This is a genomic window from Pseudomonas sp. M30-35, from assembly GCF_002163625.1.
Taxonomy (GTDB): domain Bacteria; phylum Pseudomonadota; class Gammaproteobacteria; order Pseudomonadales; family Pseudomonadaceae; genus Aquipseudomonas.
Map to the genome: position 1 here is coordinate 2,526,574 of NZ_CP020892.1, position 115,343 is coordinate 2,641,916.

A 115,343-nucleotide genomic window follows, 5' to 3' on the forward strand; every position below is an offset into this window, starting at 1 on the left:
CCTCAAGGAAGCCGAAGGTCAGGACATCGTACGCAAGTTGATTGCTGAAGCCGATATCCTGGTTGAGAACTTCCGTCCAGGAACGCTTGAAGGCTGGGGGCTGGGCTGGGATGCGTTATCAAAGATCAATCCACGGCTGATTATGCTGCGTATTTCTGGCTACGGTCAGACCGGCCCATACCGTGATCTACCCGGCTTCGGCGTGATCGGTGAAGCAATGGGCGGTCTGCGTCATCTTTCCGGTTATCCGGGCCAAGCGCCGGTCCGAGTGGGCATCAGCATCGGCGATTCCCTGTCATCGCTTTACGGCGTGATTGGCGTATTGCTCGCACTGCAAGAGCGCCAGCGTAGCGGGCTGGGCCAATTCATTGATGTGGCCTTATATGAGTCCGTCTTTGCCATGATGGAAAGCCTGATTCCCGAATACGATGCCTTTAACTACATCCGCGAACCCGCTGGCAGCGCCCTGCCCGGCATTACGCCATCAAATTCTTATCCCTGTGATGATGGCAGCTTCGTATTGATCGCCGGCAATGGCGACAGTATCTACAAGCGTCTGATGACCCTGATTGGACGCGAAGACCTGGCCAACGATCCACGTTTGGCACAGAACGATGGCCGCAGTGAGCATGCCGAGTTGATTGACCAAGCCATCGCCGATTGGACATGCCAGCGTGGCCGCGACGAAGTACTTGCTGCACTGAATGAAGCCCGCGTTCCAGCAGGTTTCCCTTATACCGCGGCAGATATCGTTAAAGACCCGCATTACCTTGCGCGGCAGATGATCGAAACCGTACAAACCGCTGCGGGCCCATTAAAAGTACCCGGCGTGCTGCCAAAGCTGAGCCGCACACCGGGCCGCATCGGCACCGGAGGCCCGGCCCTGGGTGAACATACTGATGACGTTCTAGCGGGTCTGGGTCTCACCGACGAGCAGCGTCAGGGCTTGCGCGACCGCGGCATAGTTTGAGGAGGTAATGATGAGCAAGCGTCTGTACATTCAGGAAGTGGCTACGCGCGACGGCTTCCAGATAGAACCCAACTTTGTTGCCACCGAAGACAAGATTGTCTTGATCAATCGCCTCTCGCACAGTGGGTTGGCCAAGATCGAAGCCACCTCCTTCACCTCGCCCAAAGCAATCCCCAACTTGCGCGACGCGGAAGAAGTGATGCGCAGCATCGAGCGCGTAGCGGGAGTTGAATACACCGTGTTGGTACCTAACGTGAAAGGCTGCGAACGTGCGCTTTCATGTCAGGTTGATGAGGTCAATCTGGTGATGTCCGCGAGTGATACCCATGGTTTGGCTAACCTGCGTATGGCCCCTGAGCAATCACTGGCACAGTTCAAAGAGATCATCGAAGTCACGCGTGGCAGCGATGTGTTTATCAACGCGTCGCTCTCCACCACTTTTGGCTGCCCCTTTGAAGGCGCTGTAGCCGAGGCTCGCGTGTATGAATTGATTCAGCGCCTGGCCGACATCGGCGTGCAAGGCATCACGCTCTGCGACACCACCGGCATGGCCGATCCTGCGCAAGTTGAGCGCATCAGCCGCGAGGCTCTGCAGCGCTGGCCTGAAAGCGTATTCACCCTGCACTTTCACAATACCCGCGGCATGGGTTTGGCCAATGCAATCGCAGCACTGAATGCGGGTGTTGACCGCTTTGATGCCTCGCTCGGCGGTTTAGGCGGCTGCCCATATGCACCGGGGGCCAGCGGTAATATCTGCACTGAAGATTTAGTGCACATGTTGCAACGCATGGGTTTTGATACCGGGGTTAATCTCGACACTCTGCTGCAGGCTGCCGCCAGCCTGCCTGAATTACTCGGCCATGATGTACCCGGTGCGATCCTTAAAGCTGGTAAAGCTGATCGACGTTATCCAAAACCTAAATGGATGGCAGCGACAAACTGATCTGCAACCAATAAAAAAGCGGCTGACAGTTTTGCTGTCAGCCGCTTTTTTATAGCTGAGCAATAAACAGTTAAGGCGTGTTTGAAGCCTCAGCCGCTTTGATTAGATCAGCACCAATTTCTGGTTCAAACTTCTTCCAAACGGGCTTCATCGCTTCGCGCCATTGCGCACGTTCTTCAGGCGTCAGGGTGATGATTTCAGTGGTGCCGGAGTCAATGATTTTTTGCTTAGCTTTTTTATTAAGCTCTTCGGCCTCTTTGTTCACTGCAATAGTGACCTCAGCAACGATTTCATCCAACTGCGTGCGAATATCCTCTGGCAACGTATTCCAGAACTTGGTGTTGGTGATCAGCATGTAGTCGATAAGGCCATGATCCGACTCAGTCATGTACTTCTGCACTTCATTGACTTTCTGGCTGGCGTAGTTCGACCAAGTGTTCTCGGTGCCATTGACCACGCCAGTCTGCAAGCCTTGGTAAACCTCGGCAAAACTCATTTTGCGTGGGTTAGCCCTGATCGCCTTGAACTGCTCTTCAAGTACGGCGGAGGCTTGCACACGGAACTTCAGGCCACGGGCATCGCCCGGAACACGCAATGGCTTATTTGCCGATAATTGCTTGGTGCCATTGTGCCAATAAGCCAAACCTGTAATGTTTTTGCTTTCCATCGACTTCAGCAAAGCCTTGCCTTGTGGGCTGCTTTGAAAACGGTCAGCGGCGGCCAGGTTGTCAAACAAAAATGGCAGGTCAAAGATCTGAATCGGTTTGGAATACTGTTCAAATTTGGCTAGCGATGGCGCCAACATTTGTACATCGCCCAACAGCAATGCCTCCATTTCCTTCCCGTCACCATAGAGTGATGAGTTTGGATAGACCTCAACCTGTACTTTGCCCGGTAGACGCTCTTCCACCAGTTTTTTAAACAGTAATGCACCTTGGCCTTTCGGGGTGTTGTCTGCAACCACGTGGGCGAACTTGATGATGATCGGGTCTGCTGCTTGCGCCAAGCTGGCGAAGCCAACCGACATCGATACAGCAGCCGCGCATAGCAGTGTCTTGAATGGAAGCTTGTACATAAAGTACCTCTTGTTATTGTTGGTAGGACAACACCTCCGCGCTGATGCCCAGAGGTTATTTGAACCCGTTAGTGATTATTTGGAGCCAGTGATTCCTGCGCGTTCGAGTACACGTTTGGCATGGCCAAGAACCGGTGCATCGACCATTTTCCCGTCTACCACAAACACGCCAGCGCCCTGCTCTGCTGCACTCATTACACGCTGCGCCCAAGCCAATTCATCAGCCGCTGGCATCAAGCTCTGATGGACCACTGCAACTTGTTTGGGATGAATGCAAAGCATGCCGCCAAAGCCCATATCGCTGGCGTCGCGAGCAAACTGAGCAAGCCCGGTGGGGTCGTCTATTGCCGGGAAAACGCTGTCTAGCGGGGGCGCGAGTTTAGCCAGGCGAGACTGCAGAACGATGGCGAATCGAGCCTGATCAAGCATGCGCGTAGCACCTGTTGTGCCGGCCGCGAGACCGAGATCCAGGCCTAGGTCCAGACCACCAAACGACAAACGCTCGACGCCTTCAGCCTGGGCAATTGCAACCAACTCCTGCAGACCTTTGGCGCTTTCGACAATTGGCCAGATTGGCTTTTTACAGACGGCAACATGAAGCACTTGTGCCGCACTTTCTATCTTCGGCAGCAACACGCCGATAACCCCTTGATGCCGCGCACATAGCGCAATATCAGCTTCATGCCCGGCGTGCCCCGCAGCATTGATGCGCACATGCAGTCGGGCATCCGGGTTTGCCTGCAAAAAAGCATCAAGGTCAGCCCGTGCCTGCTCCTTGAGCTTTTCCTCTACTGCATCTTCAAGGTCTACGATCACTGCATCACTGCCAACGGCGAGTGCTTTAGAGATACGCTCCGGACGCGATGCAGGCACAAACAATGCCGTACGTATGGTCGATGAGTTCATAGTCTTATCGCTCTTTATAGGTTGCACAGACACGGCTTAAACGACACCTTGGTCGTGCAATTTCTGAATATCGTTAGTGCTCAAACCCAGCTCAGTAAGCAGCTTGTCGGTGTGCTGGCCCAACGCGGGAACGCCATCCATTCGTGGGCTAAAGGCACTGTTTCGCCCCGGTGGTAACAACGCGGGAAGCATGCCTGACGGGCTCTGCACTTCGGTCCAACGTTCACGGGCTTTGAGTTGCGGGTGCTGCCATACCCCAGCCATGTCATTGACATGAGCATTGGCGATTTGCGCCTCATCCAGCCGGGCAATAACTTGCTCAGCCGACAATGCAGCAAATCGCTCAACAATAATTGCGCGCAATTCAGCGCGGTTATCAGAGCGTTTTGAGTTGGCTGAAAACCGCTGATCATCTGCGAGCTCAGGTTGCATCAGTACCTTGTCGCAGAAAGCACGCCACTCACGCTCGTTCTGCAAACCGAGCATCACGGTGCCGCCATCTCCTGCGGGGAATGGTCCATAAGGGTAAATAGTTGAGTGCGCGGCACCTGCGCGTGGCGGTGGCGTTGCGCCTTGGTAGGCGTAGTACATGGGGTAACCCATCCACTCGACCAGGCTTTCGAGCATCGATACATCAACCCGGCTACCGACCCCGGTTTTGCCGCGCAGCATTAACGCTGACAAGACGCCGGTATAGGCATACATACCGGCGGCAATATCGGCAATCGAGCAACCAGCCTTGGCCATCTGCTCTTCGCCTTCACCACCGGTTACGGATAAAAAGCCACCTTCACTTTGGATCAGCAGATCGTATGCTTTCTTTTGCTCATACGGGCCGCCTTCGCCGTAGCCTGAGATATCGCAGACGATTAACTGCGGAAAGCGCTCATGCAAGGTCTCAAATGATAATCCCATGCGCGCAGCTGCACCCGGCGCGAGGTTTTGTACCAGCACATCAGCCTTAGCCAGTAAGTCTTCCAGCACAGCAGTGGCAGGTTCTTGTTTGAGGTCAAGGGTCAAACTCTCTTTGGAGCGGTTGGTCCACACAAAGTGCGAAGCCAGACCCGACACACGCTCATCGTAGCCCCGCGCAAAATCACCCGTGAGCGGACGCTCGACCTTGATCACGCGGGCCCCTAGGTCAGCCAGTTGGCGGGTACAAAATGGCGCAGCAATGGCGTGCTCCAAACTGACAACAGTGATGCCATCCAACGGACGCGGTGAACTTGTAGAGGTATTCATTTTTTAATCTCTTATTAGACCGCTCAGGCTTAAACCGGCACAGAATTTGAGGTCGCGATTAGCACAAGCTGCGCACTGACGCGCACTGGCGTAAGTTCCAGACCTGCGCAATCAGCTCATCTGTTTTGCTCGTGTCGTTGTGTCCAGCGAATGCCAGTAACCGGCGGAACTTGTCTTCCAGTTCCGCGCGCGACAAGGTGTTGCCTGGGTCGCCTTTAGGTTCATCTATCGCACTATGCAAATGGCGACCATCAACTGTCAGCACTTCAACACGGCCGAGCCAACGCTGCGGATACGCTTGGTCAACCTCTGCGTCGAGTTGCATCCGCACCTTTTGCCGAAAACTTGAAACCCGCGGGTCGTGCAATGAAAATTGCTCAAACTCCGGCAGCCCAGCCTTGCCATGCACGGCAATCAAGCCCAGCACTGTGCCCATTGAGAATTTGGCCTGATGCACGCTGCTCGGCACATCGACACGGCCAAGCACATCAATGGCCCCTTGATGGACCTTAGTGGTGACCTGTTCAATCTGATCAAAACTCAGCGCTTCAGCTTGCATCAAGGCAAGCAGTGCATCTGCAGCTGGATGCGTGTGACGGCACGATGCATGGAACTTGAACGATGTTTCACACAGCGCCCAACGACTGCCAAGCCGATCGGATAACTTGCTCGGGTCAGCATCACTGGACATGCCAGCCGCTAAACCCTGATCACCTTCAAGAATATTCCGCGCACCGCTTAAACCATCAGCCGTTAGATAAGCCGCAAGCAGACCATCAGCAGCGGCTTTGGCGGTGTGCAATTGCTTGGAGTCAGCGGCGTCGCGTAAAAACTCCCACAAGCCTGCAGCCTGGGTGCCAGCAGTTCCAAGCAGATTGATGAACTGCTCACGATCAAACTTCAGCAACTTGCCAACGCTGACCGCAGCAGCCAAGGTACCGACCGTGGCTGTGGTGTGAAAAATGGTGTAGTGCGAGCGCCCGAGAAATTCACCAATGCGAATCCCCGCTTCGTATCCCACAACCGCCGCCAGTATTAGATCCTGACCGCTGCAACCGAGGTCCTGAGCAGCTGCCAACGCAGCCGGGAACACCACAGTTGCGGGGTGTAAAACTGAGCTATTGTGCAAATCATCCTGTTCGACCAGGTGCGATGAGGCGCCATTCACCAGCGCAGCAAAGTAAGGACTAGTAGTTTTGCCACTGACCAGAATCTTCGCTTTACCCGTTTGCGGGCCCATGGCTTGCGCATAACGCTCGAACAACGGGATCGGGTGACGATCATGGCTGGCGAGCGCAGAACCAAGCCAGTCGAGGTACAAGTCCTCAGTCCTGGCCAGCACAACCCGGTCAAGCTGCTCATAACGCAAATCAGCCAAAAACGCGGCTAGCTGTTCGGTATGGGTCATGGTTTGCTACCTTAGAAAGAACGTGGCAGGTCGAGCAGATGCTCGGCGACATAAGACAGAATCAGGTTGGTCGATATTGGTGCCACCTGATACAAACGCGTTTCTCGGAACTTACGTTCAATGTCGTATTCACAAGCGAAGCCGAAGCCGCCGAAGGTTTGCATACAAGCATTGGCCGCCTCCCATGAGGCTTTAGCTGCCAGATACTTAGCCATATTGGCGCTAGCACCGGCATTCTCACCGGCGTCATATTCATCACAGGCGCGCCATCGCATCAGGTCAGCCGCTTCGATTTCAATGTGAGCTTCGGCAATAGGAAATTGCACGCCTTGGTTCTGGCCAATCGGGCGTCCAAACACTTCACGATCACGGGCATATTGGCTGGCTTTCTCGATAAACCAACGACCATCACCAATACACTCGGCAGCAATCAGCGTGCGCTCGGCGTTCAAACCATCAAGAATGTAGCGGAAGCCCTTGCCTTCTTCGCCAATCAGGCTGTCGGCAGGCAGTTCGAGGTTATCGAAAAACAACTCATTGGTTTCATGGTTGACCATATTGGCAATGGGTTGCACGGTCATGCCATTGCCGATTGCGTCACGTAGATCGACCAGGAAAATCGACATTCCCTCGGACTTTCTTTTCACTTCGGCCAGCGGCGTGGTACGTGCCAGCAGAATCATCAGATCAGAATGCTGGACCCGTGAAATCCATACTTTCTGACCATTGATCACATACTTATCACCCTGCTTGACCGCAGTGGTTTTGATTTTGGTGGTGTCAGTACCGGTCGTTGGCTCGGTCACGCCCATTGATTGCAGACGCAGCTCGCCACTTGCCAGTTTTGGCAGGTAGTAGCGCTTCTGCGCTTCGCTGCCGTGACGCAACAGGGTAAACATGTTGTACATCTGCCCGTGCACCGTGCCGGAATTGCCGCCACAACGGTTCACTTCTTCAAGGATGACCGAAGCTTCAGCCAGCCCCAGACCAGAGCCGCCGTACTCTTCGGGGATCATTGCTGACAGCCAGCCGGCGTCAGTCAGCGCCTTAACAAAGGCTTCTGGAAAGCCTTTGTCTTCATCTATTTTGCGCCAGTACTCGGCGTCAAATTCTGCGCAAAGCGCACGTACGCCTTCACGGATAGCATTCAGTTCTGGATTCTTATTCGGATTCATAATTCGCATCTCGTTTGAGCCAAAGGCTTGGCTGTATCAGTCAAATTTCACTTCGCTGCGCTGAGCAGCACCCGCTTCGTTTCCGGCCCACAACTGAGCGGTTCCGCTGGATTCAATTTTGCCGCCGACCGCAAATGGTTGCGGTGCAACCAACGGACGCAAGCCTCGGTAAGAAAATTGGCGCAGACGGGCTTGTGGGTTGGCTCGGCAAAAGGCGCGCAGGCTCAACGTGGCGATCAACGGGCCGTGTACCACCAACCCCGAATAACCCTCGGTGTCAGTCACATATGGCCAGTCATAGTGAATACGGTGACCGTTAAAGGTGACTGCCGAGTAGCGGAACAACAGGGTTGAAGTCGGCGTTATCGACTCATGCCAATCACCTTCGCTCAGCGCTTGACCGCTGCTGGTTTTCGGCGGACTGGGCTCGCGGTAAACAATGTTTTGATCTTCACGAATGGCCAGTTCACCATCCTGAAAGTACTCATGCTGCACGGTGACGAACAACAGCGCGCCGGTACTGCCGTGTTTCTCTTCGATATGGGTGATCGTTGAAACCCGGCTGGCGTCGCCGCCCACACGTAATGCTTGGATAAACTCGATTTTGCCGCCAGCCCACATGCGGTTTCGGTTATCGGCTGGCGGTAAAAAACCGCCGCGTGCTGGATGGCCATCTTCACCTAGACCGCTCTCGGCCACAGGATTCTGAAAGAAAGCCCAATGCCACAGTGGCGGCAGCGCAGCGCCGTGGGCCGGGGTTTCTTCACCCAGCGTTGCGGCAATGCGCATCACCAGATTACGACTCAGTTGATCGTGGACTTCTTCGGAACGGCCAATCCAGGCAGATAATGCGGCGTCAGTCATGGGTTACTTCCAGCAGTGCTTTTTTTAGTTGCACTTAGGATGCGTCTGACACAGCGTTCTGTGAATTTGCATTTACATAACTCGGCGTTCAGTTATTCTGAACGCTGAATATGTCCTCATTCAATGACGCAGAGACTGTCTATGCATTTCGATTTACCCGACCTGCGCTTGTTTATTCATATTGCTGAGTCGCCGAGCCTGACTCAGGGGGCTCGGCGTGCATTCCTTTCGCCTGCTGCTGCCAGCGCGCGCATCAAATCACTCGAAGCGCAGCTCGATTCGCGCCTTCTCTACCGGGACAGTCGCGGGGTTGAACTCACCCGCGCAGGTGAGCGTTTGCTGCACCATGCACGGCTGATCATGCGCCAGGTTGATTACCTGAAAAGTGAGTTTGCGGATTACGGTGCGGATGCTGCGGGTCATATCCGCATATTTGCCAACACCACGGCGGTAACCGAATTCCTCCCAGAGATTCTTGCCGGGTTTCTCGCTGAACGCCCCGGAGTCAGTGTCGACCTGCAAGAGCGCTTAAGCCGAGACATCGTTCGCGGTGTACTTGATGGCTCAACTGACATGGGGATCATCGCCGGTCCCGTAGAAGTCAGCGGATTACAAGTGCTGCATTTCAGCACCGACCGTTTGTTGCTGGCGGTGCCAAAAAATCACCCGCTTGCTGATAAACCGCGAGTAACCCTACGCGATACCCTTGAATATCAGCATATTGGTCTGCACGAAGGCAGTACGCTGCTGAGCTTCTTACGCGAACATGTTGAGAAACTCGGCAAAAAATTATCACTTCGGATTCAGGTTTCGAGTTTTGAAGCCATCTGCCGCATGATTGAGGCAGGGGTTGGCATCGGCATCATTCCCGAGTCAGCAGCCAGCCGCCACAGTCGCACGATGGAACTTACGACTATCGAGCTTGATGAACCGTGGACGGTGCGTGAGCGCAGCATTCTGGTACGTGATCTAGACGCCTTACCCGGCAGCGTCAGGGCATTGATTGCCACACTGATGCCCACGCTAATTCCAGAGTCACAAAGCGTAAAGGACGTTGAACCACAATAGACCTCTGCCCCAACTGACAAGAACCTTGAGGGTGCAACGGCGTGCTCGATCTACTGACCTACATATTTGCTGAATTGCTATTGCGTTGTATTAGCTTCCCAATCGGCTGGCCGCTGGTAAAACTATTCACGCTAGGTCGGTACCCAACCAAGGGCAGCTGGTTTGCGGACAGACCGGAAACACAGTGGACCGCTGGAATAGGTCTTGCTGTGTTGGTGCTCGTGCTAATGATCATGCTCAAACAGCTAGTCGATTGGTAAACTTGGCTATACAGACAGCAAAACGCCCTGAACCAGTCAGGGCGTTTTAGTCTGCTTCTGTACATGATGCGTGTTAGACGTTAATCACTACACGGCCACGGCTTGGGCATTCGTCCATGTACAAATGAGCTTGGCCGACTTTGTCGAAGGCAAAGCTTTTATCAATCAGCGGCTTGAGCAAACCATCGCCGGTGAGTTGATTGATGCCTTTTACAGCCCGGGCAACCGCTTCTTTATCCTGCGGGATATCCAGCTCTTTCTTGCCGGTAAAGTTGCCGATGCAATGCACGAAGAACTGAATATTTTTCTGGAATGCAGCGCAGGCTGGGAATGGCGTCTCATTACCGCCCTGCAGCCCGTACAACACCAGGCGACCACGCGGAGCCAGTGCATCACCAAGCAGGCACATTTGTGGGCCACCCAAGGTATCCATGACAATATCAACGCCACGATCATTGGTCAGTTTCTTTGCCCGGCTGACCAGGTCTTGCTCTTCAGTCAGGATGATGTGGTCGGCACCGAGTTCGCGCAGAAATTCGGTATCCTCATCAGTATCGGTAGCGGCAATGACATGCGCGCCTAAAGCCTTGGCCATCTGCACGACATACGGGCCCCAGCAGCGGCTGGCCGCAGTGATTAACACCGTTTCACCAGCTTTCACCCGAGCCAGCTCGACCATGCCGAACCAACCGACCATGGAAGGCAAAAAGTGAACGCAGGCTTGCTCAGGCGTCAAAACGTCCGCGTAGCGCGCCACTGAAGTACGCGGTAACACCACCTCTTCAGCGTATGCCGGGTAGTCGTTTGGGCTGTGCGCAGGGAAGCTGGCGACCTTATCGCCAACAGCCAAGTCGTCAACGCCCTCACCTACCGCTAAAATCACTCCGGCGACTTCATAACCGAGTCCAGCGGGTAATTGAGCGTGTGTCGTTGCAAGATTCTGGCGCCAGAGCACGTCCTGCCAGCTTACACCGATAGATTCGACGCCTATCAACACTTCGCCAGCGGCAGGCGCAGGGCGCGAGCGCTCTTCGATTTTGAGGACGTCTGCCTCGCCAAACTGATGGAATCGGATGATACGGGACATCATAAACCTCTTCGATTGACCCCTTTAGACTTAGACTTTATCGGGCCTTTGTAAGCAATACCACATGCCAGTACTAATATTCACCATGCCTGTCGATGATGATACGTGGTTACAATATTAACAGTGTGCACTAGTGTATTGCTAAGGCAGCATAATCCGCATTAGCCTGATGCGTGCAGAAGCTTGAGGAACCACTGAAAAAGGTAGCGAGCGACGGGAGTACAAGGCGAAAAGGTGCGAAAAAGCGACCGAGGTCGCGCTCGACTTTAGTTGTCCTAAATGAGCATTTTGAGCAGCTTTTCAACGCAGTAATACCTAGCGCAGTAGTTTTGCTGTGGTTCCTTGGGCATTCTTATTTGAAATGGAAGATAGATGAACCGTAACGATCTTCGCCGTGTAGACCTTAATCTTCTGATCGTTTTTGAAACGCTGATGCACGAACGCAGCGTTACTCGCGCAGCTGAGAAGCTATTTCTCGGTCAACCTGCGATCAGTGCGGCCCTCTCCCGTTTACGCAGTTTGTTTGATGATCCCCTCTTTGTGCGTACTGGCCGCAGCATGGAGCCGACCGCACGCGCGCAAGAAATCTTTGGCTTGCTGTCGCCTGCGCTTGATTCAATTTCCACAGCCGTCAGTCGCGCCGCTGATTTCAACCCAGCGACCAGTAACGCCGTGTTCCGTATCGGCTTGTCTGATGATGTTGAGTTTGGCCTGATGCCACCGCTGATCAAGCGCTTGCGAGCAGAAGCCCCCGGCGTTGTGTTGGTGATCCGCCGGACCAACTATTTGTTGATGCCCGGACTATTGTCATCGGGCGAAATCTCAGTCGGTGTTGCCTACACTGAAGAGTTACCGGCCAACGCCAAACGTAAAGTGGTGCGGCGCAGCAAGGCCATGCTGCTGCGTGCAGACACCGTGCCTGGCGCACTTTCACTCGATGATTACTGCGCCAGACCCCATGCTCTGGTGTCATTCGCTGGAGATCTTGGCGGTTTCGTTGACGGAGAATTGGAAAAACTGGGCCGTAAACGCCGAGTCGTGCTCGCCGTTCCACAGTTCAATGCGCTCGGCCCGCTGCTAAGTGGCACTGACATTGTTGCCAGTGTGCCCGACTACACAGCCGCCACCTTGACCGCGGCCGGCGGTTTACGCACCGAACCGCTGCCACTGGAGACCCAAACCTTTGAATTACACATGGCTTGGCGCGGCGCACAGGACAATGATCCTGCTGAACGCTGGTTACGCTCGCGGATTCAAATGTTTGTGGGCGACCCAGACAGCCTTTGATTCAAGCCGGTCCAGCGTTCAATCGCTGACACCAGGAAATCACATCCTGAATGTGCAAGGAAGCACTGGCTACCATCTCTTATCTGCCTCGCCGCCATGTAGTTCTAACGAGCGGTGCCACGCGTCATGTGGAAGGCTGCGGGTCACTACCTGCCCTGCTCCAGAACTCTTCGGCAGACTGACTGAGAATTGCTTTGGGGCGGGTCAGATGAATATCCAGGGGGATATCCCAGCTTTCGTCGAGAGCTCTAACTAAGCGCCCTTCCAGGACTTCTTGCTCGGTGAGGCTCTTGGGTAACCACGCCACTCCTTTGCTTTCCAGGGCCATAGACATTAATACCGCGGCAAGATGGCTGCTGAAAAGTGGTTTGAGGTGAAGGTAATCTTCCTTGCCGCGCAGTCTGTGGGCGACGATACGCCCCAGTCCAGACTCATGGGTGTAAGCGAGGTATGGCAATGCCGCAGGCAAGGTACTGAAGTTAGCAGAAGCACTCGCAAGAGGAACGAGAAGGTCTTCCCCCACCTTCTTGCTGATGAACTGATCAGGGGCTAGTAAAGGCGGTACGTCGGGATGACGGTGGCAGAGCAGAAACTGAACCTGGCCATGTATCAGCATCTGCTCACAGACAGCCATGCTATCTGAGTGCAACTGTACAGCCTCAATGGGAGCACCGTTTTCTGAGCTTCGAAGCCATTTGGGAAAAAATGTAAACGACAGGGAGTGAGTTGCCGCGAACTGCAGCGATTTGGCTGCCATCCCAGCGACCTCTTGAGCCTCGTTGCGCATCCGGTACAAATGTCTGGCAACTGCCTGAGCACTGGGTAAAATTTGCCTACCTGCCTCGGTAAGGGTTGCTCCTTGGTGGGTGCGCACAAACAACTCGACCCCCATCCAATTTTCCAGCGAACGAACTCTGCGGCTGAATGCGGGCTGAGTAACATGGCGTGCTTCGGCGGCACGGACAAAGCTGCCGTACTCCGCAAGCGCCGAAAGATCTTCAAGCCAAACTAGTTCCAAGGGCCATGCCTCCTGCGCATAGGGTGCGGCATTAATAGCATTGGGCGGGTGATATCGCAAAGCATAACGTGGTGCTACATACAACAAGAGGAACCCGTCATGCGCATCGTAGATATTCGTGAAAAAACTGTTTCTATTGCCTCTCCAATTGCTAATGCCTACATCGACTTTTCGAAAATGACCTGCTCGGTTGTCGCTGTCATCACCGATGTGATCCGCGATGGCAAACCTGTCATCGGCTACGGTTTCAATTCCAATGGTCGCTATGGCCAGGGTGCACTGATGCGTGATCGTTTCCTGGCGCGTATCACAGAAGCTGACCCAGACACTCTTGTCGACCATGACAACAACAACCTGGATCCGTTCGCGATCTGGAAAACTCTGATGACCAATGAGAAGCCTGGGGGGCATGGCGAGCGCTCGGTCGCAGTTGGCACCATCGACATGGCTGTATGGGATGCCGTCGCCAAGATTGAAGGAAAACCTTTATATCGCCTGCTGGCTGACCGATACCGTAACGGCGTGGCAGATGACAAGGTCTGGGTCTATGCAGCAGGCGGCTACTACTATCCAGGCAAAGATCAGACAAAGCTCAAGGCAGAAATGCAGAGCTATCTCGACCGCGGCTACGACGTCGTCAAAATGAAGATCGGAGCGGTGCCACTGGACGAAGATATCCGCCGCATCGAAGCGGTACTTGAAGTGGTTGGGGACGGTCGTCGACTGGCGGTCGATGCCAACGGTCGTTTCGATCTTCAGACAGGTATTGCTTACGCCGAAGCGATCAAGAAGTACAACCTCTTCTGGTACGAAGAGGTCGGCGACCCGCTGGACTACGCACTCCAGGCTGAGCTTGCCAATCACTATGAACTGCCAATGGCCACGGGGGAAAACCTGTTCTCCCATCAGGATGCTCGTAACCTGCTGCGCCACGGCGGTATGCGCTCTGATCGCGACTTCCTCCAGTTTGACTGTGCTCTGTCCTACGGGCTCGTGGAGTACATGCGCACTTTGAAGGTGATGGAGGATATGGGTTGGTCTTCCCGCCGTGTGGTTCCGCACGGTGGCCACCAGATGTCTCTGAACATCGCAGCGGGTCTGCACTTGGGCGGTAATGAGTCGTACCCAGATGTATTCCAACCTTTCGGCGGCTTCGCTGACGGCATCCAAGTCGAAAATGGCTACGTCGGGCTGCCGGACATTCCAGGTGTTGGCTTCGAAGCCAAGTCCGCTTTGTACGCAGTCATGCGCGAGTTGGGCGAAGGCTGATCAACCTCTATCTGCGGCCTCTTTGAAAGAGGCCGCAGACTCAGGCGTCACCAACTGACGCCAAGCCACATGCCCATCACAAAAATAAAATGAGGTGCTTCCGTGGAAACTTCCAAGTCCCGCTGGTACAGCCAGTTGTATGTGCAGGTATTGATCGGCATCGTGATCGGTGCCGCTATCGGTTACTTCACTCCTGATATTGGAGCCAAGCTGCAACCCTTTGCCGATGGCTTCATCAAACTGATCAAAATGCTCTTGGCGCCAATTATTTTCGGTACTGTCGTTGTCGGTATCGCCAAGATGGGCAGTATTAAAGAGGTCGGGCGGATTGGCGTAAAAGCGCTGATCTACTTTGAGGTTCTCTCTACTATCGCCCTGGTCGTCGGCCTTATCGTGGTCAACATCGTCAAGCCTGGCGTTGGGATGAACATTAACACCAGCACACTTGATGTAAGTGCCATCAGTAAATACAGCCAAGCCGCCAGTGAACAAGGCGGCACCATTGATTTCTTTCTAAATATCATCCCCCATACCTTCCTGGGTGCATTCTCGGATGGTGTCATGCTTCAGGTCATTCTGCTTTCGGTCTTGATGGGCGTTGCACTGGTTCAAATGGGAGAAACCAGCAAGCCGCTAATCAATACCATTGACCTGTTCCTGCAAGGCCTGTTCAAGATCGTTGCAATGGTCATGCGCTTGGCGCCGATTGGTGCTGGTGCCGGTATGGCGTTCACCATCGGCAAGTACGGGATTGGTACCTTGCTATCGCTCGGCCAGTTGCTCGTCGCACTCTACATTACAACGTTGTTTTTTATCGTGGTGGTGCTGGGTACGGTCGCCAGATGGTCGGGTATGCCGTTGATGCAGTTTATCCGCTACTTCAAGGATGAAATTCTCATCACGCTTGGCACCTGTTCAACAGAGGCCGTACTGCCGCGAATGATGGTGAAGCTTGAAAAGCTTGGCTGCAAAAAATCGGTAGTGGGCATGGTGCTGCCAACGGGGTACACCTTCAATGCGGACGGCACCTGCATCTATCTCACCATGGCTGCGATCTTTATAGCCCAGGCCACCAATACACCGCTGACCTTTGTGGATCAGATGATTCTGCTGGGCGTATTCCTGCTGACGTCCAAAGGCTCGGCTGGTGTGGCGGGTGCAGGGTTTGTAACGCTGGCTGCAACGCTGACAACCATCCACTCCATTCCTCTGGTAGGGCTCGTTTTGCTCTTGGGCATTGACCGGTTCCTGAACGAAGCGCGGGCCGTGACCAACCTAATAGGTAATGGCATCGGCACCATGGCGATTGCCAAGTGGGACAACTCGTTCGATGTCGAGGCCTGCGAGCGTGAAATTGCCAACATGACACATGAAAAAGCGGCAAGGAAAGCATTGCTGGCACAGAAATAATTCGCAAAACGCTCCGGTCATTTCCCGTCTTAAACGGTGTATGACCGGTAGTGCTTTCCAGGTCTCGCCTAACTCGGAACGAGCACAACGAATTACTTGAAAGAATTTTATGGAGCCAAAAATGATTGAGCGATCACATCATGAATTGCGCAAGGCGTTTGGTGATTTACTTCAAGGGACCGTCTGTAAATTTGCCGCTTCCGTATTCGATCCCATCTCGGTTCGTATGGCATCCGACCTTGGCTTTGAGGTTGCCATCCAGGGTGGCTCCGTTGCCTCGCTTCAAGTGCTTGGAGCACCGGACATTGCACTACTCACACTTGATGAATATGTCGAGCAGGTCTCCAGAGTCGGCCGGGCCAGCCAAATCCCGGTCATTGCGGACGCTGACCATGGATTTGGAAACGCGCTGAATGTGATGCGAACAGTCACAGAACTGCAGAAAGCCGGTGTTGCCGCGCTAACACTGGAAGACACCCACCTGCCGGCCAAGTACGACGAGCAGTCGCCCGTGCTTATCGAAAGGGAAGAAGCTGCAGCCAAGATTTACGCTGCGCGGTTTGCCCGGTCAGATGATGCTCTCAGCATCATCGCCCGAACGAATGTGGCGGTTACCACGCTGGAAGATTCCATTGCACGCACCACGGCCTATCAAAAAGCTGGGGCCGATGCGATTTGCCTCACCGGAGTAAAGGACGGCCAACACTTAAAAGCACTCACCTCACATCTTTGCGTGCCGATCATGCTGATCAATTATGGAAACCCTGCTCTGAGCGATGTTGAAAAATTGAGTGCGGTCAATGTGCGGGTCGTAGTCAATGGACATGCCCCGTATTTGTCCACAATCAAAGCGACCTACGAGACGCTACGCGAACAAAGCGGCATGGAGGGAAGCGAGCTTTCCCTCCCTGAGCTGCTATCGAAATACACGCTCTCGGATAATTACCGTGAGTGGGCGAAGACCTATTTAACGCAGGCATCACGCACTGGGAGGAGCTGACAGATCGGCAAAACCTGAACACACCGAAGATATCGTGGCAATCAACTTACTTGGCACTATTCGCATGGTGTATGCATTTACTCCCCACCTGTTCATACAGCCCAGTGCGACGATTGTGAATGTCAGCTCGGCTCTGACATTCGTAGCGCTGCCTGCCACACCACCCACAGCGCAACCAAAGCGGCAGTTCAATCGCTCACTTAAAACTACAGAGTCCAAGCTGCTTGATCACGCCGCTATTCTCAGCTGTTTACATACAAAGGCTACATTACATACGATTAACAAACTCAGCGTCTGGATTCGTCTGCGAAGCTCTTTTTTCTTCAATCGAGAACACTTCCATATCACAGCGTTTTGGCCTGCTGTCACGTGGCGACGGTCTTTGAGCAGGCCAAGCTGCATATGCTGCTGCGCTCACCCATTCAAATGTTTGTGGGCGACCCAGACAGCCTCTAAATGCGCACCAACTGTGTGCGCAGCCTCTCGAATGGCTTAATTCGCGCACTACTATTGCCTCATTACAATAATAAGACCTCTATAATCATTTTCAATAATACTTAACTTCGTGGTGTTCGATTCGATAGCCGAGTCATTGCGACTCAAACTCCGCCCATTCATTACACCCACGGGCGGGAAAAATCATGGAACAGCCAAACAACAAGATCTGGCACCTTCCACTTGCAGTACTTGCGGCAGTGGTTCTCAGTGCTTGCGGCAAGACTGAGGAAACCTCACAACAGCAACATGCAGCGAAGGTCAGTGTCGCTGAAGTCATTGAACAACCGATCAACGAATGGGATGAATTCACTGGGCGCTTAGAGGCGCCTGAGTCAGTTGAAATTCGTCCACGGGTATCTGGATTCATCGACAAGGTCGCTTTCGATGAAGGCAGCTTGGTCAAGAAAGGTGACTTGCTGTTCCAGATTGACCCGCGTCCTTTCAACGCAGAAGTTAAACGCCTCGAAGCACAACTCAACCAAGCCCGTTCGGCTTACTCGCGCACTCGCAGTGAAGCTCAGCGTGGCGAACGCCTGCGCAAAAGCAATGCCATATCAGCTGAGTTGGCAGACGCCCGCGCGAGCAGCGCTCAAGAGGCTCAAGCAACAGTAGCCGGCATTCAGGCAGAGCTTGAAAATGCGCGACTAAACCTCAGTTTCACCCGCGTAACTTCGCCGATCGATGGCCGCGTCAGCCGTGCAGAAATTACCGCCGGCAACCTGGTTACAGCCAGTGAATCGCTGCTTACATCGGTTGTTTCAACCGATAAGGTCTATGCCTACTTCGATGCCGATGAGCAGGCCTTTTTAAAGTACGTGGAAATAGCCAAGAAATCGGGGGGCAATACTCGTGACGCCAGCCCGGTTTACTTGGGCCTGTCCAACGAAACCGGCAACCCGCACCTGGGCAAGCTCGATTTCCTGGACAACCAGGTCAATCCACAAACCGGCACCATTCGTGGCCGCGCAGTGTTTGACAACAGCAATGGTGAATACACCCCAGGCCTGTATGTACGACTCAAGCTGGTCGGCAGCGGTACCTATTCAGCCAAGCTGATTCAAGATGCTGCCGTAGGCACAGACTTGGGTAAGAAGTTCGTGCTGGTGCTTGCCGATGACAACAGCGTGAGCTATCGCGCCATTGAGCTGGGGCCAAAAGTTGAAGGTTTGCGCATTGTCCGCAACGGTTTGGAAAAAGGCGACAAAATCGTCGTCAACGGCTTGCAGCATGCGATGCCAGGCTCAACCGTTGACCCACAAACCGTCGCCATGGCTGACGAGCAAACTCTGGCCAATCTTGCGCGCATCCGTAACGAGGTTGACTCAGCAGTTGATAGCGCAGTGGGCATTGCTGAACGCCCTGCTCAGCCAAACGCATCACCTCGCGGCTAAGGTTAAAAGTCTATGAATTTCTCTCAGTTTTTTATCAAACGGCCAATTTTCGCAGCGGTTCTGTCGCTACTGATTTTGATTGCCGGTGCGATTTCGCTCTTCCAATTGCCAATCAGTGAATACCCTGAAGTCGTGCCGCCAACCGTCGTGGTGCGCACCAGCTTTCCAGGCGCCAACCCCAAGGTAATCGGTGAAACGGTTGCCTCGCCACTTGAACAAGCCATTACCGGCGTTGAAGGCATGCTGTATATGTCTTCGCAGGCCACCTCTGACGGCGCATTGACCCTGACGGTTACCTTCGCCCTGGGCACTGACCTCGACAACGCGCAGGTTCAGGTACAAAACCGGGTCACCCGGACCATGCCAACCTTGCCCACAGAAGTGCAACGCCTTGGTGTCACGGTCGATAAGGCATCGCCAGACCTAACCATGGTGGTTCACTTAACCTCGCCAGATAACCGCTACGACATGCTTTATCTGTCGAATTACGCTGCGCTCAATATCAAGGATGAGCTTGCCCGTCTTGATGGTGTGGGTGATGTGCAACTCTTCGGTTTGGGTAACTACTCGCTGCGCGTCTGGCTTGATCCCAATAAAGTAGCTTCGCGAAATCTAACCGCTACCGATGTGGTTAATGCCATTCGTGAACAGAACCGACAGGTTGCCGCTGGCTCACTGGGGGCGCCACCCACCGCTGGCGATAACAGCTTTCAGTTGTCGATCAATACCCAAGGCCGACTGGTCACCGAGGAAGAGTTCGAGAACATCATTATTCGCGCTGGCGAAAATGGTGAAATCACTCGCCTCAGAGACATCGCCCGGGTTGAGTTAGGTTCCAGCAAGTACGCACTACGCTCACTGCTTGATAATAAACCTGCGGTCGCCATTCCGGTGTTTCAACGCCCCGGCTCAAACGCTATCGAGATTTCAGATTCTGTCCGTTCACGCATGGCTGAGCTGAAAAAGAGCTTCCCGCAAGGCATCGATTACGAGATTGTTTACGACCCGACCATCTTTGTCCGTGGTTCTATCGAGGCTGTTGTACACACCTTGCTCGAAGCCATTGTGCTGGTGGTTCTGGTGGTAATTCTGTTCCTGCAAACATGGCGAGCGTCGATTATCCCACTGGCTGCGGTACCCGTTTCGTTGATCGGTACTTTTGCAGTGATGCACATGTTTGGCTTCTCGCTCAATGCCTTGTCGTTGTTCGGCTTGGTGTTGGCAATCGGTATTGTGGTCGACGATGCCATCGTAGTTGTGGAAAACGTCGAGCGTAATATTGGTCTGGGTAAAAACCCTGTCGAGGCCACTAAACAGGCGATGAAAGAGGTTACAGGCCCGATCATTGCGACTGCGCTTGTGCTCTGTGCGGTGTTCGTACCGACAGCATTTATCTCCGGCCTTACCGGCCAGTTTTATCAGCAATTTGCCTTGACCATTGCGATCTCGACGGTGATCTCAGCATTCAACTCGCTGACCCTGTCGCCCGCGTTGGCTGCTGCCTTGCTGAAAAGCCACGACGCACCGAAAGACCGTTTTTCCCGCGTGTTGGAACGCCTATTCGGCGGCTGGTTATTCAAGCCATTTAACCGGATGTTCGAGCGAGCCAGTCATGGTTATGTCGGCACAGTCGCACGGGTACTGCGTGGCAGCAGCATTGCCATGTTGGTATATGGTGGGCTATTGGCGTTGACCTACTTTGGTTTCGCCAGCACGCCAACCGGTTTCGTGCCGCCGCAAGACAAACAATACCTCGTGGCTTTTGCCCAACTGCCGGACGCTGCAAGCCTTGATCGTACGGAAGATGTGATCAAGCGTATGTCCGAAATTGCCAGTGAATACCCTGGGGTTGCCAATACCGTTGCCTTCCCGGGCCTGTCAATCAACGGCTTCACCAACAGCCCCAACAGCGGCATCGTGTTCACCACACTCAAGTCGTTTGATGAGCGCAAGGATCCAAACCTTTCAGCTGACGCCATTGCGGCTGCGCTTAATGCCAAGTTTGCGGATATCCAGGACGCCTATATTGCGATTTTCCCACCACCGCCTGTTCAAGGTCTGGGAACTATCGGAGGCTTCCGTGTGCAGGTTCAAGACCGCGGCAACCAGGGTTATGACGAGCTGTATAAGCAAGTGCAAAACGTCATCAGCAAAAGCCGTGAGGTCCCTGAATTAGCCGGTTTATTCACCAGTTATCAGGTAAACGTCCCGCAAGTTGATGCCGATATTGACCGCGACAAAGCCAAGATCCACGGCGTCGCCATCAGCGATATCTTTGACACCATGCAGGTGTATCTGGGCTCGCTGTATGCCAACGACTTCAACCGTTTTGGTCGCACTTATCAGGTGAATGTGCAAGCTGACCAGAAGTTCAGGGTTGATGCGGATCAGATTGGCCAGCTCAAAGTGCGTAACAATCGCGGTGAAATGGTGCCTCTCTCGACATTCATTAAGGTGAAAGACAGCTCCGGCCCTGATCGCGTCATGCATTACAACGGCTTTATTACCGCTGAAATTAACGGTGGCGCAGCCCCCGGCTACAGCTCGGGTCAAGCCCAGGTAGCAATGGAGCGTCTACTCGATGAGCAACTGCCAAACGGCATGAGTTATGAGTGGACCGAGCTGACATTCCAGCAAATTCTGGCGGGTAATACAGCACTGTTTGTCTTCCCGCTTTGCGTGTTGCTGGCGTTCCTGGTGTTGGCGGCTCAGTACGAAAGCTGGAGTCTGCCGATGGCGGTGATATTGATCGTACCAATGACGCTCCTGTCGGCAATTGCCGGGGTGATTCTTACCGGCGGCGACAACAACATCTTCACCCAAATTGGCCTCATCGTCTTGGTCGGGTTGGCCTGTAAAAACGCGATTCTGATTGTTGAGTTCGCCAAAGAACAACAGGAAGCCGGTATGGACCCAGTCAGTGCAGTTCTGGAAGCTTGCCGCTTGCGGTTACGGCCGATTCTGATGACCAGCTTTGCCTTCATCATGGGCGTGGTTCCGCTGGTATTCAGCTCTGGTGCGGGTGCTGAAATGCGTCATGCGATGGGTGTCGCGGTGTTCAGCGGCATGCTCGGTGTAACCTTCTTCGGCCTGCTGCTCACCCCAGTGTTCTATGTACTGATTCGTCGCTTTGTAGAAAAACGCCAAGCAAAACGCGCGCTACGTCTACTGGAGGCAAGTGCATGAAGTTGAAGTTATTCGCACCTGCCCTGCTCGCTTTGGCGGTATCCGCCTGCGCTGTTGGCCCAGACTTTAAACAACCTGAAAACAGCCCGGCGCAGTTGGCACAGTTGAATGCTGGCAAGTATGACCAACAGCACTTTGAAGCCTTGTGGTGGCAGCAGTTTGATGACCCGACACTGAATCAACTGGTGAACCAGTCTCTGCAAGAGAACCGTGAGCTGCGTGTCGCGTTCTCGCGGTTACGTGCGGCGCGGGCGATTCGTGACGATGTTGCCAACGACCGCCTGCCAACCATTACCAGTCGCGCCAGTAGCGACATTGGTAAGGCACAGCAGCCGGACATCACTGAGGACCGGGTTAAAACCGAGCGTTATGACTTGGGTCTGGATATGGTCTGGGAGCTGGATCTTTTCGGTCGAATTCAACGTCAACTTGAAGCCAGTGACGCGCAAATTGAAGTTGCCGAAGCCGATTATTATCAGCTGCAAGTAAGTTTGATCGCGGAACTGGTTGATGCCTACGGCAGTTTGCGTGGCGCCCAATTGCGTGAGCAAATTGCCCGCGAAAACTTGCATAATCAGGAGGAATCACGCGGCATCACTGAGCATCTACGTGATGCAGGTGTCGGCAGCGAACTGGATGTGCTGCGCGCCGATGCGCGTCTTGCCGCCGTTGAAGCCAGCGTGCCGCAATTGCAGGCAGAGCAGGTGCGGGCGCGTAATCGCATCGCCACTTTGCTCGGCCAGCGTGCGGATCAGCTCAAAGTGGACTTGTCACCCAAACCCATCCCGGCGATTGCTAAAGCGCTGCCGATTGGGGACCCTGCTGAGCTACTACGCCGACGCCCGGATATTCATGCCGCTGAGCAAAATTTGGCAGCGGCTACCGCCAATATTGGTGTAGTCACCGCTGACTTGTTTCCACGGGTCAGCCTGAGTGGCTTTCTCGGTTTCACCGCCGGTCGTGGCTCACAGATTGGTTCTTCTGCGGCGCGGGCGTGGGGTGTTTCCCCGAGCATCACCTGGGCTGCGTTTGATCTAGGCAGCGTCAAGGCACGGATTCGTGGCGCTGATGCCGAAGCTGAAGGCGCTCTGGCGCAATACGAGCAGCAAGTGTTGCTGGCACTGGAAGAGTCAGAAAACGCCTTCAGTGACTACGCCAAACGCCAACAACGATTGCTCGCACTGATTCGCCAATCCGAAGCCAGTCGGGCTGCAGCTGACCAGGCTGCCGTGCGCTACCGCGAAGGCACGGTCGACTTTTTGGTGTTGCTTGATGCTGAGCGTGAACGCCTCGCCGCCGAAGACACTCAAGCTCAGGCTGAAGTTGAGTTGTATAGCGGTATCGTGGCTATCTACAAAACCCTCGGCGGTGGCTGGCAACCGAGCAGCTAATCACGGTTAGCCGTCCCACCCTAAAAGCCCCGCCCGGTCTCGGTTGCGGGGCTTTTTATGTTAATTCCTCAGCGCCCTGCAACTAGCCAATGTAATCATCCTGCCTCAGGCATGCGCGGTATTGTCTAAGCCGATGAGCCACAACTTTAGTATTGAGATTGTATTTCAGGGATTTCAGCTTTCGCCGTAACAAATCTCTGAGATGACACTCTAGTACTAATCCCGCGACTAGCTGGCAAAAGTACAGGCACGTGTGCGGCTGTGTGACAGTGATCATGGGGTTAGTTGTTCTAGACAAGGGCGCACGACGCGAGTTGTGGGCAGTCAACGAGGTTGTGGTGCTTATCCCCCTTACACTGGCATTTCTAATCGGCTGGGTCTCGCAGCGCATGGGCTTGTGCCTAGTGGCGGCTATCACCCTGGCACTGCATAAACGGCCAACCCTGTTTGTTGCGCTGGCATCCTGCGGCTTGTTTGGCCTTCTGCTGACTCCGTTGTATCAATACCTTGGCGTGTCACAACCCTTTTATCAGCCGGTTGCTCCTTACCCCCACATTCTCCTCGGTGGTTTTTTGTTTGGGGTCAGTTCGGTGCTCAATAACGGCTGCAGTGTTGGCACCCTGACCAAGTTGGCACGCGGCGACTTGAGTAAGGCGTTCACCATTATTGGCTGGGTTGTCGGGATTGTGCTCTGGCATCACCTGAATATGGATATAACTGAAAAGCGAACCCTTGCACCCTCGCCCACAAGCGTTAACTACCTGTTGGCCATTGGCTTGGTGATCGGCAGCCTGCTAGTGCTTGTCCGTTTTCAGCGCGAAAAACATTATGTCGGCTTGAGTATTTTGCTTGGCCTGCTGACCAGCGCGCTATACACCTTCGAGCCGCACTGGACGCCGAGCCTGCTGTTTTATGACTTGTCCAAAGCGGTATGGATTCAGCAATGGGGCATCAGCGCGACAAGATTCGGTATTTTCTCAATGCTTGTGATTGGCATGTACTGCTTCACCATTTACCGTAAAACCTTCGATTACCGGGCGTTCAACTTGCTCGACTCGAGCCGTTACCTGTGTGCCGGAACACTGATGGGCGTCGGCGCATCAATGATGCTGGGCGGTAACGACTCGCAAATATTATTGGTATTCCCAACGCTGCACCTGACGACAACGTTGCCGCTGCTGGCTATTTGCAGCGGGATTGTGTTGAGCATCCTGCTCAAGGAGTACATGGCTCGGCTACGCAAACAGATGCACACCAATCGGTAATGCCTGAACGCTTACAGCCTTGAATCTCAGACGATGCCACCGTTGACTCTGATCGTCTGGCCGTTGACCCAGGCGCCCTCCTCGCTAATCAAAAATGCCACAGCGCCTGCGATATCCTCCGGCGCCCCCAAGCGTTCAAGTGGCGGTTGTAGCGTCAGCTTTTCGATCAACTCATCGGTCTTGCCATTGAAGAACAGATCAGTGGTCGTTGGCCCGGGTGCAATTGCGTTAACACTGATGCGACGGCCACGCAGTTCCTTGGAAAAAATCTGAGTAAACACCTCAACCGCAGCCTTGGAGGCGGCATAGGCAGAATAACCAGGCAACGCCATGCCAATCACGCTGGTCGAAAAATTAACGATGCGCCCACCTTCGCGTAGCCGTGTAGCGGCAAGACGCAGGGTGTTGAATGTACCTTGGGTGTTGATCGAAAAGATCCGCTGATACAGCTCATCATCAGTGTCTTTGAGTGGCACCAAACCCGGCTGGACCACCCCGGCATTGTTGACCAGTATGTCGATGCCACCGAACGCGACCTCGGTTTGATCAAACAATGCTTCGACCGCAACCGGATCAGCGATATCGGCAAGCACCGCATAGGCTTTGCCGCCTGCTGCCATTATCTCCCGCACCACATCCTCAGCATCAGATGGGTTTGAAGCGTAATTGACTACCACGCTGATGCCTTCTTTGGCTAAACGCTTGGCAATGGCTGCGCCAATGCCTCTTGAAGCTCCTGTGACGATGGCAACTTTAGACATGATTGTTCTCTCTTGTTAGTGCTCCACAACATGCGAATGCCGGGCTGTAACTTGGATAATGCAAAATCTGTGGCTTCCTTCTGTATAGCTGCGAATCTGCGCTTCTGGCTGACCAGTCATCTGGACTTAGGCAATCTAATGATTAGTTACTGAAGACATTTTGCATGGGGTTCCGCCGCAGAAACCGGCAATAATCCGCTGATAAAAGCCCGGCACATGGCGACAAATCGCCACCCACTGCGAACTGGTTCACCCTGATTTTTCAGTGAGCATTGCCCTCGGCCCAATCGATGAAATTGGCACAAGCATTGCGATACAGATAAACGCGCAACGCGCCAACACTGATAAGAAAAAATAAAGGGATTCCTCATGCTTAAGAAACTGTTTGCCGTGGCTGCCTGTGCCATGTCGATCACTTCGACCTCTGCCTTTAGTGCACAGCAAAACGGTCCAATCGTTATCAAGTTCGCGCATGTCGTCGCCGACGACACACCCAAGGGGCAAGGTGCGCTGCTGTTTAAAAAACTGGTCGAAGAGCGTTTGCAAGGGAAAGTTGCAGTCGAGGTGTATGCCAACTCCTCACTGGTTGGCGATGCTGATGAAATGCAAGCGCTGAAAGATGGCAAAGTACAAATGCTCGCGCCGTCGTTGGCCAAGTTCGGTGCCTACACCAAGCAATTGCAAATCTATGATTTACCGTTTTTGTTTGACGATTTAGACGCGGTCAACCGTTTTCAAAAACGTGCAAAAGGCCGTCAATTACTGCGCAGCATGGAAGATAAAGGCATTATCGGCCTGGCCTATTGGCATAACGGCATGAAGCAGTTGTCGGCCAACAAAGCCTTGTACATGCCCGCTGATGCAGCAGGTCTGAAGTTCCGCATTCAACCTTCTGATGTGCTCAGCGCCCAGTTCAATCAACTGTCAGCCAGCCCAGAGGTAATGCCCTTCTCTGAGGTTTTCAAGGGGTTGCAAACGGGTGCGGTGCAAGGCGCGGAAAACCCATGGTCGAACATTTACAGCAAAAAGCTGAATACCGTTCAGCCGTACATCACCGAAACCAACCACGGCGTGCTCGACTACATGCTGGTGAGCAACCCAACATTTTGGTACGGCATTCCGCACGCCACTCGCGTGGTGCTTGAAGGGATTATCGATGAGGTCACTTACTCAGTGAATCGTCATGCGGAAGAAGCCAACCTGGCGGATCGCAATCGTATTGAAGCCTCGGGCAGCAGCCAGATCATCGTTCTCGACGATCAGCAGCGCCAAGCCTGGCGTGAAGCAATGAAGCCGGTATGGGCACAATTTGAGCAACAGATCGGTGCCGATGTCATGAAGGCTGCGCAGATCGTCAACCGTAAATCACGTAATTAGCCGCATCCCTTTGATCCAGGCCAACATCCGTTGATGCTGGCTTGGATCTGACTTTAATCCAGCTTGTCAGCCGGCGGGATCAATTGGTCAGATGTCCAACCGCCACCCAGCGCTGCAATCAGTTGCACACTCGCCGTCAGACGGCTGCCCAACAGCGTTAACGCAGTCCGCTCGTTGTTCAACGCACTGGCCTGAATCGTCACCACGCTATTGAAGTCGACGGTGCCCGCCTTGTACTGGTTTTCGATAAGTCGCAATGACTCACGCGCGGCCTCAAGTGCTTCCTGCTGCACGAGCGCCTCTTGCTCCATGACTTTTAGCTGCACCAGGTAATCTTCAACCTCACGAAAACTATCGAGTACCGACTGACGATATTGCGCCACAGTCTGGTCGTACGCCGCTTCGCTGCGCTCAACTTCTGCACTGCGCGCGCCGCCGTCAAACAAGGTCATGGCCAGATCAGGTCCAATCGACCAAAACCGGTTTGGTAGGTTAATCCAGTCATGAAAGCTACTGCCGCGATAGCCGCCTGACGCTGAAATGGACAGGTCTGGATACCACGCGGCCTCCGCGACGCCTATATCTGCGTTAGCCGCGATAACCCGGCGTTCAGCGGCTGCGACATCGGGTCTGCGCTCAAGTAGCTGTGAAGGCAGTGCAACGGGCACCTGAGGCAACTTAGGTAGCAATTCGCGCGGCATAATGCTCAGCTCTGAGGGCGAAACCCCCACCAGCACCGCAATGGCATGCTCAAGTTGTGCACGTTGCCAATTGAGGTCAATCGCTTGTGCTTCAGTGCTTTTGAGTTGTGTGCGCGCCTGAGTCACGTCAGATTTGGGCACAATACCGGCGTTGTATTGATTTTCGGTCAACTTCAGCGAGCGGGCATAAGCTGCTGTGGTTGCATCAAGCAAACGCTTTTGGTCGTCAAGCACGCGCAATTGCAGATAGTTCTGAACCATCTCGGATTGATAACTCAGCTTCGCGGCCGCCAAATCTCCCGCGCTGGCTTCAAAACCTGCTTTGCTCGATTCCAGCGAACGCCGCAACTTGCCCCAAATATCCAACTCCCACGCCACATTCAGCGTGGCATCGTAGTTTTTGGTGATGGTTGATGAGCTGCTGCCACCCGAGTTGATCACGTCAGATGTCGAGACCACATTACTGCCGCCGCCCTGGCCTGTGCGGGTCACTCCGGTGCTGCCGGAAAGCGTTGGGTAAAAGCTTGCACGGGCGCCACGCACCAAGGCGCGTGCCTGACGATACTGCGCTTCGGCAGCGGCTAAATTCTGATTAGACACGTTTAAGCGTGCAACCAGAGCATTCAACTCCGCGTCACCGTACAACTCCCACCAGGCACCACGTTCCAGTGCATCGCTGGGCGCGGCCGCCTTCCAGCCAGCCACCTGTTTGAATTGCTCAGGTGTGTTGAGTTCAGGACGCTTGTAGTCCGGGCCAACCGCACATGCACTCAGTGCAATACTTAATGCAAGCAGGCTCAAAAAGCGCGTGCCACGGGCGTTAGTAATCATAAAGGTGTTTCCAGGGCTGCATCGGTACGCACGCCACGCCAGCGGTTAACCCGGTGGCGCAGGCGGTCGAAGTAAAGGTAAATAACCGGTGTGGTGTAAAGGGTGAGCAACTGGCTGAGAATCAGCCCGCCAACGATGGTAATACCCAGCGGCTTGCGCATCTCCGAACCTTCGGCACTGCTGAGCACTAACGGTAATGCGCCGAGAATAGCTGCCAACGTGGTCATCATGATGGGCCTGAATCGCAGCAGGCAGGCATGACGGATCGACTCAAATGGACTCATGTGTTGCTGGCGCTCCAACTGCAAGGCCAAATCAATCATCAAGATCGCGTTTTTCTTGACTACCCCAATCAGCAAGAACAAACCTAATAGCGAGATCAGGCTGAACTCGGTATTGAGTAGCTCCAGCGCCAGCAATGCGCCAACCCCTGCAGAGGGTAGCGTTGAAAGAATCGTCAATGGGTGGATGTAACTCTCGTAGAGCACACCTAAAACGATATATACCACGCCTAATGCCAACAAGATCATCAGCGGTTGACTGTCTTGGGTCTTCTGAAAAGCGGCACCAGTACCGCTCATCATGCCCTGAACCTCGGTGGGCAAATTGAGTCTGGCAACCGCGTCATCAATCGCCTTGGTGGCTTCATCGAGGCTTACACCTTCAGCTAAAGAGAAACCGATATTCTCCGAAGCAAACTGGCCCTGATGGTTAACGCGGTCTTCCTCAAGGCTGCGTTCCCAGCGGGCAAATGTCGATAAAGGCACGCGCTCGCCATCGGCAGTGATCAATTTGATCTGATCCAAGGACTCAGGGTATTCGGCATATTTTTTATCGACTTCCATGACCACGCTGTATTGGTTCAGCGTGTCGTAGATGGTTGATATTTGCCGCTGGCTGTAGGCGTTATTCAACACGCTGGTGACCATCGCCATATCCACACCAAAACGCTTGGCCATGTCGCGATCAACCACCAGGCTGATTTGCTGCGCACCTTCGTTCTCTTTGGCATCAATATCCGTCAACTGAGGCAATGCTCGCAGCGCCTCACGAACCTTCGGCATCCACACACGCAGTTGATCGAGATCACCCGACAACAATATGTATTCGTTCTCGGAGCTACGCCCTTGCCTGCCACCAATTTGCAGGTCTTGGTCAGGCATCAGGAACAGTCGGCCACCGGCAATCTTAGGCACTTCATTGCGCAGTCGATTGATCACATCCTGCGAGGAAATCTTGCGCTGCGTAATGGGTTTCAGGCGCACGATAATAAATGCGTTATTGATCCCCGCCCCGCCGCCCACAAAACCGGCAACGCTTTCCACCGCCGGATCCTTGAGAATTGCCCGGCGATAGGTTTCCATTTTTGGCTGCATCATCTGAAAGGACAAACCATCGTCGCCACGGACAAAACCAATCAATTGGCCAGTGTCTTGTTGTGGCAAGAAGGTTTTCGGCACGATGATAAACAGCACTATGTTTAACGCGATGGTTGCAAACAAACTCAGCAGCATCAGTAACGAGTGGCGCAACGCCCAATCCAGGCTGCGTTTATAGCCCCGCAAGACGACCGCACCAAAACGCTCTAACTGCTGCTGCAAACGACCAGGCGGACTCTGTTGATCCTCGGCTTTTAACCAGCGCGCGCAGAGCATCGGCGTAAGCGTAAGCGATACCAGCAAAGAGATAATGATCGACACCGCCAAGGTGATCGAGAACTCGCGGAACAGGCTCTCGACCAAGCCACCCATAAACAGAATCGAAACAAATACCGCAACCAACGACAAATTCATCGCCAGCAGAGTGAAGCCAACTTCTTTGGCACCTTTATACGAGGCCTCGATTGGCGTTTCGCCAGCCTCGATATGTCGAGAGATGTTCTCAAGCACCACGATTGCATCGTCGACCACCAGCCCCGTGGCCAAAATCAGCGCCATCAGTGACAGGTTGTTCAGTGAGAACCCCAACAGATACATGGCGGCAAAGGTGCCCACCAGCGACACAGGCACAGCCAATGCCGGAATCATCGAAGCGCGCCAGCGGCCAAGGAAGCCATACACCACCAAAATGACCAAGGCCACGGCGATCAACAAGGTGCGCTCGGCTTCATGCAAGGTTGCGCGAATCACCGGTGAGCGATCCATTGCCACTTGCAACTCAACATTCGCCGGAATTACCGCGCGCAGTGCAGGTAATTGCTCTCGAATACTGGCGATGGTTTCGATGATGTTGGCGCCTGTCTGACGGTTAATCACCAACAGAACAGCGCTCTGATCATTGTAGAAACCACTGTTGTAGCGATCCTCAACACCGTCGGTGACATCGGCGATATCACTTAGCCGAACCACCGATCCATCCTGGTAGCGGATGATCATCGGTTTGTAATCAGCGGCTTTCTCAAGCTGATCACTGGCCTGAATTTGCCAGTGGTTACTGCCATTCTCGACCGCGCCCTTAGGGCGCTTGGCGTTGGCGTCACTGATCGCCTGACGCACGTCATCCAAGGCGATGCCGTAATGGTCAAGCATGCGTGGTTGCAGTGATACACGTACTGCTGGCAGAGAGCTCCCGCCAATCTGCACTTCACCTACACCGGTTACCTGCGATAGTTTTTGCGCGATAACCGATGAAGCTACGTCGTACAGCTGACCTTTGTTCAGTACATCGGATGACAGCGCAAGCACCATCACCGGCGCTTGCGAGGGGTTGATCTTGCGGTACGTCGGCATACTGCGCATTCCGCTTGGCAGCAAGTCGCGCGCGGCGTTGATCGCGGCCTGAACTTCGCGGGCAGCGGCATTGATATCACGGTCGAGCTCAAACTCGATCATGATTCGCGTGCTGCCTTGACTGCTGCGGCTGTTCATCTGGCTAATGCCAGCAATGGTTCCCAATGAACGCTCCAGCGGAGTCGCCACGCTGGATGCCATGATCTGCGGGCTGGCGCCCGGCAATGAAGCATCAACGGTAATCACCGGGAAATCCATATCCGGCAACGGTGCGACTGCAAGCAAACCGTAGCTGACCGCGCCGAGCAATATGGTCGCCAGGCTCAGCAGCAAGGTCGCAACAGGACGACGGATAAAGGGCGCGGAGAGGTTCATGGCTTAACTAAAACCCCTGCGGCGCTACGCCCACTGACGCGACGCGCCAAGCGGTCGAAGTACAGGTAAATCACAGGCGTGGTGAACAACGTCAGCAACTGGCTGACCAACAAGCCCCCAACCATGACCAAGCCCAAGGGTTGGCGTAACTCGGCACCCGAGCCTGTGGCCAGCATCAGCGGCACCGCTCCAAACAGCGCGGCCAGCGTGGTCATCAGAATCGGTCGGAAGCGCAACAACGCGGCTTGGTAGATAGCTGCTTCGGGTTGCATGCCCTGGTTGCGTTCTGCGTCGAGGGCGAAGTCGATCATCATGATCGCGTTCTTCTTGACGATGCCGATCAGCAAGATGATGCCGATGATTGCAATCAAGCCCAAATCATTGCCCGTCAGCAGCAACGCCAGCAAGGCGCCCACACCGGCTGACGGTAAAGTCGAAAGGATGGTAATCGGGTGAATATAGCTCTCATAAAGCACGCCAAGGACGATATACATGGTCACTACTGCAGCCAGAATCAGCAGCAAGGTACTCGACAACGACGCGCGGAAAGCTTGTGCGGCGCCCTGAAACTCGGTCTGGATACCTGCCGGTAAGCCGATGTCCTGCTGCGCCTGTTCGATCACGTCAACCGCATTACCCAAGGCAACACCAGGCGCCAGGTTGAATGACAAGGTGGCTGCCGGAAACTGGCCAATGTGATTCACCAGCAAGCTGGCGGCGCGCTGCTCGATCTTCGCCAGATCGGAAAGCGGAATCTGTGTGCCGTCGGCGGTTGCAACGTGAATCTGGCGAAGTGCAGCCGGGCCAATACTGCCCGCATTCTCACTTTCGAGAACCACTCGGTATTGGTTGGCTTGGGTGTAGATAGTTGAGATTTGGCGCTGACCAAATGCGTCATACAACGCATCGTCAATGTCTGTGACTTTTACCCCCAGGCGCCCTGCTATGTCGCGGTCGATATCCAGATAAACCTGTAGGCCACGGTTTTGTAGATCGCTGGCGACGTCAGTGAGCTCAGGCTGTTGTTGCAGACGACTCACCAGCTTGGGCACCCATTCCTCGAGTAAAGCGAGATCAGGCGACTCCATGCTGAACTGAAACTGTGTGCGGCTGACCCGGTCTTCGATTGACAAATCCTGCACCGGTTGCAAATACAACTGAATACCGCTGAGCTTGGCCAGTTCAGGACGAAGCCGATCAATTACCTCGCTGGCCGTCACATCACGCTCGCTGTGCGGCTTGAGGTTGATCAACATGCGCCCGCTGTTCAGCGTCGGGTTATCACCATCGACGCCAATGTAGGACGACAGGCTGTTCACCGCAGGGTCTTGCAGTACCACCTGAGCCAGCCGTTGTTGACGCTCGCTCATGGCGCTAAAGGAAATAGATTGCGGTGCCTCGGAAATGCCCTGAATGACGCCCGTGTCCTGCACCGGAAAGAAGCCTTTGGGTACAGCCAGGTACAGGACCACGGTCAAGCCCATGGTGCCAATCGCCACGAGCAATGTCAGTGGCTGGCGCTTGAGTACCCATTGCAACCACACGCCGTAATGGTGGATAAGGCGATCAATCCACTCGCCGCTGGCCTTGTAAAAGCCTGTCTGCTGTTCTGGCTCGGGCTCGCGCTTGAGCAAACGGGCGCACATCATTGGGGTCAGGGTCAGCGAAATCAGCAGCGAGATCAAAATCGCCACAGCCAAAGTGATAGCAAACTCGCGGAACAAACGGCCAACCACATCAGCCATGAACAACAGCGGAATCAATACCGCAATCAGCGAGATGGTCAACGACACCAAGGTGAAACCAATCTGCTTGGCGCCCTTGAGCGCGGCATTGAACGGCGTTTCGCCCTCTTCAATATGCCGCGCGATGTTCTCCAGCATGACGATCGCATCATCTACCACAAAACCGGTGGCAATGGTTAACGCCATCAAGGTCAGGTTGTTGATGGTGAAGCCAGAGAGATACATGATGCCAAAGCTGCCAATCAGCGATAGCGGCACTACGATAGAGGGAATGATCGTCGCCGACAGCCGCCGTAGAAACAGGAATGTCACCAATACCACCAGCGCGATAGCCATCATCATCTCGTGCTGCACATCAGTGACCGCAGCGCGAATGGTTTGCGTGCGATCGGTCAGCACCGTCACGTCAACGCTGGCAGGCAAGCCTTCAGTCAGGTTGGGCAGCAAGGTTTGAATGCGATCTACCACGTCAATTACGTTGGCACCCGGCTGGCGTTGCACGTTTACCAGAATCGCTTCATTCAGATTGGCCCAGGCGGCAAGCCGCTGGTTCTCTGCTCCATCGACGATGGTGGCCACATCTTTAAGGCGCAAAGTGGCGCCTTCGCTGTAGTTAATAATCAGCTGCCGATATTGATCCACCGAAATCAGTTGGTCATTGGCATCGAGCTGAGAAACGCGGGTCGGGCCGTCAAAGTTACCCTTCGGCTGGTTGACGTTGCTGGCGGTTATCAGCGTGCGTATATCCGCGAGGTTCAAACCATAAGACGCCAGTGCATCAGGGTTAACCCGTATGCGCACCGCCGGACGTTGCCCCCCCGCCAGCGAGACCAGGCCGACGCCGCTGGTTTGCGCCAGCTTTTGCGCGAGCCGGGTATCAACCAGGTCGTTTATTTCGGGTAAGCGCAGGGTTTTCGAGCTGATCGCCAACGTCATCACTGGCGTATCAGCCGGGTTGACCTTGCTGTACACCGGTGGTGCTGGCAAATCATTGGGCAACAGATTGGTCGCGCCGTTAATTGCCGCCTGAACTTCCTGCTCGGCCACGTCCAGCTTGATCTCAAGGTTAAACCGCAAGGTGATAACCGACGCGCCGCCTGAGCTGGTCGAAGACATTTGCTTCAAACCAGCCATCTGCCCGAACTGACGCTCAAGGGGTGCGGTTACCGCGCTAGTCATCACATCTGGGCTGGCGCCCGGATACAAGGTCATCACCCGGATGGTCGGGTAATCGACCTCTGGCAAGGCCGATACCGGCAGCAATCGGTAAGCGATAATCCCGCTAAGGAAAATCGCCACCATGATCAGCGTGGTTGCGACCGGACGCAGGATGAACAGGCGAGAAACATTCATGCTTTGCGCTTCGGTTGACCATCAGTCTCAGTTGCCAAAGGCACTGGTGCCGATTCCGGCTCAGGCGCGAAGCCGGTACCTATAACCTCGACTTTGTTGCCGTCACGCAGACGATCAGTGCCCTCAAGAACAACCCGCTCGCCGACGCTAACCCCCTTCTCTATCAAGGTTGTTTCGCCGTTGCTTGGGCCGACTTCGACAGGACGAATGCTGATCTTGTCTTCTTTATCGACAATGTAAACAAACGGGCCTTTCGATCCAAACTGCAGCGAAGCGGCTGGAATCACATCGACACTTTTGCGGGTTTCGACGCGCAAGCGTACATTCACAAACTGATTGGGATAGAGCATTTCATCGGCATTGGCAAAGCGTGCCTTGAGCTTGACGGTGCCGGTGGCAGTATCGATCATGTTGTCCAGCGTCTCTAATTGCCCCTTGGCCAACAGGGTTTTCTCGCTGCGATCCCATGCCTCGACCGCAAGGGTTTCGCCAGCGCGATAGTGTTTCAACACTCCGGGCAATTCCGCCTCAGGCAAGGTGAACATCACCGCAATCGGTGTGGTTTCAGTAATCACCACCAAAGGCAACTCATCCCCAGAAGTCACCAGGTTACCGATATCGACCTGACGCAACCCCAGACGACCGCTGATAGGTGCACGTACCTGAGTGAAATCAAGATTGAGCTTGGCTTCAGCAACCGCAGCCTGATTCGATTTAACCGTGCCACGATACTGATTAACCAGCGCCAACTGAGTGTCCAGAGTTTGCTTGGCAATCGAATCGTCTGCGTAGAGCCCTTTATAGCGCGCCAGATCTATTTCGGCGTTTTTTAACTGAGCCTGGTTCTCCAGAGCCGTGCCTTGAGCTTGCTGCAATGCGACCTGATAAGGCCGCGGATCAATCACCGCCAACAAATCCCCAGCTTTTACTCGTTGCCCTTCAGTAAACGGCAGCTTCATCAGCTCGCCATCCACTCGGCCGCGCACATTTACTGTGTTATAAGCGGTCACCGTGCCGAGTGCTTTCAATTCGATCGGGAAGTCAGCAGCTTCAACCTGGGCCACACGCACCGGTACCGGCCCCATATCGCCAAAGCGATTACCGCTTACTTGCTCTGGCTTTGCTGGCCAGAATCCCCATACCAATGCCGCGATGGCAACCAGTAAGACCAGTCCAACCAACCATTGGCGTGAGGCTTTTGCGGGGATTAGGGTGTTGTTCGAATCAGGCATATCTCAGATCACTTCCTAGAGGAAGACGAACGATAAGCACTCTTAAGGCCTAAGCAAAGCCTCTTTACCAGCTATTTACTTATGGTCTGTTGCAGTTTGTGCCAAACAAACACAAATCAGCAGCGGCAAATCGCACTAAATGGTTAAGTTTTGGCTAAGGAACCTCTGAAAAAGGTAGCGAGCGACGGGAGTACAAGGCAAAAAACTGCGAAAAGCGGCCGAGGTCGCGCTCGACTTTACGTGTTGTAAATGAGCATTTTGAGCAGTTTTTTAACGCAGCACGGGCTGCCCCAGTAATACCTAGCGCAGTAGTTTTTCAGAGGTTCCCTAAAGGCTGGAAGCCCCGGTGAGTGATCCAGCCGTCTATCGAGCCTTACAGCACTGCCCAGGCAAGCAACCAGACCGGCGCGCTAATCACCGGCAAGATCAACGCCAGCCTTGGCTTATAGGGCAAGCTCATAACCAGCAGCAAACCCGCCAGACTGACCTGTCCCAGCCAGCCAATCGGGCCCATGGCCCAGCCCCAGCTCGATACGCAGGCCATAAAGCCCGCGCCCAGCAACAACCAACCGGCAACTCGTAAAGCGCGACAGACATAGGTTTGTGGCTCACGCTTCCAGACATTCTTGTAGTGGCGCTTTATACCTAGACAAAGTGCCGACATGGCGCAATAAACCAGCAACAGTCCGGCAAAAAAGTTGATCAACATGTTATTGCACCTGTACCGCGACTGAAGGCTGACGACACGAGGTAATCCGCACCTTTGGCTGGCCTACTCGCCAAGCGCAAAAAGCCAGTAATGCACCGCAAGCAATCGCCGTCAGCTCAACATATAGCCGGATGGGCTCGGCCCAGGGTTGTTTAAGGGTCATGGTGCTGAGCAGCGGCAAGGCCAGGCATAGAAATGCGGCCAAACCCAACTGCTCGCGCCACGCTTGAATATAAGGACGGCAATAGGCATGGACCAAGCTCAACAGCCAAATGGCAAAAAATAGCCGTACCTCCAGCGCTCCACGTTCCGCCACCTCAATCGGCAGCAAGCGGTTAGCCCACAGATAACCGATACAAGCGATGCTCAAACCGGGAATGATTGCCACATTCAACCGCTCCGCCACCTTATACAGCCAAGCAGCGATGGGGCCTTCTGCGTCATGCCTACGCCGACGTTTAACGGTGAACAGCACCAGGCCGGTGGCGATCATTGCGCAACTGGCGAGGCTGCAAAGAAAGTACAACCAGCGCATCGGGTAGCCACCGAACTGGGCGAAATGCAAACCAGCGATCACCCGCTGACTCAGAATTGCACCGCGGTTCTGCTCCGGTTGATTTACAACCTTGCCGCTTAATCCATCGAAGGCCATGCTCTTGCCCTTGGTCAGCTCGATTCTATTGCCCAGTACCGGGCGCGCTTCGATCCTGGCATCGCTACGCCCTGGATTACTGATAGACAGCGATCCGATTTCACCCATAACCCGCTCTGCCTCAGCCAATACCGGACCGACCGGGGTCAGTTGAGCAGGCGTCGCGGGGGTAACAGTACGCGCGCCCCGCTGCTCATGCTGATCGCGGCCGAAAGCGGCCTGACGATCACCATCAAACAAGGCATCGACTGCGGCAGGCATATAAATGACCGAGAAAATCACCAGCCCGGTGTAGGTGATCATCAAGTGGAAAGGCAACACCAACACGCCTGTGGCGTTATGCGCATCCAACCATGACCGCTGGCCTTTACCCGGGCGGAAAGTGAAGAATTCCTTGAAGAATTTTTTATGGATGATCAGGCTGCTAAACAGCGCCACCAACATACCAATCGCAGCAAAACCGACCAGCCAGATACCAATATTGCGCGGCATATTGAGGGTGAAGTGAAAGCGGAAAAAGTGACCGCCACCGGCACTGTCGCGCACCGCTATCGGTTCACCCGTGTTGGGGTCAAGGTATTGCCGTGGCCCACCTCGACGCTGCTCGCCGGCAGACACCGTCAAGCCCGGTGAGCGCTCGGTCGGCAAGCCGATATTCCAAGCTGAAGCATTCGCGTGCTTGGCCTGCAAATAGGCAATTGCCCGCTGCACAGCTTGGGGTTGATCGACTTTATGCGCGGGCGCTTCGGGGCGCATCCAGACATCGATTTCCTTGTCGAATACGGCCAAGGTTCCGGTGAGGAAAATAGCAAACAACAACCAGCCAAATACCAGCCCAACCCAGGTATGTAACCACGACATCGATTGCGTTAACGATTGTGACTTCATGACCAAGCCCTCATTAATTGCGGCCAAAACCCGATGATTAGCAACACACCGCTGGCCAGTAATAAACCGCTCCAAACCACCCGCACGCGAGCGCAGGCGAAGGCCCAGAGAATCACCAATGGGTAGATCACAAAGGCTGGCCATGTTGCGATTGTCATTGCCGCACGCGGCTCGGTGGGCAGTACTTGCGACAGTGCTGCAGTGAATGCGTAGGTAAACAGGTAGCCGGCGAATATCGCGGCGAGCACCCGTGACAGCATCGACCCACTAAACGCCTGAGCTTTCATTGTGCTTGTGGCTCCGTCGCGACTTTTAACGCCCACGGGATAGACGCGGGCAACATCGGGCCATGGCCAAGCCCCGGCAATTTTTGATACTCAAGCTGCAATCCCGGAAAGCCTGCTAAGCGCTTGACCATTTCAGGTAATGCATCAGCTCCCACCGCACGCATAGCTGCCGCGCGCTCCTTGGGTACTTCCCGGCCCTTTTGCGCTTGCCCTTCCAGCTCGCCATGCACGATTAGCAGCTGCCCTTGGGCATCTGCGGGTAGCTGCTTTTCAATCTCCAGAATTAAACCTGACTGCCACCATAATGAGGGGCTTGCCGCTATGTAGCGGTTAAAGCTCTGTGGCTGGGTAAACAGGGTATTGAGTACGAACAGGCCGCCAAATGAATGCCCCCAAAGACTTCGGCGCTGCTTATCCAGCGGGTATTTAGCCTCTACAACGGGTTTGATCTGGCCTTCAATCAATTGCATGAATGCAGATGCCCCACCCGCCATGCGCCCCGGAGTGACAAAGGGCTGGCCTGCTTGCGGCGCGGGGGTGTAGTCGAGCGTGCGGGCTGGAGCGTTGATCACTCGCTCACCGGCATAACCGATCATCACCAGCAGCGGTGTCTCAGGCAAAGCACTAAACCATTGATCCTTGAGGGTGGTTAATGCTGCATTGCCGTCGAGCATGTACAACACCGGATAACCTGACGCTGGCGCTGGCTGCTTGGGAATTGCCAGATAAACCCGGTAGTGGCGCTGGTTATCTGCCGAAGACAGATCAAAGTGTTCAAAGTTGAAAAACTCCGAGCCGCGCTCAGCCAGAGTCTCACCCATGACGCGGGTCAGATCTGGCTTGGCCTGCGCCATCCAGGGCAGAAAAGATAACAACAACAGCAAATACTTCATTACATCCGCTTCCTCGATCCAGCAGTGACTTGATTGCTTTCGCAACAGCCGAAAACAAAGAACTCCGCCAGGGTCACTGGCGGAGTAAAAAACCGCTGGTTAGAGCGGTCAAAGGAGACTAATAGTCAGAAGTTCGCAGTCACCGAAGCGAAGTAAGAGCGGCCCGGTTCGTTGTAGGTATTGGCACCTTCGCCGCCGGAGTTGGCTTCACGCTTGAGTTCCTTGTCGAACAGGTTGTTTATCCCAGTCGAGAAACTCCAGGTGTCATCCAATTCATAGTTTCCGGTTAAGCCGAATACGCTGTAGCTGCCGCGAGTTTTGAGCTCATCACCCGTTGCGGCAGCGCCACGCGAGGTCAGGTTGCGCGGTTCCTGCTTGCCGTAATGGCTCATATTGAATGACAGGTCGAGGCTGTCAGTGACCGCCCAATCGAGCATCGAGTTGATTGTGTATTCCGGGATAATCGACAACGGCTCGTTGGTCGACTTGTTGGTGTTTTCAATCATGTAGGTGAAATTGTTATTCCAAGACAGAACTTCACCTTCATTGCCCAGCAGCGGGATATTCAAACTGCCTTCCCAGCCAGAAACGACGGCCTTGGGCGCGTTCTCCCACTGAAAAACCCGACCATTGCTGTTGGTCTGCGCCACTTGATCAAGACCTGCGGTGATCTTGTCTTTGTAATCGTTGTGGAAATAGGTAATCCCGGCGTTCCAACCCGCCTGGTCATAAACAATACCAATCTCTTTGTTTATGCTGGTTTCCGCATCGAGATCGTCATTACCCTGTACATAGCAGCCACTGCCCAGGCTTGGCGCATCAACCGGGCAGCCGTTGCCTCGGGTGTAATAAAGATAATTTGTGTTGGACTGATACAGGTTCGGTGCTTTGAATGCCTTGGCAACACCACCCTTAAGCGAGATCGCATCGGTGATTTTGTAAGTGCTGTTGAGGCTCGGGCTCCAATTACCGCCGAACTGGCTGTGATGGTCGAAACGCAGTCCAGGGGTCAGAATCCAGCGGTCACTGAGCTCAATGTTGTCCTCAGCAAATACGGCATAGTTGTCGGCATCTGCTTTACCCGAACGAACGCCCGTGTCAGCTCCCGGCACATCGCCGCCGTTGCCGGTGCTCTGCGTCATTGAGTACGGATCGTCCAGCTCATCGCGGGTAAGCTCCGTACCAAGCGTCAGCACCTGCGGGCGGCCGATTTGCAGCGGCATATTCACTTCACCTGCCAAGCGGTACGCTTTCAGCTCCGAAGTCGACCAGTCGTCAGCGGTGGTGATACTGCCTTCTGGACCACCGGCCAAGCCCTCGTTAAGGCGATGGTTACGGGTGTTCTCGTAAGAAGCAACAACCTGCGATGTGCCGAAATCCCAGTCGCCACGATGGGTTACCGATGCCGTTTGGCGGTACATCACGTTGGTTTCTTTACCATCACCGGCGAGCTGACTGATTAGCTCGGTACCACTGGTGCTGACAGCTCGGTCGCCCGCATAAATATTGCCCTGACGGCTATAGCCACCTTCAAACTCGAGCACCTGCTGCGGGTCCAGATCCCAGCGCAGAAGACCACTTACATCCTTATTGCGCACGCCTTCGCGACCGGCTGGCGGGGTCGCGGTTGGGCTTGTGGCAAACTCTTCATTGAGCGACAGGTCATCGGCATCCGTCTTGTTGAAGTTGCCGTACAAGCGGTACGACAACGCCTCGACAATTGGCCCTGCCATATTGAAGTTAATGCGCTTGGTCACCCCTTCTGCATCGTTTTCAGGCAGGTTGGTGTAAGCCGTTACCTGGCCGCTGTGCTCATGGGTTGGGGCTTTGGTAATGATGTTGACCACACCACCCGCCGCGCCCGAACCATAACGCGCAGCAGCAGGCCCGCGCAGTACTTCAATACGCTCAACTGCCGCTGCAGGCACCCAGTTACTGTCGCCACGGGTATTACGCTCGCCACTGCGGCCCATGCGCACAGAGTTACGCGAGCTGACAGGTTTGCCGTCAATCAGGATCAGGGTGTTTTCCGGGCCCATGCCTCGAATGTCGATCTGGCGATTATTGCCGTACTGACCCGTCGCACTGTTGCCGGTCAGGTTAACCCCGGGCATTTTGCGGATGATGTCGGAGAGGTCGTTGACGGGTGGACGTTTCTTGATGTCTTCCGCGGTGATGATCGACACACCAGGCGCCTGCTTGAGCTCCTCCTCGGCAGTCCCCAACACATAAGCGTCCTGCAACTGCACAGTGCCCTCTGCATTGTTTTCTGAGTCAGCAGCAAATCCAACCTGCGAGCCACTTATGGCCAAAAAAGCCAATGTCAGGTGATTTAATTTAGGGCGGTACTGCATCAACATCTCTCCATGTCTGCCAATTGCGTGCATGAGAGGAGCTGGTAGCGGGCTCTCCTCTGCGCTAGATGGCGGAGATGATATTGATTCTCGTTAGAGAATAAAGATCATTTACAAACTATACACTTTGTAAACGCAACCAAAGCCGAAGTCCTGTGTCGCCATTGTCGGCCCACAACTCGCCGCCTTGCAGGCGCACTGCACTTCTGGCGATTGCCAGGCCCAGCCCAAAACCTTCACCACCCGGCCGCGCTGCGCTCAAACGGGTAAAAGGTTGGAAGATTGTTTCCAGCTCAGAGTCAGCGATACCGCCGCCCTCATCCTCGATATGCAGCAGCCAGCCATCTGCATCGCGTTGACCGCGCAAATACACGCACCCTTGCGCCGGTGAGTAGCGAATAGCATTACGCAGTATGTTTTCCAGAGCCTGCGCCAAGCTGTTCAGGTGTCCGCGCACTTGGCAGTTCTCGGGCAATTGACAACGCAACCTGCTAGCGTCCCAACCGCTTTCGAAGCAGGCATCTTCACAAAGCACGCCCCACAACGCTGCCACATCAATGCTTTGCAAATCTAACTGCGGTCGTTCGGTGTCCAGCCAGACCAGCTCAAGCGTGCCGTCGACCAGCACCTGCATCGACTCAACTTCGCGCTCCAGGCGCAAACGCAGCTCTGACACATCAGTTGCACACTCGCCCGCCACCCGTAAGCGCGACAGCGGTGTACGTAACTCATGGGATACATCGCGCAGCAGTTGGCGTTGTCGCGATACAGTTTTGTCCAGTCGCTCAGCCATGTGATCAAACGCGCGACCAAGCCTGCCTAACTCATCCTGGCGCTGACTTAGCTTGGGCGACACACGCGCTGCCAGGTTGTCACCGCCAAGCGCATTGACCTGATCGAGCAAGTAACCCAGCGGCGCGATGATCTGGCGATAAATCAGCAGGCACAGTAGCAATGCCAGAATCGCCGGCACCACTCCGTGTAGAAGCACCTGCATAGACCAGGTAAAGCCTTCAGGCACAAAGCGTCGTGGCAGCTGAATAACCACCTGCCCCGGTGCCTGCACAAATGGAATGCCGAGATACGGCAAGCCACGAACGCGCTGGCTCATGGGGCCATCGACAATGCGCAACCTGCGTAAGTGGGAAAACTCTTCGGCAGTGAATGGCTGGCGGCCTAAGCTCTCCAGGCTGCTGCCTATTACAGCAACCCAAATGCCAGGCTCTCTAACGGCCATTTGCTCGACCCAACGCTCGACGCCATCAGCACCGCTTTGCAACCAAGCCTGTTCCGCCTCATCGGCATATGCATGCAGTTGTTGTTGCGCGGCAGGACTCAGGTAAGCACTGCGCTGCTCAATGATCCCGCTCCAATACCAAGCGCCCCAGGCGATCAGAATGCACACCCCGAGGAGTTGCACAGCAAGGCGCCAAAACAACGGATAGCGACGGGTCATGTTCAACTCTGATCAAGCTCAAATACATAGCCTTTGCCCCATGCTGTATCCAGCCGACCGCTCAGGTAACCGATGGCTGAAAGTTTACGGCGCACATGGCTTATGTGCATGTCGAGACTGCGATCATGCTGGGAGTAAGCCCGGTGCAGCACTTGCTGATAAAGAAATGCCTTGCTTAGCACCTCGCCCGCATTTTCGATCAGCAACTCCAGAAGGCGAAACTCGGTAGTGGTCAATTGCGCCCACTGGCCATCGTGCCGAGCGTCATTGTGTTTCTGGTTCAGCTCAAGCGTTGGCACCGCTTTAGTGACTTTTCGATAACCACGTTCATAAGCCACTCGCCGCATAATTGCGGCGATACGTACTTCCAACTCAGCCATGGTGAAGGGTTTTGGCAAGTAATCATCAGCGCCCTGACTAAAACCTGCGATACGGTCCTGCTCGGCACCCAGTGCCGACATCAGGATCACCGGCACGTTGCTGTTTTGACGCAACTGGGCCAGAACCTTGAGGCCATCGAGGCTCGGCAGGAGAATATCCAACAAGACCAAATCAAAGGACTGTTTCAGCCCTTGGGCTAACCCTGCTTTGCCATCACCGTGCAGGGTCACTTTAAAACCGCGACTGGACAGGTGCTCGTGCAAATGCACAGAAAGCACCGGATCATCTTCGATCGCCAAAATGTGAGAAGTCATTGTGCCGCTAGCCATAGCAATCAAACGCAAATAATAACCAGTTGCAATATTGCCAGATTATTGACCGTTTGAACAACATCTGCACAAAGCGTGAGCTAAGCCGTGCAGCGCACTACAAGTACCTGAGCTACTTATCAGCCCCTTTACTCCATTGCTCTGCCGAAAACAGCTCAACCAGCCAATCAACAAATACCCGCACCCGCCGGGAAAGTTGGCGCTGTGGCGGATACAGCGCGGTAAGTGGCATTGCAGGTGGTCGGTGCTGTGCAAGAATCTCGCGCAAGGTGCCTGCCTCGATTTGTTCACGCAGGTGATAATACGGTGCTTGAATGATGCCCAACCCCGCTTCACAAGCAGCTACATAACCTTCGGCATTGGTGACCGTGATCGAGCCCGGCTGCACAAATGTGACTAACTTGCCGTTCACGCTGAACTCAAGGGGAAATACACGGCCATTGAGCGCTGAAGCAAAATTGACTGCCCGGTGAACAGACAAATCCTCAAGGTTCTGCGGGGTACCAAATTTATTGAGGTAAGCGGCGCTTGCACAGGTAATCTGCGGCAACTGCCCAAGCGGTCTGGCGATCAGGCTGAGATCGTGGATATCCCCTGCCCTGACGACACAATCGACACCTTCACGCACCAGTTCAACCGGACGGTCGGATGAGCCGACAATCAGTTCTATCTTGCTGTAGCGCGCACAAAAATCAGCAAGTGCCGGAATGATTACCCGATGCCCCAACGATGCAGGCAGATCAATGCGCAACAACCCTTGCGGGTTATCCCGGGTTTGCGAGAAAAACGACTCAGCCTCTTCAATATCCGCCAACAGCAGCTGACAACGCTGGTAATAGGCCTGTCCATCCAAGGTCGCGCGTACTTGACGGGTGGTACGCTGCAGCAATTGCACGCCCAAATGACTCTCAAGCTGTTTGATCAGCTGGGTCACCGATGCGCGCGACATACCAAGGCTATCGGCTGCTTTGCCAAAAGCGCCCAGCTCAACAATTCGGCTAAATACCTGCATTGCCAAGACCCGATCCATGCCTGCCTCATTTGCCTTGATTATTTAGATTTTCAAAATAGTGCATGTGATTTTAGCCGGTTTATCTGGCAATAGATAACAGCCAAACTGATCGCACATTCACTCGCAAAGGGTTTAACCGATGAAAACTCGCCAACTCGGTCACAACGGTCCGCAGGTATCTGCAATCGGTTTGGGCTGCATGGGCATGAGCGATTTCTACGTGACCAACCAGAACCACAGCGAATCAATCGCCACTCTGCACCGCGCCCTTGAATTGGGTTTAAACCTGTTCGACACAGCAGATGCCTACGGTCCACACAGCAATGAAGAGCTACTCGGCCAGGCTTTGTCAGGCAAACGCCAGCAGGCTTTTATCGCCACTAAGTTCGGCCTGCTGCGTGACCCAAACAACCCGCATGTACGCGGTGTGAGTGGTCATCCAGACTACGTTCGCGCATCCGTTGAAGGCAGCCTTAAGCGTTTACAGACCGACTATATCGACCTGTATTACCAGCACCGTATCGATCCTGACGTACCCATTGAGGATACCGTCGGTGCAATGGCGGATTTGGTCCAACAAGGCAAGGTTCGCTATCTCGGGCTCAGTGAAGTTGCGCCACAAACACTGCAGCGTGCCAATCAGGTTCACCCGATAAGCGCCGTGCAAAGCGAATATTCATTGTGGACACGTGATCCAGAGGAAAATCAGGTACTGGCGACCTGCCGCGAACTGGGCATCGCCTTTGTACCGTACAGTCCACTGGGGCGCGGCTTTCTAACTGGCGCGCTGAAAAGCCCCGAGGATTTCGCCGAAGACGATTACCGGCGCTTCAGCCCGCGCTTTCAAGGTGAGAACTTCAGCAAAAACCTGGATTTGGTGCATCAAGTGGAACAGCTAGCACACGACAAAGGCGTCAAGGCCTCACAGTTGGCGTTGGCTTGGGTGCTGGCTCAGGGCAGCGACATTGTGCCGATTCCTGGAACCAAGCGGCGCCGTTATCTGGAAGAAAATATTGCGGCACTGGAAATCAGCCTAAGCGCCACGGAGCTTGCTGCGCTGAACGCTATCTTCCCAGCTCAAGCTGCTGCCGGTGAGCGGTATGGCGCCGAGTCGATGGCTATGCTGACCCTGTGATCTAGCCATTTAATTTAAGCCGCCCACAAAAAACCGCAATCGAGTTGATTGCGGTTTTTTATTTATGCGCCGCTGGCGAGACTCTGAAGAATTATCGCAGCGGTTTCTCAGCGCATAAGCACAGTCTTACTTGAGCACAGCAATTGCTGCGTCATAGTTCGGCTCGCTACCAATTTCTGCAACCAACTCGCTGTGCAGAACTTTGTCATTCTCATCGAGAACCACAACGGCACGTGCCGCAACACCGGCCAATGGGCCTGAAGTCAAAGCGACGCCATAGTCTTTAAGAAACTCAGCACCGCGCATAGTCGACAGGTTCACTACGTTGTCCAAGCCTTCTGCACCGCAGAAACGAGCCTGAGCAAATGGCAGATCTGCCGAGATGCAGGCAACGACAGTGTTTTCCAATGCACTGGCTTCAGTATTGAATTTACGCACGGACGTAGCACAGGTTGGCGTGTCGACGCTTGGGAAAATGTTCAATACTTTGCGTTTACCAGCCAGGCTGCTCAGGCTTACATCAGCCAGACCTGCACCCACCAAAGTAAAGGCTGGAGCCTGTTGGCCCACCTCAGGCAAGTTGCCTGCTACATCTACAGGATTGCCACGCAAGGTTACTTGAGTCATTACAATGATCCTCTTGGTTGTCAAAGGTCTAGGTACATCAGTAAAACATGCCGCACATAAAAAAGCCTCGCGATTGCGAGGCTTTTTTATGTGCTTAAACCCCACAAACCGAGTGGAGTTTAACCGTCATCTACTTGCTGAAATGCTCTTTGGTCAGCTTCACCACCACCGGGCTTAGCAGCAACAGCGCCAGCAAGTTAGGCAGTGCCATCAAGCCGTTCAGGGTATCCGCCACCAGCCATGCGAAATCCAGCTGGGCGATTGCACCGAAAGGTACAGCCAAGACCCAGATCAGACGAAATGGCAGGATGGTTTTGGTCCCCATCAGGTATTCCCAGCAACGCTCACCGTAGTAGCTCCAGCCCAGGATTGTGGTGAAGGCAAAGACCACCAAGGCGATAGTCAGGATCGGTCCGCCAATGCCCGGCATGGCCGAGTCAAATGCTGCCGCAGACAATGCCGCACCGCTGGCACCGCTACTCCATACACCCGAGCAGATAATTGCCAGGCCGGTCATGGTGCAGATGATCAGGGTATCGATAAAGGTTCCGAGCATACCGATCATGCCAGAACGAATCGGGCTGTCAGTGGTGCCCGCGGCCTGCGCAATACCCGCAGTACCAAGACCTGCTTCGTTGGAGAAAATACCGCGAGCCACACCAAAACGGATCGCCGCCATTACCGCAGCACCGGCAAAGCCGCCAGTTGCAGCGATTGGGGTAAAGGCGTGAGTGATGATCAGGTCGAATGCAGCTGGAATCGCCGCAGCGTTAACCACCAACACCACGATTGCAGCAATGATGTAGGCCACACACATGAAAGGAACAAGTGAAGCAGCGACCTTACCGATACGGCGGATACCACCCAGAATTACCAGGCCCACCAGCACCATGCTGACAACACCGGTAACCAGCGGCGGCACATTGAAAGTCTCTTGCATGGCGCTGGCCATACTGTTGACCTGAACCATGTTGCCGATACCAAAGCCCGCAAAGCCACCAAAGATGGCAAAGGCTGCGCCCATCCATGCCCACTTCTTGCCTAGACCGTTCTTGATGGCATACATCGGCCCGCCGACGAACGCACCGCGTGAGTCTTTCTCACGGTAGTGAACAGCCAGCACCACTTCGCAGTATTTGGTCGCCATGCCCACCAGAGCGGTACACCACATCCAGAACAGCGCACCTGGGCCACCGAGGAAAATAGCCGTTGCAACACCGGCAATATTACCGGTACCGACAGTGGCTGCAAGGGTGGTCATTAATGCTTGGAACGGGGTGATTTCGCCGACTTCGCCCTCACCCTTGGTGCGGCCGCGCCACATCAGGCGGAAGCCTGTGGCAATGTGTGTCAGCGGCATAAACTTCAAACGCAGCATCAGGAAAAGACCTGTGCCGAGGATCAACACCAACATTGGCGGCCCCCACACGAGGCCGTTAACCTGGTTGACCAGATTGTTGATGAACTCCATCGCTAGCTCCTTTTTTGTTGTTGTTCAGCGCCAGCTGTGACCGGGCTGATAGTCAGGACAGGCCGCCGATGAGCGCCACTGTCTGTGCTGACAACAGGTCGGCGTTACGGGTCACGTAAAGCCAATTGACGTTGCAGCAACCTAGTTGTGTCAAAGTGCTACAGCACCTTGATGGCCTTGGATGCTACCACGCCTCTTTTAAGAATGGAGCGTTGATTTTGAAGAGTTTTTTCACAATATAAGCAATCAGAAATCACGCTTGAAGAAAATATCCAGCGAACTGGCTAAGCCACTGGCGGCCTCAAGGTATAGGCGCTTGGTCAATTCATAGCGCAGGGCCACGGTATTCACCGGCTCAAACACCCCGACGCCGTAGCGCAAACTGAGCCGTTCCGACAGCTTGCCGCTGGCAACTACGCTGGTGCTGTCGCCACTGCCTTCACTGTCGAGTTGGAAGTCTTGAATACCGAGGGTTTGCGCAACATTACCGGCAAACGGTGAGCCGCCTTTAAGGCTCATCGCGACAACAGCCTGACCGATCAGGTTATTGTCACCGCTATCTCCAATCGGCCGCCCCAAAATCAGGTAGCTGAGCGCCTGGTTCTGGCTCATTGCAGGCTCCGAGAACACCTCGCTTTTCGGCTCAGCAGCATTTCCCGTCAGACGTAACCCGGCCACCACATCATCGACAGTACGAATCGCTTCAACATCCAGATACGGCTGGTCTATCGGCCCAGCAAACAGCAGGCGTGCACGGCGGATTGTCAATTTCTGGCCATAAGCGTTGAACTTGCCGTTGTTCAAGTTGAGCACGCCGCGGGTATCCAGATCATTGCCAATGTGCACGTCACCGGCGATGTCAGCCTTGAGCCCGAAGCCACTGAACTTGAGCAAGTCCTGGCCGACGATCACATCAACGTCCATGACGATAGCGACGGGTTTGCTGTCTGCTGCTTGACTGCCAACGATCCGCGCATCGCTCGATACCTGCACCGTTGAAGGTGGCAACTCACGCACCTCGATACTGCCGCGCGGTACCAGAACCTTGCCACGAACCGACATTTGCTCATTGGCAACGACGATCGTGATATCCGGCTCTACCTCCAGCGCTGCATAAGGCTCAACATTGACCGGCAACTGTTTGGCGCTGATGTTCAACTGCCCGGCAAGACCGTCTCCCCAAGCCAGGTTACCTTTTAACTTACCGGCGCCCTTCTCCCCACTGCGCCAGCCGCCAGTCAGTTGCAGGTTCTGCCCATTGATCAAGGCTAGCAGTTGCAAGTCTTCAAACGGGGTCGGTAACTGGCCACCGGAGATCTCAGCTTCACTCAATTGAACACGACCATTAACCAGCGGCGCTAGCAGCGTGCCCGACAACGTACCGTTACCACTGAGGCGACCAGTCAAGGTATCGACCATCGGCACAAAAGGTCTGGCGAGCGAAATGTCGACGCCCTGTAAATTGAAGGTGCCTGATATCGGTCGCGTACCGGGCCGCGGATCCAGCTTGGCCTGAACATTGAGTTGACCGATCTTCGGCCCACTCAGCTGTAATGTGCTGGCGATCTGGGTTGGTTTCAAATCACTGACCAGACGCAGGTTGTCATAATTGAAATCATTCCACTCGCCCGCGTTACGCACCCGCCATGAGCCGCGCCCGGCATCCAGCGTAATTTGCCCACTGGGTCCGGTGCTGGGGATGTCGAGTTTGATTGCCGCATCCAACTGCCCTTTCCAGGCGAAATCATCTGGGAACCACTTGGCCAAGCTGTCTAACGGAAAGCCTTTAAGTTGATAACGAATTCGCGGATCAGGCATTAAACGCTGGTCTTCGCCACATAACGAAGCACTGCCTGAGCGCCAGCAATGCTTGCCCAAGGTAATTTGACCATTAGCCAGACGTTCCAACTTAGCGGCTTGCTGCAAGCGCCAATCTTGTCCACCACTTTTGATCTGACCGTTGTCCAACGTGCCGCGCCAAGCACCTTTGTCATTCAACACCCCTTGCAAGGCCAGGGATGTTTCGAGCATTGGGCCTTTGAGGTTCAGCGTCAGCCCCTGACGTTGTTGATTACCTTGGGCCTTGGCATCCAAGCGCCCAAGCTGGGTTTCGCCAAGGGCAATACCCTCAGCAACCAGCTGCAGGTTTGCTTGCTGTGCACTGTTCAAGGTCGCATCAAGATCGAGGCTGTTGATTCGCTGATCGGTGTAGGCAATTTGCTGGCCTTTCAGCGTTAGCTTGCCCTGCGGCGCTTTGAGGCTGCCGGCCACATCAACTTGGCCGTTGACCTGACCTTGCAGCCCAGGCCAGAGCTGGCCAAGACGCGGTAGATTCAAACGTAACTGGCCGCTCAGGGTTTTATCCAGAGCGCCGCTGCCGTTGATGCTGTTTTCGCCAAGTTTGATATGCAGGGCACTCAGATTCCACGACTGCCCCGCGCCTGTAGCATCGACTTTAAGCTGTGCGGTCTGCCCACGCAGCTTGCCGTTAATGTCTAAAGCGGCGCTCAGATTGAGCGTTTCATTTTTCAACTGACCTTTGCTGGCAAGCGGCCCAGCCAAGGTGCCCGGCATCTCCGCCAGCCAATACGCGGGGTCGAGGTCAGTGAGTTGCAGTTGAGTATCCCAGCTAACCCCATCCGCAAACCCAACCTGAACCCGACCCTGTGCCTTACCCTGCCCAGCTACGACCTGTAAGTCAGGCAGATGCACTTGGATCAGATCGCCACTCACGGGGGTTTTCACACTGAACGCCCCTGCTGGCCCAAGCAGATTGGCATCGATGTTTCCCAAGTAGTTTCCGTCAGCAAAGCTGATATCGCCCTTGAGAGTTTTAACCGTTACCGGCGGTGGCGTTTCCAGCGGATAAAGCATCAGCCAAGGGAAGTCCTGCCAATCGAAACTGGCGTCGACGCTGAAGCCATCACTCCAACTCATCTCGGCATCGAGGTCGAGTTTGCGCTGGTCATCTGCACTGAGTTGCAGCTGCGAAATGTTTGCACCCTGGCCAGTCACCAGACCTTGCAACAGCAAGCCAATATCACCGCCATCACCCGGCAACTGTGCATTACCGTTGATTGTGTAACCCTGCTTCAGGTCACCTTCGGCGGTCAGTAAAACCTTGTTCAAGTACAGCGTGTCAGGCAAAGCCGCGCTGCCTTTAAAACCATCGGCCTTGAGCTGCAATTTTGCGGGCAGATTTTCAGCCAAGGCTTGCAGTTCACCGGTCAAATGCCCCGGCAAATAACCGCTACTTTGTGCATCTATATTCAGGGTCTGTTGTAAATCACCGCTGATATTCACCACCAGCTTCCATGGACCGCTATCGGGTGACGGCAGATTTATATCGCCCGTGACCGTGATCGGCCAGTTACCGCTTGGTTGGAGCAAACCTGTCAGGGCAACGCTTAAATCTTCACGCTGCAGATCCAACTTATCAATCTTCAAGCCTTCAGCGGTCCAATGCGCCACCAACTGCAAGCCCTGAAGTTGCTCAACGCCGTTGAGCTGCAAACGCCCCACTTCAATATCACCCAGTTCTATCGCAACAGGCAGGTTCAACTCAGGCAGGGTTATCGGCCCGCTACTGGGTTCATCAGTGCTGGCTGGCAGCTGCAACGTAATGGCTTGCGCCTTGAGCTGGTCGATACACAAGGTCATGCGCATCAGACAACCTGGTGACCACTCAAATTGCGGCTCTTTTACATCGACAACCGTTGCCTCTTGTTGCCAAGTCAGTGCATCAGCCCGCCAATACCCAGCCAAACGGCCACTGAAGTTTTCGAGTTGTAACCCCGGCACTTGGCCCAGCAGCCAGCGACTCCCCGCTTGCGTGCCTAGCAGGCTGGTCATTGCGATCAGCAATATCAGGGCTACTGCCAGTACCGCCCAAAGGCTGCGCTTCAACAGACGATTCACAGCTCTGGCCCCATCGAGAAGTGAATATGGATGCCGTCGTCATCGTCTTTGCCTGGGTTGATCGGCTTGGCCAGGTCTAAACGCAATGGACCCAAAGGCGAAATCCAGCGCACGCCGAAACCAAAGGATTTTTTAAGCGACGGAAACTCCAAATCGTTAAACGAGTTGCCTTGGTCGAAGAACGTTGCGACACGCCATTTCTCGGCGACGCTGTATTGGTATTCGACCGAGCCTGCGACCAGGTAGCGACCACCAATCTTGTCGCCATCCGAGTTTTCAGGCGAAAGGCTGTCGTAATCGTAACCGCGCACACTTTGGTCGCCACCGGCGAAAAAACGTAACGACGGTGGCACATTGCTGAAGCCATTCGACTCAGTTCCACCGATCTGCGCCCGGCCCAAAAACCGGTGTTTCCTGGCCAGGGTGTAAAGGCCTTTCGCCAATGCATTGGAATGCACCACATCGGAGTCAGAACCCAGACCTTCCTTACCGGCCGCAAGGTCGAACTGCAGACGATAGCCCTGACTCGGATCAACCTGACTATCGCTCTGCAAATAGGCATAGCTGATCCCCGGCAACAGCAAAGTGCTCAAACCAGAGTCGTCACCCAGTTCGTACTCCTCACGTTGCCACTTCAGCGAAATAACCCGCTGCCAGCCATTATCAAGCTGGCTATGCCACTCCGGGCCAACGGTGATCAGATTACTCAGGGTATCGGTATCCGGCAGGTCTTCGTACTGATAACCACCGACAAATCTGAGTTTGTCGGTTAGCGGTGGATCCAGCGGGATGTCATAAAACACACTGACGTTTTGGCGTGGCGCCGACAGTTCCAATTCAGCACCATAGCTGTGGCCCTGCGGGTTGGCGTAATGGCGCGTCCAGTTAGCCCGCCCCCGTGGTCCCACGTCCGTTGAGAAACCCAAACCAATGCCCATACTGCGAGGCTTGCGCGCTGAAAGCTGGACAACCACAGGAATCGTTTCGCCTACTGCCTGCGACGGATTAGCATCGACCTGCACGATCTCAAAGTAATCGCTTGAACGCAGCGCTTGATAGAGCTCGGCAATTTTGTCTGAGTTATAGGGTGTATTCGGTTTGAACGGCACCATACGTTGCAGCAAATCATTATCGAGGTCGTAGTCACCGTTGAAGCCAACGTCGCCAAAGGTATAGCGCGGGCCGCTTTCATAAATCAGTGAAACATCGGCAATACCGGCACGCGGGTCAATATCAAGCTGCTGGCTGGTGAATTTTCCAGCGAAAAAGCCATAGCGAGAACCTTGGTTAAGAATGTGCCGCTTAGCCGCGTCATACGTACCATGGTTGAGCACATCACCCGACTTGAGGCGCGCGCCCTTGGGTAATTTAAATTGACTGAGCTGTGCAGCAGGCCCATCAACACGCACCACGACATTGCGCAGATGCACAGGCTCGCCGGGGTTGATCGTGACGTTGAGTTGCGGCGGGGTTGATTCAACAACTTCGGTGGTGATCTGCGCTTGATAATAGCCAAGGGCCTGAGCAGCTTTCTCGGCTTGGCCTTGGGCCACTAGACTAAAACGCTGCAACGCATCGGCATTACGCTCACCGAGCGAACCGATATAGCCTTCCACGTTGGCTTTTAGTTCTTTATTCGCCGGTTGAACGGAAACTCTAAGACGAGATTCAGCCAACACACTGGCGCAGAACACCATGAGCGCCACTCCGGCGCAAAGCTTTTTCACCGCAATCATAGAAGCGATGCTAGCACGACGCGCACCATCACCTAGAGCACTTAATGCAGTTCAACATTACAGACTCAGGCACGCATGTACTAGTTAGTAGGTTGGTTCAACTGCAATTATGCGCTCGAGGTTTCAAGCGGCGTGCTCACGCGCTTTCCTTGGTCACCTGCTGGGGATTGGGGTGCAAGAAAACATGCTCAATAATCGGCCCTACGGCGATTTGACCCACTTCCTCATAGCCTTGGCGCTTGTAGAAATTCAGATAGTGAGGATTGCCAGTATCGACCACGATACCTTGTGAACTAGGGTCATCAGCGCACCAGTTGTGCAGCGCCTCAAGCAATTGCTCACCACGGTGCTGGCCTTGATACTCCGGATGAATGCCGATCAACGGTAATACGTGATACGCACCAATCGGCAAGCAAGCCATCAAGGCAGCATGGTATTCAAGGTAACGCTTGGTGCAGCGAAAACCGGTGGTTAATAACATGCGCATCCGCCATGACCAGCTTTCAGTAATATCAAGCCGGCGCTGTGGTGGCGCAATCAGAGCGATACCGATCAGCCGGTCTTCAATCAATAAGCCAATTGCCGGTTGATCCTCACTGAAATGTTGCTGCACAAGTTCACGAATAGTGGCGCGCACACGCTGATCAAAGCCGGGACGTTCGGCCTCAAATAAATAAGCGAATGTAGGGTCATGTCGATAGGCGTGATAGAGCAACGAGCGCGCCTCATGGGAGTAGCCGGCGTCGAGCATTCGTACTTCAGCAGTGCTATTTGGCATCAGTGACGACCTCTTGTATTGTTCTTAAAGAGCCTACTTCCACCCTAGCACCGCTAAACCAAGCCTGCTAGATGGCTGGCCGTTACCGGTCGCAATCGGCTAGCATCTGTCTTCTCATACGTAATGAATCCAGGATCTGCCGCCATGAAGATTGTCTCCTTCAATATCAACGGCCTGCGCGCACGCCCGCATCAGTTGGCGGCCTTGATTGAGAAACATCAACCCGACGTCATTGGTCTGCAAGAAACCAAAGTATCCGACGAGCAATTCCCGGCTGCTGACATCCAGGCGCTGGGTTACCACGTGCATTATCACGGGCAAAAAGGCCACTACGGTGTTGCCCTGCTTTCACGTGAAGCACCGTTAGAATTGCACAAGGGTTTTGCCGGAGATGATGAGGATGCCCAGCGGCGTTTCATCTATGGCACCTTTGCGGATAAAAACGGCAACCCGGTAACCGTGATGAATGGTTATTTCCCGCAGGGTGAAAGCCGTGACCACCCGACAAAATTTCCCGCAAAGCAACGTTTCTACGCTGACTTGCAGCAGTTGCTGACTACCCAGTATCAGCCAAACCAAGCCCTTGTAGTGATGGGCGATATTAATATCTCGCCCGAAGACTGCGACATTGGTATCGGCGAAGTGAACCGCAAACGCTGGCTGAAAACCGGTAAATGCAGCTTTCTCCCAGAAGAACGCGAATGGCTTGCTACCCTCAAAAGCTGGGGGCTGGTCGACAGCTTCCGGCTACAAAACCCACAGGTGAATGACCAGTTCAGTTGGTTTGATTACCGCAGCCGTGGTTTTGAAGATGAGCCCAAGCGAGGCCTGCGTATTGATGTGATCCTGGCAAGCGCAGGGCTACAAGACAGAATCAAGGCAACGGGCATTGATTACGCACTGCGCGGCATGGAGAAACCATCGGACCATGCGCCTATCTGGTTGGAGCTGAGCTAAAACCTTGCGCGCGGCAGGTACAAAGTAAGGCTGCCGCGCGCCTATCTTTAAGCGAGTAAGCACCTAAAAATAAAGCAAAAGACAATTGCAGCGTCACATCGTCGTCACAATTTTGTCTTATCTTCGCGGCACTTCTCACCCATACAAGGTGTTTGCCGCATGTCGTGCGCCCTGCTCGATAATGAACGTGAAACGTGGAGCCGTGCCTCTACTCTTATCCTTCTCGGTTTTATTTGCTACGCCCTGCCCTGGTCAGTATTTGCGGCGCAGCAACCGACAGCTAGCAACATGCAGTCGAGCGCTCCGCTGCTGCGCATCCAAGGCTCTAACACCATCGGCGCCACGCTGGGGCCGGCACTGGTCAAGGGCATGCTTGAGGCACAGGGCTATCGAGAAATCAGCGTCCTGCCAGGTGCTGTAGAAAACGAGCAAAGGGTCACCGCTACCTCGGCAAAAGGCCAGAACGTTACGGTTAATATCGCAGCCCATGGCTCAAGTACCGGCTTTGTTGGCTTGCAAGATGACAGCGCAGATATTGCTGCCGCTTCAAGACCGATCAAAGATGCAGAAGTAGCAAGCCTCTCCCGCATTGGCGATATGAAAAGTCGCGACGCAGAACAGGTCATAGCCATTGATGGTTTAGCCATTATCCTGCATCCGAGCAATCCAATCACCTCATTGAGCACTGACCAACTGGCGCAGGTGTTTTCAGGAGAAATCAGCAACTGGGCACAACTGGGCGGCCAGTCAGGTGAGATCCATTTGTACGCGCGCGATGACAATTCGGGCACTTACGACACCTTTAAAGAACTGGTGCTCAGTGCTAACGGCAAGTCACTGGCGGCGACCGCCCAACGCTTCGAGTCAAACGATAAGCTCTCGGATACGGTTAGCAGCGACCCGCAAGGCATTGGCTTCACAGGCCTGCCTTCGATCCGCCAAGCCAAGGCGTTGGCCATTGCCAGCGGTGACTCCCAGCCCATGCTGCCGACGCGTACAGCTATTGCCACAGAGGACTATCCTCTGTCGCGGCGCTTATTCCTCTACAACCCGCCAGCACAGAGCAAGCCCTGGGTAAAAGCACTGGTCAACTTCGCTCACAGCCCACGCGGTCAGGCCATCGTTGCGCAAAACGGCTTTATTTCGCAGACAGTCAGCGCAGTCAAGGTGCCAGCAACACCAGGTATGCCGAAGGCTTACCAGCAGTTGAGCAGCAACGCTGAGCGATTGTCAGTGAATTTCCGTTTCGCAGAAGGCAGTGCCAACCTTGATAACAAGGCCCTGCGCGACCTTAGCCGGGTTTTCGACTACTTAAACGCACAAAACAAACTGCATCAGAATGTTGTCCTGGTCGGTTTCGGCGACCCTAAATCTGATCCAGCCCGCGCCGAATTGCTATCCAAGTTGCGGGCCATGGCTGTACGCCGTGAACTGTCCAAGCAAGGTGTGGCATTTAAAGACATCATCGGGCTGGGTGACGTGCTTCCAGTCGCCGCCAATGATGAAGAAGGCAGGATCAAAAATCGTCGGGTCGAGGTCTGGGTTTACTAAGCGGCCGTTAGTTTCATGACAAAAATTAAGCGCCCGGCAGACTGGCTACCGGGCGCTCTATTTCCGAAATGCTCAGTTAACACAGTACTAACGCGTAGCATTCATCGCTTCGCGGGAGATGTACTTGCCAATCTCGAACTTACCAATGGCTGCGCGGTGAACTTCATCAGGACCGTCAGCCAGACGCAGAGTGCGTTGCATCGCGTACCAGTACGCCAGTGGGAAGTCATTGGATACACCGCCACCACCGTGCATTTGAATCGCCCGGTCAATCACTTTCAGCGCGACATTCGGGGCCACGACCTTGATTTGCGCAATTTCACTGCGCGCCACCTTGTTGCCGACAGTGTCCATCATATAAGCCGCATTGAGGGTCAACAGACGCGCCATGTTGATTTCCATGCGCGAGTCAGCAATCAGATCAACGTTGCCGCCCAAGCGGGCCAATGGCTTGCCGAATGCAGAGCGTTCAATCGAGCGTTCACACATTAGTTTCAGCGCGCGCTCAGCCATGCCGATTGAGCGCATGCAGTGGTGAATGCGACCCGGACCAAGGCGACCCTGAGCGATCTCAAACCCTCGCCCCTCGCCCAGCAGCACGTTTTCATAGGGTACGCGAACGTTCTCAAAAACCATCTCAGCATGACCGTGCGGTGCGTCGTCATAGCCGAACACCGGCAACGGACGAATGACTTTGACACCATCGGCGTCCATCGGCACCAGAATCATTGAGTGCTGTTGATGGCGCGGACCGTCTGGATTGGTCAGCCCCATGAACACCAGAATCTTGCAGCGTGGGTCGCATGCACCAGATGTCCACCATTTGCGGCCATTGATGACCCACTCGTCACCATCGCGCACTGCGGTTGCCTGCATATTAGTGGCGTCGGATGAAGCCACTTGCGGCTCAGTCATGGCAAACGCTGAGCGAATATCGCCGCTGAGCAACGGTTCAAGCCACTGCTTCTTCTGCGCTTCGTTGGCATAGCGTACCAACACTTCCATATTGCCGGTGTCTGGCGCGGCGCAGTTGAATGGTTCTGGGCCAATCATCGAGCTGCCCATGATTTCAGCCAAGGGCGCGTATTCGGCATTGGTCAGCCCTGCCCCCAACTCAGAGTCCGGCAGAAACAGGTTCCATAAGCCTTCAGCCTTAGCTTTGGCTTTCAACTCTTCCATGATTGCGGTCGGCTGCCAGCGGTCTCCTTCACTGACTTGCTGTTCAAATACAGCTTCAGCGGGATACACATTGGTTTCCATAAACGCGGTGACGCGCTCACGCAGGTCCTGAACTTTGGGCGAATAGGCGAAATCCATGGGCGCTACCTTTTTGACGTTGAACGGTAAATAAATTGGCTGAAAATTATGCTAGATCACAGATGAAAATTTACCTAAGCTATTTTCAGCGTGTATAAACATTCATCACCGATATATGATTCACTGATGCTGGCACACCTCGGAGCAACTACGGAATGAATCTCAACAAGGTCGATCTGAACCTCTTTGTCGTCTTCGATGCAATCTATACCGAGGCTAATCTGACTCGCGCCGGACAAATCGTTGGCATTACCCAACCTGCCGTGTCCAACGCATTGGCGCGCTTGCGCGAAACCTTTAATGACCCGCTGTTTGTGCGCACTGCTCAAGGCATGGTGCCGACGCCGATGTCACAAAACATCATTGGCCCGGTGCGTAACGCGTTGCAGCAACTGCGCATATCAGTGCAAGAAAGCCGTACATTCAACCCGGCACAAGCCAATAAAACCTATCGCATCAGCATGACTGACCTCAGTGAAGCGATGATTTTTCCTGCGCTGTTCCAGCGTCTACGCCGCCTCGCACCCAAGGTCTGCATTGAAAGTATGCTGGCGCGCCGCCGTGAAACGACTAAGGAATTGGCTGCCGGGCGCCTTGATTTTGCCATCGACGCCCCACTCAACACCGACCCACAGGTACGTCACGTCAAGCTGTTGGAAGACCGCTACGTCTGCGCGCTGCGTAAAAACCATCCGTTGGCGAAAGACAAAATCAGCCTTGATGAATACCTGTCGCTCAGCCACATCCATATCTCCAGCCGCCGCAGCGGTTTGGGCTACATCGATCTGGCGCTGGGTAAAATGGGGATTCAGCGCAAAATTGCCCTGCGCTCTCAGCATTACCTGATGGCCAACACGGTATTGCACAACACCGATATGGCGATGACCGTGCCGGAACGCTTCGCACGCAGCAACGACCTGCACTACATGCAATTACCGGTGAAGGAAATGCCGACGCTGGAAACTCATCTGTACTGGCACGAAAGCACCGATCAAGATCCAGCGAACCGTTGGATGCGTGAACAAATCATTGAGATTTGCCAGCAAGTGAGCTTGCGTGAAAAACAAGCGGAGAAGTCCGAATAATAAGGTCTGTAAGGTGGATGACGGTTGTTTCATCCACCTTACATTTACCTTACTGGCTTCTTGGCGTGGAATAGCACCACAGCTGTTTGAGAAACCTATCTCCCAGTGCTTACGCACTGTCGCGCATGACGATCTCATAACCCACATCGATACGAGGCTGCTTGGGTTGCTCGCCGCGCATCAGGTTCAAAAGCATGTCGGCAGCCAGCTCACCCACCTTGCCGCGCGTTGTGCGCACGGTGGTCAACGCCGGATGCACCCATGCAGCCGCGGGTAAATCGTTGAAACCGGCGATAGCCAAGCGTTGCGGCACAGCAAGTTCGAGTTGCCGGGCACGGAACAAGGCGCCAAATGCCAAGTCATCATTGTTGAAGAACACCGCATCGGTTTGCGGGTGCTGTTCAAGCAAACGGTCAAGCAAGTTAGCCCCTAAACCAATCGATGAAGCCTGCGCAGTGAGCATTTCCAAAGCAGGGTTGTAGCGCCCTGCTTCGCGCATTGCATGGCGGTAACCTTCGGCTCGCTGCAGGGTGCGCGGGTCAAGCTGCGCCGCTGCAAAGGCGATCTGCTGATAACCGCGCTCAATCAAGGCGCGAGTCATCGCCGCGCCCGCGTCGAACTGCGAAAAACCAACGCAGTAATCGTCCGCAGACTCGCTTAGCTCCATCATCGTTACAATGGGCCCACGGTAGTTGGCCAGCACCTCACGGGCGATGTCGCTGCGTTCAAAACCGGTCAACAATAAACCCGCAGGCTGATGGGCCAGGAACGAACGCAAAAGCCGTTCATCCTCATCATCGCTGTAATGACTGACACCAATCATCATCTCGAAACCGGCGGGCATCAGCACCCGCTGAATCGCTTCAGCAGTATCGACAAATACCGAGTTGGACAATGAAGGCAGAATTGCAGCAACCAGATTTGAACGTGAGCTGGCCAACGCCCGCGCAGCTGAGTGCGGCACATAGCCGAGTTTTTTCACGGCTTGCATAACGTTTTCACGTAATGCATCGGAAACCCGTTCGGGTTGCGACAATGCCCGCGATGCAGACATCAATGAACAACCAGCAGCCTTGGCTACATCATTCAAAGTGACGCGCTCCGCAGTGCGGCGACGACGCTGACTCATATGGATGGGCTCATATTCAAACGATTGGCAATACTAACAAGACATCCAAACAAAACGCTGCACGCTAGATGATTCAGCATGCAACGCTTTGCACAGAATGCTTATTGAGCTGCTTTTTTAACTTCAGCCTGCACTTGATCGAACAGCTGCTGGCCAACGGTATCAGTCACTTGCTGGATTGCTGGCTGCGCTGCTTCACGCATACGCTCGATTTCAGCAGGGCTGATTTCGTTGATTTGCATGCCGTTCTCTTTCAACTCAGCCAAGGCCTTAGCGGCTTCTTCACGGGTATCCTGACGCTCAAAGTCACGCGCTTTGACAGCCGCTTGCATGATGATGTCTTGCTCGGTCTTGGACAGACCATCCCACCAGCGCTTGGATGCAGTGACGATCCACGGGCTGTAAACGTGGTTGGTAATGGTCAGGTACTTCTGCACTTCGAAGAATTTCGACGACAGGATGGTGTTGAACGGATTTTCCTGACCGTCTACAGCTTTGGTTTCCAGTGCAGTAAACAGCTCTGAGAACGGCAGCGGTACAGCGTTGGCGCCCATCAACTTGAAGGTTTCAAGGAATACCGGGTTTGGCATCACGCGCAGTTTGATACCGTCGAAATCTTCCATTTTTTCAATTGGGCGCACGTTGTTGGTCATGTTGCGGAAGCCATTCTCCCAATAGACCAAGCCTACCAAGCCCTTCTCTTCCAGCTTGTCCATTACTTCGCGGCCAACTGGGCCATCAAGGACTTTGTCAGCTTGCTCGGCACTGCTGAACAGGAATGGTGTATCCCAAACGGCCATCTCTTTGCTGATGCCGACCAATGTGGCAGTCGAACCGACCATCATTTCCTGAGCGCCACCGATCAGCGCGTTCTGCATTTGGTTATCCGGGCCAAGGCTGGCAGCACCGAATGTACGCACTTTGAGTTTACCGTCCGAAGCCTTGGCAACTTCTTCGGCAAGCAGCTTGGCTGCACGACCTTGGTTGCTCTCTTCGTTGAGGCCATAACCAAAACGGATCATGCGTGAACGAACTTCATCTGCGTGGGCAGCAAACGTCGCCAATGGGCTAAACAGGACTGCGGCGGTTAAGCCGGCGATCAGTGTACGTCTCATGGTTTGCACCTTTGTTGTTGTTGAATGAGTCGGGACAACAGTAATAAAGCTGTGTATTGCGCGCCTGTTACCAGACGCTTGCAGTGCATGGCAGCCAGGATCAGCGCAGCCATGCCAGTGGGACTGTGACGATCGCTGGGAATGCGATCAGCAACAGTACGATTGCCAGGTAGATCAGGAAGAACGGCATCACTCCACGCACCAGTATTTCCATGCGCAGCTTACCGATACCGCCAACCACGTTGAGTACAGTGCCCACCGGCGGAGTAATCAGGCCGATGGAGCCAATCAGTACGAACATCACCCCAAAATACACGGGGTCAACCCCGGCCTTGGCTGCAATTGGCGCCAATACAGGAGCCAAAATCAAAATGGTCGGCGTGAGATCAAGCACCATGCCGACGGCAATCATCAGCACCATGATTGCTGCGACCAGCAAGCGCGGATGATCAGCCAATGGGCCGAGCATCGCAGCCAGTTCGGCAGGCAACTGGGCCAGCGTCACCATGTATGCAGACACAGTTGCAGCGGCGCACAGGAACATCACCGAAGCGGTTGTGCGGCTGGCGCGAGTCATGGCCTCAATCAGGGTCTTCCAATCCAGCTCACGATAAAGCAGGGTCGAAACCGCCAAGGCATAAGTTGCCGCAACAACAGCCGCCTCGGTTGGGGTGAAGATACCGAAACGCAGGCCGCCAACGATGATCACCGGCAGCATCAATGCTGAGGCACCGTCAACCAACGCCGCGCGGCGCACTTCTTTACTGGCTTTGGGCGGCGATGGCTCTGTAAAGCCGCGAGCGATCAGGGTCCAGGCGAAAATCAAACCGGCACCCATGATCAAACCAGGCACCAAGCCGGCCATAAATAGCTGACTGATCGAAGTGTTAGTCACTACGCCGTAAATTACGAACGGCATTGAAGGCGGAATGATCGGCGCGATGATGCCGCCTGCTGCTACCAAGCCAGCCGATGAATGCAAGGGATAACCACGTTGACGCATCATTGGCAGGAGCAAGGTCGCCAGGGCCGCAGTATCTGCCAGCGCTGAACCGGACATACTGGCCAGCAGCACGGCAGCAGCGATCGCCACAAAACCCAGACCGCCACGCTTGTGGCCGACAAAGGCTTGGGCCATGGTGATAATGCGACGCGAAATACCGCCCGCATTCATCAGCTCGCCAGCGAGAATGAAGAACGGAACCGCCAGTAGCGGAAAGCTATCAGCGCCAGCCAGCAGGTTTTGCGCCAGCAGCTGTACGTCCCAGAAGTCCAGATACCACATCAACACGGCACCAGTGAGCACCAGCGCAAAGGCGATTGGCATGCCAAACGCCATGAAACCAAGCAGTGAAGAAAGGAAAACAGCAACTGTCATGCGCGTGTCCTCGGTGGGCGTTGCCCGTTGTTCTTATGGGTGAATACGACGCTTAATCAATGGTGACATTGGCCGCTGCATGGGCCAGCGGCTGGCTTCTACGCCAGACGTTGACTAACTGCACAATGGCCAGCAACACCAACACCGCCATGCTTGCCAACACGGGCAACATGGCGATCGCCAGCGGATAACCCACAACCGGGCTGGTATTACTCCAGCCGTACTGCATCTGCTCCCACGCGCCCTTGACTGAAAGTGCGCTGGCAACTGCAACCAGTACCCAACTCAACGAGTCGACGACTTTGCGCATCACCTGCGGGAAGCGATCACGGATCAAGGTGAAACTCATCAACTCGCCCCGGCGCATGCTTGAAGCGACACCCACAAACACCAACCAGACGAATGCCAGCCGTGACAGCTCTTCCGCGCCCCCCCAACCAGTGCCGAACGCATAACGCAGCACCACGTTGCTGAACACCACGATGACCATAAACGCCATCAGCGCCGCCATCATCATGTCGGTGACTTTGTCGAACATCATCGCCACGCCACCGGTATAGATCGGCTCGCCGGTCAGACGTGCGCCCTCTTGGCCTGAGTCAGCGTTATCTGCTGCCTCAGAATGAGCGTTGTTAGCGCTATCAAATTCGGCGCTGCTATCAACCGCTTCAGCCAGCAAAGCGGGTTCTTGAACAGTGCTTTTAGCCCAGCTAACAATCGCTTCAACAACCCGATCACGGCTTTGGCTGGCATCTACAGTCAGTACACCGGGTTCGCCAGTTGGAGACTCAAGCGTGGCGAATTGGCTGTCGACCAGCGAGGTCGGCATGAAATGACCGGGGCGAGAGCCCACGCGCTCAAGCGCAGTGGCGTGGTCTATCTCCAGATGAGCGAAGTGCAGATCATTGATTGCCGCGCGCAGTTGTTCGCGGTAGCTGTGCTTAAGCGCTGAACAGGCCAAGACAAAACCATTACCAGCCGCTTCTACAGCGTGCATTTCAGCAATCAAGGCATCCAGCCACACTCGCCGATTGTCATCACTGAGTGGGATACCGGCGCTCATGCGCTGAACATTTTCCTGGGGGTGGAATAGATCGGCTTCGATATGTTGCAGGCCAAGTGCGCTGGCAACGGCGCGACTGATATCGCTTTTGCCTGAACCGCTAACACCCATGACCACAAGTGCACGCATATCAAGCTCAGCGCCTTGGGCAGGAAGGCTGGTTTTCATACATGTCTCCGACGCGCTATCACTGCAGCGCTATTTTGTTTTAACCGATGTTAGCGCTACCAAATTTATCAAGCAAGTAGGAATTTATCCTGAGTGGATGATCCTGCTGGGAAAAACCAGCAGCACACAGCGGTTACTGATCCGCTGTACGCTTGGCATTTATCAGAAAAAACATGATAAACAAGATTAAATACAATCACTAACATATTGTTTTAATTGAATAAAAACAAGTTAATATTGATTCGAGAAACAACACATCCGCCAACCTGCCCCTGCAAGGAGGCCCTCGCAGGGGCCGCTGGATCCTAGCCTTTAGTCTACAAACCTAGCTCGATGATCGTCTGCTCGCGCATGCGGAACTTCTGAATTTTGCCGGTCACCGTCATCGGAAATTCGTCTACGAACAGGTAGTAACGCGGCACTTTGAAGTGGGCGATATTGGCTTTGCAGAACTCGCGCAACTGGGTTTCATCGCAGTCCATATCTGGATGCAGCTTGATCCAGGCGGCGATTTCTTCACCGTATTTACTGTCAGGCACACCGATGATCTGTACATCGGCAACTGCAGCGTGGGTAAACAGAAACTCTTCGATCTCTCGCGGATAGATGTTCTCCCCGCCGCGAATGATCATGTCTTTGCTACGCCCGACAATGCGTACATAACCACTTTCATCCATCACCGCTAAGTCACCCGTGTGCATCCAGCGGTCTCCGTCGATTGCCTCGGCGCTGGCTTGCGGGTTATTCCAGTAGCCGAGCATCACGCTATAGCCCCGTGTACACAGCTCACCAGTCTGCCCACGCGGGACAGTTTCGCCCAGTTCGTCGATGATTTTACTTTCAAGCTGTGGCTGCGTCCGCCCCACGCTGGTGACCCGGGCCTCAAGGTCATCATCCGCAGCAGTCTGTAGCGACACCGGGCTGGTTTCAGTCATGCCGTAGGCAATTTGCACCTCTGACATGTGCAGTTCTTTAATCACCCGGCGCATCACCTCAATCGGGCACGTTGCCCCAGCCATGATCCCGGTGCGCAGCGAGCTTAGGTCAAACTCATTAAGCCGCGGGTGATCCAATTCGGCGATAAACATGGTCGGCACACCGTATAACGCGGTGGCTCGCTCTTGAGCGACCGCTTGCAAAGTCGCCTCAGGCTCAAAACCGGCTGAGGGGTAAATCATTGTCGCGCCGTGAGTTATGCACCCCAGATTACCCATGACCATGCCAAAACAGTGATACAGCGGCACCGGGATCACCAGCCGATCATGCTCAGTCAAACCCATGCTAGCGGCGACCATATAACCGTTGTTAAGGATATTGTGATGGCTCAAGGTCGCACCTTTAGGCGCGCCGGTGGTGCCAGAGGTGTACTGAATGTTGATGGCTTGATCACATTGCAGCTCAGCCTGGCGTGCAACCCGTTGTTCAGCAGTCACCGCCTGCGCCATCTCGGCTAACTCACGCCAATGTATAAAGCCAGCCGGGGCTTGCTCTGCCAGGCTAATCACGCCGCGCAATTCAGGTAGGCGTGCGCTGGCAAGCTGACCGCGTGGGCTCGTCGCCAATTCCGGTAATAAGCCAACCAGAATGGCTTGGTAGTCAGATGTTTTGAAGGCATCGGCGCAGACCAACCAACTGCAGCCCGATTGCTTGAGCGCATATTCGAGCTCGCTGCAGCGATAGGCCGGGTTGATATTGACCAACACAGCACCGATCTTGGCGCTGGCGAACTGGCTGATGCACCACTGCGCGCAATTAGGTGCCCACACGCCAATCCGATCACCGGTTTTAATCCCCAGCGCCATAAACGCCTGCGCCGTACGGTTAACCTCTTCCGCCAACTGCTTCCAGCTGTAACGTAAGTGCTGATGCACCACAATCAAGGCATCACGCTCAGCGAAGCGCGCCGCAGTGTTATCGAATGCATCGCCAACGGTCAGGGTCAGCAATGCTTTGTCTTGTGGTCCTTGGGAATAACTCGGCGCAGTCATTGGATACCTTTTTTATGATTATTCAGGTAATTGGCGAGGCGCTGCCGCAGCTAGCAGCCTGAAGGTTTGTAGGCAAATGCAGGAACTCAAAAACTGCGTGCGATGACCATGCGTTGAATATCGCTGGTGCCTTCATATATCTGGCAGACCCGCACATCACGGTAGATGCGCTCCACCGGAAAGTCTTTCAAATAGCCGTAGCCGCCATGGACCTGAATCGCCGCCGAGCAAACCCTCTCAGCCATTTCCGAGGCAAACAGCTTGGCCATCGAGGCCTCGGTCAGGCACGGCAAGCCTGCTTGGCGCAAGGTTGCGGCATGCAAAACCATTTGCCGGGCAACGGCGATCTCGGTGGCCATATCTGCCAAACGAAACGCGACCGCCTGATGCTCGATAATTGGCTTGCCGAAGGTTTCGCGCTCATGGGCGTAGTCTCGAGCCGCCTCAAATGCCGCACGGGCCATGCCGACTGCCTGGGAGGCGATACCAATGCGCCCGCCCTCCAAGTTGCTTAGGGCAATCTTGTAGCCTTCACCCTCCTCCCCCAAGCGCAGACTGAGCGGAATGCGCATGTCGTCGAACTGTAGCTGGCAGGTGTCTGAGGCGTGCTGACCGAGCTTCTCTTCAATCCGGCTAACGCTAAAGCCTGGCGTATCGGTCGGCACGATAAACGCCGAAATACCGCGCTTACCAAGGCTTGCATCGGTCACTGCAAACACAATCACCACGCCAGCATGACTGCCCGAGGTAATGAATTGCTTGCTGCCATTTAGCACGTAATAGTCGCCATCACGTTGCGCCTTGGTACGCAGAAAACTGGCGTCGGAGCCTGCTTGCGGCTCGGTTAGGGCAAACGCCCCAAGCACTGCGCCCTCGGCAAGCGGCTGCAAATAATTGCGTTTCTGCTCTTCAGTGCCGTATTTCAATACCGGCATGCAGCCGACAGAGTTGTGCACGCTCATGATGGTTGAACAGGCGCCATCACCGGCGGCAATTTCTTCAAGCGCCATGGCATAAGCCACATGCCCCGTATCCGCGCCACCCCATTGCTCCGGCACAAGCATGCCGAGAAAGCCAAGCTGCGCCATCTCGCGCAAGGCTTCTGCCGGGAAACGATGCTCACGATCCCAGTCTGCTGCAAAGGGTTTTAGCCGTTCCTGGGCAAACTGTCGGGCAACGTCGCGAATCTGCAGTTCTTCATCTGTCGGGATCATTAATTCGCTCCTTGGCTGACCAGTTCAAGAGCGACTGCTGTTGCCTCACCGCCACCAATGCACACCGAAGCCACACCGCGTGTCAGCCCCCGTTGTTGCAGCGCATAGAGCAAAGTGACGATGACCCGCGCGCCAGATGCGCCAATCGGATGGCCCAACGCACACGCACCGCCGTGCACATTGACCTTGTCATGGGAGATTGCCAGATCACGCATAGCCGCCATCGGCACCACGGCGAAGGCCTCATTGATCTCGAACAGATCAACCTCATCCAGCATCCAACCGGTGCGCGCCATCAAACCTTTGATCGCGCCAACCGGTGCGGTGGCAAACAGGCCGGGAGCTTGCGCATGGGAGCTATGCCCGACAAGGGTTGCCAACGGCTTTAACCCGAGCTTTTCAGCCTGGGAGCGACGCATTAACACCAAGGCTGCAGCACCATCTGAAATGGAACTGGCATTAGCCGCCGTTACAGTTCCGCCTTCACGGAATGCAGGTTTTAAGGTCGGGATTTTTTCCAACTTGGCTTTTGGCGGCTGCTCATCGCACGTCACGCTGAGCGTTTCGCGTTTGGCTTTGACTTCAACGGCAGCAATCTCCGCCTCAAAATGGCCTTGATCCATCGCCGCCTGTGCGCGCTTTAGCGAGGTAATTGCATAATCATCTTGCTGCTCACGGCTAAAACCGTAGCTTTGCGCGCAATCTTCGGCGAACGTGCCCATCAAGCGGCCTTTATCGTAGGCATCTTCAAGACCATCAAGGAACATGTGATCAAGCACCCGGCCGTGGCCCATGCGATAGCCCGCACGGGCCTTGTCCAGCAAGTACGGTGCGTTGGACATGCTCTCCATGCCGCCGGCGACTACCACCTCAGCGCTACCAGCCAACAATAAATCATGGGCAAGCATCACTGACTTCATGCCGGAGCCACACATCTTGTTCAGCGTCGAGCACACCGTGCCTTGGTCTAAACCTGCACCCAGTGCTGCCTGGCGTGCCGGGGCTTGGCCCTGACCGGCCTGCAGCACACAGCCCATGATCACTTCATTAACGGCATCATCAGCTAAACCCGCACGTTTTACTGCCGCGCGAATTGCAGTGGCACCCAGTTCAGCGCAACTAACGCCGCTCAAATCCCCGATAAAACCGCCCATTGGCGTGCGTGCAGCACTGACAATGACGACCGGATCGCTATTACTGTTCATATGCGGGCTCCTGCTGTTGGAGTGACAAAAAGACTGCTACTTGGCAGCCATACGCAAGGCGCCATCCAGGCGGATAACCTCGCCGTTGAGCATGCTGTTTTGGATAATGTGCAATACCAGCGAGGCGTACTCCTCGGGTTTGCCCAAGCGTGGCGGAAACGGCACGTTAGCGGCCAAGCCATCACGCACTTCCTGGGGCATGCCGGCCATCATCGGTGTTTCAAAAATACCGGGAGCAATGCACATCACCCGAATGCCCGAACGCGCCAGTTCACGCGCCAACGGTAATGTCAGCCCGACCACCGCGCTCTTTGAAGCCGCATAAGCGGCTTGTCCAATCTGCCCGTCAAATGCGGCGACCGACGCTGTATTGATCATCACCCCGCGCTCACCATCTGCTTGTGGCTCACTCTGAGCGATCGCTTCTGCAGCCAGGCGCAGCATGTTGAAGGTACCGATCAAGTTGACATCGACCACCTTGCGAAAACTCTCCAGCGCATGCACGCCGTTACGCCCCAACAGCTTTTCCGCTGGCGCAATACCCGCACAGTTGACCAAACCGTGTAGGCCGCCGAAGTGCTCAAGCGTCTGGGTAATGGCCTTGCTGGCGTCTGCCTCCTGGGTAATATCGACTGCAACGAACAAGGCGCTTTCACCCAACTCGGTCGCACGGGCCTGACCCGCTTGCTGATTGATGTCCGCCAACACGACCTTGGCGCCCGCCTCTACCAACTTGCGCGCCGTGGCCAAGCCCAGCCCGGAACTGCCGCCGGTGATTAAAAATACTCGCTGTTCAATTTGCATCTGGATTATTCCTGTTCAGTGCGCTGCGCACTCAGACCGTCGCGCCGTGAAGGTTCTGCTTGGCGATTTCTTGATTGCGTAATAAAAAGCGCTGAATCTTGCCGCTTGGGGTCTTTGGCAATTCATCGACAAACTCGATTTCCCGCGGATAAGCATGAGCAGACAGACGTTTGCGTACGTATTGCTGCAACTCCTCAGCCAACGCCTGGCTGGCGGCGAACTGCGGCTGCAGCACGACAAAGGCCTTAACCAACTCGGTACGTTCGGCGTCTGGCTTGCCAATCACAGCGGCTTCAATCACTGCGTCGTGTTCGATCAAAGCGCTTTCAACATCAAACGGCCCGATGCGATACCCCGACGTGGTGATCACATCATCGGCGCGCCCAACAAAGCTGATGCTGCCGTCAGCATTGAGCTCAACCGTGTCGCCACTCAGGTAATAGCGACCACTGAAAGCCTTGGTCGGCATGTCCTGATAACCGCGAAACCAGAACAACGGAGACTGACTCACATCCAGCGCAAGGTTGCCGGGCTGGCCGACTGCAAGCTCATTACAGGCTTCATCGACCACCACTACACGATGCCCCGGCACCGCATAACCAGCTGCGCCGATGCGAACCGGGTGTTCGTATGCATGGTGGTTGCACAACACCATGCCCAGCTCTGTTTGGCCGTAATGATCATGAATGGTGGTGTCCAGCCCCTCGGCAAACCAACGGATGACCTCAGGCGTTAGCGGCTCACCGGCGCTGCTCACCGCGCGTAATTTGGCCTTCAGCAGCGGCTCGACCTGCTGTTTGGCGGCGAGCAGTAAACGGTAGGCAGTCGGCGAACCTGCAAGATTGGTAATGGCGTATTTGCGGATCACCCGGCAGGTACTTTCAACACTGAAAGTACCTTCATAAAAGGTAGTCGGATGGCCCATCGCCAATGGCCCGGTGACGGCGTAATACAGGCCATAGGCCCAGCCGGGATCAGCGACATTCCAGAAGGCATCTTCAGGGCGCAAATCCACAGCGTCACGCATATAGCTGACAAACGCCAGAATCGCTTTCAGCGGCACAGGAACTGGTTTGGCTGCACCCGTTGTACCTGAGGTGAACATCATCAGAAACGGGTCTTGGCTGTTGCGCATTACTGGCTCGAAGTGCTCATCATTGCGCTCAAGCTCAGCCCAGAAACTGAAGTCGCCGTGCGCAATCCCTTGCCCTTTAGGGCCTGAAACAGTGACGCGCAAAGCATCACTGGCAACTTCGTCAAGTTTTGGCCGGTTGCTGGCGTCGGTGACGATAACTTTAGAGCCCGCAGTATTTATCCGATGCTCAATGGCTTTGGGGCCAAAGGCAGTAAACAACGGCTGGTAAACCGCGCCCGCGCGCCAAGTGCCAAGAATAGTGATAAGCAGCTCAACGTTGCGTCCCAACATACCGGACACGCAATCACCCGGCATGACGCCCTGGCTGCGTAAGAAATTGGCGAAACGTGCGGACTGCTGTTTCAACTGGGCGAAGGTGTAGGTTGCACTTGAACCGTCGGCGCCCTCCCAAAACAAGGCAACACGCCCGGGCAGCGCATGCCGGTCGCAACACTCGACGCAGGCATTGATCGCGTCAGTCGACCCCGCCAACGTAGTGCTCATGGCGTGGTTAAAATCGAACTCACGGGCAGCAGAAAAGTAGTCACGCATCAGTCAACTCCGAGCTTTTTTATTTGAGGAGTAGTAACCGATAGTCGCGCCCAGACGCATTCCGGGCAATGTCTTAAGGGATCAATCTGTCTGAGCAGTTTTGACAGTGGCGCTCCCTTGAGGATACATCATGCTGTGATATTGACCTGGCGTTGAGCCGGTCCATTTCTTGAAGGCTTTGTAAAAAGCGCTGGCGTCGGCAAACCCCAAATCAAAGGCCAAATCATTGAAATTGATCTCGCCCTGATCCAAGCGGCTGATTGCCATATCGCGGCGCACGTGATCCTTGAGGCTTTGGTATGACTGCCCTTCTTGCGACAACTTGCGCCGCAGTGTTGAGGGCGCCATAAAGAAATACGCAGATATCGCCTCGATATCAGGCCAGCGCTCAGGCTTCATTGCCCGCAGATAGGTTTTAATCCGTGCGGCATGACTTTGCGGATCACGGTACTTGACCAAGATCCCTTGTGGCGCGGTTCGCAGAAATAGTTTCAGCTCTTCAGCACTGCGCCTGATCGGCAGATCCAACCATTGCGCGTTAAATAGCAGCCGTGATTGCGGGCGGTTGAAACGCAAATTTTCGCTGAACATCACCCGATAATCTTCAATATAGTCTGGCTTGGGCCGCTGCACTTCGATTGCGATGATTGGAATGCGTCGCCCCACCAACCAACACGCCAGACCATGCACAATCATCCACATTGTGAAATCTGCGAATGCACGCCCACGGGTGCTGACTGAGCCTGGCGCTTGCTCAAGCACGATCTCCGCCATGCCCCCGGCCCGCTGCAGACGCGGCGTCAGGTCTTCAAATATCAGCCCTAAAAAGCGCAAAGCGCCCTGCAACGCACGCTCAAGGGTTGGTTCCTGACTGGCGGTACGCGCCATAAATGCAAAGCTGCCGACCTTCATGCGTCGCGCATTGAGGCCAAAGAACTCATCATCCGTACGCTGCGCAAGGGCTAACCACAGTTGCGCATACTGCTCACAGGAGACTCGTGCGTATGGCTTTGCCAGCAGTCCTGGCGCAATGCCTGCCTGCTCAAGCAACTGGCGCACATCTGCCCCACCACGTTGCAGCTCATAGATGGCTTCACTGACCAACTGTATAGATATGGTGCCCTTGTCTGCCTGCATAGGTTCCTTGCTTGATCGAATCTGTCGCGCACATGTCAGCCAGCAAAGTATTTCGCACCCTGCGGCGAAAGTCCTAAACCAGATTTCGACAAAATGTAGACCGGTTATTTGTAGAGCGACAGCTTGACAGCTTTGCAACTCAGCTTTACGTTTACGTAAAGGTTAATACGAGTTACCAGCAATGCCCACCTATTCAATCTCAGAACTGGCTCGCGAGCTGGATATCACTACCCGCGCAATTCGCTTCTATGAAGAGCAATCAATGCTCAGTCCTGAGCGACGTGGCCAAGAGCGCATCTACAGCGCTAAAGACAAAGTGACGCTAAAACTTATTTTGCGCGGCAAACGCATCGGTTTTTCACTCGCTGAATGCAAAGAACTCATCGAGTTATATGACCCGGTTCAGGGTAATCGTAAGCAGCTTGAGAGCTTTATGCAGAAGATTGCTGAACGCCGTAATCAACTCGAACAGCAACTGCTGGACATCCAGCAAATGCAACTGGAGCTCGATACTGCCGAAGAGCGCTGCTTGATCGCCATGGCTGATATCGATAAAAAACAAACAGTTAACATTTAAACCTAAGAACCCTCTGAGAACGTAGCGAGCGAAGGGAATACAAGGCGAAAAGGTGAGAAAAAGCGCAGTTTAGTTGTCCTAAATGAGCATTTTGAGCAGCTTTTCAACGCAGTAGTACCTAGCGCAGTAGTTTTCAGAGGGGTCTTAATAATTATAGGTGACACCATGAGCTATCCTTCTCTGAACTTCGCGCTTGGCGAAACCCTCGACATGTTGCGCGACCAGACTCAAGCATTTGTCGCGGCTGAACTGGCCCCACGCGCGGCGGCTATCGACAGCGAAAACCTGTTCCCTGCCGACATGTGGAAAAAATTCGGGGATATGGGTTTGCTCGGCGTCACCGTCAGCGAAGAATACGGTGGAGCCGGCCTTGGTTACCTGGCGCACGTCATCGCGATTGAAGAAATCAGCCGCGGCTCTGCGTCTGTGGGCCTGTCCTATGGCGCGCACTCGAACCTTTGCGTAAACCAGATCAACCGTAACGGTACGACCGAACAAAAAGCTAAGTACCTACCGAAATTGATTTCAGGTGAGCACGTCGGCGCACTGGCCATGAGCGAGCCAAACGCTGGCTCGGATGTCGTCTCGATGAAGCTGCGTGCCGACAAACGTGGCGACCACTACGTACTCAATGGCAGTAAAACCTGGATCACCAACGGTCCCGACGCCAATACCTATGTAATTTACGCCAAGACCGACATTGAAAAAGGCGCGCACGGCATCACCGCCTTTATCGTCGAACGTGACTGGAAAGGCTTCAGCCGCGGCAGCAAGTTCGACAAGCTCGGCATGCGCGGCTCAAACACTTGCGAGCTGTTCTTTGATGACGTTGAAGTACCGGCCGAGAACATCCTTGGCGTCGAAAACGGCGGGGTTAAGGTGCTGATGAGCGGCCTCGACTACGAACGCGTGGTGCTGGCCGGCGGCCCAATCGGCATCATGCAGGCCTGTATGGACGTGGTCGTGCCCTACATTCATGACCGCAAGCAGTTCGGCCAGAGTATCGGTGAGTTCCAGCTTATCCAAGGCAAGGTAGCGGACATGTACACCCAGCTTAACGCTAGCCGCGCCTATCTTTATGCAGTGGCGCAGGCCTGTGATCGTGGCGAAACCACGCGTAAGGATGCAGCCGGTGTCATTCTCTATAGCGCCGAACGTGCAACACAAATGGCCCTGGACACCATCCAGATTCTTGGCGGCAATGGCTACATCAACGAGTTCCCGGCTGGACGCCTCCTGCGTGACGCCAAACTGTATGAAATCGGGGCTGGCACCAGCGAAATCCGGCGCATGCTGATCGGCCGCGAACTGTTTAACGAAACCAAGTAAGCCTGAACGTCGTTCAGCTCTGCACTATTTATTCGGAGTTCGCCTGATGGCTGTACTGCACACTCAGATCAATACTCGTTCGCCGGAGTTCGCTGCTAATAGCCGCGCCATGGCCGAGCAAGTCGATGCCCTGCACATGCTGCTCGCGCAGATTCATCAAGGCGGCGGAACCAAAGCGCAAGAGCGTCACACCTCAAGGGGCAAGCTACTGCCCCGCGACAGGATCAATCAATTGCTCGATCTCGGCTCGCCATTCCTGGAGATCAGCCAGTTAGCGGCCCATGAGGTTTACGGTGAAAACGTTCCGGCCGCTGGCATAGTGGCGGGCATTGGCCGCGTCGAGGGCATTGAGTGCATGATTGTCGCCAATGACGCCACCGTTAAAGGTGGCAGTTATTACCCGCTGACAGTTAAAAAGCATCTGCGGGCGCAAACCATCGCGCAACAGAACCGCTTGCCGTGCATTTACCTGGTTGATTCGGGCGGCGCCAACCTGCCCCGTCAGGATGAAGTATTTCCGGACCGCGAACACTTCGGACGGATTTTCTTCAATCAAGCCAACATGAGCGCCATGGGCATTCCGCAAATAGCCGTAGTAATGGGTTCGTGCACAGCCGGTGGGGCCTATGTGCCGGCCATGGCTGATGAAGCGATCATGGTGCGCAACCAAGCCACGATTTTTCTCGCCGGCCCACCACTGGTCAAAGCGGCAACAGGTGAAGTCGTCAGCGCCGAAGACCTTGGCGGCGCTGATGTGCACTGTAAAACCTCCGGGGTGGCTGATCACTATGCCGAAGACGATGCTCACGCCCTCGCCTTGTGCCGCCGCAGCATAGCCAATCTCAACTGGCGCAAGCTCGGGCAGGTCAATACCCGCGAACCGATTCTGCCGCTGTACGACAGCCAAGAGCTGTATGGCGTAATTCCAGTAGACGCCAAACAGCCTTTCGATGTTCGTGAAGTGATTTCACGCCTGGTCGATGGCTCGGTATTCGATGAATACAAAGCGCTGTTTGGCAGCACACTGGTGTGCGGCTTTGCGCATATTAACGGCTATCCGGTCGCGATCCTCGCCAATAACGGGATCTTATTCGCTGAATCGGCGCAAAAAGGCGCCAACTTTATCGAGCTGGCCTGCCAACGCGGAATTCCCTTGGTATTTCTGCAGAACATCACCGGCTTTATGGTCGGACAAAAATACGAAGCAGGCGGTATCGCCAAGCATGGCGCCAAACTGGTTAACGCGGTGGCCTGCGCCAAGGTGCCGAAATTCACGGTCATTATTGGCGGCAGCTTCGGTGCTGGTAACTATGGCATGTGCGGGCGCGCCTATGACCCGCGTTTTCTGTGGATGTGGCCCAATGCCCGAATCGGGGTAATGGGCGCCGAACAAGCGGCTGGGGTGTTGGTGCAGGTCAAGCGCGAACAAGCCCAGCGTGCGGGCGAAGAATTCAGTGCAGAACAGGAACAACAGCTGAAACAGCCGATCCTCGACCAGTATGAAACCCAAGGTCATCCGTATTATTCCAGCGCACGGCTGTGGGATGACGGAGTAATCGATCCTGCGCAGACCCGTGAAGTGCTTAGCCTGGCCCTGTCTGCCAGCCTCAATGCTGCCATTGAGCCGAGTACCTTTGGCGTGTTTCGCATGTAGCACGGCGATTGAGAGTGACTAAACCTGCTCGCGCAAATGCCCTGCTTCTACCTATTTAAAGAGTTAATCGTATGACTGACTTCAGCACCATCGAACTGGAAAAAGCCGCCAACGGCGCCGCCACGCTGTGGCTTAACCGACCGGAAAAGAACAACGCCTTCAATGCTGAAATGATCAGCGAGCTGATTCTCGCTCTGGATGATGTTCAGGCCGATAAATCCCTGCGCTTTTTGATCGTTCGTGGTCGTGGCAAACACTTCAGCGCCGGTGCGGATTTAGCCTGGATGCAAGCCAGTGCCTCCCTCGATTACAACGCCAACTTAAATGACGCCCGGGTGCTGGCTGAGCTGATGCACAACCTGTATCAGTTGAAGATCCCAACACTGGCGGTGGTGCAAGGCGCGGCATTTGGCGGCGCGGTCGGCTTGATCAGTTGCTGTGACATGGCCATCGGTGCTGACGACGCCCTGCTCAGCCTCAGCGAAGTGCGAATTGGCCTGGCACCCGCGGTGATCAGCCCGTTTGTAGTGCAAGCCATCGGCGAACGTGCCGCACGGCGCTTTGCTCTGACGGCGGAGCGTTTTAGTGGCGTCAAAGCGCAGCAACTTGGTCTGTTCGCCGAATGCTACGCCGCCAGCGAGCTTGATGCGCAAGCCGATGCCTGGAGCGCCAACCTGCTGCTCAACAGCCCGCAGGCAATGCGCGCCAGTAAAGATTTGCTCAAAGAAGTCGGTAGCGGCGTGTTAACTCCAGCGTTGCGTCGCTACACCGAAAATACGATTGCGCGCATCAGAGTCAGTGCCGAAGGACAAGAAGGCCTTAATGCGTTTCTGCAAAAGCGCACACCCGCCTGGCAGGAGCCGCAAGCATGAGCCAGAAGCTGAAAACCATCGACACCATTCTTGTCGCCAACCGTGGCGAAATTGCCTGCCGAGTGATGCAAACCGCCAAGCAATTGGGCCTGCGAACGGTTGCCGTGCACAGTTCCATTGATCGCAATGCGCGCCACGTGCGCGAAGCCGATGTGGCAGTCGATTTAGGCGGTGCCAAGCCTGCCGACAGCTATTTGCGTATAGACGCGATTATCGATGCGGCTAAAGCCAGCGGTGCACAAGCCATCCACCCCGGTTATGGCTTTCTTTCAGAAAACGCCGACTTTGCCCGCGCAATAGAAAACGCTGGGCTGATATTTCTCGGCCCGCCCGCCTCGGCGATTGATGCGATGGGCAGTAAATCCGCGGCAAAAGCGCTGATGGAGCAAGCTGGGGTGCCGCTGGTTCCCGGTTATCATGGCGCGGCACAAGATGTCGAAACCTTCTGCACCACAGCTGAAGTCATTGGGTATCCGGTGTTACTCAAAGCCACTGCTGGCGGTGGCGGCAAGGGCATGAAGGTGGTTGAGCAAGCGTCAGAAATGGCGGAGGCGCTGGCATCGGCGCAGCGTGAGGCGCAGTCATCCTTTGGCGACTCGCGCATGTTGATCGAGAAATACGTACTCAAGCCGCGTCACGTCGAAATACAGGTGTTCGCCGATCAGCACGGTAACTGCCTGTATCTGAATGAGCGCGACTGCTCGATTCAACGCCGTCACCAAAAAGTCGTTGAAGAGGCCCCTGCCCCCGGCCTATCGCCCGCTCAACGCCAAGCCATGGGTGAAGCGGCGGTCAAAGCCGCGCAAGCCATTGGTTATGTGGGCGCCGGCACTGTCGAGTTCTTGCTCGACGCCCGTGGTGAGTTCTTCTTTATGGAGATGAATACCCGCCTCCAGGTTGAACATCCGGTAACTGAAGCCATTACCGGGCTTGATCTGGTGGCCTGGCAGATCCATGTGGTCCGTGGCGAGCCGTTGCCAATCACCCAGGAACAAGTCCCGCTGAATGGCCATGCGATTGAAGTGCGTCTTTACGCCGAAGACCCGGCAAACGATTTTCTGCCTTCTACCGGCAAGCTGGCTATCTATCGTGAAGCGAGTGTTGGCGAAGGTCGCCGCATTGATTCAGGCGTTGCCGAAGGCGATGAAGTCTCACCGTTTTACGACCCGATGCTCGGCAAGCTGATCGCCTGGGGCGCCAACCGCGAAGAAGCCCGGCTGCGCTTGCTGGCCATGCTAAAACACACCCATATTGCCGGAGTACGCACCAACTTAGCGTTTTTACAGCGCGTACTGGGTCACCCAGCCTTTGCCGCTGCCGAGTTGGATACTGGATTTATTCCGCGCTATCAGGACGTGCTCTTGCCAGAGCCTAGCTCGCTGACCGATGCATTCTGGCAACTGGCTGCCGAAGGCTTTGTGCAGAGCCAAACACAGCGTGTGACTGCAGAAGACCCTCACTCACCTTGGGCCCAGCGCACCGGCTGGCGCGCTGGTTTCCCCTGCGAGGTTGATCTGCAACTTGTGTCTGGCGAGCAGCAACAATGCGTGCAACTGCGTAGCAGCGCACCTTCATTGCTGACGCTGAGTGACGAGCAGATGCTGGTTGAACGCAACGGTTTACGCACAGCACATTTGCTTATCCGCCGAGGCGCGAGCCTGTTTATTGAATGGGACGGCGAACTGCACCAAGTCGATAGATTTGACCCAATTGCTGCCGCGCAACGTAACCACGAACAACATGGCGGCCTGACCGCGCCCATGAATGGCAGCATCGTGCGCATATTGGTCGAACCGGGCACCAAGGTTGAAGCAGGTGCTGCGCTAGTGGTGCTGGAAGCAATGAAGATGGAGCACAGCATTCGCGCCCCACAAGCAGGCACAGTTAAAGCACTTTTTTGCGCGGAAGGTGAAATGGTCAGCGAAGGCACGGTGCTGGTAGAAATTGACCTTGATCAATCTGAAAGCACGCAACACAGCGCCTAACACTATAAATAAGATTAACAAAGAAACTTAACCTTATGTTTTTGTTAGTCTTTATTTGAAAAATTGGTTATGGAGTTCAGTTCAATGGCCCTGCCCCAACACGTTCGACTGGTTGAAGTTGGCCCACGCGACGGCTTACAGAACGAGAAGCAACCGATCAGCGTTGCCGATAAAGTTCGTCTGGTAGACGATCTGACCGAGGCAGGCCTTGGCTACATTGAAGTCGGCAGTTTTGTCTCGGCCAAGTGGGTGCCCCAAATGGCTGGCAGCGAAGACGTGTTCGCACAAATCCAGCAGCGTGCAGGCGTGACCTATGCGGCTCTGACACCAAACTTACGCGGCCTTGAGGGCGCGCTTGCAGCCGGGGTCAAGGAAGTTGCCGTATTCGCAGCCGCCTCCGAGTCGTTCTCACAAAAGAACATCAACTGCTCGATCAAAGACAGCCTCGAACGCTTTGAGCCTGTGATGCAGGCCGCTAATCAGCACGGCATTCGCGTGCGCGGCTATGTCTCCTGCGTGCTTGGCTGCCCCTATGAAGGTGAAATCGCGCCTGAACAAGTCGCCTGGGTGAGCAAGGCACTGTTTGACATGGGATGCTATGAAATATCACTTGGCGACACCATCGGCAAAGGCACAGCGGGCGCGACCCGGCACTTGCTGGAAACTGTTGGCCGCGAAATTCCGCGCAACCATCTGGCCGGACACTTTCACGATACTTACGGACAGGGCTTGAGCAACATCTATGCAAGTCTGCTCGAAGGTATAAGCGTGTTCGACAGCTCGGTTGCGGGCTTGGGCGGCTGCCCGTACGCCAAGGGCGCCACCGGCAATATCGCCACTGAAGATGTCGTCTATTTGCTCAACGGGCTGGGCATCGAAACCGGAATTGACCTAGCTAAACTGGCAGCCGCGGGCCAACGCATCTGCACCATTCTCGGTAAAGCCAATGGCTCACGAGCAGCCAGTGCTTTACTGGCCGCAGCAAACTGAAGCCTAGAGATGAATCGATTACGGTCTGGTATACCCCATACGCCAACTGATGGCTTCTGCGGTCTGTTTCAGGCGCTCAGCTGCCATCCCCGCCTCGTCTGCATCGAACACAGTGCCCGGACCCACTACGGTGAGCACCGCAGCAACGCGCCCGTAAGCATCGAACACCGGTGCAGACAAAGCATCAACACCTGGCATCAGCAAACCATGCACCGCATGCAGCCCCTGCTGGCGAACCTGTTGTAGATGCTGCTGGTATTTGGCGGTGTCAGCGAGCGGGTGATTGCTGTCGGCCTGCAATTCGTACTCACGCAGCTCCGCCGTCTCGACCTCGGGCAGATAGGCGGCAAAGGTCAAACCGGTCGCCGAGCTCAACAATGGCAAGACCGAACCGACTTGAGTCACCAGGGTCACGGCCCGGACAGCTTGTTGCAACTGCACCACGGTAGCGCCCTTGTTCGCCCAGATCGCCAAAAAACAGGTTTCGTTGAGTGCGTCACGTAGCTCGGCCAGTGGCACCGCCGCCACTTTGAGCACATCCATACTGGCCAGCGCCGCCAATCCAACCATCAAGGCTTCACGGCCGAGGGAATAATGATTAGTTACTTGGTCTTGTTGCGCAAAACCACTGGCGATCAGAGCCTGTAGATAGCGATGTACCTTACTCGCAGGCATCTGCACATGTTCCGCCAGGTTCGACAACGAAGTCGCTGGGCTCAGCTCAGCCAGCGCTTTGAGAATGTCAGTGCCGACCTCGGCTGAACGAACTTTCTGTTTGCCGGAGATTTCACGGTTCTGGAGCTTTTCCATTCAGTACTCAGTCGGCTTAATAACAGTGATCGTGGAAGCTTGACGCAAAATTATACACAAATTACGTTAATCAAAATCCAATTACGATTATAGCTGGATGGGCAACTCACTTAACCAATCAAGTGTAGTTCGAACACGCCAAGAAGCCCGACTTAGACCTTGTGCGTATAGCTTTTCAAGCATTACTCCGTAACACTAAGCACTATCCGTCAAACCCGCTGCAACAAAGAGCGCTATCTTGATTGCAGTCATAACAACAACATAGGACCGACCATGCTTTCATCAATTACTGCCTTGAGCGTAAAGCTTGTCCAGCGTTACCTGCCCTCGCCGTTTGTCTTCGCGATCTTGCTGAGTCTGATCGTACTGGTCGCCAGTATGCTCAGCACCGGTCAGGGTCTGCCGCAAATGGCCCAACACTGGGGCAGCGGTCTCTGGAATCTTTTGACCTTTGCCATGCAGATGGCGCTGATTTTGGTCACCGGCCATGCCTTGGCTAGCGCACCATTGGTGCACCGCTTACTCGGCGCCCTGGCTCGCATAGCGAAGTCACCGGGCCAAGCCATTGTATTGGTGACCTTGGTCGCATTGGCTGGCGCGTGGATCAACTGGGGTTTTGGTCTGGTGATTGGCGCAGTTTTCGCCCGTGCTCTGGCACGTGAGGTCAAAGGCGTTGATTACCCGCTGCTGGTCGCATCTGCTTATTCCGGCTTCCTGATCTGGCACGGTGGTCTGTCCGGCTCGATTCCACTGTCGCTGGCCACTGGCGGCGCTGACCTGTCACGTATGACCGGCGGCGTGGTGACCTCGGCGATTGGTGTTGCCGATACCCTGTTCACGCCGATGAACCTGACCATTATTGCCCTGCTGGTTATCGGCCTGCCCCTGCTCAACCGAGCGATGCATCCAGCTGAGCCTAAAGTCGCAGACCCAAGCCTTTTGGTCGATGCTGAAAAACCGGCCTTGCCACGTGAAACGCCAGCCCAACGCCTGGATGACAGCCGCATTCTTAACCTGATCATCGTCGCATTAGCAGCCATCTACTTCGCCTACTACTTCGCCAGCAATGGTTTTGCCCTCAGCCTGAACATCGTTATCGGCCTGTTCTTGTTTATTGGCTTGTTCCTGCATGGCTCGCCAGAGCGTTACATGCGTGCGGTACAGGAAGGCATTGGTGGCATCAGTGGCATTGTTATTCAGTTTCCGTTCTACGCCGGGATCATGGGCATGATGGTCGGCGCAAACGCTGATGGCATCTCGCTCGGCAAACTAGTGACCGACGCTTTCGTCACTTGGTCAAACGCCGACACCTTCCCGGTACTGGCATTCCTCAGTGCAGGCTTCGTCAACGTGTTCGTACCGTCCGGTGGCGGTCAGTGGGCTGTCCAAGGCCCAATCATGTTGCCTGCAGGCCAGGCCCTAGGTGTGACACCTGCGGTGACCGCGATGGCCATTGCTTGGGGCGACGCCTGGACCAACATGATCCAACCCTTCTGGGCTTTGCCGTTGCTCGGCATTGCTGGCTTGGGCGCTCGTGACATCATGGGCTATTGCCTGCTGATGCTGGTTTATTCGGGCATCGTTATCTCAGGCTGCTTGTACTTCTTCGGCTAATGAAGCGCTTTAGAGGACTGCAGCAAAGGTCGGTGAGTTACTATTAAATGTCGCTTGAGATCAAGACGGCGCCGCCCGGTTAGCGTTTACTCAAGGATATAGCCGGGCACTCATTAAGGAGTTATTCAGATGAATAAAATTTACCCCTGCGCCCAAGAGGCTCTAGCCGGATTGATTGAAGACGGCATGACCTTGGCGGTCGGCGGTTTTGGCTTGTGCGGTATTCCCGAGGCACTCATTGCAGCCCTGCGCGACACAGGCAAAAGCCAGCTTACGGTGATTAGTAACAACGCTGGAGTCGACGGCTTTGGTCTGGGTCAACTGCTTGAAACCCGGCAAATCCGCAAGATGATTTCCTCCTACGTTGGCGAAAATAAAGAGTTCGAGCGTCAATACCTCGCGGGCGAGCTTGAGCTGGAGTTCACCCCGCAAGGCACTTTGGCTGAAAAGCTGCGCGCCGGCGGCGCCGGAATCCCCGCGTTCTACACCAAGACGGGCTACGGCACGCTGGTCGCCGAAGGCAAAGAAACACGTGAGTTTGATGGCGAGTGGTACGTGATGGAGCGCTCACTGACAGCCGATATCGCCTTGGTCAAGGCCTGGAAAGCTGATAAGTCTGGCAATCTGGTGTTCAACAAGACAGCACGCAACTTCAACCCGCTGGCGGCAGCGGCTGGCAAGGTTTGCATTGTCGAAGTAGAGGAAATCGTCGAAACCGGCGAGCTTGAGGCTGATCACATCCATCTGCCCGGCATCTACGTACAGCGTCTGGTGATTAACAACTCACCCGAGAAACGCATCGAACAACGCACACTGCGGAGCGCTTGATCATGGCTTGGACACGTGAACAAATGGCGCAACGCGCCGCACAAGAACTCAACGATGGTTTCTACGTAAACCTCGGCATCGGTCTGCCCACACTGGTCGCCAATTACATCCCGCAAGGCATGGATGTGTGGCTGCAAAGCGAAAACGGCCTGATGGGGATTGGCCCCTTCCCAACTGAAGCTGAAATCGATCCGGACTTGATCAACGCTGGCAAACAAACCATCACCACCCTGCCCGGCAGCGCCTTTTTTGACAGCGCGGCAAGCTTTGCGATGATTCGTGGCGGTCACATCAACCTGTCGATTCTGGGCGCGATGCAGGTCTCGGAAAAAGGTGATCTGGCCAACTGGATGATTCCTGGCAAGATGGTCAAAGGCATGGGCGGCGCCATGGATTTAGTCGCTGGGGTCAAGCGCGTGGTGGTACTGATGGAGCACACCGCTAAAGGCGGCGCCCACAAGATTCTACCCAACTGCGACTTGCCACTAACCGGTGTTGCTGTGGTTGACCGCATCATTACCGACCTTGCGGTGCTTGATGTTACCGAACAAGGCATGCGCGTCGTTGAACTGGCCGATGGCGTCAGCTTTGAAGAACTGCAAGCCGCTACCGGCTGTACATTATTGCGTGATTGAACATTGTTGCGCGACTGAGCAGCCTCGACCTGAAAGCAAAAAGCCCGGCGTGACCGGGCTTTTTGTTGCGCTGCTTAAATACCGGCTTAAGTAGACTCGCGGTTTTCGGGCATTAAATACCTTGTCTGCCCGGATCTTCCGGCGGGGTTTCCACCTCAATGTCTTCAAGCTTCAACTCAAGCCCCCAATCAGCTGCATCAGCAGTCGGGGCTGGTTTTGCTTGCACAACTGGCGCAGCTGCCGGGCTGGCTGCAGGTGCAGCCGGTGTTTCGCGATAGAGTTTTAGCTTGAGCCGGACGTTATTTGCAGAATCGGCGTTTTTAACCGCCTCTTCCTCGTCAATTGCGCCTTGATTAACCAAGTCGATCAACGCTTGGTCAAACGTCTGCATGCCCAGATTTTTCGATTTCTCCATGATTTCTTTGATCTCGGAGAACTCATTGCGCTTGATCAGATCACGTATCGTCGGCGTGCCCAACAGCACCTCTACAGCAGCACGACGCTTACCGTCCGTGGTTTTGACCAAGCGCTGCGAAACGAACGCTTTGAGGTTGTTACCCAAGTCATTCAGCAACTGCGGCCGCCGGTCTTCTGGGAAGAAGTTAATAATCCGGTCTAGCGCCTGATTGGCGTTGTTGGCGTGCAAGGTGGAAATCGCCAAGTGACCGGTATCAGCGAACGCCAGCGCATGCTCCATGGTTTCACGGTCACGAATTTCACCAATCAAAATCACATCAGGTGCTTGGCGCAGGGTGTTTTTAAGCGCCGCATGAAAACTGCGCGTGTCTACGCCGACTTCTCGCTGATTGATGATCGACTTCTTGTGCCGGTGAACGTATTCAACCGGGTCTTCAATGGTAATGATATGTCCGCCACTGTTGCGATTGCGGTAATCAATCAAGGCTGCCAGCGAGGTCGATTTACCTGAGCCGGTGCCGCCGACAAATAGCACCAAACCACGTTTTTCCATCACCGTGCTGAGCAGTACTTCTGGCAACTTCAGGTCTTCAAACTTGGGAATATCCAGCTTGATGTTTCGTGCCACGATCGACACTTCATTGCGCTGTTTGAAGATATTGATCCGAAAGCGTCCCACGCCCGGCACAGACATCGCCAAGTTCATTTCCAGCTCACGCTCGAACTCTTCACGCTGAGCAACGTCCATGATGGCGTCAGCCACCGCCGCAATGTCGCCAGGCTTTAACGGCTCTGCGCTCAACGCCTTGAGCATGCCGTTGAATTTGGCGCAAGGCGGAGCCCCCGTCGACAGGTACAAGTCAGAGCCATCTTGGCTGGCGAGAGTTTTGAGTAACGATTGAATGTCCATATACACATCCGTAAGACAGGTTCTTTAACAATAGGCGAGTTTTAGAGCGGATAAATCTAAGGTATCTCTGAAAAGCTACTGCGCTCGATATTACTGCGTTAGAAAATTGCTCAAAATGCTCATTTACAGCCCGTAAAGTCGAGCGCGACCTCGGTCGTTTTTCGCAGTTTTTTGTCTTGTACTATCTTCGCTCGCTACATTTTTCAGAGGATCCCCAATGAGCCTGCGCCCAGATTCACCGCTCTTCGTATGCCTTTCAGTGATTTGCTAAATACTGGCACAATGCGCCGCAAGAACTTGTGAGGAACCGCCCATGGCTAAAGCAATGGCGAAACATATTTTGGTGAAAACCGAGGCCGAGGCCGCTCAACTGAAAAAACGCCTGGCTGCGGGCGAAGCCTTTGACGTACTGGCGCGCAAGTATTCCACCTGCCCTTCCGGCAAACGTGGAGGTGACTTGGGTGAAGTTCGCCCCGGACAAATGGTCCGCGCGATCGATCAAGTGATCTTCAAGAAGCCGCTGCGCGAAGTACATGGGCCGATCAAAAGCCAGTTTGGTTATCACCTGGTTCAGGTGTTTTACCGCGACTAAACAGCACGGCTAACAAAAATGCCTGCTAATTAGCAGGCATTTTTGTTAGCCGCAGACGATTAAAGCTTCAGCCGGTAGCGCAATCAGCTTTCAAAATTGGTTAGCCTAGCCGCTAAGCCTAATGAGTAAGGCAATCTGATCGAGCTATTTATCCAGCTCTTTCAGCGCCTCATTCAGCTCCTCATGGGCCTCAGCCAGCTTCTCTTTGCGCTTGTTGATCTTCTCGATATCGCCTTTCTTCATGGCTTGTTCAAGATCTGCTTTGCGCTCACTGACTTCGTGCTTTGCATCAAGCACATCTTCTTCACGGCTTTTCTTCAGCGACTCATCGGTGCAATGCTCAGTCACTTCGCTGAGCGCCTTTTCCAGGCCAGCTTGCTGACTGGTATTGCCGTGAGATTTAGCGAATTCAATCTGCTCGATGATGTTTTGTTTCTTGGCGGCGCAACCCTTTAGGGCTTCAGAAGCCTCTTCAGCAGCCATCACGGGCACGGCCAACAGGCTGCAAAGACTCAACATAGCGAAGGGAGTAAGAAATTTCATAAAAAATCCATCTACGATAACAATAGGTTCGATGCGGCAACTGGGTGGTGCGCATTGCCGATAAGGATAATGCTAACAGGCTCAGGTTAGTTGAGGGGTGTCAGCTCGGCAGCATGTTTGTTTATATTTCCGGCTGTTGATGTAGGTCAGTACATAAACAAACAGCCCGCCATTACGGCGGGCTGTTTGATATCACTTTAACCTACTGCCAGTTTGCTGCGATGACCGCATTAAGTTGATCACGTTGCACCTGACTCAGGTTGATTTCCCCACCCGCCGGTGCGCCAAAGGCCGCCATGGCACTAACGAGGTTATCGACCTGGTTGGCGTACAAAGTCGAGCCACCTGCTTGGACGGCATCCAGACGCTGGGCCGAACTTGCATACCAATCCTGCACTGTAACGCTGTCTTCCGAGCCGACGACATCGATCACCAGACTATCGCCCTGACGCGATAACCACAGTTCATCACGAACAATACCTTCGATGCTGAGCATGTCGTTGTCTGCCGGAGTGTTAGACAAGTTGTTGATGCTGTCTTGACCATCACCTGCAGCAAAATGGTATGTGTCGTTACCATCACCGCCGAGCAGATAGTCATTACCCGTACTACCTCGTAGTTCGTCGTTACCGGCACCACCATCAATCAGATCAGCATCGGACGAACCAATGATGTTCTGATCAGCCGCCTGCCCCGCCAGAATGGTGCCGAAGGCACGCTCATCAGGTAAGTTCTGGTAGTCAGGCGAGCCGTTGGTGTCAGGGTTATTGAGACCAAACGCGCCGAACAACTGCGCAGCAGTAAGTTGGCCCCCTGATGAGAAACTGATGACATCAACGACGTGATCGCCACCCAAGAACCAGTTTTTCAGAGTTACCTGATCACTGCCACCACTGACCTTTAGGACAAGATCATTACCGCTTTTCATCAGGCCGCTTGAGACTTGGTTGAAGGCAATACCGTCAAAGTGCAGAGTGTCGAAACCTCCACCGATGTTATCGATTAAGTCTTGACCGCCACCGGCTGCGAACACATAGGTGTCATCACCACGACCGCCAACCAGTGTGTCATTATCTATACCGCCGTTGAGGGTATCGTTGCCGTTGCCGCCTTCTAAACGATCATTACCGGCGGCGCCAGAAAGCTGGTCATTGCCATTGAATCCTTGCAGTAAGTCATGCAGAGCTGCGCCATTTAATCCAGCATCACCGCCACTTGTACCCTGCACAACATTGTCAAACGCAACTGGTGCTGCCGGCATAGCTAGACCAAATGCCCCGAAAATTTGAGCTGCCGTTAACTGCCCACCAGTTTCGAAGCTCATGGTTTCAACCAAATTATCACCCCCTAAAAAGAAGTCTTTCAGGGTAATCTGGTTGGCGGTGCTGCCGTCGACTTTGAGGATGAGATCATTACCTGACTTGCCCAAGCCAGAAGCCACTTGATTGAAGGTAATACCATTAGCAAATTGCAGGGTATCGATGCCACCCAACTCTTCAAGAGCGTCCTGTCCAGCAGTGTAAATATAGGTATCGTCCTCGACACCACCCAACAACCGGTCATTACCTGCTCCGCCTATCAACGTGTCGTTTCCAGCACCACCAATCAACACATCATTAGCGAGTGTTCCGATAAGCACATCATCACCACCAACGCCTGCGACGGGAGGCTGCTCGCCACCACCTGGATTGGTGCCACCATCACCCGGATCTTCACCATCTCCAGGATTACCGCCATCACCCGGCTCACCAGTGCTGCCACCAGGTAGCGTTGTCAGCAGGCCGGCAATTTGAGCGGTAGTGATATAGCTACCACCATCGGGCTGAATATAATCAATGGAGAAATCCCCGCCAAGAAAGTGATTAGTCACTTTTATCTGCTGCTCAAGATCGCCATCCACCAAAATCAGCAGATCATCACCATCGCGGTGGAAGCTAATCCGAGTGCGTGCGATACCCATAAAGAAGGCACCGTCGAAACCGCCGCCAGTGTTGTCAATAACATCAACGCCACCGTTAGCACGATAATAGTACTGATCATCGCCTGTACCAGCAGTTAGCTGGTCATCTCCGTCCTCACCATCGAGCACGTCGTTACCAATGCCGCCTATCAGAGAGTTCGAAGCGGCGTTTCCCGTTAGCACGTTATTAAGCGCATTACCGGTTCCACTTAGAGCAGTCGCGCCCGTCAGAGTAAGATTTTCGATATTATTACCCAGAGTCAGGGTGACACTAGACTCTATAGTATCGATACCCTCACTGACGTTTTCGGTGACTACATCCGAGGTTGTATCAACCACATAGGTATCATCTCCAACGCCACCTTGCATCGTGTCGCCTCCGGCGCGGCCATCTAGACGATCATTACCGCCCCCACCAACTAACGTATTTTTGCCGCTATTGCCGATTAAAATATTATCGAGCGCATTACCGCTACCATTAATCGCAGACGAACCATTCAACGTTAGATTCTCGAGGTTATCACCCAGAGTGAAAGTAACGCTTGTCTCGACAGTATCGATCCCTTCGTTGACGTATTCGGTCACAACGTCGGTTGCGCGCTCAACCACATAGGTGTCATCACCTAAACCGCCGAGCATGGTATCAACGCCGACCTTACCGTCGAGACGGTCACTACCTGCGCCACCTATCAAGATGTTTGCACCGCTATTACCGACCAATACGTTATCAAGTTCGTTACCGGTGCCGTTGATCGCCGCACTACCGGTGAGCAACAAGTTCTCAACGTTGGCAGCCAGTGTCAGAGAACGACTCGCTTCAATAGTATCAATACCACCGTTGCGCCCTTCAACTACGATATCAGCAAGGTTATCTAGTACATAGGTGTCGTTACCTTGGCCTCCAATCATGAGATCAACTCCCGCCCCCCCATTCAGGCGATCATTTCCGTTACTACCCTGCAATGTATCATTGCCACCAGAGCCACTCAGAGTGTCATTACCAAAGCTACCCTCTAGTTCATCACTATCACTTGTTCCGGTTAGCGTTAAATTTTGTGTTGTAGTAACTAGAACACTAGCCAGCTCCGTCCTACTATTAACCCCGTCAGAAACAACATACTCAAATTGAGTGTAACCCAAAACACCGGCCTCAGGCGTAACGGTAATCTTTCCACTTAAACTATCAAAACTAATACTGATCCCCCATACACCCGCAACTGAAACCAATTCAAATCCATCATTGCTTGGATCGAAATCATCATGTAAAAGATTTGAAGCGTAAATAACTAAAGAGCCAGAATTTGACACCTCATATGTCTTGCTGATTTCAATTTCAACATGACCTATAGAGTTTTCAATACGGTCTGACAAAGTATAATTGAACGAAGCCAGTCCCGTAAAACCGGTGTCTGGGACAAAAACGATGAGCCCATCACTATTTAGAAAAACCTGGCCATTTACTGCATCACCAACAGCCGACACAGCCAAACCCCAGTTATAATTAGGTTTAGGCACCTCAACATCACTGTCATTAGATAGCAGCTCTATATCTTGGACAAATAACAAGATCCCCTCCGAGGCTGCAAATGTATCAGTCGCCGCAACCGGAGGAGCCTCACTCAAATGAATCCCACTTAGTATTTCTTCTGCAGTAAAAATCTCATTACCAACATGAACAAAACTATTAGCATATTTATTATTGTACCCACCTGCTGGCAGTGCCAAAAAATTCTTCAAAGTAATGGCATCTGATGAATCAGAGAACCTCAAAATAGCATCCAGTCCGGCTCGACTAAAACCAACATTATCGGATGAATATCCACCAACCTTGATATTCACACCCGAGGAATTAGAATAACTTAAATCAACGGTATCTGAGCCATCACCCTGTTCAAACAGAATAGTTTTTTCTCCACCTCCTCGTATTTCTACAAGGTCATTTCCAAGCCCACCAACAATAAGGTCATCTCCATCTCTTACAGTAAATGTATCATCGCCGCCTAAACCATATACAGCATCATCACCAGCTTGAACGATAAATACATCGCCTTGCATAGATCCAATTAGAAAATCATCACCAATAGCACTATCACCAAGAAAATATCCACCGTCGGAAATGCGCCCATACTGACCAAGCGTATCGGCATTCGGGCTGTAACTAGTAGAGTAATACAGTACATCACGCCAAGTGTAATCATCGGTTATCTGCCGTGCATCTAAATAGACGCCCGTCAAGTCTGTTTCGATAATATCTTTTACTTGCCCCCCTGCAAAATCCAACGAAAATCGTTCTGCCTTATTTATAGCCGTTTCGGTAGAATTTAAATAAAAATTATTTACTGTAATTTTGTCGGAATAATCCGTCAAACTGATCATAACCAAACTATTACCAGAACGAAGATAGCTAAATCCGGACTGATTAAATTCACTACTAAATTTAATGTGTGCAAAATCATACTTGTCAGAGCCAGACCCAGTCGAATATATAATATCCACCTGACCTGAATCCACAGTCACCCAATCATCTCCTAGCCCCGCATCAACAACATCCCCATTATCAACCTGAATATAATCGTTACCAGCCCCTCCATAAATAAGATCTTGTCCCGCACGCCCAAATATTGTGTCATCACCAGCGTCGCCATAAATAGTGTCATCTCCAGACCCACCATCTATGAAATCATTTCCATCAAGCCCATAGAACGTTGTAGCTTGGTCAGTCAGCGCACCCAAAGTATCATTGCCTGAAGTGCCACTTAGCACACGTAAATTTTCATTAATCCATGCTGGAGTCCAAACGGTTCCGTCGATAAACTCAATACGTTGTAGTGAGGGTGTCCCAGTAGAAAACCAACCAGATAAAATCACGCCATCTGTAGCCCCTTTGATATTAACTCTTAAATCTTGAGCACCATCTGCTGAAAACTCAATGTCAGCAGGGCTTATCCCATCAATAAATTTAAGCGTATTTACACTACCATCATTTGTTTCATAAATTGTGTCTACACTCTGGCCTCTTGCATATAGGTATACATCGGCGCCATCGCCACCAGACAACGTATCATCTCCACTGTTTCCTTGCAGTGTATCGGCTAGGTTACTACCGACCAAATCATCGGCATCCGCACTACCAATTAAATTAAACCCCGCCCCTAACAAATCTTCATAGCTAAGACTCGACCCATCAAAAAAATCGAAGTAACCTATTATTCGTGAATTTAATACATCAGTATTATCGAAGCCATGAACTATTAGTTTTCCCGGCGCACTTCCAGCAATTATAATTTCAAGGGTATTGCCGGCCCCTATCGCCAGACTGATATCTTGCTGCTGAATTCCGCTTCCAAAAAAAACTCTGTTTTCAGCAAGAACTGGACCACCTAACGAATAGCCAAATCTAGGATCGCTATCATAAATATGATCGATACCATCTCCACGCTCATATCTGTAGACGTTGCCACCACCAGCGCCGGTTAAAGTATCATCCCCGCGCCCACCACGAAAAAAAGAGTTTCCTTGGGTAGCGGTTAATTTATTATCCACAGCACTACCTACTAGATTCGCGCCAGCGGATGCTGAGTTCAAATTTATTTCATCTTTACTATGATTGGCATAAGCATCATCTAGACCAATAGAACTTCCATCTGAAAATTTCAGCGTCTTTATTCCACCTGACAATCCGTCGGCCAGTATCACTTCATCACTTTGGCTATATTGCAAAGACACATAACTATTTGAGTACTGTATGAAGTTCAAATCTTTAAGGCTAACGCCATGACCAAACTCAAGTGTATTGGCACCTTCACTATCCTGAATCGAGTCGGTCCGCTCGCTGTCCCCTAGATTGAAGACATATGTGTCGTCTCCTGCACCACCCGATAAATAATCAAGCCCTGCACCGCCAACTATTCTGTCGTTTCCTTCAACACCATAAATCTCATCATCACCACTGCCTCCTTCTAACGTGTCGTGGCCTTGATCACCTACTAATATGTCGTTGCCCTCACCACCGTACAGAGCATCATGTCCAAGGCCGCCCCACATAGTGTCGTTACCTGTACCCCCAAAGAGAGTGTCATTACCCGTAGCACCCAGGGAGTTGTCTCCTATCACTTGATCGTCACCGTCGCCCCCATGAAGAACATCACTACCCTCACCACCGAACAAAGTGTCGTTACCTGCACCGCCATCCAGCACATCATCCCCATCCTGGCCAACTAGTGTGTCCATGCCTTCATTTCCACTCAGGTAGTCGCTATCATCTCCGCCTTGTAATTCATCATTCCCAATCCCACCCTTTAGTGTATCCTTACCATTACCAGCGATTAATAAATCGTTATCAGCGCCACCATCTAAATAATCATCACCGCCTCCAGAATTAAGAGTATCTTTGCCAGATTCGCCGAATAACATATCATTACCAACAAAAATCGTATTACTTAGCTCTTCTAAATCACCGTAAAGAATATCGTCGTCTTCCCCTCCGTAAATAACATCATGCCCACCACCACCTATGACATAATCATTACCACCATCTCCAAAAATAGTGTCATCGCCATGCATGGCATCGGGAAGAATTACATAATTCTGTACTAGCTGACTTGATACTCCAGCATAGACTTCTTTGAGTTCACGATCACCAATTAAACGATCATCACCGCTTCCCCCAGAAATTAAATCTGACCCCGCCTCACCACTAATCCAGTCATTCCCATCACCGCCATAGATATAGTCACCGTAAGTTGAGCGGTCCTCAGAGAAATCAGACTGCAATCGAATACTAAAATCTGGCCACCAAGTTGATGAATTATAATATTCAACTAAATATCCATCTCCAAATACCCAGTCATCCCCGGAGCCGCCGGAGATTTGGTCTTGACCCGAACCACCAGTAAGGCTATCAGCACCAAGCCCTCCTATAATTTCATCATCACCACCTCCGCCGCTGACCTCATCATCTCCGTCCCCGGCATCGACAAAATCATTCGAGCTACCGCCACTATCTAAGCTGTTATATTCTTCGGCCAATATAGTGTCCCGACCTTCGCCCCCTAAAATATAATCACGGCCTAACCCACCAGACAGGATATCACTGGCACCTCTTCCATCAATATAATCATCACCAGCCATACCACTGATCACGTCGGTTGAATAACTACCGCCATATAAATAGTCATTTTTATTACCACCCTCAAAATCTACAAGGTATATTTCGTCAAGCTCATTAAGCACAAATGACTGTTCATTCAAATACGACTGATCTAGACTATTACCTAAATCATCATATTTCGAAGCTGAACTCTCTCGATCTTCAAATTTACTTTCTACGTGATAATCTTCAGCATAGATCTCTCCATCGCCTCCTCCATCGAGCTTTTCAGCATAGTAGGCTTGGCCTAACACGTAAGAATTGATATCAAGTACAAATGCACCGCCACCTACTGAAGGACTGACTGGCTCGACATTCAGGTACGCTCCAAAGCTCAAATCAAGCGCTCCAGGCGTATAATTTTCAATAAGTACTTTATCGCTGCCCCCATAACTAATTAAAAGACTTTTATAGCCTTGCTGTGCATCAACAAGAGTAAAGAATACTCCCTCATTCCGCCACGCACTTATGCTAAGTCCTTCTTTATTACCAACTTGTATTGATTGCCCGTTAATCTTTAGGGATCCAATCCCATCAGTATCAACAATACAGTCAAACCCATCTCCACTTCTGAACTCATAAATATCACGCCCCCCCCCCCCATAGAGAAGATCATTGCCACTACCACCTATGATCTCATCATCGCCATTCCCACCCGAAATCGTATCCCTACCGTCTCCACCATCAAGTTGGTCGTTGCCGATACCACCTTCGAGATAGTCGTGTCCGGCATCGCCTTTCAGAGTGTCATTGCCGCCCATGCCGTAGAAGCGGTCATTCCCAATTTGGCCTTCAAGCGTGTCGGTAGCATCACCACCGAAGTACACACGGTGAACAAGTGGCTGAAATTCAACAAAAGGATCAGGCAGAACTAAGACCTCTTGTCCAGAGGCAAAATCTCGGTAGTCAAAACCATCTTTTGCGGCATAGTTGGTAACTTGTTGATTCTCGCTGATAGTCCACTTAGTGATCAGGCCACCCAACATCTTGGAGCGATCAGCTACCCACTCTTGAGTAAGCGAGCCTAGGCCGGTGCTTTCGTTATAAAGTTCTAGCTGTACCGCCAAGCTAGCGTAATTTGCACCAATGACCGCATAAGGCTTCAACTCTAGCAGAGCACGCCGCACGGCCAGGCCTTCATCATTGCCGTATAAAGCCAACTCTGTCGTCGATCCAGAAGTTTGGCCTACCATGTCACGAATACCAAATTTATTTTCGAATGAAGTGTCGGCGACCATTAACTGCGCATTGATAAATGAGTCTCTAAGATCGCCCTCGCGACTTGCAATGCTATTAGAATTTAACAATGCACGAACATCATCTATAAAATCGCGAGCATATTCTTCTTTTGTTGCCGCACTGGCGATACTCTTCAAAGTGGCGAGCGTTTCATCACTACCTATACCACCCAGCAAATATCCCAGAACATAGCCGCCCGTACTCGAGTAATCGAACGGATTATTTGCCTCATTAAATGCATTTACAGATAATCCAATACCAGAGCCCGCATCACCGAAAGCCAGATCAAATGCCATCTCACTACTTTCATCTCCAAGACGAAACAAAGCAAAAACCTGGCCTTGCTCATCCTTAAATACCTCGATACTCTCTTCACCGATACTCACTGTTTCGGTGCTACCCCCATCAGCAGCAATAATTACTGCTTGTTTATATGAAATACCAAATTGCACACCAGAATTAGTAACTTCTGAAACTGCTGCCTTAAGTACAATATTCAGGGCATCAGAATGAACATATTTCTGAGCTGACTCTATGTTTTCAGTCAATGCATAATGTGCAGCTAAAAAAAACCGTCCTGGGAATAACGCCTGCAGCGCTGGGTCTTCCATACCGTTCGCTCTCAACCAAGCCTCATCAGCGTTCAGATAAGCTCCCAATTCAGTCGGCGGCTTGTATGACACCACTCCATTTTCGTCAGTTTCTTGAATGAAACCTGAAATTTCATGTGTGATAATTACAGTCGAAAAATCGACTATAGAGTAATCAGGGTACACTCCGGGGTATGCGATTTGCAGTAACGCATTTGCATTAATTGCTGGCCCACCAATTAATGATCCACTGCCCGTCGATATCTGAGCCGTATTCAAAAATGCCATATTCCCGGTCTTTTCGGCCAACAACAGGTAGGCCGCACCTCTGTCTCCGGCAGCAATGTAGGCCAGCACTTTGTCCATATCAGTCTGTGATATATTTGTATAATTATCCGGATTATCATCAAGTATATGGGGCGCTATACGATCAGGCAGTGCCAATTCCGACCAGAAGTCAACAAGTTCTCCGAACACTGACGGCAATAGTTCAAAAACCTGATTCATATCACTTCCCCTCTGTAGAGATTAATATTCCATTTAAATAGCCAGTAATTTTTTTATCGAGCGAAACCAATTTGCCATTGAGGAAAAATTTTGAATTAATAGCATACTCAACACGCCCCCCCATCGCCAAGTCAGAATGAACCGTACAGCCACGTAATCTTAGCACCCCATCAACTCCCAAATACTGATGACAATCAATTATCTTATTTGGATTTGCCTTAGGCACATACAAGGCACGACGTATTACACCACAAGTAATCCTCTGGACTTCAGTAGCTTTCTTACTTACAAGCGCAACGATTGACGGGCAAGAAATATTGTCATATTTATCATAACCAACAACATCACTCACAACTGCCGCATACTTCCCCCAATGGGAGTACCATTTAAGCTTAGACTCAAGCTCATTCAAAGCAGAGTAATATATACGCACGTTATTATCACTACCTATCAGATAGTTGCCAGCCTCACTCCCATGTTCATATATACTTTCAGCTTTTGCATCAGACACAAACAAACCAATAGTAACCTCAGTACCATACCCATACTTCTCTGTAGGCATACCAATCGAATGATCAAGCGCCCTGACATAAAACGCAATTCTATCTGGATCAGGAGCAGTGCACCTGCTCCCAACTTTGGGTTTAGCACATGATACTTCCACCAACCCTTTGGACACACCAACCACCCTGTAGTTAGAGCTAGTTCCTTTGTTGCCTAACACCCAGACAATCATCAACACAATTAGAACAAGATAAAACACCAATAAAAATCTGGATTTAATTATCATCCACTCAAGCCTCATAATACTAGTTTTCCGGACAGACTATTACTTAAGGACTTCACCTTCTGAAACATTCCTTATTCACTAACCAGACCCAAATACAACTAAGCCAATATAGTAGCCAAGTATTTTTTGACTCCATCAACATTCGAATAACTCTGTGCATTAAGCCTTGCCGCTTGCCTTAAATACGACCATCGCCTAGGTAGAGTCAGCGAGTTTATAACCTGCTCGGTGACTGCCTCCGCGTTAAAGAAGTCCACCAACACCCCATTCTCGCCATCACGAATCACTTCTCTTACCGGCGCAGTATCCGAGCCAATAATTAAACACCCACTGGCCATGGCTTCCAGTAGCGACCAAGACAGGACAAAGGGGTAAGTCAGGTAGAGGTGCACCGCAGAAACCTGCAGCACTTTCTTATAGGTGGTCTTGCCGAGAAAGTGCACACGACTTAGGTCGACCGGATTTTCCGCCAGCAGTTTGCTGCGCCAGTTGGGTGAGTCCTTGGGTTTGCTGCCATAGCTGACGTCATCACCACCAACGACCACTACTTGGCAGGTAGGATGTTCTTTAAGAATTTTCGGCAGCGCACGCATAAAGCTGTGAAATCCCCGATACGGCTCCAGATTGCGCGCCACATAGGTGATGACTGGCTCGCCTGCCTTCAGCACTTTTCCGTTGGGCAGTTGTAGGGTCGCCTCGGGATCTGGCCCCAGGTTAGCGGTGTCGATACCTTCGTGGATGACCTGGATCTTGTCTTGATACGACTTGGGATGCAGGCTGTGCTGCCAATGAGTCGGGGTAATGGCGGCATCGCAGTTTTCTATGTTGAGCAGGTGCAGCGCATTACGACTACGAATGCTGGCGGCCCCATTTATATCCAAGGGAAATTCGTGATCAAAGCCTGCGTCAGCACCGCGAGTCTGGTAATAGTATTCGCAGAAGTGAACTAGCTTGACGTGCGGGAAAGCCTCCTTGGCATAGAGTGTTTCTCCCCAGCCGGGGTGGGCAACGATCACATCTGGACGGTAGCCTTTGGCCTTTAGATCCAACATAAGTCGCAGCACCTGCTGGCCGTGCAACACTCCGTCTTCGAAGCTACGTGCATAAGGATGAGTATGAGAGCTGGCAGTGCGACGAGGTTTGTAGCGCAGCATTTTCACGCCCGACAGCCCAGGCGCCTTTTCGCGACCGATGGCCAGTACCTGAACATCCGACTGCTTAGCCAAGTGCGCGGCAATATGGCGGAACTGACCGGGGAAGTTCTGATGGATAAACAGCACGTTCATGCAGCGCTCCCTGCGTTTACTTACTTCGCTTTTTCCTGCGATGGGTTACGCATTCGGCCAACCCACCGTACGGGCCGATGTTCAACGCTCGATCAAACTCTCATTCGCATACCGCTGAAGTGGACTCAAGAAGTAATCAATCACCTTCCTCTTATCCGTCTTAACCTCTGCTCTTACCGCCATACCCGGCGATAACGCAATCTTGTTTTCGCCCACTTGAATACTCTTCTGCTTAAGCTGTATCCGCGCGCTGTACACCAAGCCCAAACGTTCATCCTCGATAGCATCATTGGAAATGCTGACAACCGTGCCGTCGACTACGCCGTACTTGGTAAATGAGAAAGTCTCAACTTTTATCTCAACGGTTTGACCAGGACGGACAAAGCCAATGTCTTTGTTCTCCAACATGGCTTCCACTTCTACCGGTTGATCGCTGGGAACGATGACCATAAGCGGCTGGGCTTCGGTGACCACCCCTCCGTTAGTGTGGATCGCCAGTTGCTGCACTGTGCCCGCCACCGGTGCGGTGAGACGCATCAAGCTGTCGCGTTGTTGGGCTTTTTTCAGCTCCTGGCTCAGCGCGGCACTACGCTGCTCAGACTCATGTTCTAGGTCGAGCATGGCGCGGCGGGTTTGAGCTATCACACTGTTCTGTTGGCTTTGCGCAGCCTTTTTAGCTGCGCTGAGTTCAAGTACCCGTGATTTCTGAATACTTAACTCACGTTCTTGATCAAGGCGTATCTGTTCTTTTTCTAAGTAGGCGTGTTTGGCAATAAAGTTCTTTTTGAGTAGCCGCTTGTAATCCGCAGCGAGCTCTCGTGTTATCGGCAAGCTTTGCTGCAGTGAAGCGACTGTGCTTTTAGCGGATTCAATCTCTGCACTGCGTTGCTCAATTGCAGCGGCGCTTTGCGCCAACGTGCTTTGTAGTTCCAGGTATTGACCCTGCACCCAACGTTGTGCGGCTTTTTGCTGCTCTAAGCTGGCATGAGGGATAAGTTTTGCAAGGCTAGAAGGGCCCCGGTTTTGCTCAATGGCATCAAGCAAGGACTTGGCGCGAGCAGTGTCTACTTCGGCAGCGAGTAGATCACTGCTCAAGCGCTCGATATCAGCCCCGGTCATGCTGGTATCCAGTTCAATCAATAGGTCACCGGCTTTAACGTGCTGCCCGTCATACACGTAAATAGCTTTAACAACGGCTACTTCACTGGGTTGGATGATTTTGCTTTTACCGTTGGGTACGATCTTGCCGCTGGCGGTGGCGACCACATCGATTTCTCCAACACAGGCCCACACAAGCGTCAGTACGGCAAAAGCCATAATGGTCCATTGGATATATCGGGGTGCGGGATGGACGGGCTGTTCCTGTAAGGCCAAAGCAGCGGGCATGAATTGCACTTCATGGTTAAGCCGTGCCGGCGCGTCCATGGCTTTGCGATTTGTCCACGAGTGCCGCCATGCTTGTCGGTAGCGGTTAATTAAGTCGCGTTTGGCGCTCATGCCGCACCGCCTTGTTGCATGCGGTGCAGGCGCGAGTAATGCCCCGCTTGATGAGTTAGCAGTTCGCTGTGGCTGCCCTGCTCAACGATCTGCCCACGATCCATTACCAAGATACGGTTGGCATCGCGCACCGCAGACAAACGGTGGGCAATGATGATTACCGTACGGCCTTTGCAAATGGTTTGCATATTCTGTTGGATGACGCGCTCGGACTCGTAATCCAAGGCACTAGTGGCCTCATCGAATATCAGAATGCGCGGATTACCAATCAACGCGCGGGCGATAGCAATACGCTGACGCTGACCACCGGACAACGACGCACCGTGCTCACCAACAACTGTGTCGTAGCCTTCCGGCAACTCAAGAATGAATTCATGGGCGCCTGCCATTTTGGCGGCTTGCATCACCGCTTCAATAGGTGTGCCCGGGTCGACAAGGGCAATGTTCTCGCGAATGCTGCGAGCGAACAGCATATTGTCCTGCAGCACCACACCAATCTGTCGGCGCAACGAAGACACGTCGGCCAGAGCAAGGTCCATACCATCCACTAGCACGCGTCCACGCTCAGGCGTGTAAAGACGCTGCAACAGCCTGGTCAGGGTACTTTTACCCGAGCCCGAACGCCCCACTACACCGATAACTTCACCGGCATTGATGGTTAGGCTGATGCCGCGAAGCACTTCAGAGCCATCAGGGCGATAACGAAATTGCACCTGATCGAATTCAACATGCCCCCGCAGTGGCGGCAAAGCGCTGCGCGAATCCTGCGAAAGCTCAGTGCGCGTATTCAGGATATCGCCCAAACGCTGCACAGAAACACCGGTCTGCTGGAAGTTGGTCCACAACTGAGCTAACCGCATAATTGGCTGCGAGACACGACCGGCAAGCATATTGAATGCGATTAACTGACCCACACTAAGGTCGCCCTCAATCACCAAGCGCGCGCCCATCCACAGCGTGGCAACGGTCACCAGCTTGCCGATAAAGCCAACACTTTCATTAGCGATAGTGGAGAGGGTTTGAGTCTTGAAGCTGGCCGCGACGTATCCCGCTAGCTGGTTGTCCCACTTGCGGTTGATTTGCGGCTCAACCGCCATCGACTTAAGGGTGTCGATGCCGTTTACCGTTTCAACCAAAAATGCCTGATTCTCGGCACCACGGGTAAAGCTTTCGTTCAGGCGAGCACGTAATACTGGGGTGATCAACAGGGACACAATGAAATACAGCGGTAGCGACAAAATCACGATAAGCGTTAACCAGCCGCTGTACATAAACATCACGGCGATAAACACCACCGAAAAGAGAACATCCAACAGCAGGGTAATAGCGTTACCGGTTAGAAAGTTGCGGATATTCTCCAGCTCACGAACGCGGGCCACTGAGTCCCCCACGCGGCGGGCCTGAAAGTAAGCCAACGGCAAAGTCACTAAATGCCGGAATAAACGCGAGCCCAGCTCGACATCGATTCGACTGGCTGTATGAGCAAACACATAACTGCGCAGACCCGACAGCAGTGTTTCGAAGATCATAATGCCGAGTAGACCAATCGCGATCACATCTAGAGTAGACAGACCGCGATGCACTAAAACCTTATCCATCACCACCTGAAAGAAAAGTGGCGTAAGCAACGCAAAAATCTGCAGAACAAACGACACCAGCAACACTTCACTCAACAGCTTGCGGTACTTGACGATGGCAGGGATAAACCAGCTGAAGTCAAAGCGTGCTAGATCACCAGCAAGCGAAGCTTCAGAGCGGATCAAGACCAACTCCCCGGTCCATCGAGCCTCAAGCTCTTTAAAAGTCAGTACTTCAGGTCGTTGCGACTGAGGATCGTGGATCAGTGTTTTGCCATCATCCAGCCGAGCAATGATAAAGAAGTGCCCATTGCTGTCCGTAGCAATCGCTGGCAGCGGAGTATGACTCAGTCGAGAAAGAGAACTGCGGGCGGACTTGGCTTTGAGCCCGAGCGTCTTGGCTGCCAACAACATCTCGGCACGACCAAACAAACGGCCATCTTCTGCATATTCGTGGGTGAGCTGTTCGGGAGATGCGGCGACGTTATGAAAGCGCGCAAGCATCACAAGGCAAGCAAGGCCAGTATCGACTGAGGAGGTAGCACCCACTCCCGGGTGTGCATCTGTCATTAGCGGTCCTTGGCAAAGACACCGTTTGATAAACGGTTGTCAGAACCATCAAGCTAGCCAATTGCAAAACGCGCGGCAACTAATCAACCGTACGGATACAGACATTACAACCAGTTATGTGGAACGGTTCTCACTTGCAACTGATACGTCGCTCTCGGACATACGTTACTTGCTTCACCCAACGGCTATATTTCAGCCCGCCACCTAATAGCTGTTGAGTAATAGAATTTACCGACCGAGCCTTGGATTTCTCGCTCATCAGGCGCGATCAGCCCTAAAACAGACCCAAGTTTACAAACATCGCCTTTCTACACCCCAAACACCCAGAATCCCTTGTCGGCCACCGTACAACTGTAGTCTTACCTATGCGACAATAGGCGCAATGTCTGGCATAACCCTCGCATTCATTTCCCAGCAGCTCAGCCATCCTGTGCAGACGCTGCTCTTTTAGTATGCACGCTGGATCGACTCAAGCTCCGATTGGAGCTAACTGGAAAAGCCAGGTTTTGGTATCACATGGGTATCAGGCTAATCCAGACACTTCTAAGTTATTGATAGGTAAGCCCTTTGATCTCCACCGCTAACATCACCATGCAGTTCGGCGCTAAGCCACTGTTCGAGAACGTTTCCGTAAAATTCGGTAACGGCAACCGTTATGGCCTGATCGGTGCCAACGGCTGTGGTAAGTCGACCTTTATGAAGATCCTCGGTGACGACCTTGAACCGTCGGGTGGCCAGGTGATGCTTGAGCCCAATGTGCGTCTGGGTAAGTTGCGTCAGGATCAATTCGCCTACGAAGAATTCAACGTGATCGATACCGTGATCATGGGCCACGCTGAGTTGTGGCAGGTCAAGGCTGAGCGCGACCGCATTTACTCGCTGGCAGAAATGACTGAAGAAGACGGCATGGCTGTTGCCGAACTGGAAACCGAGTTTGCTGAAATGGACGGCTACACCGCCGAATCCCGTGCCGGTGAGTTGCTTCTTGGCCTCGGTATCCCCCTCGCCCAGCATTTTGGCCCGATGAGCGAAGTTGCTCCTGGCTGGAAACTTCGGGTTTTACTGGCCCAGGCTCTGTTCTCCGACCCGGACGTGCTGCTGCTCGACGAGCCAACCAACCACCTGGATATCAATACCATCCGCTGGCTGGAAAATATTCTCACGGCGCGTAACAGCACCATGATCATCATTTCTCACGACCGTCACTTCCTCAACAGCGTGTGCACGCACATGGCTGACTTGGATTATGGCGAGTTGCGCCTGTTCCCAGGTAACTATGATGAGTACATGACGGCGGCCACTCAGTCTCGCGAGCAACTGCTCTCGGACAACGCCAAGAAGAAGGCGCAGATCAGCGAACTGCAAAGCTTCGTTAGCCGCTTCTCGGCCAACGCCTCGAAAGCCAAGCAAGCCACTTCACGCGCCAAGCAGATCGACAAGATCCAACTGGCTGAAGTCAAACCATCGAGCCGTATCAGCCCTTTCATTCGCTTCGAGCAGACCAAAAAACTGCATCGTCAGGCAGTGACTGTTGAACATATGGCCAAGGGTTTTGACGGCAAGCCGCTGTTCAAGAACTTCAGCTTTACCGTTGAAGCAGGTGAGCGCGTCGCGATTATTGGCCCGAACGGAATCGGCAAGACCACTCTTTTACGCACCTTGATGGGTGAGTTGACCCCGGATGCAGGAACGGTCAAGTGGACGGAAAGCGCTGAGCTGGGTTACTACGCACAGGACCACGCCCACGACTTTGAAGATGACGCCACCCTGTTCGAGTGGATGGGTCAGTGGACTCAAGGCGGCGAACAGCTGGTACGCGGCACCTTGGGTCGTATGCTGTTCTCCAACGATGACATCCTCAAGTCAGTCAAGGTCATCTCCGGTGGTGAACAAGGCCGCATGTTGTTCGGCAAGCTGATCCTGAACAAGCCTAACGTGCTGATCATGGATGAACCGACCAACCACTTGGACATGGAATCCATCGAAGCCCTCAACCTGGCGCTGGAAAACTACCCGGGCACGCTGATTTTCGTCAGCCACGACCGTGAGTTTGTTGGCTCGTTGGCCACCCGTATCATCGAGCTGAGCGACAGCGGCGTGACCGACTTCAGCGGCACCTACGATGATTACCTGCGTAGCCAGGGCGTTATCGTTTAAGCACCCTGCCCCACAGTAAAAAAGCCCGCTCTTGTAGCGGGCTTTTTTGTGCGCGTCGCTCGGCGTGACAATGCACAGCTAGGCTATTGGTGGACGGAAAGAAAGCGACCGCTCACATGCCTTGGGTAATGTGAGCACCTAGCAAATCCACGTGCCCGATGACCCTGGCCGCAAGTGCGATGTTTTCTACTTGATGAAGGAGGCTGGATGACGATCACACTGCCCAGTATGATCAGGATATTCAATGAGCAGGGGCTCCTATGCAGCGCGTCATGATTATTGGCCAACCGGGGTCAGGAAAAAGTACGCTGGCTCGGGAGATGGGCAAGCACACCGGTCTTCCGATTACCCATATTGACACGATCCATTGGCAACCGGGGTGGGTCGAGCGGAACGCAGATGAGAAGACTCGCCTTTGTCACGAGGTTGAGGCTCGCGATCAGTGGATTTTTGAAGGCGGTCATTCGGCCACTTGGGACAACCGTATTGCCAGAGCCGATCTCCTAGTATGGATTGATCGGTCGTCGGCACTTCGGTTTTGGCGTGTGCTTCTAAGAACTTTGACCCAGCTTGGTAGCCCTCGCCCTGACCTTCCAGAGGATTGCCCAGAACAGCTAGGGAACCTCCCTGAGCTTTTCAACTTCATGTGGACTACCCGTAAATCGGCGCGTGCCAAGATGAAGCAGCTTGCGGCAACGGCGCCGTTAACATGTCGCGTCGTCTGTCTGCGATCCAACCGCCAAACCAGGCAATTTCTGTCGAGTATTGGAGAAGTACATTGTGCAAAGTCGTCGCGAAAACTCCACGTTCCGACAAAACCGCTGCGTGATTGAAGGGCGCTAAGCGCCGTAGTCACGTTGTATTACTCAAGCTGGCACCCACTGGTGCGCAAGCAACTGGTCAATCTTACTTGCCCGCTGCGTCAGCACATCTTTCAGATAGGCATACGGATTATGCCCACTCATGTGTACCGACTGAATTAGACTCATGCAGGAAGCTGAGTTGGCCGCACGCTAAAGACGGAAATGGCGCCGTCCACCCTACCCGCGTAGGGTGTGACAACGCGAAGCTTGTCCACCATGAGTTAGCGATGATCGCGGTGCATCGCCGGTAATGATTTCCCAATAAAAAAGGCCACCCGAAGGTGGCCTCTTTCTAAGCAAAAAAGCAATTACGCTTTTTTGACTTCCCAACCAGTCAGCTCAGCCAAGGCTTTGCCGATGTCAGCCAGGGAACGCACGGTTTTAACGCCTGCGTCTTGCAGAGCAGCAAACTTCTCGTCTGCAGTGCCCTTGCCGCCAGAGATGATTGCACCAGCGTGACCCATACGCTTGCCCGCAGGAGCGGTAACACCAGCGATGTAGGAAACAACAGGCTTAGTCACATTGGCTTTGATGTAAGCAGCAGCTTCTTCTTCAGCCGAACCGCCGATCTCACCGATCATAACGATCGCTTCGGTCTTCGGGTCTTCCTGGAACAGCTTCAGGATGTCGATGAAGTTAGAGCCTGGGATCGGGTCACCACCGATACCAACGCAAGTCGACTGACCGAAACCGGCGTCAGTAGTCTGCTTAACAGCTTCGTAAGTCAGGGTGCCGGAACGCGACACGATGCCTACTTTGCCTGGCAAGTGGATGTGGCCTGGCATGATGCCGATCTTGCACTCGCCCGGGGTGATAACACCTGGGCAGTTAGGGCCGATCAGGACAACGCCCAGCTCGTCACACTTAACTTTGGCTTCAAGCATGTCGATAGTTGCAATACCTTCGGTAATGCAAACGATCAGCTTGATACCGCCCATTGCTGCTTCCAGGATCGAGTCCTTGCAGAATGGAGCCGGTACGTAGATAACGCTGGCAGTAGCGCCAGTGGTTTCTACAGCTTCTTTAACAGTGTTGAACACTGGCAGGCCCAGGTGAGTTGAACCACCTTTGCCTGGTGTTACACCGCCGACCATTTTAGTGCCGTAGGCAATAGCTTGTTCGGAGTGGAAGGTACCCTGCGAGCCGGTGAAACCCTGGCAGATTACTTTGGTGTCTTTATTGATCAGGACGCTCATTACTTGCCCTCCGCAGCTTTGACGACTTGCTGAGCAGCGTCGGTCAAGCTGGTTGCCGCGATGATGTTCAGGCCACTTTCAGCCAGGACTTTAGCGCCCAGCTCAGCGTTGTTACCTTCAAGGCGAACAACAACCGGAATTTTAACGCCGACTTCTTTCACTGCGCCGATGATGCCTTCAGCAATCATGTCGCAACGAACGATACCGCCGAAGATGTTAACCAGAACGGCTTTAACATTGTCATCCGAGAGGATGATTTTGAACGCTTCGGTAACGCGTTCTTTGGTAGCACCGCCGCCAACGTCAAGGAAGTTGGCTGGCTGACCGCCGTGCAGGTTGACGATGTCCATGGTACCCATGGCCAGGCCAGCACCGTTGACCATGCAGCCGATGTTACCTTCAAGGGCAACATAGTTCAGTTCGAACTTGGCAGCGTGGGCTTCGCGTGGATCGTCCTGCGACGGGTCATGCATAGCGCGCAGCTTAGGCTGGCGGTACATGGCGTTGCTGTCGATGTTGATCTTGGCGTCCAGGCAGTGCAGGTTGCCGTCAGCCTTGATTACCAGCGGGTTCACTTCCAGCAGAGCCAGGTCATAGTCCTGGAACAGCTTGGCCAGACCCACGAAGATCTGAGTGAATTGCTTGATCTGGTTACCTTCCAGGCCCAGCTGGAAAGCCAACTCGCGACCTTGGAATGGCTGAGCGCCAACCAGTGGATCGATAGTTGCCTTGAGGATTTTCTCAGGGGTGTCGTGTGCCACTTTCTCGATGTCTACGCCACCTTCAGTGGACGCCATGAACACGATACGACGGCTGGAGCGATCAACTACAGCGCCCAGGTACAGTTCCTTGGCGATGTCAGTGCAGGACTCAACCAGGATCTTGCTGACAGGCTGGCCGTTGGCGTCAGTCTGGTAAGTTACCAGACGCTTGCCCAACCAGTTGGCTGCAAATGCCTTAGCATCTTCTTTGCTCTTGACCAGCTTCACGCCGCCCGCTTTACCGCGGCCGCCAGCGTGAACTTGGGCTTTAACAACCCACTCACTGCCACCGATTTTGTCGCAAGCTTCTGCGGCTTCTTCTGGGGTGTCTACTGCGAAGCCTTGGGATACGGGCAGGCCGTATTCAGCGAAAAGCTGCTTACCCTGATACTCGTGGAGATTCATGCTTGTCTACCGTCTTCGTTTAGGTATTGCGCATTCGGTGCTGCACATTAATGCCGCACCACCTGTGACCGCCATCTTGAGCAGTCCGACGTGCATTCCGCGCTTAACCAATGTTAAACACGGGCCGCAGTCGTGGTTCTTTTTATCCAGTAATCGCTGGGGCTGCCGTTTTGGCAGTCCCAAGGATTAATAGTTATTCACTCAGCGCTTTTTGCGATTAGCAACGTGAATAGCACCGCCATTCACTGCCAATGCCGCTTCGTGCAACGCTTCGGAAAGGGTTGGGTGCGAGAACACCATCATCCCTAAATCTTCGGCACTGGTGCCGAATTCCATGCCGATTGCGCCCTGCTGAACCAACTCAGCAGCGCTTGGACCAATGACATGAACGCCCAACACGCGATCAGTCTTGGCATCAGCAATAACTTTAACCATACCGCCGGTATCGTTTGCAGCCATTGCACGACCGCTGGCCGCGAATGGGAACGTGCCCACGTTAACAGCAATACCGTCAGCCTTGAGCTGCTGCTCGGTTTTACCAACCCACGCGATTTCCGGGTGAGTGTAGATAACCGATGGGATCAAGTCATAATTCATTTGCGCTTTATGGCCAGCGATACGCTCGGCAACCATCACGCCCTCTTCCGAGGCCTTGTGCGCGAGCATTGCACCACGAACTACGTCACCAATGGCGTAGACGCCTGGAACGCTGGTTTCGCATTGGTCATTGACGAAGATGAAACCGCGCTCATCCAGATCAACACCGCTGTCAGCTGCCAGCAATTCAGTAGTAACTGGGCGACGACCAACCGCTACGATCAGCTTATCGAAGGTCATCTTCTGCTCGCCATCGGCGTCAGTGAAGCTCACGGTCACTTGCTTCTTCTTAACTTCAGAAGCAGTCAGGCGTGCGCCCAGCAGAATTTTCAGACCTTGCTTGGTCAGGGTTTTCATCGCTTCTTTGGAGATCTGATCATCAGCCGCTGGCAGGAACTTGTCCTGAGCTTCGATAACAGTCACTTGCGAACCCAGACGCGACCATACCGAACCCAACTCCAGACCAATAACGCCAGCGCCGATAACGCCCAGGGTTTTCGGTACAGCTTGGAAATCCAGAGCGCCAGTCGAGTCGACGATTACGTCTTGATCAACCGGTGCTGGTGGAATATCGATCGGCTTGGAGCCCGAAGCGATGATCACATTACCGGCTTCAACAATCTGAGTAGTGCCATCTTGCGCGGTGACTTCAACTTGCTTGCCCGAAAGCAGCTTGCCATGGCCTTCCAGCAGAGTGACGCCATTGGCTTTGAACAGGGTGGCAACGCCGCCAGTCAGGTTCTTAACAATGGTGTCCTTACGGCCAACCATTGCAGGCACGTCCATGGTCACGCCTTTGGCAGTGATACCGTGGATAGCAAAGCCTTCCTGTGCTTCGTGGTATTTCCACGAGCTGTCGAGCAGTGCTTTAGAAGGAATGCAACCTACGTTCAGGCAAGTGCCACCAAGAGCGATCTTGCCCGCTTTATCCTGATACTTCTCGATACAGGCAGTCTTCAAGCCCAGTTGAGCCGCCTTGATTGCAGCTACATAACCGCCAGGGCCGGCACCGATGACTACCACGTCGAATTTCTGAGACATTACTGATTCCTTCTCAAATAAACCGGGCGGCTCCTTGTGAGAGCCGCCGAGGGAGAAACTGGGTTTAGATATCCAGCAGCAGACGCGCAGGATCTTCCAGCAGGTTCTTGATGGTCACCAGGAAGGTCACGGCTTCCTTACCATCGATCAGGCGGTGATCGTAAGACAGCGCCAAGTACATCATAGGACGAATAACAACCTGACCATTGATCGCCATCGGGCGTTGCAGAATGTTGTGCATACCCAAGATAGCAGCTTGCGGCGGGTTAACGATCGGCGTCGACATCATCGAACCAAAAGTACCACCGTTAGTGATGGTGAAGGTACCGCCAGTCATCTCGTCAATCGACAGTTTGCCGTCGCGGGCCTTTTTACCGTAGGTCGCAATGCCGTTTTCGATTTCAGCCAGGCTCATCGATTCGGCGTTACGCAGTACCGGTACAACCAGACCGCGGTCGCTCGATACTGCTACACCAACGTCAGCATAACCGTGGTAAACGATATCGGAGCCGTCGATCGAAGCGTTGACTGCCGGGAAGCGCTTAAGTGCTTCGGTGGCCGCTTTAACGAAGAACGACATGAAGCCCAGGCGTACGCCGTTGTGCGACTTCTCGAACAGATCTTTGTACTTCGAACGCAGGGCCATGACTTCAGTCATGTCGACTTCGTTGAAAGTGGTCAGCATAGCCATGTTCGACTGTGCTTCAACCAGACGCTCAGCAACCTTCGCACGCAGGCGAGTCATTGGTACGCGCTTTTCAACACGATCACCAGCAGCTGTCACTGGAGCGCTAGCAGTTGCGGCAGCAGCAGGCTTGGCAGCAGGAGCATTTTTCTTGGCTTCAACAGCAGCAACTACGTCTTCTTTAGTGACGCGGCCGCCTTTGCCAGTACCGGAAATGCTGCTTGGGCTGATGCCATTCTCTTCAGCCAACTTGCGTGCAGCAGGCGATAGAATCTGGTCATCGTCGCCTGCGGCAGCTGGTGCTGCGGCAGGTGCTTCATCTTTCTTGGCTTCGGGTGCCGAAGCAGCAGCTGGAGCAGCCGCGGCTGCGCCTTCATTCAGGCGACCCAGCAGTTCGTTGCTCAGTACGGTGTCGCCTTCGTTTTTAACGATTTCCGCGATAACGCCGTCGGCTTCAGCCAACACTTCGATAACGACTTTGTCAGTCTCGATGTCAACGATCAGTTCGTCGCGCTTGACTGCGTCGCCAGGCTTTTTATGCCAAGTCGCAACGGTACCGTCAGCAACCGATTCCGGGAAAGTTGGGGCATTAATATCGATAGCCATTGTGTGTGTCCTTAAATTCGGTTTTCAACGAGGCGGCCTACTCAGGCCGCCTCTTGCGCTCAGGCGTTAAACAGTAAAAGCGTCCTGCAGCAGTTTTTCCTGCTGCTCGGCGTGCAACGATGCATAACCGCATGCTGGAGATGCAGAGCCTTCACGGCCGGCATACTCAAGAACCAGGGTTTTCTTGTGCGCAGTAACAACACGGCGCATGTGATGCTGGCTGCAATACCAAGCACCTTGGTTCATCGGCTCTTCCTGACACCAGACGATGTGCTTGAGGTTCTTATAGACAGCAAGAGCCTCAGTCAGGTCATCTTCCGGGAACGGATAGAGCTGTTCTAGGCGTACGATTGCGATGTTGTTCAAGCCTTCATTGCGACGCTTTTCGAGCAAGTCGTAATAGACCTTGCCGCTGCACATCACCACACGGTCAACTTTCTTCGGATCGATTGGATCAATCTCTGGAATAACCGTCTGGAACGAGCCTTCAGCCAAATCTTCCAATGTCGAGGTTGCCAATTTGTGGCGCAACAGCGACTTAGGCGTCAATACGACCAATGGCTTGCGTAGCGGACGAATAACCTGACGGCGCAGCAAATGGTAGATCTGAGCTGGCGTGGTCGGTACGCAAACCTGCATGTTGTGCTCGGCACAAAGTTGCAGATAACGCTCCAGGCGCGCCGAGGAATGCTCAGGCCCCTGCCCTTCGTAACCATGCGGTAGGAGCATGGTCAGACCACAGAGACGGCCCCACTTGGTTTCGCCGCTGGAGATGAACTGGTCGAATACAACCTGAGCACCGTTAGCGAAGTCACCGAATTGCGCTTCCCAGATAACCAAGCCATTTGGCGTGGTGGTGGAATAACCGTATTCGAAGGCCAGCACTGCTTCTTCAGACAAGAACGAATCATACAGATCAAATTCTGGCTGATCGTCATAAAGCTTCTGCAGTGGAATGTAGGGAGTGCCGTCTTTTTGGTTATGCAAAACAGCATGGCGGTGCGAGAACGTACCGCGACCCACGTCTTGACCGGTGATGCGAATTGGATGGCCTTCAAACAACAGGGTTGCGTAAGCCATGGTCTCGGCGTAGCCCCAGTTGATCGGCAGCGCACCGGCAGTCATCTTCTGGCGGTCTTCGTAGATCTTCGACACCTGACGTTGAACCACAAAGCCGTCTGGAGTTTCCAGCAGCTTGGCCGAAAGCTCTTGCAGGGTTTTCAGATCAAAACGGGTGTCGTGACGGGCAGTCCAGGCGTGGCCCAGATACGGACGCCAGTCGACAAACAGCTCTTTGTTAGGCTCTTTAACCAAGCTCTTAACAACGTGCTGACCGTTATCCAGTGCTGCGCGGTATTCATCACTCTTGGCCTGAACATCTTCAGCAGTCTGACGCGATGCATTGACCAGCATTTCAGCGTACAGCTCACGTGTAGTGCGCTGCTTGGCGATTTGCTGATACATCAGTGGCTGAGTGCCGTTGGGTTCATCGGCTTCGTTGTGGCCGCGACGACGGTAGCAAACGAGGTCAATAACTACGTCTCGCTTGTACTGCATGCGGTAATCAACAGCCATTTGCGTGACAAACAATACAGCTTCCGGATCATCACCATTTACATGGAAAATCGGCGCCTGGATCATTTTCGCAACATCAGTGCAGTACTCGGTGGAGCGAGCATCGTCTACACGGCTGATGGTAAAACCAACTTGGTTGTTGATAACGATATGGATCGTGCCGCCAGTCTTGAAGCCGCGAGTCTGCGACATCTGGAAGGTTTCCATAACCACGCCCTGACCTGCAAATGCAGCGTCACCGTGGATGGAAATCGGCAGAACCTTGTCACCCACATTGTCGCTGCGGCGATCTTGACGGGCGCGTACTGAGCCCTCAACTACCGGGGAGACAATCTCAAGGTGCGAAGGGTTGAACGCCAACGCCAGGTGAACTTCGCCACCAGCAGTCATCACGTTCGAGGAGAAACCCTGGTGATACTTAACGTCACCCGAGCTCAGGCCTTCGGTTTTCTTGCCTTCGAACTCGTCGAACAGATCACGTGGGTTCTTGCCGAACGTGTTGACCAATACGTTGAGACGGCCACGGTGGGCCATGCCGATGACAATTTCTTTGGTGCCGTAAGAGCCGCTGCGCTGGATGATCTCATCCAGTAACGGGATCAGGCTCTCACCACCTTCCAAACCAAAGCGCTTGGTGCCTGGATATTTGGTGCCGAGGTACTTTTCAAGACCTTCAGCCGCAGTCAGGCGCTCAAGCACATGCCCCTGCACTTCTGCTGAATATTGGGGACGACCACGAACGCTTTCCAGACGCTGCTGGAACCAGCTACGTTGCTCAGAATCGACGATATGGGTGAACTCTGCGCCAATCGTGCGGCAATATGTCTGCTGCAACGCTTCGAGAATTTCACGCAAACTCGCCTCTTCCTTGCCGATGACAAGACCACCCGTGCGGAACGTGGTGTCCATGTCAGCGTCAGTCAGGCTGTAGTGATTGATCGACAGATCAGCTGGCAGCGGGCGCTGCCAGAGACCCAGCGGATCAAGCTGCGCAGCCTGATGACCACGCATGCGGTAGGCCTGAATCAGACGCAGAACCTCGACTTGCTTTTTTTCGTGCTCGCTGCTGACGCTACCGGCTGAAACCGGTTGCGCACGCGCTTTGTTTTTTGCGAGCAGCACGAAATGGTCGCGAATCGTGGAATGCGATACGTCTGTTGTGGCGCCACCATCGGCCGGTAACTTCTGGAAGTAAGTGCGCCACTCTTCTGGCACAGCGTTGGGATCGTGCAGGTAAAGCTCATAGAGCTCTTCCACATAGGCAGCGTTTCCACCGGATAGGTGGGCGCTGTCCCACATGCGCTGCATCACGCTTTCTTGCATGCTTGGTCACCCTCGGTTAGGGGACACCACCGGCGTAGAAACCGTGTGGGCTTTCGAAGTCTTGATGCAGCGACCTCGGTAAAGCCACCACGGATCCCGCAGATAGTCCGGGCTCCGGCCCAGATGCCCCTGCTGGTCGTCATAATATTTCAAATTAGAACCACAGCTTTGTGGGCTGTGATTCTGGCTATAACTGCGGCATCGCATTCAACACGATACCGCAGGCGTTGCAGGTCTAGCAGAACTCGGTGAATCAAGTACCGCTTTGCAACAACATGCCGCGAATGTGGCCGATTGCCTTGGTTGGGTTCAAACCCTTAGGGCAAACGCTTACGCAGTTCATGATGCTACGGCAGCGGAACACACTGAATGGATCATCCAATGCAGACAAACGTTCAACTGTTTTTGTGTCACGGCTATCAGCCAAGAAACGATAGGCTTGCAGCAGTGCCGCAGGACCCAGGAACTTATCAGGGTTCCACCAGAACGAAGGGCAGCTGGTCGAGCAGCAAGCGCACAGAATGCACTCATACAACCCGTCTAGCTTCTCACGTTCTTCCGGCGTCTGCAGGCGTTCGATAGCTGGCGTTGGCGTGTCGTTCTGCAAAAACGGCTGAATCTTCTCGTACTGCTTATAGAAGATGCTCATATCGACAACGAGGTCACGAATAACCGGCAAACCAGGCAACGGACGAATCACCAGCTTGTTGTTTTTCACCACAGCCGACAGCGGCGTGATGCAAGCAAGGCCGTTTTTGCCGTTAATGTTCATACCGTCAGAGCCACACACGCCCTCACGGCAAGAACGACGATAAGAGAAACCTTCGTCTTGTTCTTTCACCAGAGCCAGTACGTCAAGAACCATGATGTCCTTACCGCCTGTATCAACCTGGAAATCCTGCATGAACGGCGCAGAGTCGCTCTCAGGGTTATAGCGATAAACACTTACTTGCAACATATCAGCCACCCTTAGTAAGTCCGGATCTTGGGTTCAAACGTAGGAACTGTCTTCGGCGAGAAGTTGACGGCGCGCTTGGTTACACGCTTTTCACCTGGGAAGTACATGGAATGGCACAACCAGTTTTCATCGTCACGCTCTTCGAAATCTTCACGAGCATGAGCACCGCGAGACTCTTTACGGGTCTCAGCAGCGACCGCAGTCGCTTCAGCAACTTCGAGAAGGTTTTGCAGTTCCAAGGCTTCGATACGTGCAGTGTTGAAAGCTTGGCTCTTGTCCGCAATCTTAACGCTGGCGATCCGCTCACGCAGGTCGGCCAATTGGGCAATACCCTTCTGCATGTATTCGCCAGTGCGGAATACACCGAAGTAGTTTTGCATGCAGCTTTGCAGCTCTTTACGCAGCGGTGCTACGTCTTCACCAGTGGTGCGCTCGTTAACACCCGCCAGACGGCTAAGCGACTGTTCAATGTCAGTAGCACTGGCATTGCGATGCTCAACGCCTTCTTTAAGCGATTTTTCGAGGTGCAGGCCAGCCGCACGACCGAATACCACCAAGTCGAGCAGCGAGTTGCCGCCCAGACGGTTCGCACCATGGACCGATACACACGCCACTTCACCAACAGCAAACAGACCTTCGATGATCTTGTCGTTGCCGTTGGCATCCTGAGTAATCGCCTGACCATGAATGTTGGTGGCAACGCCGCCCATCATATAGTGGCAAGTCGGAACAACAGGAATCGGCGTAACAGCTGGGTCAACGTGAGCGAAGGTTTTCGACAGCTCAACGATGCCTGGCAGGCGGCTCAGCAGGACTTCTTCGCCCAGGTGATCCATCTTCAGCATTACGTGATCGCCGTCAGGACCACAACCGTTACCGGCAATGATCTCTTTAACCATCGAACGCGCAACAACGTCACGACCAGCAAGGTCTTTGGCGTTCGGAGCATAACGCTCCATGAATCGCTCGCCGTGCTTGTTGATCAGGTAACCACCTTCACCACGGCAGCCTTCAGTTACCAGTACCCCAGCGCCGGCAATACCGGTCGGGTGGAACTGCCACATTTCGATGTCCTGAACCGGAACACCTGCACGCAGCGCCATGCCAATACCGTCACCGGTGTTGATCAGGGCGTTAGTGGTAGACGAGTAGATACGGCCAGCACCACCAGTTGCCAGAACAACAGCCTTGGCGCGGATATAAACGGTTTCACCGTCTTCCAGGCAAATAGCAATAACGCCGACGATAACGCCGTCCTGGTTCTTCACCAGATCAACTGCGTACCACTCGTTAAGGAACGAGGTGCCTGCTTTGAGGTTGCCCTGATAAAGGGTGTGCAACAGTGCGTGACCAGTACGGTCAGCGGCTGCGCAAGTACGAGCAGCCTGGCCGCCCTTACCGAAATCTTTCGACTGCCCACCGAATGGACGCTGATAGATGCGGCCCTGTTCGGTACGCGAGAAAGGCAAGCCCATGTGCTCAAGTTCGAACACAGCTTCAGGACCTACAGAACACATGTATTCGATAGCGTCTTGGTCACCGATGTAATCGGAGCCTTTAACGGTATCGTACATGTGCCAGCGCCAGTCATCGTTCGGATCAGCCGAAGCGATCGCACAGGTAATACCGCCTTGCGCCGACACTGTGTGCGAGCGTGTTGGAAATACCTTGGTGACAACTGCGGTTTTGTGACCGCCTTGAGCCAATTGCAGTGCGGCACGCATGCCTGCACCGCCGCCACCGATGATGATGGCGTCATAAGAAAGTGTACGAATGCTAGTCATGGATCAGATACCCCAAAGAATCTGCACGCCCCAGACGAAAAACGCGAACATGGCGATGCCACACGCAGCCTGGAACAGAAAACGCACGGCAGTAGCCCACTTACCGATAGCCATGCTGGTCAGGTAGTCAGTGGAGATTGTCCACATACCAACCCATGCATGAACGCTAAGTGAAACTAAAGTCAGCAAGCTGAAAATGCGCATTGCTTTATTGGAGAACAGACCATGCC

The 115,343-nt window shown here is 53.7% G+C and carries 81 protein-coding genes and 2 pseudogenes (2 of these 83 only partly in view); 29 read left to right on the top strand and 54 right to left on the bottom strand.

The genetic code is table 11. The features are described from left to right. Together B9K09_RS11600 and B9K09_RS11605 are read left to right on the top strand one after the other, a co-directional pair. Positions 1 to 970, top strand: the 3' portion of a protein-coding gene (locus B9K09_RS11600) for a CaiB/BaiF CoA-transferase family protein (protein ID WP_087516945.1). It extends 233 nt beyond the left edge of the window; the window shows 970 of its 1,203 coding nt (coding positions 234-1,203); the start codon falls outside the window, past its left edge; it ends in the stop codon at positions 968 to 970. Positions 971 to 980: 10 nt separating this feature from the next. Beyond that, positions 981 to 1,913 (top strand): hydroxymethylglutaryl-CoA lyase, encoded by a 933-nt coding sequence (locus tag B9K09_RS11605; protein WP_087516946.1) that lies wholly within the window; start codon positions 981 to 983, stop codon positions 1,911 to 1,913. Positions 1,914 to 1,983: 70 nt separating this feature from the next. Here the strand turns inward: B9K09_RS11605 and B9K09_RS11610 are convergent, their stop codons facing one another. The 6 genes from B9K09_RS11610 to B9K09_RS11635 all read right to left on the bottom strand — a co-directional run bounded on the left by B9K09_RS11610 (position 1,984) and on the right by B9K09_RS11635 (position 8,583). Further along, positions 1,984 to 2,988, bottom strand: a complete 1,005-nt coding sequence (locus B9K09_RS11610) for a TRAP transporter substrate-binding protein (protein ID WP_087516947.1) — start codon at positions 2,986 to 2,988, stop codon at positions 1,984 to 1,986. Between the two features lie 75 nt (positions 2,989 to 3,063). Continuing rightward, entirely contained in the window at positions 3,064 to 3,894 is an 831-nt protein-coding gene (locus tag B9K09_RS11615; RefSeq protein ID WP_087516948.1) for a CoA ester lyase, read from the bottom strand. 36 nt (positions 3,895 to 3,930) lie between these two features. After that, a complete protein-coding gene (locus B9K09_RS11620) occupies positions 3,931 to 5,136 on the bottom strand; it encodes a CaiB/BaiF CoA-transferase family protein (protein WP_087516949.1) in 1,206 nt (401 codons plus the stop codon). Positions 5,137 to 5,194: 58 nt separating this feature from the next. Then, the gene (locus tag B9K09_RS11625) at positions 5,195 to 6,544 is read right to left on the bottom strand and encodes an MmgE/PrpD family protein (RefSeq protein WP_087516950.1); all 1,350 of its coding nucleotides are present in this window, start codon (positions 6,542 to 6,544) and stop codon (positions 5,195 to 5,197) included. A gap of 11 nt (positions 6,545 to 6,555) precedes the next feature. Then, entirely contained in the window at positions 6,556 to 7,719 is a 1,164-nt protein-coding gene (locus B9K09_RS11630; RefSeq protein ID WP_087516951.1) for an acyl-CoA dehydrogenase family protein, read from the bottom strand. 36 nt (positions 7,720 to 7,755) lie between these two features. Continuing rightward, positions 7,756 to 8,583, bottom strand: a complete 828-nt coding sequence (locus B9K09_RS11635) for a MaoC family dehydratase N-terminal domain-containing protein (protein WP_087516952.1) — start codon at positions 8,581 to 8,583, stop codon at positions 7,756 to 7,758. Between the two features lie 141 nt (positions 8,584 to 8,724). On the opposite strand from B9K09_RS11635, the gene B9K09_RS11640 reads away from it, so the two are divergent. Further along, a complete protein-coding gene (locus tag B9K09_RS11640; RefSeq protein WP_087516953.1) occupies positions 8,725 to 9,651 on the top strand; it encodes a LysR family transcriptional regulator in 927 nt (308 codons plus the stop codon). A gap of 333 nt (positions 9,652 to 9,984) precedes the next feature. Here B9K09_RS11640 and B9K09_RS11650 read toward each other — a convergent pair whose 3' ends face one another. Then, positions 9,985 to 10,998, bottom strand: a complete 1,014-nt coding sequence (locus B9K09_RS11650) for a zinc-dependent alcohol dehydrogenase family protein (protein ID WP_087516955.1) — start codon at positions 10,996 to 10,998, stop codon at positions 9,985 to 9,987. A 372-nt stretch (positions 10,999 to 11,370) separates the two neighbouring features. Between B9K09_RS11650 and B9K09_RS11655 the strand changes: the two genes are divergently transcribed. Beyond that, on the top strand, positions 11,371 to 12,285 hold the full coding sequence (locus B9K09_RS11655) for a LysR family transcriptional regulator (RefSeq protein ID WP_087516956.1): 915 nt from the start codon (positions 11,371 to 11,373) through the stop codon (positions 12,283 to 12,285). 124 nt (positions 12,286 to 12,409) lie between these two features. Here the strand turns inward: B9K09_RS11655 and B9K09_RS11660 are convergent, their stop codons facing one another. Further along, complete coding sequence (locus tag B9K09_RS11660; protein ID WP_087516957.1) at positions 12,410 to 13,303, bottom strand: LysR family transcriptional regulator; 894 nt, start codon at positions 13,301 to 13,303, stop codon at positions 12,410 to 12,412. Between the two features lie 99 nt (positions 13,304 to 13,402). Between B9K09_RS11660 and B9K09_RS11665 the strand changes: the two genes are divergently transcribed. The 8 genes and pseudogenes from B9K09_RS11665 to B9K09_RS11700 all read left to right on the top strand — a co-directional run bounded on the left by B9K09_RS11665 (position 13,403) and on the right by B9K09_RS11700 (position 24,713). Further along, entirely contained in the window at positions 13,403 to 14,572 is a 1,170-nt protein-coding gene (locus B9K09_RS11665; protein ID WP_087516958.1) for a mandelate racemase/muconate lactonizing enzyme family protein, read from the top strand. Positions 14,573 to 14,674: 102 nt separating this feature from the next. Next, positions 14,675 to 15,982: a C4-dicarboxylate transporter DctA gene (dctA, locus tag B9K09_RS11670; protein ID WP_087516959.1), complete on the top strand. Its 1,308-nt coding sequence runs from the start codon at positions 14,675 to 14,677 to the stop codon at positions 15,980 to 15,982. Between the two features lie 121 nt (positions 15,983 to 16,103). Next, positions 16,104 to 16,982: an oxaloacetate decarboxylase gene (locus tag B9K09_RS11675; protein ID WP_087516960.1), complete on the top strand. Its 879-nt coding sequence runs from the start codon at positions 16,104 to 16,106 to the stop codon at positions 16,980 to 16,982. After that, a pseudogene (locus B9K09_RS11680) lies at positions 16,952 to 17,183 on the top strand (SDR family NAD(P)-dependent oxidoreductase); the annotation flags it as partial. The gene B9K09_RS11675 and the pseudogene B9K09_RS11680, both read left to right, overlap by 31 nt. Positions 17,184 to 17,623: 440 nt before the next feature. Further along, positions 17,624 to 18,871: a multidrug efflux RND transporter periplasmic adaptor subunit MexE gene (mexE, locus tag B9K09_RS11685; protein ID WP_087516961.1), complete on the top strand. Its 1,248-nt coding sequence runs from the start codon at positions 17,624 to 17,626 to the stop codon at positions 18,869 to 18,871. Between the two features lie 12 nt (positions 18,872 to 18,883). Then, positions 18,884 to 22,057 (top strand): efflux RND transporter permease subunit, encoded by a 3,174-nt coding sequence (locus B9K09_RS11690; RefSeq protein WP_087516962.1) that lies wholly within the window; start codon positions 18,884 to 18,886, stop codon positions 22,055 to 22,057. After that, positions 22,054 to 23,448 carry an efflux transporter outer membrane subunit gene (locus B9K09_RS11695; RefSeq protein WP_177408661.1) on the top strand — a complete coding sequence of 465 codons (1,395 nt, stop codon included), beginning with the start codon at positions 22,054 to 22,056 and terminating at the stop codon, positions 23,446 to 23,448. Before B9K09_RS11690 ends, B9K09_RS11695 begins: the two co-directional genes overlap by 4 nt. A 275-nt stretch (positions 23,449 to 23,723) precedes the next feature. Continuing rightward, entirely contained in the window at positions 23,724 to 24,713 is a 990-nt protein-coding gene (locus B9K09_RS11700) for a YeeE/YedE thiosulfate transporter family protein (protein ID WP_087516963.1), read from the top strand. A gap of 26 nt (positions 24,714 to 24,739) precedes the next feature. On the opposite strand, the gene B9K09_RS11705 is transcribed toward B9K09_RS11700, so the two are convergent. Continuing rightward, on the bottom strand, positions 24,740 to 25,474 hold the full coding sequence (locus tag B9K09_RS11705; RefSeq protein ID WP_087516964.1) for an SDR family oxidoreductase: 735 nt from the start codon (positions 25,472 to 25,474) through the stop codon (positions 24,740 to 24,742). A 369-nt stretch (positions 25,475 to 25,843) separates the two neighbouring features. On the opposite strand from B9K09_RS11705, the gene B9K09_RS11710 reads away from it, so the two are divergent. After that, on the top strand, positions 25,844 to 26,851 hold the full coding sequence (locus B9K09_RS11710; protein ID WP_087516965.1) for a TRAP transporter substrate-binding protein: 1,008 nt from the start codon (positions 25,844 to 25,846) through the stop codon (positions 26,849 to 26,851). Between the two features lie 53 nt (positions 26,852 to 26,904). Here the strand turns inward: B9K09_RS11710 and B9K09_RS11715 are convergent, their stop codons facing one another. The 12 genes from B9K09_RS11715 to B9K09_RS11770 all read right to left on the bottom strand — a co-directional run bounded on the left by B9K09_RS11715 (position 26,905) and on the right by B9K09_RS11770 (position 44,796). After that, entirely contained in the window at positions 26,905 to 28,383 is a 1,479-nt protein-coding gene (locus B9K09_RS11715) for an efflux transporter outer membrane subunit (protein WP_087516966.1), read from the bottom strand. Further along, a complete protein-coding gene (locus B9K09_RS11720) occupies positions 28,380 to 31,487 on the bottom strand; it encodes an efflux RND transporter permease subunit (protein ID WP_087516967.1) in 3,108 nt (1,035 codons plus the stop codon). The genes B9K09_RS11715 and B9K09_RS11720 overlap by 4 nt, the downstream gene beginning before the upstream one ends. After that, on the bottom strand, positions 31,484 to 34,585 hold the full coding sequence (locus B9K09_RS11725) for an MdtB/MuxB family multidrug efflux RND transporter permease subunit (RefSeq protein WP_087516968.1): 3,102 nt from the start codon (positions 34,583 to 34,585) through the stop codon (positions 31,484 to 31,486). Before B9K09_RS11725 ends, B9K09_RS11720 begins: the two co-directional genes overlap by 4 nt. Continuing rightward, positions 34,582 to 35,817: an MdtA/MuxA family multidrug efflux RND transporter periplasmic adaptor subunit gene (locus tag B9K09_RS11730; protein WP_087516969.1), complete on the bottom strand. Its 1,236-nt coding sequence runs from the start codon at positions 35,815 to 35,817 to the stop codon at positions 34,582 to 34,584. The genes B9K09_RS11725 and B9K09_RS11730 overlap by 4 nt, the downstream gene beginning before the upstream one ends. 373 nt (positions 35,818 to 36,190) lie before the next feature. Beyond that, positions 36,191 to 36,526, bottom strand: a complete 336-nt coding sequence (locus B9K09_RS11735) for a DUF3325 domain-containing protein (protein WP_087516970.1) — start codon at positions 36,524 to 36,526, stop codon at positions 36,191 to 36,193. Position 36,527: 1 nt separating this feature from the next. After that, positions 36,528 to 38,066, bottom strand: a complete 1,539-nt coding sequence (locus B9K09_RS11740) for a PepSY domain-containing protein (protein WP_087516971.1) — start codon at positions 38,064 to 38,066, stop codon at positions 36,528 to 36,530. Continuing rightward, on the bottom strand, positions 38,063 to 38,353 hold the full coding sequence (locus B9K09_RS11745) for an iron transporter (RefSeq protein ID WP_087516972.1): 291 nt from the start codon (positions 38,351 to 38,353) through the stop codon (positions 38,063 to 38,065). Before B9K09_RS11745 ends, B9K09_RS11740 begins: the two co-directional genes overlap by 4 nt. Beyond that, a complete protein-coding gene (locus tag B9K09_RS11750) occupies positions 38,350 to 39,246 on the bottom strand; it encodes an alpha/beta hydrolase (protein WP_087516973.1) in 897 nt (298 codons plus the stop codon). The genes B9K09_RS11745 and B9K09_RS11750 overlap by 4 nt, the downstream gene beginning before the upstream one ends. A gap of 125 nt (positions 39,247 to 39,371) precedes the next feature. Beyond that, entirely contained in the window at positions 39,372 to 41,600 is a 2,229-nt protein-coding gene (locus tag B9K09_RS11755) for a TonB-dependent siderophore receptor (protein WP_087516974.1), read from the bottom strand. 118 nt (positions 41,601 to 41,718) lie between these two features. Next, entirely contained in the window at positions 41,719 to 43,056 is a 1,338-nt protein-coding gene (locus B9K09_RS11760; protein ID WP_087516975.1) for a sensor histidine kinase, read from the bottom strand. A gap of 2 nt (positions 43,057 to 43,058) precedes the next feature. After that, positions 43,059 to 43,751, bottom strand: a complete 693-nt coding sequence (locus tag B9K09_RS11765; RefSeq protein WP_087516976.1) for a response regulator transcription factor — start codon at positions 43,749 to 43,751, stop codon at positions 43,059 to 43,061. A 127-nt stretch (positions 43,752 to 43,878) separates the two neighbouring features. Then, the gene (locus tag B9K09_RS11770; RefSeq protein ID WP_087516977.1) at positions 43,879 to 44,796 is read right to left on the bottom strand and encodes a LysR family transcriptional regulator; all 918 of its coding nucleotides are present in this window, start codon (positions 44,794 to 44,796) and stop codon (positions 43,879 to 43,881) included. A gap of 121 nt (positions 44,797 to 44,917) precedes the next feature. Between B9K09_RS11770 and B9K09_RS11775 the strand changes: the two genes are divergently transcribed. Next, the gene (locus B9K09_RS11775; RefSeq protein WP_087516978.1) at positions 44,918 to 45,913 is read left to right on the top strand and encodes an aldo/keto reductase; all 996 of its coding nucleotides are present in this window, start codon (positions 44,918 to 44,920) and stop codon (positions 45,911 to 45,913) included. Positions 45,914 to 46,039: 126 nt separating this feature from the next. Here the strand turns inward: B9K09_RS11775 and tpx are convergent, their stop codons facing one another. From tpx to B9K09_RS11800, 5 genes are all read right to left on the bottom strand, one after another. Next, on the bottom strand, positions 46,040 to 46,540 hold the full coding sequence (gene tpx / locus B9K09_RS11780) for a thiol peroxidase (protein WP_087516979.1): 501 nt from the start codon (positions 46,538 to 46,540) through the stop codon (positions 46,040 to 46,042). 130 nt (positions 46,541 to 46,670) lie between these two features. Continuing rightward, positions 46,671 to 48,011 (bottom strand): sodium:alanine symporter family protein, encoded by a 1,341-nt coding sequence (locus B9K09_RS11785; protein ID WP_087516980.1) that lies wholly within the window; start codon positions 48,009 to 48,011, stop codon positions 46,671 to 46,673. 246 nt (positions 48,012 to 48,257) lie between these two features. After that, positions 48,258 to 51,929, bottom strand: a complete 3,672-nt coding sequence (locus B9K09_RS11790) for a translocation/assembly module TamB domain-containing protein (protein WP_087516981.1) — start codon at positions 51,927 to 51,929, stop codon at positions 48,258 to 48,260. Continuing rightward, positions 51,926 to 53,665 carry an autotransporter assembly complex family protein gene (locus tag B9K09_RS11795; protein WP_087516982.1) on the bottom strand — a complete coding sequence of 580 codons (1,740 nt, stop codon included), beginning with the start codon at positions 53,663 to 53,665 and terminating at the stop codon, positions 51,926 to 51,928. The genes B9K09_RS11790 and B9K09_RS11795 overlap by 4 nt, the downstream gene beginning before the upstream one ends. Positions 53,666 to 53,801: 136 nt before the next feature. Next, a complete protein-coding gene (locus B9K09_RS11800) occupies positions 53,802 to 54,443 on the bottom strand; it encodes an N-acetyltransferase (protein ID WP_087516983.1) in 642 nt (213 codons plus the stop codon). Between the two features lie 144 nt (positions 54,444 to 54,587). Between B9K09_RS11800 and xthA the strand changes: the two genes are divergently transcribed. Beyond that, entirely contained in the window at positions 54,588 to 55,400 is an 813-nt protein-coding gene (gene xthA / locus B9K09_RS11805; protein ID WP_087516984.1) for an exodeoxyribonuclease III, read from the top strand. Between the two features lie 159 nt (positions 55,401 to 55,559). Continuing rightward, positions 55,560 to 56,951 (top strand): substrate-binding domain-containing protein, encoded by a 1,392-nt coding sequence (locus tag B9K09_RS11810; RefSeq protein WP_087516985.1) that lies wholly within the window; start codon positions 55,560 to 55,562, stop codon positions 56,949 to 56,951. Positions 56,952 to 57,038: 87 nt separating this feature from the next. Here the strand turns inward: B9K09_RS11810 and B9K09_RS11815 are convergent, their stop codons facing one another. Continuing rightward, entirely contained in the window at positions 57,039 to 58,268 is a 1,230-nt protein-coding gene (locus tag B9K09_RS11815; protein ID WP_087516986.1) for an acyl-CoA dehydrogenase, read from the bottom strand. Between the two features lie 155 nt (positions 58,269 to 58,423). Between B9K09_RS11815 and B9K09_RS11820 the strand changes: the two genes are divergently transcribed. Beyond that, a complete protein-coding gene (locus tag B9K09_RS11820; RefSeq protein WP_087516987.1) occupies positions 58,424 to 59,353 on the top strand; it encodes a LysR family transcriptional regulator in 930 nt (309 codons plus the stop codon). A gap of 109 nt (positions 59,354 to 59,462) precedes the next feature. On the opposite strand, the gene B9K09_RS11825 is transcribed toward B9K09_RS11820, so the two are convergent. From B9K09_RS11825 to B9K09_RS11870, 10 genes are all read right to left on the bottom strand, one after another. After that, the gene (locus B9K09_RS11825) at positions 59,463 to 60,482 is read right to left on the bottom strand and encodes a LacI family DNA-binding transcriptional regulator (RefSeq protein ID WP_087516988.1); all 1,020 of its coding nucleotides are present in this window, start codon (positions 60,480 to 60,482) and stop codon (positions 59,463 to 59,465) included. A 101-nt stretch (positions 60,483 to 60,583) separates the two neighbouring features. Continuing rightward, entirely contained in the window at positions 60,584 to 61,597 is a 1,014-nt protein-coding gene (locus B9K09_RS11830) for a TRAP transporter substrate-binding protein (RefSeq protein ID WP_087516989.1), read from the bottom strand. A 100-nt stretch (positions 61,598 to 61,697) separates the two neighbouring features. Then, positions 61,698 to 62,975: a TRAP transporter large permease gene (locus B9K09_RS11835; RefSeq protein WP_087516990.1), complete on the bottom strand. Its 1,278-nt coding sequence runs from the start codon at positions 62,973 to 62,975 to the stop codon at positions 61,698 to 61,700. Between the two features lie 52 nt (positions 62,976 to 63,027). Beyond that, entirely contained in the window at positions 63,028 to 64,206 is a 1,179-nt protein-coding gene (locus B9K09_RS11840; RefSeq protein ID WP_256574008.1) for a gluconokinase, GntK/IdnK-type, read from the bottom strand. Positions 64,207 to 64,523: 317 nt separating this feature from the next. Beyond that, positions 64,524 to 66,194, bottom strand: coding sequence for an AMP-binding protein (locus B9K09_RS11845; RefSeq protein WP_087516991.1), 1,671 nt, complete (start codon positions 66,192 to 66,194; stop codon positions 64,524 to 64,526). Between the two features lie 86 nt (positions 66,195 to 66,280). Next, positions 66,281 to 67,408, bottom strand: coding sequence for an acyl-CoA dehydrogenase family protein (locus B9K09_RS11850; RefSeq protein ID WP_087516992.1), 1,128 nt, complete (start codon positions 67,406 to 67,408; stop codon positions 66,281 to 66,283). Continuing rightward, positions 67,408 to 68,613, bottom strand: coding sequence for an acetyl-CoA C-acyltransferase (locus B9K09_RS11855; RefSeq protein ID WP_087516993.1), 1,206 nt, complete (start codon positions 68,611 to 68,613; stop codon positions 67,408 to 67,410). The genes B9K09_RS11850 and B9K09_RS11855 overlap by 1 nt, the downstream gene beginning before the upstream one ends. 36 nt (positions 68,614 to 68,649) lie before the next feature. Continuing rightward, entirely contained in the window at positions 68,650 to 69,417 is a 768-nt protein-coding gene (locus B9K09_RS11860) for a 3-hydroxyacyl-CoA dehydrogenase (protein ID WP_087516994.1), read from the bottom strand. Between the two features lie 31 nt (positions 69,418 to 69,448). Beyond that, the gene (locus B9K09_RS11865) at positions 69,449 to 71,104 is read right to left on the bottom strand and encodes an acyl-CoA synthetase (protein WP_087516995.1); all 1,656 of its coding nucleotides are present in this window, start codon (positions 71,102 to 71,104) and stop codon (positions 69,449 to 69,451) included. Positions 71,105 to 71,185: 81 nt separating this feature from the next. Next, positions 71,186 to 72,262 carry an AraC family transcriptional regulator gene (locus B9K09_RS11870; RefSeq protein ID WP_371917458.1) on the bottom strand — a complete coding sequence of 359 codons (1,077 nt, stop codon included), beginning with the start codon at positions 72,260 to 72,262 and terminating at the stop codon, positions 71,186 to 71,188. Between the two features lie 160 nt (positions 72,263 to 72,422). Here B9K09_RS11870 and B9K09_RS11875 point away from each other — a divergent pair, with 160 nt between their 5' ends. The 6 genes from B9K09_RS11875 (at position 72,423) to B9K09_RS11900 (ending at position 79,648) form a co-directional block, all read left to right on the top strand. Beyond that, on the top strand, positions 72,423 to 72,818 hold the full coding sequence (locus B9K09_RS11875) for a MerR family DNA-binding transcriptional regulator (protein WP_087516997.1): 396 nt from the start codon (positions 72,423 to 72,425) through the stop codon (positions 72,816 to 72,818). Positions 72,819 to 72,983: 165 nt separating this feature from the next. Next, on the top strand, positions 72,984 to 74,147 hold the full coding sequence (locus B9K09_RS11880; protein ID WP_087516998.1) for an isovaleryl-CoA dehydrogenase: 1,164 nt from the start codon (positions 72,984 to 72,986) through the stop codon (positions 74,145 to 74,147). 46 nt (positions 74,148 to 74,193) lie between these two features. After that, complete coding sequence (locus B9K09_RS11885; RefSeq protein WP_087516999.1) at positions 74,194 to 75,801, top strand: carboxyl transferase domain-containing protein; 1,608 nt, start codon at positions 74,194 to 74,196, stop codon at positions 75,799 to 75,801. A 71-nt stretch (positions 75,802 to 75,872) separates the two neighbouring features. Beyond that, positions 75,873 to 76,673, top strand: a complete 801-nt coding sequence (locus B9K09_RS11890) for a gamma-carboxygeranoyl-CoA hydratase (protein ID WP_087517000.1) — start codon at positions 75,873 to 75,875, stop codon at positions 76,671 to 76,673. Next, positions 76,670 to 78,658 carry an acetyl/propionyl/methylcrotonyl-CoA carboxylase subunit alpha gene (locus tag B9K09_RS11895; protein ID WP_087517001.1) on the top strand — a complete coding sequence of 663 codons (1,989 nt, stop codon included), beginning with the start codon at positions 76,670 to 76,672 and terminating at the stop codon, positions 78,656 to 78,658. The genes B9K09_RS11890 and B9K09_RS11895 overlap by 4 nt, the downstream gene beginning before the upstream one ends. Positions 78,659 to 78,742: 84 nt before the next feature. Next, a complete protein-coding gene (locus B9K09_RS11900; RefSeq protein WP_087517002.1) occupies positions 78,743 to 79,648 on the top strand; it encodes a hydroxymethylglutaryl-CoA lyase in 906 nt (301 codons plus the stop codon). 18 nt (positions 79,649 to 79,666) lie between these two features. Here B9K09_RS11900 and B9K09_RS11905 read toward each other — a convergent pair whose 3' ends face one another. Then, positions 79,667 to 80,458, bottom strand: a complete 792-nt coding sequence (locus B9K09_RS11905) for an IclR family transcriptional regulator (RefSeq protein ID WP_087517003.1) — start codon at positions 80,456 to 80,458, stop codon at positions 79,667 to 79,669. A 273-nt stretch (positions 80,459 to 80,731) separates the two neighbouring features. On the opposite strand from B9K09_RS11905, the gene B9K09_RS11910 reads away from it, so the two are divergent. The 3 genes from B9K09_RS11910 (at position 80,732) to B9K09_RS11920 (ending at position 83,535) form a co-directional block, all read left to right on the top strand. Continuing rightward, positions 80,732 to 82,072 carry a short-chain fatty acid transporter gene (locus tag B9K09_RS11910; protein WP_087517004.1) on the top strand — a complete coding sequence of 447 codons (1,341 nt, stop codon included), beginning with the start codon at positions 80,732 to 80,734 and terminating at the stop codon, positions 82,070 to 82,072. A gap of 129 nt (positions 82,073 to 82,201) precedes the next feature. After that, positions 82,202 to 82,900: a CoA transferase subunit A gene (locus tag B9K09_RS11915; RefSeq protein WP_087517005.1), complete on the top strand. Its 699-nt coding sequence runs from the start codon at positions 82,202 to 82,204 to the stop codon at positions 82,898 to 82,900. A 2-nt stretch (positions 82,901 to 82,902) separates the two neighbouring features. After that, entirely contained in the window at positions 82,903 to 83,535 is a 633-nt protein-coding gene (locus B9K09_RS11920) for a CoA transferase subunit B (protein ID WP_087517006.1), read from the top strand. Positions 83,536 to 83,647: 112 nt separating this feature from the next. On the opposite strand, the gene B9K09_RS11925 is transcribed toward B9K09_RS11920, so the two are convergent. Beyond that, entirely contained in the window at positions 83,648 to 84,862 is a 1,215-nt protein-coding gene (locus B9K09_RS11925; protein WP_087517007.1) for a PilT/PilU family type 4a pilus ATPase, read from the bottom strand. Positions 84,863 to 85,175: 313 nt separating this feature from the next. Between B9K09_RS11925 and B9K09_RS11930 the strand changes: the two genes are divergently transcribed. Continuing rightward, positions 85,176 to 85,454 (top strand): peptidylprolyl isomerase, encoded by a 279-nt coding sequence (locus B9K09_RS11930; RefSeq protein WP_087517008.1) that lies wholly within the window; start codon positions 85,176 to 85,178, stop codon positions 85,452 to 85,454. 144 nt (positions 85,455 to 85,598) lie between these two features. On the opposite strand, the gene B9K09_RS11935 is transcribed toward B9K09_RS11930, so the two are convergent. From B9K09_RS11935 to B9K09_RS11960, 6 genes are all read right to left on the bottom strand, one after another. Continuing rightward, positions 85,599 to 85,997, bottom strand: coding sequence for a DUF1090 domain-containing protein (locus B9K09_RS11935; protein ID WP_087517009.1), 399 nt, complete (start codon positions 85,995 to 85,997; stop codon positions 85,599 to 85,601). Positions 85,998 to 86,199: 202 nt separating this feature from the next. Beyond that, positions 86,200 to 95,442: a calcium-binding protein gene (locus B9K09_RS11940; protein ID WP_087517010.1), complete on the bottom strand. Its 9,243-nt coding sequence runs from the start codon at positions 95,440 to 95,442 to the stop codon at positions 86,200 to 86,202. A gap of 1 nt (position 95,443) precedes the next feature. Beyond that, positions 95,444 to 96,232, bottom strand: a complete 789-nt coding sequence (locus B9K09_RS11945; protein ID WP_157699351.1) for a hypothetical protein — start codon at positions 96,230 to 96,232, stop codon at positions 95,444 to 95,446. 98 nt (positions 96,233 to 96,330) lie between these two features. Next, positions 96,331 to 97,518: a glycosyltransferase family 4 protein gene (locus B9K09_RS11950; protein ID WP_087517012.1), complete on the bottom strand. Its 1,188-nt coding sequence runs from the start codon at positions 97,516 to 97,518 to the stop codon at positions 96,331 to 96,333. Positions 97,519 to 97,599: 81 nt separating this feature from the next. Continuing rightward, positions 97,600 to 99,015: an HlyD family type I secretion periplasmic adaptor subunit gene (locus B9K09_RS11955; RefSeq protein WP_087517013.1), complete on the bottom strand. Its 1,416-nt coding sequence runs from the start codon at positions 99,013 to 99,015 to the stop codon at positions 97,600 to 97,602. Further along, on the bottom strand, positions 99,012 to 101,162 hold the full coding sequence (locus B9K09_RS11960; protein WP_087517014.1) for a type I secretion system permease/ATPase: 2,151 nt from the start codon (positions 101,160 to 101,162) through the stop codon (positions 99,012 to 99,014). The genes B9K09_RS11955 and B9K09_RS11960 overlap by 4 nt, the downstream gene beginning before the upstream one ends. A gap of 567 nt (positions 101,163 to 101,729) precedes the next feature. Here B9K09_RS11960 and B9K09_RS11970 point away from each other — a divergent pair. After that, positions 101,730 to 103,319, top strand: a complete 1,590-nt coding sequence (locus B9K09_RS11970; protein WP_087517015.1) for an ABC-F family ATPase — start codon at positions 101,730 to 101,732, stop codon at positions 103,317 to 103,319. Positions 103,320 to 103,579: 260 nt separating this feature from the next. Next, positions 103,580 to 104,152 carry an AAA family ATPase gene (locus B9K09_RS22820; protein ID WP_087517016.1) on the top strand — a complete coding sequence of 191 codons (573 nt, stop codon included), beginning with the start codon at positions 103,580 to 103,582 and terminating at the stop codon, positions 104,150 to 104,152. Between the two features lie 33 nt (positions 104,153 to 104,185). Here B9K09_RS22820 and B9K09_RS11980 read toward each other — a convergent pair. From B9K09_RS11980 to sdhD, 9 genes and pseudogenes are all read right to left on the bottom strand, one after another. After that, positions 104,186 to 104,320: pseudogene (locus B9K09_RS11980) on the bottom strand (transposase domain-containing protein); the annotation flags it as partial. Between the two features lie 170 nt (positions 104,321 to 104,490). Beyond that, positions 104,491 to 105,378 (bottom strand): succinate--CoA ligase subunit alpha, encoded by an 888-nt coding sequence (sucD, locus tag B9K09_RS11985; protein ID WP_087517017.1) that lies wholly within the window; start codon positions 105,376 to 105,378, stop codon positions 104,491 to 104,493. After that, entirely contained in the window at positions 105,378 to 106,544 is a 1,167-nt protein-coding gene (gene sucC / locus B9K09_RS11990) for an ADP-forming succinate--CoA ligase subunit beta (protein ID WP_087517018.1), read from the bottom strand. The genes sucD and sucC overlap by 1 nt, the downstream gene beginning before the upstream one ends. 201 nt (positions 106,545 to 106,745) lie before the next feature. Beyond that, positions 106,746 to 108,182, bottom strand: coding sequence for a dihydrolipoyl dehydrogenase (gene lpdA, locus B9K09_RS12000; RefSeq protein ID WP_087517020.1), 1,437 nt, complete (start codon positions 108,180 to 108,182; stop codon positions 106,746 to 106,748). A 64-nt stretch (positions 108,183 to 108,246) separates the two neighbouring features. Further along, positions 108,247 to 109,473 (bottom strand): 2-oxoglutarate dehydrogenase complex dihydrolipoyllysine-residue succinyltransferase, encoded by a 1,227-nt coding sequence (gene odhB, locus B9K09_RS12005; protein WP_087517021.1) that lies wholly within the window; start codon positions 109,471 to 109,473, stop codon positions 108,247 to 108,249. Positions 109,474 to 109,539: 66 nt separating this feature from the next. Then, the gene (locus tag B9K09_RS12010) at positions 109,540 to 112,371 is read right to left on the bottom strand and encodes a 2-oxoglutarate dehydrogenase E1 component (RefSeq protein WP_087517022.1); all 2,832 of its coding nucleotides are present in this window, start codon (positions 112,369 to 112,371) and stop codon (positions 109,540 to 109,542) included. A gap of 253 nt (positions 112,372 to 112,624) precedes the next feature. Continuing rightward, on the bottom strand, positions 112,625 to 113,329 hold the full coding sequence (locus B9K09_RS12015) for a succinate dehydrogenase iron-sulfur subunit (protein ID WP_087519081.1): 705 nt from the start codon (positions 113,327 to 113,329) through the stop codon (positions 112,625 to 112,627). An 11-nt stretch (positions 113,330 to 113,340) separates the two neighbouring features. Beyond that, entirely contained in the window at positions 113,341 to 115,113 is a 1,773-nt protein-coding gene (gene sdhA, locus B9K09_RS12020; RefSeq protein WP_087517023.1) for a succinate dehydrogenase flavoprotein subunit, read from the bottom strand. Between the two features lie 3 nt (positions 115,114 to 115,116). Further along, on the bottom strand, positions 115,117 to 115,343 hold the 3' portion of the coding sequence (sdhD, locus tag B9K09_RS12025; RefSeq protein ID WP_087517024.1) for a succinate dehydrogenase, hydrophobic membrane anchor protein. Its footprint extends 142 nt past the window's final position; only the last 227 of its 369 coding nucleotides appear in the window; its start codon lies beyond the right edge, outside the window; its stop codon occupies positions 115,117 to 115,119.

Coding starts and splice junctions, on each gene's coding strand:
- B9K09_RS11655 (WP_087516956.1), top strand. CDS start 11,371: ATGAACCGTAACGATCTTCGCCGTGTAGACCTTAATCTTCTGATCGTT.
- mexE (WP_087516961.1), top strand. CDS start 17,624: ATGGAACAGCCAAACAACAAGATCTGGCACCTTCCACTTGCAGTACTT.
- B9K09_RS11690 (WP_087516962.1), top strand. CDS start 18,884: ATGAATTTCTCTCAGTTTTTTATCAAACGGCCAATTTTCGCAGCGGTT.
- B9K09_RS11900 (WP_087517002.1), top strand. CDS start 78,743: ATGGCCCTGCCCCAACACGTTCGACTGGTTGAAGTTGGCCCACGCGAC.
- B9K09_RS11760 (WP_087516975.1), bottom strand. CDS start 43,056: ATGACCCGTCGCTATCCGTTGTTTTGGCGCCTTGCTGTGCAACTCCTC.
- B9K09_RS11795 (WP_087516982.1), bottom strand. CDS start 53,665: ATGATTGCGGTGAAAAAGCTTTGCGCCGGAGTGGCGCTCATGGTGTTC.
- B9K09_RS11925 (WP_087517007.1), bottom strand. CDS start 84,862: ATGGACATTCAATCGTTACTCAAAACTCTCGCCAGCCAAGATGGCTCT.
- B9K09_RS11605 (WP_087516946.1), top strand. CDS start 981: ATGAGCAAGCGTCTGTACATTCAGGAAGTGGCTACGCGCGACGGCTTC.
- B9K09_RS11725 (WP_087516968.1), bottom strand. CDS start 34,585: ATGAATGTTTCTCGCCTGTTCATCCTGCGTCCGGTCGCAACCACGCTG.
- B9K09_RS11635 (WP_087516952.1), bottom strand. CDS start 8,583: ATGACTGACGCCGCATTATCTGCCTGGATTGGCCGTTCCGAAGAAGTC.
- B9K09_RS11825 (WP_087516988.1), bottom strand. CDS start 60,482: ATGAGTCAGCGTCGTCGCCGCACTGCGGAGCGCGTCACTTTGAATGAT.
- B9K09_RS11765 (WP_087516976.1), bottom strand. CDS start 43,751: ATGACTTCTCACATTTTGGCGATCGAAGATGATCCGGTGCTTTCTGTG.
- B9K09_RS12010 (WP_087517022.1), bottom strand. CDS start 112,371: ATGCAAGAAAGCGTGATGCAGCGCATGTGGGACAGCGCCCACCTATCC.
- B9K09_RS11940 (WP_087517010.1), bottom strand. CDS start 95,442: ATGAATCAGGTTTTTGAACTATTGCCGTCAGTGTTCGGAGAACTTGTT.
- B9K09_RS11625 (WP_087516950.1), bottom strand. CDS start 6,544: ATGACCCATACCGAACAGCTAGCCGCGTTTTTGGCTGATTTGCGTTAT.
- B9K09_RS11880 (WP_087516998.1), top strand. CDS start 72,984: ATGAGCTATCCTTCTCTGAACTTCGCGCTTGGCGAAACCCTCGACATG.
- B9K09_RS11875 (WP_087516997.1), top strand. CDS start 72,423: ATGCCCACCTATTCAATCTCAGAACTGGCTCGCGAGCTGGATATCACT.
- B9K09_RS11810 (WP_087516985.1), top strand. CDS start 55,560: ATGTCGTGCGCCCTGCTCGATAATGAACGTGAAACGTGGAGCCGTGCC.
- B9K09_RS11935 (WP_087517009.1), bottom strand. CDS start 85,997: ATGAAATTTCTTACTCCCTTCGCTATGTTGAGTCTTTGCAGCCTGTTG.
- B9K09_RS11735 (WP_087516970.1), bottom strand. CDS start 36,526: ATGTTGATCAACTTTTTTGCCGGACTGTTGCTGGTTTATTGCGCCATG.
- B9K09_RS11950 (WP_087517012.1), bottom strand. CDS start 97,518: ATGAACGTGCTGTTTATCCATCAGAACTTCCCCGGTCAGTTCCGCCAT.
- B9K09_RS11830 (WP_087516989.1), bottom strand. CDS start 61,597: ATGAGACGTACACTGATCGCCGGCTTAACCGCCGCAGTCCTGTTTAGC.
- B9K09_RS11610 (WP_087516947.1), bottom strand. CDS start 2,988: ATGTACAAGCTTCCATTCAAGACACTGCTATGCGCGGCTGCTGTATCG.
- B9K09_RS11815 (WP_087516986.1), bottom strand. CDS start 58,268: ATGGATTTCGCCTATTCGCCCAAAGTTCAGGACCTGCGTGAGCGCGTC.
- B9K09_RS11955 (WP_087517013.1), bottom strand. CDS start 99,015: ATGAGCGCCAAACGCGACTTAATTAACCGCTACCGACAAGCATGGCGG.
- B9K09_RS11960 (WP_087517014.1), bottom strand. CDS start 101,162: ATGACAGATGCACACCCGGGAGTGGGTGCTACCTCCTCAGTCGATACT.
- B9K09_RS11890 (WP_087517000.1), top strand. CDS start 75,873: ATGACTGACTTCAGCACCATCGAACTGGAAAAAGCCGCCAACGGCGCC.
- B9K09_RS11885 (WP_087516999.1), top strand. CDS start 74,194: ATGGCTGTACTGCACACTCAGATCAATACTCGTTCGCCGGAGTTCGCT.
- B9K09_RS11930 (WP_087517008.1), top strand. CDS start 85,176: ATGGCTAAAGCAATGGCGAAACATATTTTGGTGAAAACCGAGGCCGAG.
- B9K09_RS11740 (WP_087516971.1), bottom strand. CDS start 38,066: ATGAAGTCACAATCGTTAACGCAATCGATGTCGTGGTTACATACCTGG.
- B9K09_RS11800 (WP_087516983.1), bottom strand. CDS start 54,443: ATGCCAAATAGCACTGCTGAAGTACGAATGCTCGACGCCGGCTACTCC.
- B9K09_RS11865 (WP_087516995.1), bottom strand. CDS start 71,104: ATGCGTGACTACTTTTCTGCTGCCCGTGAGTTCGATTTTAACCACGCC.
- B9K09_RS11945 (WP_157699351.1), bottom strand. CDS start 96,232: ATGATAATTAAATCCAGATTTTTATTGGTGTTTTATCTTGTTCTAATT.
- B9K09_RS11770 (WP_087516977.1), bottom strand. CDS start 44,796: ATGGATCGGGTCTTGGCAATGCAGGTATTTAGCCGAATTGTTGAGCTG.
- sucC (WP_087517018.1), bottom strand. CDS start 106,544: ATGAATCTCCACGAGTATCAGGGTAAGCAGCTTTTCGCTGAATACGGC.
- B9K09_RS12015 (WP_087519081.1), bottom strand. CDS start 113,329: ATGTTGCAAGTAAGTGTTTATCGCTATAACCCTGAGAGCGACTCTGCG.
- B9K09_RS11775 (WP_087516978.1), top strand. CDS start 44,918: ATGAAAACTCGCCAACTCGGTCACAACGGTCCGCAGGTATCTGCAATC.
- B9K09_RS11750 (WP_087516973.1), bottom strand. CDS start 39,246: ATGAAGTATTTGCTGTTGTTGTTATCTTTTCTGCCCTGGATGGCGCAG.
- B9K09_RS11695 (WP_177408661.1), top strand. CDS start 22,054: ATGAAGTTGAAGTTATTCGCACCTGCCCTGCTCGCTTTGGCGGTATCC.
- B9K09_RS11705 (WP_087516964.1), bottom strand. CDS start 25,474: ATGTCTAAAGTTGCCATCGTCACAGGAGCTTCAAGAGGCATTGGCGCA.
- B9K09_RS11665 (WP_087516958.1), top strand. CDS start 13,403: ATGCGCATCGTAGATATTCGTGAAAAAACTGTTTCTATTGCCTCTCCA.
- B9K09_RS11650 (WP_087516955.1), bottom strand. CDS start 10,998: ATGTCCCGTATCATCCGATTCCATCAGTTTGGCGAGGCAGACGTCCTC.
- B9K09_RS11840 (WP_256574008.1), bottom strand. CDS start 64,206: ATGAAAACCAGCCTTCCTGCCCAAGGCGCTGAGCTTGATATGCGTGCA.
- B9K09_RS11785 (WP_087516980.1), bottom strand. CDS start 48,011: ATGGAGTTCATCAACAATCTGGTCAACCAGGTTAACGGCCTCGTGTGG.
- sdhA (WP_087517023.1), bottom strand. CDS start 115,113: ATGACTAGCATTCGTACACTTTCTTATGACGCCATCATCATCGGTGGC.
- B9K09_RS11620 (WP_087516949.1), bottom strand. CDS start 5,136: ATGAATACCTCTACAAGTTCACCGCGTCCGTTGGATGGCATCACTGTT.
- odhB (WP_087517021.1), bottom strand. CDS start 109,473: ATGGCTATCGATATTAATGCCCCAACTTTCCCGGAATCGGTTGCTGAC.
- B9K09_RS11895 (WP_087517001.1), top strand. CDS start 76,670: ATGAGCCAGAAGCTGAAAACCATCGACACCATTCTTGTCGCCAACCGT.
- B9K09_RS11920 (WP_087517006.1), top strand. CDS start 82,903: ATGGCTTGGACACGTGAACAAATGGCGCAACGCGCCGCACAAGAACTC.
- B9K09_RS11630 (WP_087516951.1), bottom strand. CDS start 7,719: ATGAATCCGAATAAGAATCCAGAACTGAATGCTATCCGTGAAGGCGTA.
- B9K09_RS11640 (WP_087516953.1), top strand. CDS start 8,725: ATGCATTTCGATTTACCCGACCTGCGCTTGTTTATTCATATTGCTGAG.
- B9K09_RS11845 (WP_087516991.1), bottom strand. CDS start 66,194: ATGACTGCGCCGAGTTATTCCCAAGGACCACAAGACAAAGCATTGCTG.
- B9K09_RS11905 (WP_087517003.1), bottom strand. CDS start 80,458: ATGGAAAAGCTCCAGAACCGTGAAATCTCCGGCAAACAGAAAGTTCGT.
- B9K09_RS11700 (WP_087516963.1), top strand. CDS start 23,724: ATGGGGTTAGTTGTTCTAGACAAGGGCGCACGACGCGAGTTGTGGGCA.
- tpx (WP_087516979.1), bottom strand. CDS start 46,540: ATGACTCAAGTAACCTTGCGTGGCAATCCTGTAGATGTAGCAGGCAAC.
- B9K09_RS11615 (WP_087516948.1), bottom strand. CDS start 3,894: ATGAACTCATCGACCATACGTACGGCATTGTTTGTGCCTGCATCGCGT.
- B9K09_RS11730 (WP_087516969.1), bottom strand. CDS start 35,817: ATGCCTGATTCGAACAACACCCTAATCCCCGCAAAAGCCTCACGCCAA.
- B9K09_RS11860 (WP_087516994.1), bottom strand. CDS start 69,417: ATGCAAATTGAACAGCGAGTATTTTTAATCACCGGCGGCAGTTCCGGG.
- B9K09_RS11850 (WP_087516992.1), bottom strand. CDS start 67,408: ATGATCCCGACAGATGAAGAACTGCAGATTCGCGACGTTGCCCGACAG.
- xthA (WP_087516984.1), top strand. CDS start 54,588: ATGAAGATTGTCTCCTTCAATATCAACGGCCTGCGCGCACGCCCGCAT.
- B9K09_RS11910 (WP_087517004.1), top strand. CDS start 80,732: ATGCTTTCATCAATTACTGCCTTGAGCGTAAAGCTTGTCCAGCGTTAC.
- B9K09_RS11745 (WP_087516972.1), bottom strand. CDS start 38,353: ATGAAAGCTCAGGCGTTTAGTGGGTCGATGCTGTCACGGGTGCTCGCC.
- sucD (WP_087517017.1), bottom strand. CDS start 105,378: ATGAGCGTCCTGATCAATAAAGACACCAAAGTAATCTGCCAGGGTTTC.
- B9K09_RS11675 (WP_087516960.1), top strand. CDS start 16,104: ATGATTGAGCGATCACATCATGAATTGCGCAAGGCGTTTGGTGATTTA.
- B9K09_RS11820 (WP_087516987.1), top strand. CDS start 58,424: ATGAATCTCAACAAGGTCGATCTGAACCTCTTTGTCGTCTTCGATGCA.
- B9K09_RS11710 (WP_087516965.1), top strand. CDS start 25,844: ATGCTTAAGAAACTGTTTGCCGTGGCTGCCTGTGCCATGTCGATCACT.
- B9K09_RS11755 (WP_087516974.1), bottom strand. CDS start 41,600: ATGCAGTACCGCCCTAAATTAAATCACCTGACATTGGCTTTTTTGGCC.
- B9K09_RS11835 (WP_087516990.1), bottom strand. CDS start 62,975: ATGACAGTTGCTGTTTTCCTTTCTTCACTGCTTGGTTTCATGGCGTTT.
- B9K09_RS11855 (WP_087516993.1), bottom strand. CDS start 68,613: ATGAACAGTAATAGCGATCCGGTCGTCATTGTCAGTGCTGCACGCACG.
- B9K09_RS11720 (WP_087516967.1), bottom strand. CDS start 31,487: ATGAACCTCTCCGCGCCCTTTATCCGTCGTCCTGTTGCGACCTTGCTG.
- B9K09_RS22820 (WP_087517016.1), top strand. CDS start 103,580: ATGCAGCGCGTCATGATTATTGGCCAACCGGGGTCAGGAAAAAGTACG.
- B9K09_RS11715 (WP_087516966.1), bottom strand. CDS start 28,383: ATGATTACTAACGCCCGTGGCACGCGCTTTTTGAGCCTGCTTGCATTA.
- B9K09_RS11915 (WP_087517005.1), top strand. CDS start 82,202: ATGAATAAAATTTACCCCTGCGCCCAAGAGGCTCTAGCCGGATTGATT.
- lpdA (WP_087517020.1), bottom strand. CDS start 108,182: ATGTCTCAGAAATTCGACGTGGTAGTCATCGGTGCCGGCCCTGGCGGT.